This is a genomic window from Paenibacillus anaericanus (assembly GCF_003994475.1).
GTDB classification, from domain to species: Bacteria; Bacillota; Bacilli; order Paenibacillales; family Paenibacillaceae; genus Fontibacillus; species Fontibacillus anaericanus.
Genome location: NZ_RZNY01000002.1, coordinates 230,686 through 346,028 on the forward strand (window position 1 = coordinate 230,686; position 115,343 = coordinate 346,028).

104 protein-coding genes (2 of these 104 only partly in view) are annotated in these 115,343 nt (G+C 40.4%); 30 read left to right on the forward strand and 74 right to left on the reverse strand.

The window, feature by feature from the left end; all coding sequences use genetic code 11:
• The 4 genes from EJP82_RS03315 to EJP82_RS03330 form a co-directional block, all read left to right on the forward strand.
• A protein-coding gene (locus tag EJP82_RS03315) for an AraC family transcriptional regulator (RefSeq protein ID WP_281278181.1) crosses the window boundary here: on the forward strand, positions 1–252 show its 3' end. Its footprint begins 657 nt before the window's first position; 252 of the gene's 909 nt are visible here — the last part of the coding sequence; its start codon lies beyond the left edge, outside the window; its stop codon occupies positions 250–252.
• Positions 253–367: 115 nt separating this feature from the next.
• A complete protein-coding gene (locus EJP82_RS03320; RefSeq protein ID WP_246053960.1) occupies positions 368–820 on the forward strand; it encodes a MarR family winged helix-turn-helix transcriptional regulator in 453 nt (150 codons plus the stop codon).
• Between the two features lie 7 nt (positions 821–827).
• On the forward strand, positions 828–2,048 hold the full coding sequence (locus EJP82_RS03325; RefSeq protein ID WP_127190601.1) for an MFS transporter: 1,221 nt from the start codon (positions 828–830) through the stop codon (positions 2,046–2,048).
• 271 nt (positions 2,049–2,319) lie between these two features.
• Positions 2,320–3,108 carry a hypothetical protein gene (locus tag EJP82_RS03330; RefSeq protein ID WP_127190602.1) on the forward strand — a complete coding sequence of 263 codons (789 nt, stop codon included), beginning with the start codon at positions 2,320–2,322 and terminating at the stop codon, positions 3,106–3,108.
• Between the two features lie 182 nt (positions 3,109–3,290).
• On the opposite strand, the gene EJP82_RS03335 is transcribed toward EJP82_RS03330, so the two are convergent.
• Genes EJP82_RS03335 through EJP82_RS03350 form a run of 4 tightly spaced genes read right to left on the reverse strand, consistent with a single transcriptional unit; the run spans position 3,291 to position 7,566 of the window.
• Positions 3,291–4,088, reverse strand: coding sequence for a PHP domain-containing protein (locus EJP82_RS03335; protein WP_342773670.1), 798 nt, complete (start codon positions 4,086–4,088; stop codon positions 3,291–3,293).
• 26 nt (positions 4,089–4,114) lie between these two features.
• Complete coding sequence (locus EJP82_RS03340; protein WP_127190603.1) at positions 4,115–4,948, reverse strand: energy-coupling factor transporter transmembrane component T family protein; 834 nt, start codon at positions 4,946–4,948, stop codon at positions 4,115–4,117.
• Entirely contained in the window at positions 4,935–6,695 is a 1,761-nt protein-coding gene (locus tag EJP82_RS03345; protein ID WP_127190604.1) for an ABC transporter ATP-binding protein, read from the reverse strand. Before EJP82_RS03345 ends, EJP82_RS03340 begins: the two co-directional genes overlap by 14 nt.
• Positions 6,688–7,566 (reverse strand): DUF8171 family membrane protein, encoded by an 879-nt coding sequence (locus EJP82_RS03350; RefSeq protein ID WP_127190605.1) that lies wholly within the window; start codon positions 7,564–7,566, stop codon positions 6,688–6,690. The genes EJP82_RS03345 and EJP82_RS03350 overlap by 8 nt, the downstream gene beginning before the upstream one ends.
• 178 nt (positions 7,567–7,744) lie before the next feature.
• Here EJP82_RS03350 and EJP82_RS03355 point away from each other — a divergent pair, with 178 nt between their 5' ends.
• Entirely contained in the window at positions 7,745–8,578 is an 834-nt protein-coding gene (locus EJP82_RS03355) for a MurR/RpiR family transcriptional regulator (RefSeq protein ID WP_127190606.1), read from the forward strand.
• A gap of 137 nt (positions 8,579–8,715) precedes the next feature.
• On the opposite strand, the gene EJP82_RS03360 is transcribed toward EJP82_RS03355, so the two are convergent.
• The 13 genes from EJP82_RS03360 to EJP82_RS03420 all read right to left on the reverse strand — a co-directional run bounded on the left by EJP82_RS03360 (position 8,716) and on the right by EJP82_RS03420 (position 25,015).
• On the reverse strand, positions 8,716–10,017 hold the full coding sequence (locus tag EJP82_RS03360) for a 6-phospho-beta-glucosidase (protein ID WP_127190607.1): 1,302 nt from the start codon (positions 10,015–10,017) through the stop codon (positions 8,716–8,718).
• Positions 10,002–10,988, reverse strand: a complete 987-nt coding sequence (locus EJP82_RS03365) for an N-acetylglucosamine kinase (protein ID WP_127190608.1) — start codon at positions 10,986–10,988, stop codon at positions 10,002–10,004. The genes EJP82_RS03360 and EJP82_RS03365 overlap by 16 nt, the downstream gene beginning before the upstream one ends.
• Before the next feature lie 11 nt (positions 10,989–10,999).
• A complete protein-coding gene (locus tag EJP82_RS03370) occupies positions 11,000–12,016 on the reverse strand; it encodes a LacI family DNA-binding transcriptional regulator (RefSeq protein ID WP_127190609.1) in 1,017 nt (338 codons plus the stop codon).
• Positions 12,017–12,108: 92 nt separating this feature from the next.
• Complete coding sequence (locus EJP82_RS03375) at positions 12,109–14,226, reverse strand: family 16 glycosylhydrolase (protein WP_127190610.1); 2,118 nt, start codon at positions 14,224–14,226, stop codon at positions 12,109–12,111.
• A gap of 122 nt (positions 14,227–14,348) precedes the next feature.
• Positions 14,349–16,007: an extracellular solute-binding protein gene (locus EJP82_RS03380; RefSeq protein ID WP_246053961.1), complete on the reverse strand. Its 1,659-nt coding sequence runs from the start codon at positions 16,005–16,007 to the stop codon at positions 14,349–14,351.
• A gap of 92 nt (positions 16,008–16,099) precedes the next feature.
• Positions 16,100–16,996, reverse strand: coding sequence for a carbohydrate ABC transporter permease (locus EJP82_RS03385; RefSeq protein ID WP_127190611.1), 897 nt, complete (start codon positions 16,994–16,996; stop codon positions 16,100–16,102).
• Positions 16,997–17,030: 34 nt separating this feature from the next.
• Positions 17,031–17,930, reverse strand: a complete 900-nt coding sequence (locus EJP82_RS03390) for an ABC transporter permease (RefSeq protein WP_127190774.1) — start codon at positions 17,928–17,930, stop codon at positions 17,031–17,033.
• 370 nt (positions 17,931–18,300) lie between these two features.
• Entirely contained in the window at positions 18,301–18,579 is a 279-nt protein-coding gene (locus tag EJP82_RS03395; RefSeq protein ID WP_127190612.1) for an STAS domain-containing protein, read from the reverse strand.
• Entirely contained in the window at positions 18,576–20,594 is a 2,019-nt protein-coding gene (locus EJP82_RS03400; protein WP_127190613.1) for a methyl-accepting chemotaxis protein, read from the reverse strand. The genes EJP82_RS03395 and EJP82_RS03400 overlap by 4 nt, the downstream gene beginning before the upstream one ends.
• A gap of 44 nt (positions 20,595–20,638) precedes the next feature.
• Positions 20,639–21,037: an ATP-binding protein gene (locus EJP82_RS03405; protein ID WP_127190614.1), complete on the reverse strand. Its 399-nt coding sequence runs from the start codon at positions 21,035–21,037 to the stop codon at positions 20,639–20,641.
• A 15-nt stretch (positions 21,038–21,052) separates the two neighbouring features.
• Positions 21,053–22,495 (reverse strand): SpoIIE family protein phosphatase, encoded by a 1,443-nt coding sequence (locus EJP82_RS03410; RefSeq protein WP_170220118.1) that lies wholly within the window; start codon positions 22,493–22,495, stop codon positions 21,053–21,055.
• A gap of 289 nt (positions 22,496–22,784) precedes the next feature.
• On the reverse strand, positions 22,785–24,257 hold the full coding sequence (locus EJP82_RS03415; protein ID WP_127190616.1) for a protein adenylyltransferase SelO: 1,473 nt from the start codon (positions 24,255–24,257) through the stop codon (positions 22,785–22,787).
• A gap of 80 nt (positions 24,258–24,337) precedes the next feature.
• Positions 24,338–25,015 (reverse strand): NAD(P)H-dependent oxidoreductase, encoded by a 678-nt coding sequence (locus EJP82_RS03420; protein ID WP_127190617.1) that lies wholly within the window; start codon positions 25,013–25,015, stop codon positions 24,338–24,340.
• 107 nt (positions 25,016–25,122) lie between these two features.
• Between EJP82_RS03420 and EJP82_RS03425 the strand changes: the two genes are divergently transcribed.
• On the forward strand, positions 25,123–25,926 hold the full coding sequence (locus EJP82_RS03425; protein WP_127190618.1) for a lipase family protein: 804 nt from the start codon (positions 25,123–25,125) through the stop codon (positions 25,924–25,926).
• Positions 25,927–25,948: 22 nt separating this feature from the next.
• On the opposite strand, the gene EJP82_RS03430 is transcribed toward EJP82_RS03425, so the two are convergent.
• The 8 genes from EJP82_RS03430 to EJP82_RS03465 all read right to left on the reverse strand — a co-directional run bounded on the left by EJP82_RS03430 (position 25,949) and on the right by EJP82_RS03465 (position 36,770).
• Positions 25,949–27,244, reverse strand: a complete 1,296-nt coding sequence (locus EJP82_RS03430; protein ID WP_127190619.1) for an MFS transporter — start codon at positions 27,242–27,244, stop codon at positions 25,949–25,951.
• 40 nt (positions 27,245–27,284) lie between these two features.
• The gene (locus EJP82_RS03435) at positions 27,285–27,788 is read right to left on the reverse strand and encodes an ArsR/SmtB family transcription factor (RefSeq protein ID WP_246053962.1); all 504 of its coding nucleotides are present in this window, start codon (positions 27,786–27,788) and stop codon (positions 27,285–27,287) included.
• 251 nt (positions 27,789–28,039) lie between these two features.
• Positions 28,040–28,900, reverse strand: a complete 861-nt coding sequence (locus EJP82_RS03440; RefSeq protein ID WP_127190621.1) for a beta propeller repeat protein — start codon at positions 28,898–28,900, stop codon at positions 28,040–28,042.
• Between the two features lie 399 nt (positions 28,901–29,299).
• Entirely contained in the window at positions 29,300–30,175 is an 876-nt protein-coding gene (locus tag EJP82_RS03445; RefSeq protein WP_127190622.1) for an amidohydrolase family protein, read from the reverse strand.
• Positions 30,162–33,305: a GNAT family N-acetyltransferase gene (locus EJP82_RS03450; RefSeq protein WP_425464319.1), complete on the reverse strand. Its 3,144-nt coding sequence runs from the start codon at positions 33,303–33,305 to the stop codon at positions 30,162–30,164. Before EJP82_RS03450 ends, EJP82_RS03445 begins: the two co-directional genes overlap by 14 nt.
• 391 nt (positions 33,306–33,696) lie before the next feature.
• A complete protein-coding gene (locus EJP82_RS03455) occupies positions 33,697–34,887 on the reverse strand; it encodes a glycosyltransferase family 4 protein (RefSeq protein WP_246053963.1) in 1,191 nt (396 codons plus the stop codon).
• 122 nt (positions 34,888–35,009) lie between these two features.
• Positions 35,010–35,933 carry a hypothetical protein gene (locus EJP82_RS03460; protein WP_127190624.1) on the reverse strand — a complete coding sequence of 308 codons (924 nt, stop codon included), beginning with the start codon at positions 35,931–35,933 and terminating at the stop codon, positions 35,010–35,012.
• A 258-nt stretch (positions 35,934–36,191) separates the two neighbouring features.
• Positions 36,192–36,770, reverse strand: a complete 579-nt coding sequence (locus tag EJP82_RS03465) for a TetR/AcrR family transcriptional regulator (RefSeq protein WP_127190625.1) — start codon at positions 36,768–36,770, stop codon at positions 36,192–36,194.
• A gap of 266 nt (positions 36,771–37,036) precedes the next feature.
• Between EJP82_RS03465 and EJP82_RS03470 the strand changes: the two genes are divergently transcribed.
• On the forward strand, positions 37,037–38,182 hold the full coding sequence (locus tag EJP82_RS03470) for an MFS transporter (RefSeq protein ID WP_246053978.1): 1,146 nt from the start codon (positions 37,037–37,039) through the stop codon (positions 38,180–38,182).
• Positions 38,183–38,334: 152 nt separating this feature from the next.
• Here the strand turns inward: EJP82_RS03470 and EJP82_RS03475 are convergent, their stop codons facing one another.
• The 4 genes from EJP82_RS03475 to EJP82_RS03490 form a co-directional block, all read right to left on the reverse strand.
• On the reverse strand, positions 38,335–39,429 hold the full coding sequence (locus EJP82_RS03475; RefSeq protein WP_127190627.1) for a GIY-YIG nuclease family protein: 1,095 nt from the start codon (positions 39,427–39,429) through the stop codon (positions 38,335–38,337).
• Between the two features lie 127 nt (positions 39,430–39,556).
• Positions 39,557–40,300, reverse strand: coding sequence for an ABC transporter permease (locus EJP82_RS03480; RefSeq protein ID WP_127190628.1), 744 nt, complete (start codon positions 40,298–40,300; stop codon positions 39,557–39,559).
• A gap of 1 nt (position 40,301) precedes the next feature.
• A complete protein-coding gene (locus EJP82_RS03485) occupies positions 40,302–41,249 on the reverse strand; it encodes an ABC transporter ATP-binding protein (protein ID WP_127190629.1) in 948 nt (315 codons plus the stop codon).
• 132 nt (positions 41,250–41,381) lie between these two features.
• Positions 41,382–42,200 carry a MerR family transcriptional regulator gene (locus EJP82_RS03490; RefSeq protein ID WP_127190630.1) on the reverse strand — a complete coding sequence of 273 codons (819 nt, stop codon included), beginning with the start codon at positions 42,198–42,200 and terminating at the stop codon, positions 41,382–41,384.
• Between the two features lie 609 nt (positions 42,201–42,809).
• Between EJP82_RS03490 and EJP82_RS03495 the strand changes: the two genes are divergently transcribed.
• From EJP82_RS03495 to EJP82_RS03520, 5 genes are all read left to right on the forward strand, one after another.
• Positions 42,810–43,343 carry a GNAT family N-acetyltransferase gene (locus EJP82_RS03495; RefSeq protein ID WP_127190631.1) on the forward strand — a complete coding sequence of 178 codons (534 nt, stop codon included), beginning with the start codon at positions 42,810–42,812 and terminating at the stop codon, positions 43,341–43,343.
• 530 nt (positions 43,344–43,873) lie between these two features.
• A complete protein-coding gene (locus EJP82_RS03505; RefSeq protein WP_127190633.1) occupies positions 43,874–44,566 on the forward strand; it encodes a response regulator transcription factor in 693 nt (230 codons plus the stop codon).
• Positions 44,567–44,649: 83 nt separating this feature from the next.
• On the forward strand, positions 44,650–45,573 hold the full coding sequence (locus tag EJP82_RS03510; RefSeq protein ID WP_127190634.1) for an ABC transporter ATP-binding protein: 924 nt from the start codon (positions 44,650–44,652) through the stop codon (positions 45,571–45,573).
• Positions 45,566–46,327 carry an ABC transporter permease gene (locus EJP82_RS03515; protein ID WP_127190635.1) on the forward strand — a complete coding sequence of 254 codons (762 nt, stop codon included), beginning with the start codon at positions 45,566–45,568 and terminating at the stop codon, positions 46,325–46,327. Before EJP82_RS03510 ends, EJP82_RS03515 begins: the two co-directional genes overlap by 8 nt.
• Before the next feature lie 18 nt (positions 46,328–46,345).
• Positions 46,346–47,260, forward strand: a complete 915-nt coding sequence (locus EJP82_RS03520; protein ID WP_246053964.1) for a sensor histidine kinase — start codon at positions 46,346–46,348, stop codon at positions 47,258–47,260.
• A gap of 228 nt (positions 47,261–47,488) precedes the next feature.
• Here EJP82_RS03520 and EJP82_RS03525 read toward each other — a convergent pair whose 3' ends face one another.
• The 11 genes from EJP82_RS03525 to EJP82_RS03575 form a co-directional block, all read right to left on the reverse strand.
• Entirely contained in the window at positions 47,489–48,100 is a 612-nt protein-coding gene (locus EJP82_RS03525) for a hypothetical protein (protein WP_211350032.1), read from the reverse strand.
• A 31-nt stretch (positions 48,101–48,131) separates the two neighbouring features.
• The gene (locus tag EJP82_RS03530) at positions 48,132–48,326 is read right to left on the reverse strand and encodes a DUF4177 domain-containing protein (protein ID WP_127190636.1); all 195 of its coding nucleotides are present in this window, start codon (positions 48,324–48,326) and stop codon (positions 48,132–48,134) included.
• Positions 48,327–48,346: 20 nt separating this feature from the next.
• The gene (locus EJP82_RS03535; protein WP_127190637.1) at positions 48,347–49,291 is read right to left on the reverse strand and encodes an alpha/beta fold hydrolase; all 945 of its coding nucleotides are present in this window, start codon (positions 49,289–49,291) and stop codon (positions 48,347–48,349) included.
• Positions 49,292–49,301: 10 nt separating this feature from the next.
• A complete protein-coding gene (locus EJP82_RS03540; RefSeq protein ID WP_127190638.1) occupies positions 49,302–50,156 on the reverse strand; it encodes an ABC transporter permease in 855 nt (284 codons plus the stop codon).
• Positions 50,153–51,067, reverse strand: coding sequence for an ABC transporter ATP-binding protein (locus EJP82_RS03545; RefSeq protein ID WP_127190639.1), 915 nt, complete (start codon positions 51,065–51,067; stop codon positions 50,153–50,155). Before EJP82_RS03545 ends, EJP82_RS03540 begins: the two co-directional genes overlap by 4 nt.
• A 233-nt stretch (positions 51,068–51,300) precedes the next feature.
• A complete protein-coding gene (locus EJP82_RS03550; protein WP_127190777.1) occupies positions 51,301–52,776 on the reverse strand; it encodes a protein adenylyltransferase SelO in 1,476 nt (491 codons plus the stop codon).
• Between the two features lie 177 nt (positions 52,777–52,953).
• Entirely contained in the window at positions 52,954–54,195 is a 1,242-nt protein-coding gene (locus tag EJP82_RS03555) for an MFS transporter (RefSeq protein ID WP_211350033.1), read from the reverse strand.
• A 163-nt stretch (positions 54,196–54,358) separates the two neighbouring features.
• Complete coding sequence (locus EJP82_RS03560) at positions 54,359–54,568, reverse strand: hypothetical protein (RefSeq protein ID WP_127190641.1); 210 nt, start codon at positions 54,566–54,568, stop codon at positions 54,359–54,361.
• A gap of 370 nt (positions 54,569–54,938) precedes the next feature.
• Positions 54,939–55,313 carry a PH domain-containing protein gene (locus tag EJP82_RS03565; protein WP_127190642.1) on the reverse strand — a complete coding sequence of 125 codons (375 nt, stop codon included), beginning with the start codon at positions 55,311–55,313 and terminating at the stop codon, positions 54,939–54,941.
• 275 nt (positions 55,314–55,588) lie between these two features.
• Positions 55,589–58,273 (reverse strand): S-layer homology domain-containing protein, encoded by a 2,685-nt coding sequence (locus tag EJP82_RS03570; RefSeq protein WP_127190643.1) that lies wholly within the window; start codon positions 58,271–58,273, stop codon positions 55,589–55,591.
• A gap of 17 nt (positions 58,274–58,290) precedes the next feature.
• Positions 58,291–63,027: an endo-alpha-N-acetylgalactosaminidase family protein gene (locus EJP82_RS03575; RefSeq protein ID WP_170220119.1), complete on the reverse strand. Its 4,737-nt coding sequence runs from the start codon at positions 63,025–63,027 to the stop codon at positions 58,291–58,293.
• A gap of 452 nt (positions 63,028–63,479) precedes the next feature.
• Between EJP82_RS03575 and EJP82_RS03580 the strand changes: the two genes are divergently transcribed.
• From EJP82_RS03580 to EJP82_RS03590, 3 genes are all read left to right on the forward strand, one after another.
• The gene (locus tag EJP82_RS03580) at positions 63,480–64,295 is read left to right on the forward strand and encodes a helix-turn-helix transcriptional regulator (RefSeq protein ID WP_281278184.1); all 816 of its coding nucleotides are present in this window, start codon (positions 63,480–63,482) and stop codon (positions 64,293–64,295) included.
• Positions 64,296–64,517: 222 nt separating this feature from the next.
• Positions 64,518–65,447 (forward strand): GNAT family N-acetyltransferase, encoded by a 930-nt coding sequence (locus tag EJP82_RS03585; RefSeq protein WP_127190646.1) that lies wholly within the window; start codon positions 64,518–64,520, stop codon positions 65,445–65,447.
• 34 nt (positions 65,448–65,481) lie between these two features.
• Complete coding sequence (locus EJP82_RS03590) at positions 65,482–65,796, forward strand: CD3324 family protein (protein ID WP_127190647.1); 315 nt, start codon at positions 65,482–65,484, stop codon at positions 65,794–65,796.
• Positions 65,797–66,053: 257 nt separating this feature from the next.
• On the opposite strand, the gene EJP82_RS03595 is transcribed toward EJP82_RS03590, so the two are convergent.
• On the reverse strand, positions 66,054–66,530 hold the full coding sequence (locus EJP82_RS03595) for a GNAT family N-acetyltransferase (RefSeq protein ID WP_127190648.1): 477 nt from the start codon (positions 66,528–66,530) through the stop codon (positions 66,054–66,056).
• Between the two features lie 96 nt (positions 66,531–66,626).
• The gene (locus EJP82_RS03600; RefSeq protein WP_127190649.1) at positions 66,627–67,565 is read right to left on the reverse strand and encodes a helix-turn-helix transcriptional regulator; all 939 of its coding nucleotides are present in this window, start codon (positions 67,563–67,565) and stop codon (positions 66,627–66,629) included.
• An 87-nt stretch (positions 67,566–67,652) separates the two neighbouring features.
• Between EJP82_RS03600 and EJP82_RS03605 the strand changes: the two genes are divergently transcribed.
• The gene (locus EJP82_RS03605) at positions 67,653–68,096 is read left to right on the forward strand and encodes a VOC family protein (RefSeq protein ID WP_127190650.1); all 444 of its coding nucleotides are present in this window, start codon (positions 67,653–67,655) and stop codon (positions 68,094–68,096) included.
• A gap of 624 nt (positions 68,097–68,720) precedes the next feature.
• On the opposite strand, the gene EJP82_RS03610 is transcribed toward EJP82_RS03605, so the two are convergent.
• Together EJP82_RS03610 and EJP82_RS03615 are read right to left on the reverse strand one after the other, a co-directional pair.
• Positions 68,721–70,097, reverse strand: coding sequence for an MATE family efflux transporter (locus EJP82_RS03610; RefSeq protein WP_246053966.1), 1,377 nt, complete (start codon positions 70,095–70,097; stop codon positions 68,721–68,723).
• 280 nt (positions 70,098–70,377) lie between these two features.
• On the reverse strand, positions 70,378–70,821 hold the full coding sequence (locus EJP82_RS03615; protein WP_127190651.1) for a MarR family winged helix-turn-helix transcriptional regulator: 444 nt from the start codon (positions 70,819–70,821) through the stop codon (positions 70,378–70,380).
• 170 nt (positions 70,822–70,991) lie between these two features.
• On the opposite strand from EJP82_RS03615, the gene EJP82_RS03620 reads away from it, so the two are divergent.
• Complete coding sequence (locus tag EJP82_RS03620; protein ID WP_425464315.1) at positions 70,992–71,324, forward strand: antibiotic biosynthesis monooxygenase family protein; 333 nt, start codon at positions 70,992–70,994, stop codon at positions 71,322–71,324.
• Positions 71,325–71,378: 54 nt separating this feature from the next.
• Here EJP82_RS03620 and EJP82_RS03625 read toward each other — a convergent pair whose 3' ends face one another.
• The 5 genes from EJP82_RS03625 to EJP82_RS03645 all read right to left on the reverse strand — a co-directional run bounded on the left by EJP82_RS03625 (position 71,379) and on the right by EJP82_RS03645 (position 74,718).
• On the reverse strand, positions 71,379–71,618 hold the full coding sequence (locus tag EJP82_RS03625; RefSeq protein ID WP_127190652.1) for a hypothetical protein: 240 nt from the start codon (positions 71,616–71,618) through the stop codon (positions 71,379–71,381).
• Positions 71,619–71,932: 314 nt separating this feature from the next.
• The gene (locus EJP82_RS03630; protein ID WP_341189953.1) at positions 71,933–72,670 is read right to left on the reverse strand and encodes a metallophosphoesterase family protein; all 738 of its coding nucleotides are present in this window, start codon (positions 72,668–72,670) and stop codon (positions 71,933–71,935) included.
• A 211-nt stretch (positions 72,671–72,881) separates the two neighbouring features.
• A complete protein-coding gene (locus EJP82_RS03635; RefSeq protein ID WP_127190654.1) occupies positions 72,882–73,493 on the reverse strand; it encodes a hypothetical protein in 612 nt (203 codons plus the stop codon).
• A complete protein-coding gene (locus EJP82_RS03640) occupies positions 73,486–74,079 on the reverse strand; it encodes a TetR/AcrR family transcriptional regulator (RefSeq protein ID WP_127190655.1) in 594 nt (197 codons plus the stop codon). Before EJP82_RS03640 ends, EJP82_RS03635 begins: the two co-directional genes overlap by 8 nt.
• Positions 74,080–74,343: 264 nt before the next feature.
• Complete coding sequence (locus EJP82_RS03645) at positions 74,344–74,718, reverse strand: hypothetical protein (RefSeq protein ID WP_127190656.1); 375 nt, start codon at positions 74,716–74,718, stop codon at positions 74,344–74,346.
• Positions 74,719–74,937: 219 nt separating this feature from the next.
• Between EJP82_RS03645 and EJP82_RS03650 the strand changes: the two genes are divergently transcribed.
• Together EJP82_RS03650 and EJP82_RS03655 are read left to right on the forward strand one after the other, a co-directional pair.
• Positions 74,938–75,366 (forward strand): PH domain-containing protein, encoded by a 429-nt coding sequence (locus EJP82_RS03650; RefSeq protein ID WP_127190657.1) that lies wholly within the window; start codon positions 74,938–74,940, stop codon positions 75,364–75,366.
• A 132-nt stretch (positions 75,367–75,498) separates the two neighbouring features.
• Positions 75,499–75,906 (forward strand): nuclear transport factor 2 family protein, encoded by a 408-nt coding sequence (locus EJP82_RS03655; RefSeq protein ID WP_127190658.1) that lies wholly within the window; start codon positions 75,499–75,501, stop codon positions 75,904–75,906.
• A gap of 64 nt (positions 75,907–75,970) precedes the next feature.
• Here the strand turns inward: EJP82_RS03655 and EJP82_RS03660 are convergent, their stop codons facing one another.
• Positions 75,971–76,288, reverse strand: a complete 318-nt coding sequence (locus tag EJP82_RS03660) for a hypothetical protein (protein ID WP_127190659.1) — start codon at positions 76,286–76,288, stop codon at positions 75,971–75,973.
• A 319-nt stretch (positions 76,289–76,607) separates the two neighbouring features.
• On the opposite strand from EJP82_RS03660, the gene EJP82_RS03665 reads away from it, so the two are divergent.
• Positions 76,608–77,159 carry a DUF6199 family natural product biosynthesis protein gene (locus tag EJP82_RS03665; RefSeq protein ID WP_127190660.1) on the forward strand — a complete coding sequence of 184 codons (552 nt, stop codon included), beginning with the start codon at positions 76,608–76,610 and terminating at the stop codon, positions 77,157–77,159.
• Between the two features lie 69 nt (positions 77,160–77,228).
• On the opposite strand, the gene EJP82_RS03670 is transcribed toward EJP82_RS03665, so the two are convergent.
• Together EJP82_RS03670 and EJP82_RS03675 are read right to left on the reverse strand one after the other, a co-directional pair.
• Positions 77,229–78,596: a sensor histidine kinase gene (locus tag EJP82_RS03670; RefSeq protein WP_127190661.1), complete on the reverse strand. Its 1,368-nt coding sequence runs from the start codon at positions 78,594–78,596 to the stop codon at positions 77,229–77,231.
• The gene (locus tag EJP82_RS03675; protein ID WP_127190662.1) at positions 78,574–79,314 is read right to left on the reverse strand and encodes a response regulator transcription factor; all 741 of its coding nucleotides are present in this window, start codon (positions 79,312–79,314) and stop codon (positions 78,574–78,576) included. Before EJP82_RS03675 ends, EJP82_RS03670 begins: the two co-directional genes overlap by 23 nt.
• Before the next feature lie 160 nt (positions 79,315–79,474).
• Here EJP82_RS03675 and EJP82_RS03680 point away from each other — a divergent pair, with 160 nt between their 5' ends.
• The gene (locus EJP82_RS03680) at positions 79,475–80,179 is read left to right on the forward strand and encodes a hypothetical protein (protein WP_127190663.1); all 705 of its coding nucleotides are present in this window, start codon (positions 79,475–79,477) and stop codon (positions 80,177–80,179) included.
• A gap of 106 nt (positions 80,180–80,285) precedes the next feature.
• On the opposite strand, the gene EJP82_RS27885 is transcribed toward EJP82_RS03680, so the two are convergent.
• The 3 genes from EJP82_RS27885 to EJP82_RS03690 are packed head-to-tail and all read right to left on the reverse strand — an operon-like array spanning position 80,286 to position 82,418.
• Positions 80,286–80,450, reverse strand: a complete 165-nt coding sequence (locus EJP82_RS27885; RefSeq protein ID WP_170220111.1) for a hypothetical protein — start codon at positions 80,448–80,450, stop codon at positions 80,286–80,288.
• 55 nt (positions 80,451–80,505) lie between these two features.
• A complete protein-coding gene (locus EJP82_RS03685; protein ID WP_170220120.1) occupies positions 80,506–81,330 on the reverse strand; it encodes a GNAT family N-acetyltransferase in 825 nt (274 codons plus the stop codon).
• A 2-nt stretch (positions 81,331–81,332) separates the two neighbouring features.
• Complete coding sequence (locus EJP82_RS03690; protein ID WP_127190780.1) at positions 81,333–82,418, reverse strand: DUF3626 domain-containing protein; 1,086 nt, start codon at positions 82,416–82,418, stop codon at positions 81,333–81,335.
• 230 nt (positions 82,419–82,648) lie between these two features.
• On the opposite strand from EJP82_RS03690, the gene EJP82_RS03695 reads away from it, so the two are divergent.
• Positions 82,649–84,517, forward strand: coding sequence for an LTA synthase family protein (locus EJP82_RS03695; RefSeq protein ID WP_127190665.1), 1,869 nt, complete (start codon positions 82,649–82,651; stop codon positions 84,515–84,517).
• A gap of 75 nt (positions 84,518–84,592) precedes the next feature.
• Here EJP82_RS03695 and EJP82_RS03700 read toward each other — a convergent pair whose 3' ends face one another.
• A complete protein-coding gene (locus tag EJP82_RS03700) occupies positions 84,593–85,651 on the reverse strand; it encodes an ArsR/SmtB family transcription factor (RefSeq protein ID WP_127190666.1) in 1,059 nt (352 codons plus the stop codon).
• Positions 85,652–85,817: 166 nt separating this feature from the next.
• On the opposite strand from EJP82_RS03700, the gene EJP82_RS03705 reads away from it, so the two are divergent.
• Positions 85,818–86,600 (forward strand): hypothetical protein, encoded by a 783-nt coding sequence (locus EJP82_RS03705; protein ID WP_127190667.1) that lies wholly within the window; start codon positions 85,818–85,820, stop codon positions 86,598–86,600.
• 14 nt (positions 86,601–86,614) lie between these two features.
• Positions 86,615–87,514, forward strand: coding sequence for a carbohydrate kinase family protein (locus EJP82_RS03710; RefSeq protein WP_127190668.1), 900 nt, complete (start codon positions 86,615–86,617; stop codon positions 87,512–87,514).
• 170 nt (positions 87,515–87,684) lie between these two features.
• Here EJP82_RS03710 and EJP82_RS03715 read toward each other — a convergent pair whose 3' ends face one another.
• The 10 genes from EJP82_RS03715 to EJP82_RS03760 form a co-directional block, all read right to left on the reverse strand.
• The gene (locus tag EJP82_RS03715) at positions 87,685–88,458 is read right to left on the reverse strand and encodes a carbohydrate-binding protein (RefSeq protein WP_127190669.1); all 774 of its coding nucleotides are present in this window, start codon (positions 88,456–88,458) and stop codon (positions 87,685–87,687) included.
• 492 nt (positions 88,459–88,950) lie between these two features.
• Positions 88,951–90,069 carry a sugar ABC transporter permease gene (locus EJP82_RS03720; protein ID WP_370877667.1) on the reverse strand — a complete coding sequence of 373 codons (1,119 nt, stop codon included), beginning with the start codon at positions 90,067–90,069 and terminating at the stop codon, positions 88,951–88,953.
• A gap of 68 nt (positions 90,070–90,137) precedes the next feature.
• On the reverse strand, positions 90,138–91,658 hold the full coding sequence (locus EJP82_RS03725; RefSeq protein ID WP_127190671.1) for an ATP-binding cassette domain-containing protein: 1,521 nt from the start codon (positions 91,656–91,658) through the stop codon (positions 90,138–90,140).
• A 96-nt stretch (positions 91,659–91,754) separates the two neighbouring features.
• On the reverse strand, positions 91,755–92,852 hold the full coding sequence (locus EJP82_RS03730; RefSeq protein ID WP_127190672.1) for a sugar ABC transporter substrate-binding protein: 1,098 nt from the start codon (positions 92,850–92,852) through the stop codon (positions 91,755–91,757).
• A 269-nt stretch (positions 92,853–93,121) separates the two neighbouring features.
• The gene (locus EJP82_RS03735; protein WP_211350034.1) at positions 93,122–93,787 is read right to left on the reverse strand and encodes an aminoglycoside adenylyltransferase domain-containing protein; all 666 of its coding nucleotides are present in this window, start codon (positions 93,785–93,787) and stop codon (positions 93,122–93,124) included.
• A 677-nt stretch (positions 93,788–94,464) separates the two neighbouring features.
• Entirely contained in the window at positions 94,465–95,367 is a 903-nt protein-coding gene (locus EJP82_RS03740; protein ID WP_127190674.1) for a sensor histidine kinase, read from the reverse strand.
• Positions 95,368–95,378: 11 nt separating this feature from the next.
• Entirely contained in the window at positions 95,379–96,176 is a 798-nt protein-coding gene (locus EJP82_RS03745; protein ID WP_127190675.1) for an ABC transporter permease, read from the reverse strand.
• Positions 96,169–97,092, reverse strand: coding sequence for an ATP-binding cassette domain-containing protein (locus EJP82_RS03750; protein ID WP_127190676.1), 924 nt, complete (start codon positions 97,090–97,092; stop codon positions 96,169–96,171). The genes EJP82_RS03745 and EJP82_RS03750 overlap by 8 nt, the downstream gene beginning before the upstream one ends.
• A 92-nt stretch (positions 97,093–97,184) precedes the next feature.
• Positions 97,185–97,871: a response regulator transcription factor gene (locus EJP82_RS03755; protein ID WP_127190677.1), complete on the reverse strand. Its 687-nt coding sequence runs from the start codon at positions 97,869–97,871 to the stop codon at positions 97,185–97,187.
• A gap of 331 nt (positions 97,872–98,202) precedes the next feature.
• Positions 98,203–100,158, reverse strand: coding sequence for a GTP-binding protein (locus EJP82_RS03760; RefSeq protein WP_127190678.1), 1,956 nt, complete (start codon positions 100,156–100,158; stop codon positions 98,203–98,205).
• A gap of 171 nt (positions 100,159–100,329) precedes the next feature.
• Here EJP82_RS03760 and EJP82_RS03765 point away from each other — a divergent pair, with 171 nt between their 5' ends.
• The 6 genes from EJP82_RS03765 to EJP82_RS03790 all read left to right on the forward strand — a co-directional run bounded on the left by EJP82_RS03765 (position 100,330) and on the right by EJP82_RS03790 (position 106,673).
• The gene (locus EJP82_RS03765; protein WP_127190679.1) at positions 100,330–102,105 is read left to right on the forward strand and encodes a thiamine pyrophosphate-binding protein; all 1,776 of its coding nucleotides are present in this window, start codon (positions 100,330–100,332) and stop codon (positions 102,103–102,105) included.
• A 38-nt stretch (positions 102,106–102,143) separates the two neighbouring features.
• A complete protein-coding gene (locus EJP82_RS03770) occupies positions 102,144–103,052 on the forward strand; it encodes an acetaldehyde dehydrogenase (acetylating) (RefSeq protein WP_127190680.1) in 909 nt (302 codons plus the stop codon).
• Entirely contained in the window at positions 103,033–104,037 is a 1,005-nt protein-coding gene (gene dmpG / locus EJP82_RS03775) for a 4-hydroxy-2-oxovalerate aldolase (protein WP_127190681.1), read from the forward strand. Before EJP82_RS03770 ends, dmpG begins: the two co-directional genes overlap by 20 nt.
• Positions 104,003–104,965, forward strand: coding sequence for an NAD-dependent epimerase/dehydratase family protein (locus EJP82_RS03780; RefSeq protein ID WP_246053980.1), 963 nt, complete (start codon positions 104,003–104,005; stop codon positions 104,963–104,965). Before dmpG ends, EJP82_RS03780 begins: the two co-directional genes overlap by 35 nt.
• Before the next feature lie 171 nt (positions 104,966–105,136).
• Positions 105,137–105,703 carry a GNAT family N-acetyltransferase gene (locus EJP82_RS03785; protein ID WP_127190683.1) on the forward strand — a complete coding sequence of 189 codons (567 nt, stop codon included), beginning with the start codon at positions 105,137–105,139 and terminating at the stop codon, positions 105,701–105,703.
• Between the two features lie 73 nt (positions 105,704–105,776).
• Positions 105,777–106,673, forward strand: coding sequence for a M23 family metallopeptidase (locus EJP82_RS03790; RefSeq protein WP_246053968.1), 897 nt, complete (start codon positions 105,777–105,779; stop codon positions 106,671–106,673).
• A gap of 82 nt (positions 106,674–106,755) precedes the next feature.
• Here the strand turns inward: EJP82_RS03790 and EJP82_RS03795 are convergent, their stop codons facing one another.
• From EJP82_RS03795 to EJP82_RS03830, 8 genes are all read right to left on the reverse strand, one after another.
• Positions 106,756–107,349 carry a TFIIB-type zinc ribbon-containing protein gene (locus EJP82_RS03795; protein WP_127190684.1) on the reverse strand — a complete coding sequence of 198 codons (594 nt, stop codon included), beginning with the start codon at positions 107,347–107,349 and terminating at the stop codon, positions 106,756–106,758.
• Between the two features lie 26 nt (positions 107,350–107,375).
• Positions 107,376–108,116, reverse strand: coding sequence for a hypothetical protein (locus EJP82_RS03800; RefSeq protein ID WP_127190685.1), 741 nt, complete (start codon positions 108,114–108,116; stop codon positions 107,376–107,378).
• Complete coding sequence (locus EJP82_RS03805) at positions 108,113–109,438, reverse strand: SPFH domain-containing protein (RefSeq protein ID WP_127190686.1); 1,326 nt, start codon at positions 109,436–109,438, stop codon at positions 108,113–108,115. Before EJP82_RS03805 ends, EJP82_RS03800 begins: the two co-directional genes overlap by 4 nt.
• Positions 109,439–109,697: 259 nt before the next feature.
• The gene (locus tag EJP82_RS03810) at positions 109,698–112,481 is read right to left on the reverse strand and encodes an endo-beta-N-acetylglucosaminidase (RefSeq protein WP_127190687.1); all 2,784 of its coding nucleotides are present in this window, start codon (positions 112,479–112,481) and stop codon (positions 109,698–109,700) included.
• 186 nt (positions 112,482–112,667) lie between these two features.
• Positions 112,668–113,690 (reverse strand): alpha/beta hydrolase family protein, encoded by a 1,023-nt coding sequence (locus EJP82_RS03815; RefSeq protein ID WP_246053969.1) that lies wholly within the window; start codon positions 113,688–113,690, stop codon positions 112,668–112,670.
• Positions 113,674–114,330 carry a GNAT family N-acetyltransferase gene (locus EJP82_RS03820; RefSeq protein WP_246053970.1) on the reverse strand — a complete coding sequence of 219 codons (657 nt, stop codon included), beginning with the start codon at positions 114,328–114,330 and terminating at the stop codon, positions 113,674–113,676. The genes EJP82_RS03815 and EJP82_RS03820 overlap by 17 nt, the downstream gene beginning before the upstream one ends.
• Positions 114,331–114,332: 2 nt before the next feature.
• Positions 114,333–115,097 carry a MerR family transcriptional regulator gene (locus EJP82_RS03825; protein WP_127190690.1) on the reverse strand — a complete coding sequence of 255 codons (765 nt, stop codon included), beginning with the start codon at positions 115,095–115,097 and terminating at the stop codon, positions 114,333–114,335.
• Positions 115,098–115,220: 123 nt separating this feature from the next.
• Positions 115,221–115,343, reverse strand: partial view of a winged helix DNA-binding domain-containing protein gene (locus EJP82_RS03830; protein WP_246053971.1) — the end only. It continues 972 nt past the right edge of the window; only the last 123 of its 1,095 coding nucleotides appear in the window; its start codon lies beyond the right edge, outside the window — the gene reads right to left on this strand; the stop codon is at positions 115,221–115,223.

Below are 115,343 nucleotides of genomic sequence, written 5' to 3' on the forward strand. Positions count from 1 at the left end.
ATCACTCTTGAAGATGTTGCCAGGCAGGCTAATATGAGTATTTTTCATTTCTCTAGATTCTTCAAGAGCATCACTGGCATGAGTTTTATTTCCTACCTCAACAACATTCGAATAAATAAGGCAGAAGAAATGATTCTGAACACAAATAGATCGATGATTGACATCGCACTAGACTGTGGATTTACAAATGTCAGAACCTTTAACAGAGTGTTTAGGCAGTTACGACAATGCACCCCTTCAGACCTCCGCTAGAATAATTAAGGCTAAGAAAATTACCCACCTATGTATCAAATTATCTAACCGTTTGACAATTTTAGTTGTCACGAATATAGTTGTTATAACAACCATTTATCGGGAGTGATGAATTTTGCGTAAAAAAGGATTAGATCATTCAATAGGTTTTCAGCTAGGTAACGCACACCGGAAACTAAGTCATTTATTTATGCTGCGAACTAAACAATATGATATAACCCCAGAACAATGGGGTGTTCTATATCGTGTCCGAGAAGAAGATGGATTAATTCAACGGGAAATAGCCCAGCGCTCTGGCAAGGATAAGCCGACCACGACTCGTATACTTGACGTATTAGAGACCAAAGGACTTATCACGAAACAAGCGGGTAAAAGTGACCGTCGTTCCTTTCATGTATTTATTACTGAACAAGGGAAATTTATTGCAGACGCCATTGAGCCGATCGAATATCGCACGGTTGGGGATGTATTAGATACACTAACGGATGAGGAATATGAACTCATGTGCACGGTACTGAACAAGATTAGTCAACAAGCAACTGAATTAGCTACACTAGAAAAGGAGTAATCATATTATGCCTGAACATCAAGAGAAACTCTGGACGAAATCGTTCATTATTCTAACTGCAAGTTATTTATTATTATTTTTGAGCTTACAAATGTTGCTATCCCCATTCCCTACTTATGCCAAGGAGCAATTTCATCCTGGTGATTTTACACTAAGCCTAGTCACTAGTCTATTCGCCCTTGCAGCCATACTTACTCGCTTTGCAACGGCGTTTCTGCTACGTACCATACGCAGAAACACCATATTATTTTGGGGGATTTTTATATTAGCGGCAGCAACTTTTGCTTATCCTTATGCAGGCTCCATGAATCAGTTGCTCGGCTTGCGAGTGGTATTCGGCATTGGATTCGGGATGGCGAGTACGGTTTTACCTACTTTAGTATCCCAGATTATTCCCCATAAGCGAATTGGTGAAGGTATTGGTTACTTCGGACTGTCGACAAGTATTGCCATGTCAATAGGACCTCTAATCGGACTCTCTGTAATAAAAGATTACGGCTTCACGGCACTCTCATTACTTGGAACGTTAGCTGCTGCGCTAATTGTCCCATTATTGCTCATGACTCGTAGTATTCCACCACAACCAGCTAAATCTGCCATTCCTGTGAAGTCATCTGCCTCCACTACAACAAACAGCAAGAAGACCTCCATGTCCCGCATGTGGATGCCAGCATTGTTAAATATGTTAATGTCGATTACCTATGGCGGCATTCTTGGATTTCTAGCCTTATTTGGTGAAGAGAAACATTTGGGGCAAATTGGACTTTTCTTCTTATTTATTGCTTTTACCGTTTTGATCGTGCGTCCAATTTCTGGTCGTATCTTTGATCGCTATGGCCCTTTCTTTGTGCTTGTACCCGGATCGATCATCGTAGTAGCAAGTCTACTCATCTTGTCATATGCCAATACGCTTCCACTTGTTATTGTATCGGCACTTCTATACGGACTTGGTTTTGGTGCAATACAACCAACGACTCAGGCATGGATGCTTCGTGAAGCTTCACCGGAGCAACATAGTACAGCAAACAGCCTTTATTACAATTCGATTGATCTAGGCGTTGCCCTAGGTTCTATGCTGCTCGGCATTGTCGCATCAGCTTCAAACTATTCCATCATGTATCGTTATTCTGCTGGAGTCATGGTCGTATTTCTAGTTGTCTATCTCGTTAGTCATATACTCAGCTCGAAGACGAAGAAGTCATCTGCTGTAGTCTCCATGGAGCAATAACCGTTAGAGTCATGCAAAACCCACGAATACCATTAGGTACTCGCGGGTTGGTTAGTAGGTATTCTTGCTTGCGCAGCACCTCGCAAAGAAGAGGCGACCAAAAAAGCAAACAAGTGTTCCATTCGGGATTGACTTCCCACTAATTTCAAGTTATAGTAAATGATAATTACACACGTTATGCGGGTGAAGCACCTCGCAAGACAGGCATACTATGCCTATCTTGGAGGTGCTTTTTTGCGTGTATTTCTATTTTAAATGGGAGATGAGGCAAATGATTTATAAGAACAGAAGTTTAAACATGATTCACAAAGGATTTTTAGGAATCATTATTTTATTGATACTTCTCACAGGAAACGTCTCACAGGTTTATGCAACCTCCGATTGGGATACAGCACTAGAAGACATCAATGCCTTGCATGATAATTACATTGATTCACAAGAAGTCATACAGTTGGATAATCTGAAAATCAAGAAGCTCCGTAAGCAGAACAATGACGACCTGAAATCAGTAAAAGCCAAGCTCAATACTATCGACCAAATTCTGTTGAGCCGTTTGAAGACAGAAGCAGAGCTAATTCAGCAGAAGCACTCCTCCCTACTAAAGCAGTATTCAACCCTCAGTAAGCAGTCCGCTGCCGCTAAGAAAACTAACGACACCAAAGCGGTTACAATATTTGATCTGAAACGCAATAAGTTGAAGCCCGCTGCTACTGCGGCGCGGGCTGAGGTAAAGGCTAAGACGGAAGCGCTGACAGCAGCCCGTAAGCAAACCGCAACTAAGACGAAACCGACCAAAGATATTTTAACGCTGGTAACAACATTGAAGAAGCAAATTGTCGCTGAGAACAAGAAGCTCGCTAATGCACAACAATCCCGCTCGGAAGCGGATAAACTTTATAAAGCTGCTATCAAACAAGGTGATGCAATTTCAGCAGCAACAGAGATGAAGCTGTCCTATCAGCAAATGGACAAAATCAAAACTATGCAGAAAAATCTTTATGAGTTGGAGCAGAGAATAGCAGTGGCCCTCCGGTCGGCTGAGTCCAAGCTTCCGCAGTGAAGTTGACCCATTATGAACAAAAAAAGCAGCTCGTTCCTCGTCAGAGGATGGGCTTCTACTTCTTATTCATTAACAATGAATCCACTCTAGTAGATTGGCTGTTACTATAACGTTAAAACATTGAAATGACAGCCAAGACTTAATTTGTGCTTCTATGTCTGCCGCGCTGTGTCTCTGTAGTGTTAAGCCATATTACCTGTTTCGACTTCATCCCTTGATGGAGCTTCACCCAGCATCTGCTTCAGTAATTTCTTCATCATGACAGATGCCTTCACCTTCGTGTGCAAACAAGGAGAAATCTCTACCTCATAGTTCCGCTGGCGGATGGCTACCTTCAACTCCTCTACTGTAGAGCATGTTTCATGTAGACGGTTCACCACGCTTCCATACTGCAAGCATTGATGACTGTCACTACCAGCTATCACAGGTATCCCTAACTTTTCAGCGAAGGGTGTAATAAGTTGTCTGTAGGCATCCTCACCTTGACTGTAAATATCTTTGGCGTTGAAATCGAAAGCGTCAAGCCGCCCAAGCAACTCCGGGTCCAAGTGATGCAATGGTGTATTGGTTCGGAACGGATGCGCCCCTATTTTCCATAGGTTATGTTCATCAGCCAGATCTAACAAATCACTAAATGGAATAAAACTTCCCTCTTGAGTGTGATCCTCAAGTTCTGCTCTGACAGCAAGAATGTTCTCCTTGAGCCCGATTAATAGAATGTGTCCCGTTTCCGCAATATCGACTTCCATGCCTGGAAATACTTTTAGACCGTCTGCATCATAATAATGACCGTTATATGGGTAAATCCGATCTAGCGTTTCATACATACCGACAAAATTGGAGGTGTTAAAATGTTCCGTCAAAGCAATCGCCTGTAATCCATTTGCCTTAGCTTCGACCATCATTTCTGCGAAATAATCAGGAGAAAATCCTGCCTTCTTGGACAGATTGCCATGTGTATGTAAATCAATGTTCATCATAAATTTCTCTCCTTTAGACTTGGCTTTTAGTAGAGTAGATTAGGGTATTGATTACCAAACCAGAACAGCAAAGCGATATATACGGTTGATCCTGATAAAAAGCACCAATCCGATATTTTCATTTTCAGATAAGCAAGCTTAAGTTTCTTTACCTTGGGGTTGTTAAGACCGTAGGTGAATCCTCTTGTCTCAAGCGCTTCAATCGTAGTACGTGAACGTTTTGCAGTGTTCAACATCAAAGGATAAAAGACCAATACAATAATTCTCAAGTAATACGTGGCAGTTCTCCAATATATTAACCCGTGCCGAAGCGGTCTCTGCCCTCGAAGTCTAAAGGATAATAATATCTGATGGAACTCCTCTAGCAAGGTAGGCAAAATTCGATACCCGTAAGATAAACTGAAAGCAAAGACATCGGGTACACCTAATGAAGATAAACCATCACTCAATCGTTCGGGGTCAAGACTTGAGAATACCGTAATACTCGCCAGTGAAATCACGGACAATTTAAGGGTGAGAGTCAGCATCGGTAACAGAGATTCTATCCCGCCTCCAAAAAAGAGGGAGAGTAGAAATAGCCAACCCACTTGGCTGATGAGTCCCAAGCAGAGGATAAATAGAATATAAGGACTGACACGTGATAGGATGGTCGTCACCACCATAATGGCGAACATTCCTAACAGAACTGTCCGATTGTAGACAAACCAAGGTACGATAGCAAAAAATATATACCACACAAGCAATGTACGAGGATCCAACCTTCCAAGAAAGGTGCTGCTACTGTTATAAGCGTTCCCGAGCAACTCTAGCTTAATTTGTTCTACTGAAATACGATTAAGCGCCCGTTTAACAGCTTCCATGATGTGTTACCTCCTCCTTTTGTAGTTCAGCACTGACAATAAAATCTTCTAAAGTACAACAAATACGAGGCAGTCCCAATACGCGGCTCAGCTCCATGAGTTGGGTCTGAGCCAGACCGGCGCGACGTAACAGCTGCTCATCGGCAAAAATATCTTCCTTGCTGCCGTCAGCGATGATCTGACCTTGGTGCATTACAATGATTCTACTTGCCCATTCCGCCACAAGTTGCATATCATGAGTTGCAATGACTACTGTCTCCACATGACTGCGAAGCGTCTCCAATACTTTAACCAGTTCCTGTTTGGTTGAGATGTCCAAGTTGGCCGTTGGCTCATCAAGTAACATAACCGCAGGGCGGACAGCTGCTCCGATCGCAAGCGATACACGCCGTTGTTGGCCTCCACTGAGTAGACGAGCATCACGTTCCGCTAGTTCACCAAGCCTGAACGACTGCAACATGTTCTCCACTCGCTCATCCATATCAGGCACTTTTCGCGCTTTTAAATAATAAGCAATCTCTTTACGCACACAATCCTCAATGAACATTTCCTCTGGATTCTGAAATACATATGACGCTATTCCAGATAGTCGTTCGGCTGGCAATCCATTGATCAATGTTCCTTTGACGTGAACTGTCCCCCCGCTCGGCTTGGCGATACCAGCTATCAGCTTCATTAGTGATGATTTACCTGCTCCATTGTTGCCAATGAGGGCGATAGATTCACCACGTTTAAGTTCCAACTGAACATCTTTTAGAACGGGATGAAGTGTTCTATGGATCGTACGATACGATAACCCTACACCTTCCATTTGTACAACAGCTTCCTTCTTCTGCTCAGCCGATTCTTCCACAAGGCAAAGTTTGTCCTTGAACATTGAACAATTATTATCTTCCACAGCTCTGTGCTGGGAAATGAAATAGGATCTTCCTTCCTCAGGATTCATTGGATACTGCTCTTGTACTGACAATGGATTAGGATTAAGCATCCAAGCAGCCCTTGTTACATCAGGAGGATAAATTCCAAGTTCAAGTAATTCGCTCACAGATGATAATGCTTCACGCACCGGCTTCTGCCAACGAATACTACCGTTGTCCATGAGAATAACGTTCTGGCAGTAATCTGCTATGAACTCCGCATGATGCTCGATCACTACAATTGTCTTTCCATGCTCCACATTTAACCGTCGTAGGATCTCATAGATTTCCCGAGCATGCTGCGGATCTAATTGAGCAACAGGTTCGTCAATGACGAGTACTTCCGGGTCCATCGCTAGCGATCCCGCCAAAGCGAGCAAATGCTTTTGCCCGCCGCTTAACTGCCAAACAAATTCATCTCTCACTTCGCTTAGACCCGTTAGCTCTAGTGCTCGCTCTCCTCGTTCCTTGTAATCCGCAAATCCATAATTCAAAGGAGTAAAGGAAACATCATCTATCACAGTCGGGCGAACCAATTGGTTCTCGAAATCTTGATATACATAACCCATCGTTCTAGATAGTTCTGCGACGGTTCTACCTTCGGCTGATTGTCCGCTAACTATGACTTCTCCACTGAAGTCTCCTGTGTAATAGTGAGGGATTAATCCGTTAAAGCATTTACATAGTGTCGATTTCCCTGATCCGTTGCTTCCTATCACAGCAGTGAAATCTCCCTGCTTAAGTTGCAGAGATACATCCCGCAATACAGGTTGTTCAGCCCCCGGGTAGGTAAACGTCACTCCGTTCAGTTCAAGAACTGTCTTACGCATCTATCTGTCCCGCTTCATGCCGTTTTCGAGCAGCACGACGAATTTGTATCGTGATGGCTATTCCAGCCACAATTGCTGCCACTAGCATACTCACCCAGATCAACATTCCCTCATTAGACTCTGCACCAGGAAGTTCAAACTCGCCCAAACTCCATCCTGATTCCGATAACAATTCTGCTCCCATTGCAATCCCCGCCAAAATAATTCCGCTTATAACAAGCTTGGGTGATAACCAGGTACCCGTTGCATATTTCATATTCCGTTCACGAGGTTTCATGCCTAGCAAAGGTTCGATCTTCCCGTACAACCGTGGAACCAAATACATAGTAGGTAGTAAGGCGAATAAGATGCCTGAGAAGAGTACATTGTTTAGAAAACCTACACCTTCAATCACGACAATACTCTCTGTTAGCCCTTGAACAGCTTCCAATTCCTCTACTCCAACCCACACTTTTACAATATCAACTGCAGCACTACAAAACTGATGTATAGCTACTCCAGTGATAGCTGCCACACCTACCTGCATCCGATTCTTGGGATCTGATACCATACGACCTGCTACATACATGGCCAGAGAGAAGGTAATAAATTTCTCTAACTCACCTAAACCTCCGAATTGGCCGAGCATTAATTCACCAAAGATCATTTCGCCAACTGCTGCTCCCACAGCCGCATAAAGAGGATGAAACAACATACACAAAGTCAACGGAATGAAGGCAAAATATTCTACCGACAGTTCAATGGGCCCCAACTGGACACTGGGAATCAGTTCCGTAAACATATTAGACAAACCGTACAACGACATCGACAATACAAAAATCATCATTTTTTGCGACTGCGTCAGCGTATACCGCCCTTTTAATGTACTCATTAAGAAAGCCTCCCTATTTGTATTAACTTCATTATAGAAAGGTCATGTCATCGCAGCTTTTTCCAATTGTTAAAGGAAGGTAATATTTTTTTCATTATTTTTAACGTTGTAATAATATTTACAACATCTTTGGCGGTTATATTGATTTCAAATACTAATACATGAGGGAGGCAATACGATGTATAAAGATTGGAGTCGAAGACCTTTCTCACCGAATCAACGGATTATTGCTGATTTTATTCAGAGAAATGAACAACGCGTACTCTATATGACAGAACAAGAAATGGCTGATGAGCTTGGTTTGAGTATTGCTTCTGTCTCGAGGTTTTGGAAAGCTGTGGGATACAAGCATGCCAAGGAATTTAAGAACCGGCTCCGTTTCCGGTTTGAATCCACTCCCTCTGTTAAAATGCAGGATGCCATAGAGCGAGCTAATGACAATTCTCTGCCTCAAACTTTGCTCGATATTTGTTGTCATCATCTTGAAGAAACTCGCCGCCATTTAAAGGATGAAATACTTCAGCAGGCGGTGAATGCTCTATCTACGGCGAGACATATCTATATTTACAGTCCCGGTCCCTGCGCTGGATTAGCTGAGTTAATGATGTACCGCATGGCGCGGTTTGGGCTTCAACTCAAAAAAATGGCCCCGAGCGGACATGAACTGCTCGAGACATTAATGCATGTGGACAATAGAGATGCCATCCTAATCTTCGGTTTTGTACAGCTACTCCCGGAAAGTGATGTTATTCTAGATTATGCGCGGGAAGCTGGGTATCAGGTGATTTTGATTACGGACAGACTGGTCTATCCGAAGTCACAGGAAGCCGATATTGTACTCTATGCGGGACGAGGCGAGGTATGGGAATTTCACTCCATGGTAGGGCCAATGTATGTTATCGAGAATCTAATCCTTGGAGTAGGACTGGCTAGTCGGGATAACAGTATACGTAAACTAGACAAGCTCCAACAATTGCGGGCGAGGTACGGTAACAGACTACCACGGAACTGATAGGATCCATTTATGACATTTGATTTTTGATACTTAAAAAGCACAGCAGCGCCAAGTTCGTTGACTTGGTTCTACTGTGCTTTTTGTCCTACTATTTTCTTCGTCCGTATTATTCTAACTCTTTCTTTATGGAATCTCTATTTAAAAAACAGTGGCAAATAGTCTTTGTTCTTAAGCAGCATTTCGTCCAGCATCGCCTCTGCAACATTCACAGAATGAACTAAAGGATGATTAGCTAATGCTTGCAACGCTATGCCGTGGTCACCGGTTACGGCCGCTTCAATAGCCAGCTGTTCATAGGTCTTGACCGCATGAATCAGTCCTTTTGCCGCCGTAGGCACATTTGATACCGGCAACGGAATCGGTCCTTGGTTCGTGACGACACAGTTAACTTCAATAGAAGCATCCGCAGGTAAGAAATCTAATACTCCTTGATTACGCACATTTAATGTTTGAATATCTCTAGTATCGTTATATATCGATTTCATAGCGTTAACCGCTGCTTCCGAGTAGTAAGCTCCACCGCGTTTTTCTAATTGTTTGGGTTTCTCAGTCAAGTTCAGATCTTTATACAGTTCAAACAATTCATCTTCCAGCCGTTTTACTACCTCAGCTCGCGTTCCTTCTTTATCTAGTGAAAGTTGCTGTTCTTCTAGCAGTTCCTTAGTTAAATAGAAGTATTTCAAATAATAAGAAGGAATCGCCCCAAGTGAAGCAATGAAGTTAGCATTCCAATCAAATTGTGGAACGTTCTTAGCTGAATACCCCTCGCGATTAGCCAGAAGCTCCTCTAATTTTTCTTCACCATTAATTCTAACTTGAGTAATCCAGTGCAGGTGATTAAGTCCTACAAACTCACAATAGATATCTCTAGCAGGCGTTTGATATAACTCTGATAACCATTTATAAGCAGCAATAGGTGAATTACATAATCCGATGGATTTAACATTGGAATGTTTCAATATTGCTTCGGTCACCATACCTGCAGGATTTGTAAAATTCAACAACCATGCATCTGGGCAGAGTTCCTCAATGTCCCGGCAAATGTCCAATAATACAGGAATTGTCCGAAATGCTTTCATCATCCCACCTGGTCCGGTTGTTTCTTGACCGATAATCCCATACTTGAGTGGTATCGTTTCATCCCAGATACGGGCTTTTAGGAGACCCACTCTCATTTGTGTCGTAACAAAGTCCGCACCAACCAAAGCCTCGCGCCGATTCAGGGTAAGTTCAATCGTTATAGGTAGACCTGATTTCTCAATCATCCGTTTGGCCAAATTACCTACAATATTCAACTTTTCTTGTCCTTCAGGAATATCCACGAGGACGATTTCACGGACAGGAAAGCTATCAAAATTTAAAATAAAGCCTTCGATGATCTCCGGTGTATAAGAAGATCCCCCTCCAATAACTACTACTTTTAAATTTTTACGCATGCTGAATTCTTCCCTTCTATACTAAGTTGTAGTTCGAGCTGTTCATATACTTCATCTTTAATAATTAATCCGTCATTTTCCATAGCTAATAGGATTGCTCCAGCTACAGGCTCCATTGTTAATACACGTAATGTGCAACCATCCGTCAGTTGCTCTTGAATATACGGTATCATGTACTTACCATCATTTCGCGTAAGAACACTTCCGACTAATACAACATCTAACAATATATCCTGCATTTGAAGCCTGTTAATAACAGCTCTTGCGGAGAGACCCAGTTCTGTTCCTTGCTTCCGTAATATTCGCCGAGCAACCAAATCTCCTTGATCAGCAGCTGGGAACAGGAGTTTTGTCAAGTCTTTAGGAATCCTTTTACCCTCATCTAGAAAATCATGAAATAAGGTGTCTACAGAAGTATACCCCAACATATCCAACACCGCTGCAGTTAACAATGTTGACTCTTCCCGACCTTCCCAGCTACGTATTACTGATCGCAATACCTCGACCGCCAGTTCGCTCCCACCACCAAAATCTCCAAATGCGTAACCAAAACCTCCGCATTGCAATTCTTTTCCTTGAGGATTGATTCCAAAACAGTTAGTCCCAGTGCCGCAGATTAGAACAACACCATAAGGTTGCCTTGTACCTGCTCGCAGTCCAATGACTGTATCACAAGCAATATCGTAATGAGCAAAGCCGAGTTCTTTAATCATCGGACGCAAAATAACATAATCTGCTTCCCGATCAGCTCCGGCTAACCCGAATAACGCATAAGTGATATCAGTACGATTTAAGTCGCTGCTATGTAAAGCTTGTTGTATCGCCTCATCAATATTTGATCGTGCCAACTCAACACCAAGTTGATGGTTTCCACAACCACTCAAACCTTTGCCTACAATACTCCCAGTACGATCCGTAATGACAGCACTTGTCTTACTTCCTCCTGCATCTATCCCCAGATAGTACTCCAAACCTGTTCACCTCAATTAATGTCACCTTTATATTTTGCAGTAGATTCTCTGAAAATCAATTCAGGTTTTAACTGCAATTTCGTATTCTTTGTTTGTTTACCTTGAATCAAATCCATTAATATCTTCACCGCATGTTCACCCACTTGACCTACAGGTTGACGAATCGTCGTAAGTCTAGGATGGACCTCATTAGCAAAAGATTGATCGTCATATCCAATAACAGACACATCACCTGGTACGTTATAACCTGCTTCCATTAAAGATCGAATAACACCGAGTGCTATCATATCGTCGGCAGCGAATATGGCAGATGGAATTTGATTACCTTGTGCAATCCAGTTTTGCATAATACTATGACCACAATAGGTACCGAATTCCCCTTCTATAATCATCGAAGGCGAGAGACCTGCTTCAATCATTGCATCCGTAAATCCCTCTTTCCGTTGACGTGCGCTCAAGAATGCATATTGACCGCTAATGTGAGCAATACGTTTATGCCCAAGCGCGATCAAATGTTTGGTCGCCTCGTATCCACCTAAATAATTGTCAACATTGATGGTTGGCACATTGTTGTGTTCGCTATGACTATCAATCATCACAAAAGGGATCTTCTTACGTTCTAAATCAGCAATATACGCCTCTTCTTGTAAGGTAGATAGTACAATGATTCCGTCCACACGATCGTGATGGAACAAGAAATTACTTGCGTCAAATGATTCATTTCCTAGTTCATGCGCAATTGAAATGGCTAAGACATAACCATTCAATTTCAAATTCTCTAATACGGATTGAACAACACCGTCAAATACGGTATCGTTCAATGCCGTTATCGTCAAACCGATGACGCCAGTCTTACCCCTTACTAAGGTCCGAGCTGCTGAATTTGGACTGTAATTAAGCTCTTTTATTGCATCTAACACTTTTTGTCTATTTTTCTCCCGTACTGTAGGAGCATTATTAAGTACACGAGATACAGTAACTATAGACATTCCAGACTTTTTAGCTACATCAAATATATTAACTTTCATTGTCAAAACCCCTACTCTATTTTGTTAATATTAGTATATTAAGAAATCAACTTCTTAAACGTCAAGGGTAGGAGTTTTGACAAGACATAACATTACTTTCCTGCCCTTAACAGCATCATAACGGCTTCCGCTCTTGTAGCTATTTCAAAGGGTCCCAGTTCATTGTTAGGGCGACCTTCGAGAATTCCATGTTCAATGGCTGCTGCAAAATACGGTCTAGCCCATGAAGGAATATCATCATGATCATCAAAAGAAGTCAATGAATAAGCCTCGTTTGATAATTGCATTGCGCGTACAATCATGCTGACCATTTCATTGCGAGTGATGGGTGAATCAGGACGAAAACTACCATCCTCATACCCTAGTGTAATTTTTGCACTAGTTGCTTGAGCAATTGCTTGCTTCGCCCAATCCCCTATCTTCGCTTCATCTGTAAATTCTATCTTCGAATCGTCCTCATTCTTGACCGACAGCGCCTTGACTAACATAACAGTGAATTCCGCACGACTTATTGTGTTATCCGGACGAATTGTAACATTTGCTAGCGCTGTTGTATTCTGATAGGTTGCCTGAATAACACTTGTTCCTTCTTTCAATCCTACTAGGTTTCCATCATCTGTCAATCTCACGACTCCATTATCTTCTCCTGCGAAACGATACGATGCTTCACTAGTGACATCTGTCTCAGCCCCGCCAGGAACTAAGGAGAACACAGTTGTAGATATCGTTTCCCCCGCCTGCAGCTCATAACTTGATTTAGAGAAAGAAATCTCTGGTGTAAATTTGATAGAATCGTAATAAGCACGTATTGGGGTTCCTGGATAATCGAACTTATTCGTCCACGTATCCGCCGCCGCACCAGCACCGGCCCACAGATTTGCCATGATTGTCGAAGACTCTGACGGTAGATCACCTTTATTGCTCTCTACATTTCGAACAAGTTCACCATCAACATACCACCTAATATAGTTCCACGACCATTCGATTGCATAGTCATGAAAATCTGCCGAAGCATCAAAGCCTAAATCTATGATGGCATGTGCCTTTAACCCTCGAACACCTTTCACATAGTAATTCGTTTCCAATTTTGTCGGGTCTTTTCCCAATATTTCAATATCAATTTCATCTGCATTCGGGGAATACGTAAATATTGAAGTTACGAGTCCATCCCCTTTCGCAACTTTCAACCTGCTCTCAATTCTTCCATATCCATGAAGCTCAGTGGTTGCAAATTCTCCGGAGGAATATGGCTTTCCACTGCTTGGTGTATCGTCGAGACGCAAAACCATTTTTCCATCCGAGAATTCAACATGATCGGCTTGCCAACCAACATTAAAGTCTGGACCGTTTCCCCATCCGTCTGCTTTATACCATAGTTCGTTATTGAAAGAATCAAACCCGTCTGTAAAACTGTAAGCAGATGATGTAGGGACTGGAGGTTCCACACCAGTTGGAGGCGCTAGATCAGTATCATCTTCTGGATCATCCTCACCAAATTTATGATATTTAATATAATCAAATGAAGCCTGATTTGGACCGGTATAGTTCACTACATCGTCAGCCATCAAGTTAACAATCAACCCGCCTGGATTAGATGGGATTCCATCTGTAGCCGTTGTTACCAGTTCATCGTTTACATACCATTTTATTGCATCTTCTGACCATTCAAATGCGTAATCGTTATATTCCGCTGAGGCATCAAAATTTAAAGTAATAAACTTTTCTTTTCTGATATTATCCTTTGTCCAGCGAATATTAAGCTTGCTAGGACTTCCTCCTAATACACGAGCTTCAACGATATTTTCCAGTGTCCAATCTTCATTTGCTGAATAAACATAGAAGTTTGTAATTAAACCCTCATCTTTAGCGGCTTTTATACTCGCTGAGTAGCGCCCATAACCATAATTATCAAACGTAGTGAATTGAGCAGATGCATAAGTCGTTTCTTCATCGCCTGAATCATCAAACGTTAACACGAACTTACCGTCCACAACCTCAGCATGATCTGTCTTCCATTGAATTTTACCTTGGGGCCAGGAAGCCAAATAACCGTGCGTACCTATTTTCTGAGGATCATTAAAGTTATCCATAAAACTATCAACTTTCTCTGCATAGACTATAGATCGTGAGCCACTAATCCCTAATCCTCCTAAGCAAATAACAGCAATAAGCGAAACGATGGACGCTTGCCTGATAATTTTGTTCAGCAAATGATCTCAACCACCTTTTATAAAATGAATGGTAGGGAGGTGGGAATAACACCTATTAATGAAGCGAAATTTCAATAAAAAGTGTTATTCCCCTTATTTCATTGTTACGACAACGAGTTTTGTTATTGTTTCATGTTTTTAAGATTTTCTTGCCATTTCTCTGTCTTGTATTTCAACAACTTATCATATCCAACCTTTTGTGCATCTTTTTCCGCTTGGTCAAGAATGGCTAGTACTTCTTCCTCGTTTTTTGCGCTTAAGACTGCTTTAGATCTCGCTTGCTCATATATTCCAAACACGCTTTGTGAGATGATACCTTCCTCACTGTCGCCTGCAGGGTCCAAATTAACGAATTCTGTCGTATTATATTGCGTTTTCCAAGTTATCTCCAACTGCCAGCGTGTCTCCCAATTCCGTTTTTCTTCAGGAAGTGTCTGTTCGAATTTACTCTTGACACCATCAACATAGACTGTGTTACCCGCCCACTGAAAATTAACGGTAGAGTCCATTACTTTTGCCAAACCTTCAGGATCACTTGTGTATTTGTCTGTAAAGATTGTAGAACCATCTTGATCCATTCCATTCCAATACAATCCTTCTGGACCCCACATCGAAACACTTTGACCTTCTGGGCCTGTGAGCCAATCAAGGAAAGCAAAGATAGCTTCAGGATCTTTGGCAGCTTTAGTAATAACACTGACATTCCAACCAAGCTGATTGTAATCGCCCGGGAAAATTTTATTCTTATCTAGGCCTTCTTTATGTACAGGCCAGATCATGATGTAACCGGCATCCGGGTCTTGTGCTTTCAGTAACGAATCTCCCATTACTCCGAACTCTGTCGGACTCGATGAAGCGAAGACCGCAATTCGACCTGTTGTAACTTTTTCCTGTACTGGATCCTTGGTTTGTGAGAATGCATCTTGTGTCATTAATTTTTCACGATATAATTTATTCGAGTATTGCAGGGACTCTCGGAAAGCTGAATCTGTAAATATCGATTTTAGTTCATTACCTTCTGGTACTGCCATCATCAGATTAAAGCGATAAGGATGATTCTCTGCAAAAGCCGATGCTAATATATCGATCCCTTCCTTTTGGCCTACTTCCAAAGGAACTACATTAGGATATTTCTCCTTCACTAGCTTCAGATATTGATACAAATCTTCAGTCGTTTCAAGTGGTGGTGAACCAAGATCCTCATAAATTTTCTTATTGACTAAGTATCCTGCATTCCCGTTAGGCTGAGAAGTGTACCAGTTCGGAAATTGATACAGCTTACCATCCGGTGAACGGAGCATGTTGAGTGTAGACTCACCGGCCCACTTTTTCAAATTAGGATATTTATCTAAGTAATCGTCCAGTGGAACTAACAAACCATTTGCGCGCATGTTTTCAATGTCAGCGCCTCGATCACCCCAAATGACATCTGGTAAATCATCTGAAACAATCATCGTATTCAATTTTTGTTTCGTGTTCCCTCCAGAATTAATTCCAGTAACATTTACCTTTTTGTCATCCTTGATCCATTTTGTCGCTAAGTCGTCTCCCCACACAGGCATGGAGTACCAATCATAGTTTCCGTAGAACGAAAATTCTAGTGGCTTCTCGCCAAGTACAATCGCGTCTCCTGCTTTGCCCCCTTCATTACTAGTATTCTCAGGTGATGGTACAGGTTTATTGGCAGAATCATTCCCTCCTGATCCGCAGCCTGCTAGCAACGATAGAACCATTAGTGCAGTAATCAAAAGCAGTAATCTAGGTCTTCTCTGTTTAGCCATTCTAAAAAAACTCCCTTCGTTTTTTCAATCTATTGGTCAAGCTTTCGCTTTGAACCCGTTAGGATTGACACTGATGCAACTGCACAAAGAGGCTATTCTTTTAATGATCCTACCAGCACACCTTTAACAAAATACTTCTGAACGAACGGGTAAACGCAAATAATCGGTAGGGTCGCAACCATCATTGTTGCCATCGAAAGTGATTTGGTTGTGACGGACTTCATTTGTGCCATGCGCCCTAAAGCAGCCGAATCCATCTGCCCCATCTGATCGCTCATAATGTTAGAATTCAGTATTTGCTGTAGCTTGGTTTGGATAGGCAACAAATCAATATTGTTGATATAAATGCTAGCAGTAAACCAATCGTTCCAATGATAGATTGCTGTAAAAAGCGATAACGTCGCTATTACAGGTCCAGACAAAGGAAGTACGATGCGGAATAACACTCCCCAATTGTTAGATCCATCGATTTTGGCTGACTCCTCTAATCCAACAGGTAATGCTAAGAAGAAGGTACGGAAAACGATCATATTCCATACACTAATTATCCCTGGGATGACCATGACCCAGAATGTATTCATGAGGCCAAGACTACGAATCAATAAGAATGAAGGGATCAATCCACCGCTAAAATACATCGTAACGATGCACATGATCATGTAATATTTACGCCCTATTAATTCTCGTCTCGACATGCCATAAGCCAATATGGCTGTCGCTAGAATCGCAAGAACCGTTCCGCTAATTGTTCTAAGTACAGATATAATAAAGCCATTCATCAACCTCTTATCTTGAAACACAATTTCATAGTTATCTAGAGTAAAGTCACGAGGCCAGAAGGTAACGCCTCCTAGAATCGTATCCGTCCCATTATTAAATGAAACCACTGCCGCATTCCAAAACGGATAAAAGGTTACAAAAGCCAATATCGTTAGTAGGAAATAGATGCTAAAGCTCAACATTTTATCTCCAAAACTCGTCCTACTCATATTTCAGCCACCTTTCCAAAGTCATATCCTCGGCTTACCATAAGCTGTTTCCAGATCTTCGAGCCACTAGATTTGCCAGAGTTAGCATTCCAACACTAATGACTGCTTTGAACAAGCCAGCCGCTGTCGCATAGGAATATCTTGAATTTTGAATCCCTATTCGATAAACATAGGTGTCTAACACATCTGAGACATCCCGTAGTACCGGATTTGTTGCTAAGAGCAAGATATCTTCGAATCCTGCACTTAATAAATTTCCAATGGCAAGAATCATAAATATGACAATGACAGGAATAATCGAAGGTACAGTAATATTAATTATTTGTTTGAGCCTACTAGCACCATCGATCGATGCAGCTTCGTATATATGTGGATCGACTCCCGCAATTGCGGCCAAATATACGATCGAACCAAATCCAATCTCTTTCCATATTCCTGTCGTAACTAAAATGCTCCAGAAGTACTCAGGTATAGCTAGGAAATTGATGGGCTCTTTAATGAGATGTACGCTTTGCAGTAGAATGTTAATGCTTCCGTTGTCCGTCGATAGTAGAGAAACTACAAACCCTGACACAATAACCCAAGACAAAAAGTGAGGTAAATAACTGATCGTCTGAACAACTCGCTTAAATGAAGCTTTTCTCACTTCGTTTAACATGAGGGCTAAAATTATTGGAGCCGGAAAACCAATGAAAAGCTTTAACAAACTGATCACAAGCGTATTTCGCATAATCGTCCAAAACTCAGGTGCATTAAAGAACATTTCGAAATGTTTGAATCCCACCCAAGGGCTATGTAAAAATCCTTTGTAAATGCTGTAATCCTGAAACGCCATTAAAACCCCATACATTGGAATGTAGCTGAATACAAAAACAAATATTAAGGCCGGTATGACCATCATTTGAATATCCCATTGTTTAAACATCCGTCTCATTAGTGAATTCGTTTTCAATTTCTGGTCTTTTTTGATTGTAATTGGAGTCACTATCTTTTCACGCCCCTTCTTTCTTGTAAATTAAAACCTTTTAACTTTAAGTTTAAAAAAATACATTAATAGTTTAAACCTTTTAACTTTCGTTTAAAAATAAAAGCCTCCTTTCAACTTCAGAAGCATACAATACCTTTTGCTGTTAAAAGAATTGTAAGCGCATAACTCACAAGTGTCAATACCCTTTTTTTAATCGTATGATGTAAGATAAATCACACAAATACTGGATGGGAGTACAACAACCCCTACAGCAGCAGGGGTTGTTGTACTCCACTCATTTCTATTCGAATCCGTAGTAAATTAATAATCTAACAGATCACAATATCTCAAACACGTTTGTCAGTCTGGTCAACTCAAAGATCTTCCGTACACTAGGATTCAATGAAGATAACTTGATGTCTCCTCCACTTTCAACACACTTCTTATACGAACTAACGATCACTCCAAGTCCAGTACTATCGATAAACTGGCATTCACTAAAATCTAACAAAAAGTTAACTTTCCCACTATTAATATAATCTCGGATGGTGTCCCTAAATTGCACTGCCTTATCTACTGTAAAAGTTTCTGGCACCTTAATTATCAATTCACTCATAGCTTACCACCCCCTCTGATTATAAAGTTCTCTACAAGACTTTCAAGATTACTTGCCGTTACACTTACTTCCTGGGCGGTATCCACAAAGTTGTTGACTGTTGCTGCCTGCTCTTCGATCGCACTGGCTACATGCTCACTATTTAGAGCCGTTGACTCAGAGATCGTGCCCATGGAATCAATCAGCTTGATGATCTGATCCGAAGTCGCTACCTCATCCTTCGTAATATCCAAGATTTCTTGTATATTTTCTGTAATTATTTCAACAGACTCAATGATGTGAACAAAAGCATGATCTGTTTCATGAACAATCTGTACGCCTTCCATTACGGCTTCAGTTGCCCCTCTCATGGATACCACAGCCATCTCGATTTTACTCATCATGCTTTGCACCAATTCTGAAATTTCATTGGCACGAGCATGGGATTCGTCAGATAACTTCCGGACCTCACCAGCCACCACGTTGAATCCTTTCCCATGTTCACCTGCTCTTGCCGCCTCAATTGCTGCGTTCAGAGCAAGCAAATTGGTTTGTTTAGCGAGCGCATTAATGGTATCTACAATGGTGGAAACCTTATCGGACATCTCATTTACGGATAACAGTATTTCCTCGGTTTCACTCGTACTGTTGTTTATAGAATCCATAGCTCTAACCGTATTTAAGACCCCCGTCCTTCCAGACTGTGCAGCTTCGTTTGTCGTTTGCGCATTACTGGTTGTCGCTAATGCTTTACTTTGAGCCATCTGTACTAAACTCGACATTTGGACCAACACCTGCGAAGCATCCACAACGGACCGATTGTTATTCTCCGCACCAGCAGCTATCTCTTGAGTACTGGAGCTAATCTCTTGAATCGACGCACTAATCTCCTCTGAAGAAGATGCGATTTCCTCAGACATCGTAGTGAGCACCTCAGAGCCCGTCCTAATCTGTTCAATAATAGCTGCCTGCTTATCGATCATCGTGTTAAAAGAATCGCTCAGTACTTGAAGTTCATCGCCAGTTCTTATTGAGGTATGCACGGTTAAGTCACCATCACCTGCTAGAGACATGGCCTTCTTGAGCTTTTCAATTGGCTTTGTAATACTTCTTGTTGTAAATAAAAAGCCGATTAACATAGCAGCAAAAATACACACTACGATAGTAACAATAGTTTCGTTACGGATACTTATAGCTGGGGCCATGTATTCATCGTAATTTGCAGTAGTTGCAACAATCCAGTTACCTGCCGGCTGAAAGGTTATAAATTTATACATCCCTTCATATGTATAGAAGCCCTCGGATGTTTTCCCCTCTTTCATTTGTTGTACAATGTCGTTCAATTGCTTATTATCAGTACCATCCAAGCTCTCTTTAAGTATCTTTTCTTTTACAGGATGGGAGATGATCAACCCAGTTCTATCGATCATATACGCATAACCGCTTTCTCCACTTTTAACTTCAGCAGCAGGGGCGGAGATCCTGTCAAAGACTATCGTTGCGATCATTACCCCCGTTGTACGGCCCCCATTCTCAAGAGGTAAGGCAATGGCTACAACTGGGTTATTCGTAGCCTTCGATACTATAACTTCACTAATTGCCTCCTTCCCTTGAAGCGCATTTTGAAAATACTCTCGATCCTTCACATTTAAATCAGGTGACTCAGAATCGCTTGTAACAAGTGCATCCCCTTCTTCGTTGACAATAAGTAGTGTTTCTATCAAATCCACATTGTCTTGTTGGACACTCGATATATATTGATAGGCACTGTTTACTAACTTGCCATTGGAAGGGTTAGCTATAAGTTGTTGAAGTGTATCATTTTTGGTGGCAATTTTGAGATAGTTGCCCGTAACATCTAATACATTTTCTACAGACTTGGCCACAGAGGTCGTGGTGTCTTTGAGCTGCTCTTCTATGGTTGATTGAATTGCTTGTGACGCTAAATTATAGGACCAAAAACCTGATATAGACAATGGAATACTTATTATTAGAAACAAGAGTATACTAATTTTCACTTTTAAACTGAGTTTCATGTTCTTCCCCCTCGATAACGTTAGAAAACCAAGTCATAAAAACACTATAATATTGGATTGCTTACATCTTTATCTATATAAATCGTATTGTTTATCATCTCCACATTATCCGATAAGCATCGAATCAGATATAAGCCCCTTCCTCCTTCATCTAGTAAGTGAAGATTATCAATCTTATCCGGAAAGGCAAGCTTCCTTATTCCATCCCCGCAATCCTCCACCTGGATCTTCAGATGCTTATCTTTAAGCATATATCTGACGTAAATTTGCTTCTTGCAATCCCGATTATTCCCATGATAGTGGGCATTCGTTATCGCTTCATGCAATATTAATTTTATATCGAAAACACATACGTCTAGTCTCAGATCTTGGATGATTTCATCAATAATATAGCAATGATGCTCCAAACAGCAGAGTATTACCTCCTTTTGAACGGGCTCCATGATTCCTCCTTTTTGTCACCTTATATTCAAACTCAGCCATGTACAATCGTCCTGCAAAGGAGTATTGACAATGCTATCTCGTAAATACTCAAAATCACAACTCAATTCATCAGCATCATCTAAGAGGTCCATTCCATCACTGTAAAAACAGAATCTATCCCCAGAATCAAAATAAATGATTACTTCATCAAATTCACTATTGTCAAACATGCCAAGCGGTGCACCTTTTACGGTCATCCTTTTTCCGTTTTGATCCTTAGGCTTATATATAAATTCGTTAATACCAGCCCCAGAGGCTTTGAGTCTTCCTTCGCGAAAGTCTAAATTAAAGCAGCAAACAGCTACATAATCCTCTTCCAAATACTGCGTTGCCTTATGATTTAAATCCTGCAAAAGTAATACGGGATCCTGCGTAACGAGTAAACTGTCCATGAACAATACCCGCATCGCGGAAATATTAAGAGCTGCCGTGATCCCTTTGCCAGTTACATCACCGATAATTCCAACCACTTGCTCTTCGTTTATCTTGTGAAAAATAAAGAAATCACCACTAAGTGTTGCTGCGGGTACATATAACTTCTGTAAGTCCACCCTATTCTCCAAAGGAAACGGTGCCGCATGACGATGCTCCTGAAGTCGTACAGCCCTTTCTATTTCCACTTTACTTTCTGTTATATCTCGCAACACCAGTTGCGTGGCCTTTACTTCCTTGTAAATGATCGGAGCTCCCGAAATCTCAAGATCGAAGATCCTCCGATCATATCGGATAAAGCGCTGCTCCATGCGAAAGGTTTCTTTTGCTTTGGTGTGGAACTTGGTTATAAAATTGTGGTACACATCACTAGTTATGTAATCTTCACTGAAAAAAGAGTCTACTCTTTTGCCTATTAGTTCATCCTTCACTTCACCAAATAGGACTTCAGCTTGGTTATTCACAAATAAAATGATCCCTCTGCTATGTACCAGGATCGGTTCAGGACATAGTTCCACCAAACCCCTATATCTCTCTTCACTTTCCTTCACCATAAGCTCTGACTTAACCCTCTCACTGATATCATGAATGACAGAATAAATGCATTTTTTCCCAAGCATCGTAATCAAACCTGTATGTATTTCCACATCAACCATTCTTCCATTTGCTAATCGGTGTCTATCCATCACTACCTGATTACCACTGTGTTTACCTTCGGGTAAAGCCTTCTTTATAAAGTCGTTAGGTTCATTAGGTTCCTCATCTTGATTTATAATCAAATCGGAAATATGAAGTGCCCTGAATTCCAAAAGCGAATATCCATAATAGGCACAAGCAGCTTTATTAGCATCTACAATGCTACCTGAGCGAGAATCCACGAGCAATGTAACAAGATGATTGTTTTCATAAATACAGCCATAATGCTCCATACATTGTGCGTGACTTGGAGAATGAACCAAGTTTTTACAATCCTTATCATTTGTCATTATCATAACCCTCACAATTATTTTTAACTTACAGATCATTCCATTATTTAGCCCATCAATTATACCTAATTCGAGAATCAGAAAGCTATGACTTTCGACATGAAAACACATAAAAGCGTAAATATTGTCGAATATTTCAAAATGTGTCCCTATTTGATAAATTCGACTAAGTCAGGGCAACTATTTGACTATAGCGGAATGCCCGATTCATACAATTTACTCACTCGCCATGACCAAAAAAAAAAAGACATTAACGAATGTACATTCGTTAACGTCTTCCTAATCCAAATCAGGTTCCGCAAAAAGTTTGATAAGGTATTGAAGAAACCGCAGGCAGTGTCGAGTAGTCATCCTGATCCGAAGCGTATGCGTATGGATTCGAGAGAACTCCAAGAAGACGCTCCATTACACTGAAATCTCCTTCATTCACCGCCGCTTCTAGCGCTTCCTCTACCCGGTGGTTACGCGGAATTATCGCCGGATTGCTACTGCGCATTAGCTGCTGCGAAGCGTCTTTCGATTCCTTCTGCCTGCCCAATCTTACCTGCCATAACTCATGCCACTGATTAAATTCCGGTGTTTCAAACAGATCCGAATCTTCCAACTCCTCTAAAGTTAAGGCACGGAAGGTATTCGTATAATCTGCACGATACTTGTGCATCAATTCAAGAAGACCATCAATAAGAGATCCATCCTGGTGTTCTTCGTTAAAAATGCCCAGCTTCGCCCTCATACCTGAGAGCCAACTCCGATAAAAGATCTCTTTGAAATCTTCAATTGCCTCTTCGGCAATTTTGATAGCCTGCGCCTGATCGTCATGTAGCAGCGGCAGAAGCGTCTCAGCAAATCTCGCGAGATTCCAAGCCGCAATACCCGGCTGATTACGATAGGCATAACGACCCTGATGGTCAATAGAACTGAATACCGTCTCAGGATCAAAAACATCCATGAAAGCACAAGGACCATAATCAATCGTTTCTCCACTAAGTGCCATGTTATCAGTATTCATCACTCCGTGAATAAAGCCGACCAGCTGCCATTTGGCAATTAGCTCAGCCTGACGATTAATCACTTCTCGAAGCAGAATAAAATAACGGTTCATATCTGTATCAGTGTCAGCTTCCGAATAATGTCTCTGCAAAGTGTAATCAGCCAGAGCTCGGAGATCCTCAATCGTACCCCAAGCTGCGGCGTATTGGAAGGTACCGACACGTAAATGACTGGCGGCTATACGGGTCAAGATAGCACCCTGTTGCTCGTTTTCCCGGATTACCGAGTCACTACTAGTTGCCACCGACAAGCTACGGGTGGTAGGAATACCAAGCGAATGCATGGCTTCGCTGATGATATATTCGCGAAGCATTGGCCCAAGTGCGGCTCGGCCATCCCCCCCACGAGAATATGGCGTTCTTCCAGCACCCTTAAGCTGAATATCTACTCGCGCGCCACTTGGAGTGATTTGTTCACCAAGTAACACTGCTCGGCCATCTCCTAACATGGTGAAATGTCCAAATTGATGTCCTGCATAAGCTTGAGCAAGAGACACCGTGCCTTCAGGAACTTCGTTACCAGCAAGCACATTTACACCCTCAATACTTTGCAGTGCTTGACTATTCAACCCTAGAGATGTTGCCAAAGCATCATTAAGAATGATCAACTTAGGTAATCGTACAGGAGCAGGCTTTAGCCTTGTAAACAAAGATTCCGGCAGCCTAGCATAACTGTTGTCAAAGTTCCATCCTATATTTATCTTCTCCGTCATAATATCTCCTTTTGGTAATCATCGGTCTAATACTTCATTACCTAAGAATAAATTATGTTAAAATTTAATGCAAATCCGCCTTATTCCACCCACTCAACCACTTGCTCCGCGGATTGACGTGTCTTTTCCGATGGCTCATGTAATCTGTATCCAAAAGCAGCCATAACAGAAACACCAAAATGTTCGAGGTCCATGATTCCTTCTGCTACTAATAATTCGTTTATTTTCGCTCTGTTAAACCCTTCAATTGGGCAAGAATCAATTCCAATCAAAGCGGCAGCAGTCATCATGTTACCTAATGCAATATAAGTTTGGCGACAAGCCCACTCGAACATCACTCTCGGATCATCTTCAACTGCAAAACTAGTTTTCAAAAAATGATCATACGTTGTCTGCTTCCCCAGTGCAATATCGGATGGCAGCTTCTGGACATTCTCCATCATGTCTTTAATATATTCAGAGCTTGCGACCATATCATTAGGTAATCTCGACAGAATGACCATGAAATGACTCGCCGTTGGTAACTGCCTTCTAGCGCCTGTTGCAAACTCCGCTAGCTTAATTCGAATGTCCTGGTTTTGCATAATAACAAATTTCCAAGGTTCAAAACCATATGAGCTTGGAGATAAACGACCTGCTTCTAATATGTAATGAAAGTCGGCATCACTTATTTTCTTATCTGGGTCAAAATCTTTCGTTGCATGTCGAAATTGAAAAGACGATAGAATTTCATTTTTCTTAAGCTCTAGATCACTCATTTTTTATAAACTCCTTCATTATTATGTAGTCATGGTGTAACTTCTCGTTTATAGGAATCTCTCCTTCATCCCACTAATATAGTGTAGGAGAGAAGGGCGGGATTTACATGGGTAATAAAACCGGTGAAGAGCAGTGGGCTATCTTCCTAGCCGCAATCTGCGGGCAGACCTATTCACAATTTTCGAATTCGGATGGCTCGTTCGTCGTTCCATTGAATTATGTGGTCTGTGATACTATTCAAGCAAAATCCATCAACAACGTATGGGAATCCTTCGGGTTTATTCTGGAATCTCCGCAAGAGATTATTATTGCCTTTCGAGGAACCAGCTCTACTCCCAATTGGATATCTAACCTCATCGCCTCACAAAAGAGATTCAAATATATCAAAGAAGATTGTCTTACGCATCGCGGCTTCACAGACATCTATTCTTCAGCTCGCAGTGAGATTATCTCTGCACTCTCTAAGTTATCTCCTAGTAAGACATTATACATTACAGGGCATAGTCTCGGAGGTGCACTAGCTACATTATGTGCTATAGATATTGCAGCCAATACCCATTATACCTCACCCAACTTGTTTACATATGGGTCCCCACGTGTAGGCGATCCAGCCTTTGCGAAAGTTTTTTCCAAGTATGTGCCAAATAGCTACCGCATCGCCAATCCCTTTGACATCGTAACACATGCTCCCCCATCCATCTACAAACTACCCAATCGGGACAAAAAGTACTATTACAGTCATGTTCAGACCCTCTCATCGCTGTCTTTCCAGAATGGATCCGTTAGCGGCAATCATATTATCAGTAGTTATTTCAAGGAGCTTGCCAAGCTCCAGCCTCGATTTACCGAACTATTATGTGCGACGAACCCTGGATTCTGTCCACTCGTTGATTCGAAATCACAAGAGTAATGTCAATGTAAGTTTAGAAAGATCAGGCTTGGATCCCCGTTATATCAGACTTATCAGACTTACGAGAGAAATTGAAAAATCCTTCATCAATATGCTCAGTGGCAGGGAGGTTGCGAGAAACTTTATCGAATGACCAATATAATCCTACTAAAAGAACTGCTGCTCCACACAGGGAAATTACCGTAGCACTATTTAGCCAAATACCTAAAGTACCACCTATAAGACTACCTAAAGGTAATGCAATTCCACTTAGTGCCATAGTTGCTGAAAAGATAAGACCTAAATATTGTTGTGGTACCCCCTTTTGTACGACAGTATTAATAATTACGTTAACGGCTCCTCCTGGAAACCAGGCTAAGCCATAAACAAGGATGGTCACCCAAAGCCAAGGACTATAAATACTGAGACACCAAGCTATTCCTGATAGTATGTAAGCGAGAGAATATAACCTCCCCAAACGTATTCGTTCGAGTTTTAAGAAGGGAGCACACAGAGCACCAACCAGACTTCCCAGTGCTTGTGCCATCAGTAAAATCCCATAAATACCAGCACCACCAAGATAATCACTATACATAGGGAGCACACTGAAAGTCGCTCCTCCAGCCGCATTGATGATAATGACACCAAAAAGAAGCTTGGAAAGCGGCGTTCTAACCAGCAACCGTATCCCATCCATCAAATCTGAGAAGTATCGATTCATATGAGTTGTAGTCTTGACTGAAGAATTAGTCTCGGAATGGATTCGTGCTGTAGGCTTAATACGAAGCTGACTAAATATAATTGCACCGATAAAAAAACCAATTGAATTCCAAAGATATATAGATACCGCACCCAATATACCAATAAGAATACCAGATACAGCATTACATGCCACGTCGATCCCCTGATATGCAACTGAAAATAGTGAATTACCTTGTGTTAGTTGTCTCTTCTCCAAAATCTTTGGGAGAGCAGACATCTGTACTGGATATACCCAAGTATTGCAAGTTGTAAGTATGGGTGTAATGATCAAAACTAAACCAACAGATAAAAAACCGAAATAGGATGCAATAGGAACGATAAGTAATATTATCCCTTGAATAAGTTGACTATATACTAGCACTCCACGGATGGAAATACGGTCTATGATCGGTCCAGAGAGTAGTTGAATGATCTTCGGTATAATAGATAGAAAACCTGCTAATCCCGTATATAAAGTTGAACTACTTAGATCATATACTAGCCACATGGCTGCTACAGCGTATAAACTATCCCCTATATTCGTTAGGATTCTGCCAATAAACATGAGGGAAAAATTTCTGTTTCTAAAAATATCCACGTAATATCCCCTATTATCTTTATATTTTTTTCTTCTAAAATTAATCAACAGACAACATTTTTATCCCGACCGCGAACTCTTTAACATCTTCACTAGTTGATTCAGAAGTACTTCCAACCCATTTTTCTAATAATTCCTTGAATTCTAAAGTCAGTTCTTCTTGCTGCGAAGGTGTGAGAAATAATCGTAAACTTAGCATCGTTCGAGAAGATACGTCTGAGTCTGAATCTTCTGCCAATAATGGATCAATGAATTGGTTGCCATTCGTGTTAAACCATTTCGATTTAGCCAAATAGTATTTCTCAACGATCCCCCCCTCCGTCCGTGTGTCCACAAGATCGACAAGTCCACCTTCATGCAATTTTTTGATATGGTAATGAGTACTTCCTGGGGATTGTTGTAGCTCTACAGCAACCTGTTTTGCCGTCTTGGCCGAATTTTGTAGACAACTAATGATCTGGATTCGCTTAGCACTGCTAAGTAATTTAGACTGCTCGACTGAAATATTGACTAATGGAATTGAATTGGATGATTTGGAATGCACTTTTATTTCCCTCCATATGTTTAGAATATAACCACACGATCTAATTTTATAAGTCATTCTAATTAATTAGATCGTCTTTATTTATCATATATTGAAGTCCATATTCTGTAAACTAAATTTCTGTAAAAAATAACAATACGTCACAAAAAGGCTGCTGGATAATTCTCCAGCAACCCTTTGTCTCCTTGTATCTTTCAAGATAAATTAATATACCTTCGCATGAAATGATGCGCTTATCTCTTGTTTTTTTCTTATTTAGAATCACTCAGGTGATCATACGATGAATCATACGTCCACTTCAGGCCATTGTCCTTACTCGAGAGGTAAATGGTACCTATTGTGTTCCCCTCTTTACTGAGCAGAATGGGATATAATCCTTCTTTTCCACCCAAAATAGGTGAAAGCGGCGTTTTTTGATATTCATTGAAGGTTTCTGGAAGGGATACCGCGAGCTTTTCCCATGTCTGCCCGCTATCCTTGGTCCAATAAATAACAGGTCCATTATCTTCATAATATCTAAAACCCAAGAACCCGATATCCTTGCTTGCAAAACCTGCCCCGGTTAAACGTTCCGCATATAAATCGTTTGGATTCCCAAGCTCCTTCCATGTCTTCCCGCCGTCAGAGGTCTGGTATACATAATTCAGCGAACGTCCCACACCAGCAGAACCCCCTGATACCATCCAGCCATTTTGTTTGTCTGTAAACCCGATGAACTTTGCATCATAACCCATTGCGCCTTCTATGGTGTAGTTATTCCACGATTCTCCTATGTCGTCACTGATTAATACATGAAGCGGGGATGACTTCCCATCTGCAAATCCGTATACTATAGCGGTTTTATCCTCGGAAATATAAAATCCAGTATCCGCTCTCCCCATCCCAAGAACAGTTCCAGTCGTATCAAGTTTTAAAGGAGTTTGGGCCTCAACCTTCCCATCCCGATAGGAGACAGAGACATTTCCATTCTCGTCCATCGAATACGCATTCCCCGCGTCATGTGCTATAACTTGTTCACCGTTAGAGCTGTAAGAATAGATTGTACCTGGTTTGAACGCCGGGTCTGGAGATTGAGCGTTCAATTTTGTACAGGCAGCTAGTATTGCTGCCACTCCGACCACCATTAAGACTGCAATAAACGCACCTATTCCATTTCGTTTTTCTTTCTTACTTTAAATACTACCGAGTCGCTGTTTCATCGAGTATTTCCTCCTGCAAAATTTGTTGACAAAGCTACATACCGTGAAGCACTGATTTGCATAACTGACAAAATCACTTCACAATATCTCCTCTGTTACACTGCACTTTGCTTTTTATTGGAAAATGTATAACAGCTTAGACGCTTATTTACAGCCAAGGTTGCTATAATGAAATATAAGATGAAAGATGAATTCTGATCTCATGGCTATGACCCCACAATAAACAAGCCATCCCCTTCGCACTACCTACGGGGATGGCTTGTTTATTTATGCTTCATTGTGCCTAACTATACTGTGCTGCTCCCACTTCTCTCAGAGCTCCGCAATCCGCTGCTGAATGCGTGGAAACAGCCCAAAGGCATTCTCGTAAAATACTTTCTCATGATGCTGCTCAGGCACAAGCCTGCGGATGAATTCCGCATACAGGTCAATTGGCGCAAGCGGCCAATCGGTTCCGAACAGCATTTTTTCGTAATGATCGGAGTACACCAGCGCCCGGCGAAAATGGTCCATGAATAAGGGCTCGTTCATAAACCGCTCAAAATGGGGCCGATCACCGACTACGAGGCCGGACAAGTCGGCATAGACGTTCGGATTTTTGGCAACCACTTCGGCAGCGTCCATCACCCAGGGATCACCCAGATGGCAGATCATAAAGTTCACGCCGCGCTGTTTGTAGGCTAATTCATCTACGGTAAGTGGATGCGAATACTTGAGCAATCCATTCATCGAGTACGTATCGCCGGTATGAATGACTACAGGCATGCCGTACTTAGCAGCCAGTTCATAGATTGGTGTATAGATTTTGTCATAGACGTAATGATGATAGTACCCGGCATACAACTTAATTCCCGCTACCTCGGGAGCTTGCAACCGTGCTTCGATTCGGTCCAACTCCTCCAGGGTTTGCTTTCCTATGAGCTTGTTCGGATTGATGCCAACGCATTCCATTAAGAACGGGGGAACACTGTCTTCCAAGTCAAGGCCCATCGGATTGGGTGAAGTGGAGTCAGGAAAGGCACCCTTTATCTGCTCTGTGACCCCCATTCCAATGCCGAGAACGACGTCATTCTTGTCAAACTCAGCCTTGAGGCCAGCAGCGGTGTAATCGACTTTGGACTGATCAATCGCTGTTTGATGAAAGCTATCGATGTCCGACAGATGAATATGAATGTCAATGATCGGCATGTGTAGACTCCTTTTCGTTAGTTGGACTGGCAAAGGTCAGCTTCAAAAGTCCACGAACATCCTCTGGTGTTAAAGCAATCTCCCCCAAGATCAGGAATGTCGGCTGTGTCCAAGCGGTTTCTCCACTCAGAAGTGGAAGATGATGATTCACACCGTGAGTGAACACTTTATTGTTTACATACACCGAAGCCTTCTGATTGGGATAACTATTCACAATATGCAGCAGATCCTTACGCGAAGCCGCACCGATTCGCATGATCCCCTTGGAATCAAGATGGGTCTCGACCTTCCCAAGGAGGAACTTGCCTTCCTCGGGAAGGTCCATCCATCCTTCGCCAAAGACAGCTGAAGGCTTGAAGTAACTATCCTCCGATAACGAATACTGCGGCAGGACCAATCCAGTTCCGTTAGTCACCGAATGCATCACACTAAGAACAGGGACACCGGGGAGCATAAGATAATGCTGATGGATAGTAATTCCCCGGTTCGCTTCCTGTTTCTCGATGGAAGTAGTTATTCGTAGTCCTTTCCAGACATTGCCGTGAGCATCAATCCGCTCCGCCCAATCCACAGTTCTTGGCTCCTGCAACCGACTAAATCCACCCATGCCTGGAATTCCCACGCTGAGTCCACCATGCCAAGGATTCCACCAGGAACGCGGTACCGCTTCCGGATAGGAGCTGTCCAGCCATTCTTCTCCATGATACTTTAGGGAATGAACGAAACTCCCGAACTCAGGGTCAGCGCCTATAGAGAGAACTCCGTTGCTCACCGTATAAATGGGACCAGCAGGTCCTTCTATCATCTCGCAAGTGACGGTCGTTTCCGATTGAGGGAACCAGAGACCCGATCGCTCCTGAACTCGATCTTCTCCGCAATAGACAATCCGGACCTTTCGGCCGGATTCGCGGTGTCCCGGCGATGCCGTTTCCTCGGCAGAGAGTTCAAATCCCGCGGAGCGCAAATCCTGCTCCCTTTGCAACTCAATGTCAGCGGCCTTCAACTCTGCACCACCATCATTTTGCACAGATAGTTCGAGACTTCCAGCGAGTGGAATCATCTTTCGTTCAATTAGTTCTGCATGAAGGGGCCCCGCCGCAAAGAGATTTCCACCGCCGAGTGTTAATTCAAGATGATCATCCAGTACTGGAATGACAGAATTCCGCTGTTTCCGGGCGAAGGAACGGAAGTCCGACCACTTAGTGAAGGTGTTCAGAGCAAACACAGTCGTCTTTGTCCGTACAATATCTCCGGCGGATATTCGGCCAAGATTATGCTCCAGTCCAAGCGGGTATTCCGGGCGAAGCAGCTTCAGAGAAGGGTCCCAGCAGATTCCGCATGTGACGTTCTGTTCCTTGCAGAACAGCCAGTTCTCTGTGATCTGTGCACTGTCCCAATGACTCGGGTCACCGGAGTAAGCATCTTCCATGTCTACGAAATGGCCTTGATATGGCAAGATTAGCCGCTTGCCAAAGAATCCAAAATTCGTCAGCAAATACACGTTCTCTTCCAGCGCTTTGCTGCTGGTATTGTAGATCTCGTGATGAAACTCAGCGATTCCGTTTGCAAACAACTTGGCCACTGTTTTTATCTCCAGCCCTGGGAATTCTTCCGATTCGTAGAGGGCTTCGAGAACCTGGCTCTCCCCTTCCGAATAGATCTTCACTTCTTTGGCGTGCTTCTTGGAGAATTCTTCTGCGAACGGTTTGCCTAGCTTCGGATAGGTCCACCAGAAATTGTGGCTAGAACCAGGATATTCAATCCATATTCCATTGTCGATCTTGCTCAGATGAAGGGAGAATGCGCCGTTCACGGCGACCCATTGATCCCCGACTTGCCCACCAAAGCGGCCATACGTTCCTTTCATTAAGACGGACAACTTGCTAGTGAAGGAAACCGCCTTCTGTCCAGCCGGAACGGCTATCACTTCAACATCTCGTGAATATAGTCCGAATGCCCGCAGGGTAAAGGGAACCGGGACAGAAGCTTTACTCTTCGCCGGAACTGTGAGGCGTACCTTACGATCTGCCCATTCCAAGAATTCATCCTCCGGCAAGTCAAATGCGAACTCCGCTTCCGAGGTAAAATTATTCTCTACGTTCAGGTACAATTCGGCCGAAAGGCCCGAATACAGCTCCCGAGTTAGCAACTCTATCTTCATCTTGGCTGGAAATTTAGGAGCGACGCCAATGCGAAACTCTGCTCGCTTGCCACCGATTATCCATTTACTCATAACAACGGGGTGGGTCTTCTTATCGTTCTGCTCCTCACGAACCGAATCAAGCTCAAAATCACCCTCGACAATGACCTTTTCTCCTGGAGCGAGAGTTATAGCAGCAGATAGAGCAAAACGGATATTTTTATCGTTCTGTCCTTTGATCTCAATTGCCAGCTCAGATGCCGAGCGATTCTTGATGCAATAGCGAATCTTGTAAGTGGGACCGAACACTAGATCATGATCGTCAATCTCAGTGGATATTTCATAGTCGGGCGTATCAAGAGCGGTTAGCCCACGACCAGTCTTCTCGAATTCTGCACGTAAGGAGAGTTCTCCCTTTTGCCAAGTGTAATCAAAGAAATCAAAGCCACGCTCCGAGCGACCATCCGGCTGAATAGGGAGTTCCCGGGTGCTGTCTGCGTACCAATCCAGCTCCTCAAAATAAGGAGCTAGCGCTTCAGTTTGCAGAACGGTTGGAATGAAGTTCATCAGATGGACGTAATCTTCATTCTTTTCCCAGAAGAACCCGCATTTCTTATACATCGGCACAGCCTTGGTGTTCCCCGCCCAAGTGAATAGATCTAGCCGTGGCCAGCCTGCTTCGACTGTTTTGCGGACGGCATTTAATATCAGATTACGACCGACCTTGTAGCCATGATAATCCGGACGCACATTTAACAACGGTACATACAAGGCCCCTTCGTCATGACGATAGTGAGCGAAACTGCAGAAGCCCACTACCTCTTTGCCTTTGACCGCGAGAAACACATGAAGATTGGACGAAATCTCCATCTCTCTGCGCACGGTGTCCTCAGTTCTCTGGTTGGCACCTCCGCCCCAGCTTTCGTTGCTACGATTCCACATCTCAGCGACCGCCCCAGCGTAGGAAGGATCATATTCGATAATCTGGATTTGTTCGGCATTGGCATTTCCTGTCATGCACTCATCTCCTTAGCATCATCTAAATGTATGTATTAGATATAGCTGCACCATATTACTTTATCTGCATTAGCTCCAACATCTGATATCTTCATAAAATTCAATATCATATTTATTTTATCATCACCAATATGTTTTCCGTTATCAGCATTATAAAATTGAACAATCTCTACCTTATACAACCCATGTTTCACTTCAATCCTATTATTTGGTCAATTTTTGTCTGGAATAATACGATCTCTGAATAAAAAGCTCCCATAGCACGAAACTGCGGGAGCTTCTATAAATAACTGATTCACACGATTATCCCACCAAAGACAGGTTCTCATAATCCGCAACTCAGCTATACCCATTAAATAAGAAATTACTTAATCCTGATCGTTTTTTCTATAGCCTTCTTTAATGAAAATCCCGCACGGTTCCAAGACAAATTTAGCGCGTCATGCCGAGCTCGTTGCCCTTTCAACTTACATAATAGAGGATTCTCATAGGCTTTTCTCATCTGCATTTTTAAACTTCCAATATCCGGTTCCGCCCACAACTGTCCCTTTTCCGAGAACAAATGGCGAAATTGGCGTGAGATTGATGATTTTCGATTCATGCCGATGATCGGGGGGCGCATTTTATATTGAACTAGGAATGAATTATTACTTGTTAGGAAATCCATATGCCCCCCCCATCCAGTTGTTATTACAGGGACGCCGCTGGCTAACGATTCTAGAAACGGCAAACCCACTCCTTCGCCTCGCGTAGGAAGAACAAAGGCATGCCCCTGCGCATAAATGCTTCTAAGAGAATTAGAATTTAAATGTTGGGCAATGATCTGAATAGGGGCTGTACTCTTACGAATGTTTAGCCTATCTTTGTAAGCTTGTATTCGGTTGCGAATCCAGCGTTCATTCTCATAAGATGCATATCCATTAGTTTTGATGATCAGTAGGACATTATCGGTAGCAGTAAACTCTTCCCAATATGCTTTAAGTAATGCTTCAGGATTTTTACGGTGCTGAAATCCGAATATAGATATAAAAACGAATTTATCATTTGTTTTTTTTGAAGGCTGTTTCTTCATTCTAGGAGTGAACTTCCGAGCATTCACCCCATGAGGAACAATATATACGGGAATTCTAATTCCGCTATTACGCATCGCCTGCTTGTTCTGTAGTGAAGGGACACATACGGCATCAACTTGATTGATCGGTTTGATCCATCGGCTAGGGATACGGGTTGTCTCCCAGACGGTGTTAATGATAATCGTCTTGAACTGCTCTCTTTCTTTCCTTATATTGAGAGTATTTGGGGAGTAATGATAAATTAACACCTTTTGCTTCTTTGAAGTTTGGGGTTCTCGGCTTCTCACTTCTCTAACCGTAGTATTCACCCCTTGCTGTCTCAAAGCCTTAACGTACTCTCTACTGGCTATTCCAAGACCAGAGGCTCTATTGACAGGTCCTTTCCATACGACTTTATAGGAGGAGGTTTTATCTTTCTTATTTGCAGGTATCAAAATATTTATTTTTGTTCTGCTTGATAAACGCTTGGTTATGGCAGGCACATCTTCAGCTCCTTTAATAAAAAGTACTGAATTATGATATGCCTGTATTGAACAAAAGGAATGGTCATCTATCTATAAGACGAGAACCTTGATTCAATCCCCTTCTCGGATATATCAAATTGCTAGAAATGAACGCTACTGCCTTTCTCCGTATTTCCAATGGTCTTCAATATGTCTGCTACTATTCCTCTACTTAGATAAGTTACTTTCCTTTGTTCCAAAACTTCTTCGTATGTACCGTCATCCTTTATTTTATTGTGCCTGATAATTAAGTAGCCCTCTTGACACTTAGGACATTGCCCTATTTTAAAATTATATCTAATATTCTCACATAACTCATTATCAATTTGTTTCTGTTGTTGGATACGATCAGAAAATCGATAAACATTGTCATCATGTATGGATTGGTTTAAATCAACCATGATCGAGTCGTAATCCACTTCATCAATCTCAAAAAGTTCATGCTCTTTTAAATAAGCTCGTTGACAGGATTGACAGTGGTTCTTACTGTCACTTAACATACTTCCACCAAACAAACTTCCAAGTATAAAACCTAAACCTTGTACTACTAGATTAAAAGTACTCATGGTCCTTCCCGATTCAAAAGTAAGGCCCCCATTCACATTACTTCTTGACGAGATCGATACACTAGAATTGTCGAGTTTATTGGAATAATAATTATAAAACGTCAATGGCTCGTTACTATCATTTAGAGAATAATTACTAATATGTTCTCCTTGCAATCTATGATTAACCACATTATCAGCAGATACATAGGTTATCATATATTCTCCATACTCAATACCAACCATAGTTATTAATGCCAAAATAACTCCAAAAAGATAGTTTGTTTTTACTAACTTTTTCCCCATTTTCATAACCCCGTGGTAATAACCGAACGCAGCAAGTCCACCTAAGGCTAAACTGCCTGCGGGGATAATAAATAGAATTGTTAAGCTATGTACTTTAAAATTAAATAAAGATATAGAAAGTAATGCAATAAAAATCGATGCTGCTGTAGTCAATAAACCAAAAATCTTAGCCATTATCAAAATCTCCTCTATGTATCAGTTCTCCCATAAGTCGACAAAATTCTTCTTTTCCCTCCTTCTATTTACATAATATTCCCAATGAATTATATTCAATTAATTTAAATCTATCTATAGGACGAAAGGCCTTGATTCAATACCCTAATCAAAAATAAACCTGTCTAGACATAACAAAAATGCCCCTCTACCAGTGTGCTGGTGAGGGGCATGGAGGCCCACGGTCTCTCGAACAATTTGATTATTTCTATCCAAATTCTAGGAAGACTGTATACCTTCAAAAGCTATGGTCACCAAATTCTTAATGAACGTATCATCTATCTGTTCACCTGTTAGTAAAAGTCTGTAGAAAACAGGCCCGTAAATTAGATCGATAGTTAATTCGATATCAAGCGTTTCCTTCAGTTCTTTCCGTTGAACTCCCCGTTCCAGAAGAAGCCGCGCTTCAAGACGACGAGGATTAAAGTATCTGCTGCGGTAAGCTTCAGCCAGCCCCTGATCAAATTGTCCCTCACCTATCAGCTCCGTGATTATTTTACCTTCCCGGCTTGTCAGAAATTGGGCTAAATTTGTAGCATGAATTAATATATCGTTAAATACTGAACCCGTATCGGGTACGGGTAGCCTTGCGGCAGCCGCAGACATAAATCCATCCATAACAACGGCAGCCTTATTGGCCCACCATTTATATATGGTGGCTTTGCTGACCTGAGCCCGTTCGGCAATTTTATCAACCGTGACAGCCCCGAAGCCGATCTCCAGCAGCAAGTCATAGGAAGCGGCAAGAACAGCCTTTTCGGCTTCCGCGTTACGGGGACGCCCTCTTTTGGTATTCAAAGTAATTCCTCCTTATTAATGAGTCAGCAGTACGATGTTCAGATAAATACTATACGTACATTATACAAAATATTTAACGGTGAAGAAAATGAAAAAAACTATTTACAATACTGAACGACCAGTATATTATATGAATATAAATTATTGAACTGTACGTACAGTATTTATAATGAGGAGGAATATACATGGAACTCGAACGGGAAATTACATCCGCTGTTAAAGAAACACAGGCTCAGTCTAAAAGTAAATCAACTCCCAATTGGATCATGATGTTGCTAGCAGTATCATGCGGTATTATCGTTGCCAACCTTTATTATGCTCAAACTCTGGTAGGGCCTATTAGCATCGCAATGGGTCTCTCCCCCAGATCAGCAGGTTTAATTGTGACATTGACTCAGGTAGGTTATGTTTTGGGTTTGCTCTTTATCGTTCCGCTCAGCGATATTATCGAGAATCGGCGTCTGACTGTTGTGTCATTAATTATGGTTGTTGGCGCATTGGTTGCAGCAACTCTAGCTCCCAATTCGCTGATATTTCTAGCTGCGTCCCTATTGATCGGGCTTGGATCAGTAGCCGCTCAAATTCTGGTGCCATATGCCACCTATTTAGCCTCTGAAAATCAGCGCGGCCGTGTTGTAGGCAATGTAATGAGCGGATTGCTACTGGGAATCATGTTTGCCCGGCCGATTGCGAGCTTTATCACTGATCTTTGGGGTTGGCAGGCAGTGTTTACGCTCTCGGCGGTGCTGATAACTCTTTTGACAATACTATTGTCCCGTGCTCTTCCTGAACGCAAACCCGTACCTACCATGAATTATGGTCAATTATTAGGCTCACTAGTTACCCTTTTAAAAGCAACGCCTATTTTACGCCGCCGGGCGATTTATCAGGCCTGTTTATTTGGGGCTTTCAGTCTTTTTTGGACAGTCGTTTCTTTACGGTTAACCGATCACTTTCATTTATCACAGCAAGGCATTGCTTTGTTTGCCCTTGCCGGTGTCGCTGGAGCTGTCGCCGCACCTGTTGCCGGGAGATTGGCTGACAGAGGTTTGTCTCGTTTGATGAGCGGTCTGGCAATTACTATTGCATTTCTGGCTTTTGTAGTGTCCTATCTTGTTCAAGGCAATTCAAACACGGCTCTCATCCTGCTAGTTATTGCTGCCATTCTGCTGGATATGGGGGTATCGGGAAGTCTTGTACTTGGTCAACGTGCCATTTATTCACTGGGAGGTGAAACGAGAGGCCGGCTAAACGGATTGTTTATGGCCATTTTCTTCGTGGGAGGAGCCCTTGGATCATTCATAGGCGCCTGGTCTTACGCTTACGGGGGCTGGATTTTGACCGTATTGCTAGGAATGAGTCTGCCGATTCTAGCCATGCTGTACTATTTCACAGAGAAAAGAACGGCATGATTAATAGCTACGATGAGAAAACATGATTTGCCACAGATAATTTACTCTTAGAAATGTAATCAGGGGATGTCCCAAAATCCATTAAGAATGGTAGGACATCCTTTCAAAAAAAACAGCATTATTGGTGATAGCATAAATTGTTGTATAGTTATTCAATCAACTTCAGCTCTTAAGAATAAATCGCCAAGCGCCGCATTCAGATCGGTATGATCCTCTGCTATTAGCCATACTTCAGGGATGATAAGATAATGGCATGAACTGCCTTGTAGATAACTGTAAATAATTTGCGCTTGATCGATTTCATCTCGGGTAACTTTGCTAGAGAGTGATGCACTTTCCACCTCAAAATAGCGCAGAATCAACGCTTTGACTCTTGCAGTTTGCTCCTCGTTCACAGAATCATTAACCGTGTATTTTTCGCTAAAAAGAACCGTATTTCGTTTAATGAGAAACAGTTTGACCCTATCTTCGCTTAAATACTCAAGGATCACAATGTTGCGGTTTTCCTCAGTGAAGCCAATCACCTTCTCTTTGTTCAGAAGGAAATTCACTGCTGCAATATAGTCCCTATATTTCGCTGCTCTCTCAAAATCGAATTGCTCAGCCGCATCTAGCATGCTTTGTTCCATTTCTTCGTACAAACTTCGATCCGTATCACCAAGCAAACCCATCAGGCGATCCATGATCAAATTGTATTTAACAATTGCTTCTCCCCCTATACACATCCCTAGACATAATCCTAATGAATAGTTCAAGCAAGGAGTATTCGTATTAGCAGAAAAAGAATGATTACAGGCAATTTTATAACATTCTTCAATTCCTTGAATCGCTTTTTCCACTGCATTCTTGTTAGCTGTATAGGGTCCAAAATGTACTTGTTCCGGATTATCGGACATAGGATTGTTGGTTATTTCTATTCGACGTAATCCGCCCGTTCGCTGTATCACAATGTAGGTGTAAGCAAGCGGGTTTTTCATCTTCCTATTGTACATTGGCTTATGCTTTTGAATTAACTCGCACTCTGTCATAAATGCTTCAAACTCTGTATCCGTAACCATGTAATCCAAATCACGCACATGCTGTACAAGCTTCTTTACCTTTGGAGTATGGGACTTGTTTTGATAAAAATACGATTGCACTCTTTTCTTCAGATTCTTGGACTTGCCGACATATATGATCCCACCGAGGGAATCTTTCATAAGATAGACTCCCGGCGAAGAAGGAAGGTTATTTAGCTTCTCTTTCATGTGATTGTAAATCCTCCTTCAAACAATAGGGCTACGATGATTTGAAATGCTATTACATTATAACTGCGCTTAAGAATAGAAAGCTAGAAAAAATGGACATTCCCACTACGGCTTTAATAGAACAAAATTATTGAATATCCTTCTTTAAAGCATGAACAGCCAATACAAAGCTAGCAATGCATAGAATGAATAATATCCCTGTTGTGAATAACAATTGCATCCAGTCTATCAAGTCCCCTGATACCAACATCCGCAAGCTATTGATTACATGGGTAAACGGATTAATAATTACAGGAATACGGAATCCACTCGGTAATTGATCATATGGTATCAGTGCCGAACTGACAAAAAATAATGGTAAGGTAACCGTATTGACAAGTGCGATAAAGGAATTTTCATCGGGCAGCTTAAGACTTAGCGCATATGAAATAGCTGATACGAACGCTACAGTTAAGAACAGCAGCATCGCCATGAGAAGCATTCCACTTACACCTGATGTTATCCGAACCGACATCAAAAAAGAAATCCCCATTAAAATCATAATTTGGATAAACGTCGATACGGCGGCATCTATAATATGAGCCAATATAATGGAACTTCTCTTAGCAGGCGAAATCATAATTCGATAATAGCTTCCCCCTGTTTTCAATGAATAGTTTGCAATTCCGCTTATGCCGGAACTGAAAAGCACACCCATTAGCAGTATTCCAGGAAGGATAAAGGCCGTATAATTCCCTTCTGTTTCATTTCCTCTAAATATTGTGCTAAACAGTAAAAGCCATATAAGCGGTTGAATCAAAGTCATGATGATGGTTACTGGATTTTGGAAACGCCACTTGATACTTCTCCAAAAAAGATTGAAAGTTTGCATCTTAAACACCCCTTCCTTTGTTCTGCGTGAGTGACAGAAAAACATCATCAAGGCTTGGCGTTATGATTCCGATTGAGGAATACCGTATTTTCTTGTCCACCAGTAATTGATTGAGGATGTGAAAATCCTGCGCCGCATTTTGAGTGTTGGCATAAACTGTATTTTGTTCTTGCCGTATTGCTCTGACAAATTGTAGGTCTGAAATCCATTTTCCAAAATCCTGCTGATTCTCTGAACCGTCCAAATCAATCCGAATTGTATTTAGGTGGGTATGTTGCCGGAGATTTTCTGGCGTATCCTGCACCAATTCGTGACCGTCCTGTATAATACAGACCGTATCGCTTAGCATATCTGCTTCTTCTAAATAGTGGGTAGTGAGAAAAATAGTTGTGCCAAAATCATCCTTGATTTTCTTCACAGTGTCCCACATGGCTTTTCGGGATTCAATATCCATCCCCACAGTCGGTTCATCCAGAAATAGAATTTGGGGATAAGACATCATGCTCATGGCAATATCCAATCGCCGTTTAATTCCGCCGGAATACGCAGTAACTCTTTGCTTTTCGTATTCCTTTAATCCAAATGCAGTAATGAGCGCATCCATCCGCTTGTTAGCAGTTGCGTCATCCAGCTTGTATAATCGGCTCTGGAACAGCATGTTCTCCTTTAGAGTTAGGTGGTTATCAATAGATACCTTTTGCGCCACGCAAGCAATGAGTGGACGCACCGCCCTTTGTTCCTTACATACATCCCTACCCATAATTAATATCTTTCCAGAGGTCGGTTGAAGAAAGGTAGTAAGAATATTGATTAGCGTTGATTTTCCTGCTCCGTTCGGCCCTAATAAAGAGAATATCTCCCCTTTTTGAACCTTAATACTTAAATCGTCAAGGGCTTTTTTGCCGCTCTTATAGACTTTTGACAGATGGCTCACTGAAATTGCATCCAAATTTGATTCCCCCTTTTTGTCTTGATTTAAGGGTAAAGTATCGCATTGTGTTAGAGTCAATAGGAGGGAATGAATTTCTTACAGCAAAAAATCGCTACCCTATATAGTGCAGCGATTAAATCTGGCAAGTACTTATATACTTTTTATTGGGAAGCAAACTTCGGTAATCAGATTTTCCGGATCGGGTTCGGTTTCCGGCGAAACATGTAAGATATTAAACATGGGACCATTAAATTCATAACCATTGTCGGAAATCCAGTTCGCAATCGCTTGATTGGCTTCTTTCAGTTGAATATACCCGCCTTTATAGGTTAGTGTAGCCGCAATTACGGGGTCAACGTTCTTAAACCGTATGGTATCTGTATCCTGATATGTGCCCACAACCACCCTTTGCACTTCCACGTCAATTCCATGTTCTACAATACCCTCATTGCGGAATATTGCAATGTTGTAGCGCGGATTGCCTAACTGGACATTCTGCGCTACAATCTCTGAACACAATTTCTCCCACAATATGTCCTCTTGCTCGTAGGTGGCAATCGTGTTGCGGTAGCTTATCACATTCCTTCTAGGAAGCTCCTTGATAGCAATGCTGAATTTGGAAAGTGGAGAATTTTGCTCAAGGCTTTTTATGGTCGTCTGAAGGAGTAACAATTGTTTTTGCATAGAGACTATTTCTTCCTGCTTTTGGGATGCTTGAAGCATTAAATATCTTTTGAGGCTTTTTTCATCATCATACTCCGATAAAATGTCCTTAATAACGGACAATCCCAATCCCATACTTTTTAATGCCTGTATTCGATTCGCAACGGAAAGTTGTTCTTCGCTGTAATAGCGATACCCCGTGAATTCATCAATGTGTGCCGGAATGAGCAAACCGATTTCATTGTAGTGGCGCAGCATGTAGATGCTTATCTTGGACAGAGTAGAAAAGTCCCCGATTTTTAGCATAAATCTCACCTTCTCATAGACAACTTAAACACTATCTACTCACCATAAACTATAGCATAGTACTAGAGTCAATAGCCTATAGAGTTAATGCCTTGAAGGTAACTGTAAATAATAGAATCAAAGTAAATACGAATGACTAGAACAACCCAGAGGACAACATAAAAATCGCCATACCGTGAAAGATCGTTGACGCTAACACGCCATGCTTCATTCTTACAAAAGCACAGATCAAACCCTCATATAATGTAAAACCAAGCAAAACCTTGCCTAGATCCGCCTCTATCCGCTAAAGAAATGTATTGATAGAGTATCAAGAGTGGCGCGCAAATGATTATTGCACCCATGAGACCGTAAATATATGTACGAATTCGCTTCATGTTTCCCCAATAGATTAAATCCCTAATCCCAGGATTCCGAAATACAATGATAAAAGTAAGTAACAACGAAACGATTCCAAGCAGGATTAATATGATTCGTAGAATATGGGTATAAATCCTGCTATAGTAAAGTATGGATTGGATGCATCTGTTCAATGTGCTGTAGTAAGAAATGAAATAAGCCCTTCAGCAAATAAATGTAAATGTAATGAGAACAATTTGAGGTGATTATATGAGGTTATCAGAACCTTTTGAAACGAAACGAATGAAATTCCGCTTATTACACATAAACGATATAGAGGCTATCTACAGACAATTTTCTGACCCAGAGATGTGTAATTATTTTAGTGAGCCACCCTGTGATTGGGAAGAAGCAAAAGGTATCATTGAGCATTATAAATATCCCGATGGAAAAGACAATCTTCGTTACGGTATGTTCGATAAAGAAACCGATGCATTTATAGGAACATGCGGTTATCACTATTGGGATCAAAAGCTTTCCCAAGTCGAGATTGGTTATGATATATGGAAAGACTATTGGAAACAGGGTTATGTATCAGAAGCATTACCCGAACTCATCAATATCTGTTATGAACATCTTGGTGTTGACTGTATTTATATTCTTACACACCCACATAATTATGCATCTATGGCAAGTGTCAGTAAGTTGGGGTTTAACGTATGTGAGCCTTGCCGGAATACGGATGAAGAACAAGTGTGCATGAAGTTAATGCGAGTAGAATGGTACGATAAGAGTAGTTTCTAGTCGCTTATGGGACTCTTCTATCACATATCTCGTGGTATCCAAATTTATTTCATTTTGAAGCAGTACAATATCAGCAGTATCTAACACTTCATAGATTTCTTTTATATTATTTATAGTTAGAATCCATTAGCTCCCCCCTCAGAAAGGATAATATGATTTTCCCCAGAAGCATCTACTGTAATAGATGCTAACCCCGTGCTCCCTTCTTTATGAAAGATATATTCTGATTGAACACCAATTCCACGAATAGCAGTCAATAACTGTGAGGTAAATGGGTCGTTTCCATCAGCTCCAAGTAGCCACAACCAAATCTAGTCCCACAAACATCCATCATCCATGAACTTTTATTTAGTTGTCGAAATCCGAGTTCTCGTTCACATAGAGCTCACTGGGTTGAAAAGGTGACTTCACATTAATTATGGAGAGGGTAGCCCCCAGAAGACACATCTCGATATAGGGACAAAAACCTGCTATCATAACTAATAGGGAGCATCTATGATGCCCAATTATAGGTAAATAGAGGAGATTAAATGAACATCCCTATACATATTCTCGTTGCTGAGGACGACAATGACATCAGCCGATTGCTGTGCAGCATTATTAAGAAAAGCGGCTACATTCCCCAACCCGCATACTCGGGAACGGAGGCCCTTCTCTATCTGGAGCAGCGTCCATGGAGTATGTTGCTACTCGATTTGATGTTACCTGGCATGACGGGTGAAGAACTGCTCCAACAGTTCGACCGACGGGACGATATGCCGGTTATTATCATTTCAGCTAAGGGTGAACCCCATACTAAGGTGTCTGCCCTGCGCGGGGGCGCAGACGATTTCATTACGAAACCCTTCGATGTCGCGGAAGTATCTGCGCGAATCGATTCCCATCTGCGTTTGTATGCACGGATCGCTCAACCAGCTTTGCCTACCGTGCAGAGGCATAAGGGACTAGTACTTGATCGAGACGCTATGTCGGTTACAGCAGATGGCGCAGAAATCGCACTAACAGCTCGAGAGTTTGAGATTGTCTCGTTGCTGTTATCAGCCCCGAAGAAAGTGTTTACGAAATCTAATTTGTACGAAAGTGTCTGGCGAGAGCCATTCTGCGGAGACGACAATACAGTCAACGTCCATATGAGCAATTTACGCAGCAAACTAGCTAAGGCCGCTCCGGGAAGTGAATTTATCGAGACGATATGGGGCATGGGTTATCGGCTTAAGCCTTAAGACATTCTTAAGATTTGACTTAAGCTCTTCTTATGTTTTCATTTCTATACTTGGTCTATCACATAAAGGAGGCCAAGACGACGATGAACGAATATGTATTAAAAACAAATCAACTATCAAAAAGGTTCAAAGGCCTTACAGCTCTGGACAAAGTCAATTTGTCTATCCGCAAAGGCTCCATTTATGGTTTTATTGGGCAAAACGGAGCCGGCAAATCAACATTGATCCGCATTGTGACCGGACTTGCTTTTCCAAGCGAGGGAACGATTGAGCTGTTCGGAGCCAGTGAAGAGCAGGCGTTGATCCAGGCTCGCAAGCGGGTGGGCTCGATTATCGAGAGCCCCGCATTGTTCACCCATATGACTGCAAGCGAAAATCTAGAAGTGAACCGGATTCTCCGTGGCATCCCAGGCAAAGATTGCGTTCACAGGATGCTAGAACAGGTCGGACTACAGGGAGCCGGCAAGAAGAAAGTAAAAAATTTCTCGCTAGGAATGAAGCAGCGGTTAGGTCTTGCAATCGCCTTGCTGGGAGATCCAGAATTCCTGATTCTGGACGAGCCGACCAATGGGTTAGATCCCATGGGTGTCGTCGAAATGCGCGAACTCCTCAAGCGGCTAAACCGCGAGCTCGGCATTACGATCCTGATCTCAAGTCATATTCTGAGCGAATTGCATTTGATGGCAAGCCATTATGGCATTATCCATCACGGTCGTTTGCTTGAACAACTCACTGCCGAGGAATTGGACGAGAAATGTCAGCAGTATGTGTATATCAAAGTGGATAATCCGAGCATGGCAACAACGGTCATTCAAAATGAGCTGGGTACGGCTGATTTCGAAGTGATGCAGGATGGATCCATCAAATTGTATAGCCGCATTGAGCAGCCGGGCAAAGTATCATCGGCATTATTCTCCGCGGGATTGGAGATCGAGAAATTTATGCCCATGGGCGAAGACTTGGAGAGTTATTTTACAAAGCGGATTGGAGGTAATCTGCATGTATAATCTGCTCAGAGTTGAGTTTTTCAAGCTCCGTAAGAACAGATCGTTTTGGTCGTTGCTGTTCGCTCTTTCAGTCCTCTCTCTTGCGTACCCCCTATTGTATTATTTTGATCATCGGTCCAGCGGAGTGCCTCAGATCACGGGAGCTGAATTTCTGACTACATTTATTTCAAGTAATAGCTACATTATTAAATTCGGAGTTGCAATACTGGCCGGAATCTTCATCTCCAACGAATATTCCACAGGGGTAATGAAGACGATCGCATCTTCGGGTAACACTAGAGGGCGACTGTTCACGGCAAAATTGATCGTTTTCTCAGTCGGATCCATGGCGATTTCTCTCGTCTTTCCGATAGTCAGCACGGTCGAAGTCACACTTCTTTCGGGCTTTGGTCAACTACCAGTGGAAAGTACAGTACTTTTCATACCCCGAGCCTTCGGCCTGACCTTACTGTACACAGCAGGCTACGCAGCTATTGGGGCTCTGTTCACTGTAATACTTGTCGACAGTGGAAAAACGATTGGCTTCTCCATGATTTTCTTTCTTATGATCGATACAATTATGGCTAGCCTAAGTTCGAAGGTCGCATTCTTTGCTACATTATACGACTTTTCTATCTTCAAACTGGTGGGCAATATCGGCAAGCCCCTGATCGACAGTGGAGATGTGCCAGCCCTCCTGCTCGTACCGTTGTTGACGTTTGTCATTGCCGGGACGCTCGGGATGCTCGTGTTCCGTAGAAAGGAAATTAAATAACATAGGAGGTGTGGGAGAGTGTTTCTTATCCTGACAATCATATTGTTTGCGGCAGTTGCTCTCCTGCTTGTCCGTTTGTTAATGCTAAGGCGGGAGTTAGGGCGGATGACGGAGCAATTGTACTGCTACAACGAGCGTGCAACTGGTAAAAAAATTGACGTAGCACTATTCGACCAGAAGCTCGAAGCGCTTGCGGGGCAAATCAATCGTCAATCCAATTTATTGGTCCAATCGGAAGTCCATCGAATACGAGTTGAACAAGAATTTCGTCAGGCAGTTGCGAATATATCTCATGATATACGTACACCACTCACCTCCATCTTCGGATATATTCAACTATTGGAGGCTGAGTCAATTACACCTGAGGAGAAGCTCGAATACGTTGCTATTGTTAAAAATCGGACGAGGCGGCTTCAGGCACTACTGAACGATTTTTTCGAGCTTTCCGTGATCGAATCACTAGATTATCCCCTTCAAACAGAGAAGCTCGGGATGACTGTCCTACTCTCAGAAATTCTGGTCGGATTTTACGATTCGTTCAACGAACGCAACATTACACCTGATATACGACTACCTGAGGAAAATGTGTCCGTATACGCCGATGAATCGGCTGTGCGGAGAGTTGTCGAGAATTTGCTGGTCAATACGGTCAAGCATACGACTGGGCATGTAGAAATTAGTTTCAAAAGGCAGCAGGAGACGGCTGACTTGACGATTGTAAACGATGCGAAGGAACTAGCTGGAAGCGATGTCAACCTCATATTTGACCGATTCTATACCGCAGACCGTACCCGATCTTCTCAAGCATCGGGGCTTGGGCTCTCTATCGCCAAAAGTCTGATGAATAAGATGGATGGGACGCTGACAGCCGAACTGGACGGTGAGAAACTATTGATGACCTGCCGTTGGAAACTAGGAGATTTAATGTGTTAATGGTGAATGGATATGTTTATGATGAGAAGCAAAACTATTACTGCAAATCTCTAAATTAGTTTCACCAAAATTTGAACCATAGCTATCAGAGGCAATGTGTCCCGCGGGCTCTTCGCGGGCCCTGTCGAAAACGGATTTGCTTCCACAATCCCATTTCTGATAAGTCGCAAAAAGCGGAGTGTGGTTTGTGTCCACACTCCGCTTCATACTCAAGAGTTCAATTCGGATTCATATTTTTTCAAGCTTTTCAAAAACACCATCAACCCAAGTTTGGTCATCCCATAATTTTGGATTATCAAGTTTTCTAACCGCAGGGTGACCTGTTGCAATAGTATCCACACCATCTTTGTTTCCAAAGTACAAATCAACAATTTTGAATGACTTGTTGTCAGATTGTACTAACAGTTTACAACTCATTCCAGACCCTTGGTTTGAAAAAGTTAAACTTAAATAGTAAAGATCTTCATCAAGTTTCTTGTACTCTGCTTCCTTAAACTCATTTTCTAAACCGAAATTCACACCGATTCCACCTACCAATTCTTGCTTTTGTTCTAATTCCAACATTTTATTAGTAAATTTAAGGAGATTTTCATTTGAAATGTAGTTTTCAAAGGATACTGTTTCTTGTTCTGCAACCGCTCCGGTATACAGGTTTACGAAAGCTTTTCCAAAGTTCACAATGGAATCGTGATCATCATCACTAATTTGATCTTCCTTACTTGAAATAGATTCTATCGGATTGTCATTCAAGTTTGCATTGTCTGAACTATTTTCCTTTTTCGAACAACTCATAAGGGCAAGAAATACCAAAACTACTATACCTAACGTTAATTTCCTCATAGTACCTCCTTATAATAAATTTGCTGGGGCGCTATTTTTTTCGTTTAAACACGACAATGATATCTTTTGATGCCCCTTGTGCTTGGCTAGTATCAAAACACGAAATAAGTTCCCATCCTTCTTGTCCATGTAGATTTAATCTATCTTCAAATTCATTTTGATCTACTTTCCCTCCCCAAAAGCCTCCAGTCGCAAACTTTATCGTTTTATATTCCCATTGTTCCATTGTATTTCATCCTCTCTGGGTTAAAGCTTACAGATCTCAGACAAGACATCAGCGAATCCTTTGGGTTGGTCAAGCATCATAAAGTGGCCTGCATCTTGAATGATAAACAGTTTTTTTTCGGATGCATGAATCGTATCAAAGTAACGCCGGGCTATTGTATGTGGAGCTTGGAAATCGCTCTCTCCAAGAACATAAAATACAGGCACCTGATAATCCCGGCTTACCTCATACAAGCTGCTGGAAAACAAAAAATCCCATATTTTCTTATTGTTATTCATACCTTTCAGTAAACTCGAAATGTCTGATAACCGAAAAACAGGACTTTTAAGTAACGTCTTCAGAATCGGGCCGAATTTCATTCCGATTTTGTATTTCCCTTGCAGCATTCTGACCATTTGAATTTTTTTAATCATTGGCTTTTCGTAATTGTTCTCTGGATAGGTACCTAATTTTTCAAGACGCGTCAGGTCTTTTTTATTTCCTGCGTTCATAATCAATTCTTTTAATTTCTCATAACCAATCTTTTCATTCTCTACAATATCTATCAATTGGCCGGCACCTATGTAATACAGTACATCTTGGGGATGTCTTGTCACAAACAATGTCCCCAGAACGCTTCCCCAGGAATGACCTAAAATCGCGATTTTTTGTCTGTTGTATTTCTTTTTGAGGTATAGAACGATCTTGTGCAAGTCCGCCAGCAACTCATCGACAGTGGGGTAGTCTGTATCGCCTTTCACTCTAGATAAGGTCTTTCCTGCGCCGCGCTGATCCCAATGAACAACGCTATAGAGCGACGATAAATCTTCTTGGAAAGCGTAAGCGAAGGTTGACTCCGCCATCCCTGGACCCCCATGCAAAAACAAAAGGACTGGAAGCTCTGGATCAACGCTATAATGCAATAAATATTGCTCTATCCCGTTGATTTCGATATATTCTGAAACATATCCGGTTTGTTTTTTCAAAGCGGGTACCTCATTTCTTTTTGCGTGTCATATTCAAAACTGCCAGTCCAAAACAGACCACCGATGTCACGATTAGGACTAGAATACTCATCCAAGTCGTTACCTCATAATCGCCAAAGTAATAGGTAACACCCATCATTTTCTCAAATTCGATCAAAGACTCAGCGGGCGCTCCAGCAAAAGCTTCAGAAAGGGGTACATCCATAATGACCTGTCTGAAAATCGCTACAGCATGTGATACAGGGAAGATTTTGATCACGAACTGTACGGCATCCGGTAAAGCTCCGACGGGGAGGTATATCCCTGTCATAAACCCGATTAGTGTACCGATTACGGTACTTGCTGTAGCAAATGCATTATTGCTTTTAAAGAAGGAAACTACAAAAAAGACGATGGCTGTATTTACAAGGGTACAAACTAAAATGAGCCCGAAAACCTTACCAAATGCCACTGCAGACAGCAATTTCCCACCGCTTGCCACGATATAAATTTCTACTAATATGAGAGCTACAACACTCATGATGCAACCGATAAGAAATGCACTAATTACATATCCACCAGCAATGCTGCTTCTTTTTACAGGTGAGGAATTGAAATCCTTGATAATATTCTTCTCCCGATCACTGACCAACGTGCCAAAGGCACCCATGGTTGTCGTTACGGATGTCACTGCCAAAAGCCCCGCCATAATCCAACTGTCCATAAGAAAGCGAATATTAGCTACTTCACTATATTCACTCGCCCATACATCGCCCAAAAATAAGGCATATAGTCCAATAATAATGATCACAGCAAGAAGTGAGAAGAAAACGGCACTTTTATCTCTGAAAAAGAGGAGAAGGTTTCGTTTAGCAAATCCAATCATTGTCTAAGCTCCTTTCCTGTTATACCGATAAAAGCATCATCCATCGTTCCATTTAAAACTTCAAATCCTGTTATGTATGGTTTGCATTGTTCAAGAATCGGAAAAGCATCCAATGTGGATGGAATATTGATTGTTATTTTATCGACTTTTTGGGAAAATTCGATTTGTGCTTCTGTCAGGAACGCAGTTAAAGTCTCGATATCTCCAGTAAATAAGTTTAATTGATCGCTGGCATACCTGTTCTTTAATTCGGTTGGTGTTCCTTTTGCCGCAATACTGCCATTGTCGATCACGACTACATAATCCGCATCCGCCGCTTCCTCCATATAATGAGTGGTTAGAAATACCGTCATGTTATTTTCTTTTTGCAGTTTTTTAATGATCTCCCACACATTTTTTCTTGTTTGAGGATCCAGCCCAGTTGTGGGTTCATCTAATATTAGAATCGTTGGAGTATGTACAAGTGCGCGCGCAATATCGGCCCGTCTTCTCTGACCGCCTGACAATTTTCCATAGGGACGATTCATGAACTCTGTTACTCCCGCTGCCTCAGCAGCTTTTTGCACGGATTCAGCTAGCTTCGTGCCTTTCGTCCCATAAAAGCCACCCCTGATTTTCATGTTTTCTTCCACTGTCAGTAAAGAATCTAGTAATCCGTCTTGAAATACAGCGCCGATGACGGAGCGTATCTTAGCATCGTCTTTACCCAAATGGTATCCATCTATGGTAATCGTTCCAGAGTCTGGATTTAGAAACGTACAAATGATATCAATCGTTGTGGACTTCCCTGCTCCGTTTGGACCTAAAAATGCGAACATTTTCCCTTTCTCAACGTAAAAACTGATATCCTTGACTGCCTGCAGCTTGCCATATGATTTGCTTAAGCCCGTCACTTCAATAATTGGCTCCATACCTAATTCACCCCATATCCAAATAAATAACAATCTTTACAAAAACATTACTATAAAATGATCCCAAAAGTATAGATAACTTCTCACATATGAGTCATCGCAGCTAAAAAAATATCCACCCCCCATCTTCTAAAAGATAGAGAGTGGAAATAAGACTCCAGTAAATGAAACTCATAATTTCTTCATAATTACATTATAAAAATCGAACGTCCACTTTGTTGCCTGTGCTACTCTCAGGTACCACAGAAAGTTCGGTAAGGACGTGATGATTGTGCAGGCAGTGTACAGTAATCATCCTGTTCGGGAGAGTACGCATATGGATTTATTAGAACATCAAGAAGCCTCTCCATCACGCTGTAATCTCCTTGTTTCTCCGCAGCTTCCAGGGCCTCTTCTACCCGGTGATTCCGCGGGATTACCGCAGGATTGCTGCTCCGCATCAACTGATGGGAGGATTCCTTAGGTTCCTCCTGCCTGCGCAGTCTCTCCTGCCACAACTCATACCACTGGGCAAATTCCGTGGTGCCAAACAGAACCGTATCTTCTGGTTTATCCAATGATAAGCCTCGGAAGGTATTGGTGTAGTCCGCACGTTGCTTTTGCATTATACCAAGAAGGCCTTCAATAAGGGCTTCATCCCCCGGCTCTTCGTTAAATATCCCCAGCTTGGACCTCATTCCCGCTAACCAGTTACGGTGAAACAATTCAGTAAAACCTGCAATTGAGTCCTCGGCCAGCTTGATGGCCTGATCCTCGTCGTCATCCAGGAGCGGCACTAGGGTTTCAGCAAATCTCGCGAGATTCCACGCGGCAATATATGGCTGGTTACCATAAGCATAGCGACCGTGACTATCAATGGAACTGAATACCGTAGCTGGATCATACGTATCCATGAAAGCGCAAGGCCCATAATCGATGGTCTCTCCGCTAAGGGCCATATTATCGGTATTCATCACCCCGTGGATAAATCCGACGAGCTGCCACTTTGCAATCAGTACGGCTTGGCGATGGATCACTGCCTGAAGTAGAGATAAATAGCGCTTCTCATCTGCGTCTACTTCTGGAAAATGTCTTTGAATTGTATAATCAGCCAATGCCTTAAGATCCTCTGTTGTCCCCCATTGTGATGCGTATTGAAAGGTTCCAACGCGTAAATGGCTCTCCGCCACGCGAGTCAGTATGGCACCGATCTGCTCATTTTCGCGCGTAACGGATTGGCCAGTCGTAACCACGGCTAAGCTGCGGGTGGTAGGGATTCCGAGCGCGTGCATGGCTTCGCTGATGATATATTCGCGCAGCATCGGTCCAAGTACCGCTCGACCGTCGCCACCACGGGAATATGGCGTTCTACCTGAACCTTTAAGCTGAATATCCACCCGTTTGTCTTGGGGTGTGATCTGTTCGCCAAGCAGTACTGCCCGGCCGTCTCCTAACATGTTGAAATACCCAAACTGATGTCCTGCATAAGCTTGTGCAAGAGGATCAGCACCTTTGGGAATCTGGTTGCCAGCCAGCACCGCTATTCCCTCACTACTTTGTAGTGCTTGGACGTTCAATCCGAGGCTTGCTGCCAACGGTTCATTTAGAACAGCCAACTTCGGTGCACGTACCGGGGTTGGGTTTAGCCTCGCAAAAAATGATTCCGGTAGACGTGCATAACTGTTGTCGAAGTCCCATCCTGATCCTATTACTGTATTTTTTTCTGTCATCATAGCTCCTATTTTTTCTTTAGTATTTTGTACATTGGTTTTTATCGCTATAGAACATCTAAATAAAGGTTTGGTGTATTCACTTCGTAATCTTTTCGACAGGTAATTTATGTTATCATCGAGTTTAGCATACCCCAAATAAAATGAAAAACTCAGTCATTGAGATTAAATAGTCGCTCAATCCACTTCCTTCAACAATGGTTTACCTGCTTCGATTAACACCTTGTTTTGTCCAAAGAAAATTGATAATAGCAACATAAATAATCCTGTTCCGACCAGCAACCATTCTATTTGAATCACATCGGCAATGGGACCAAAAATGAGCATTCCTATCGGCATCATCGAGGTTGATATCATCCCAATAATCCCAAATACTCTTCCCATATAGTTTTCATCCACTTTTTCCTGCAGCAGGACATTTATTGGGGTATTAAACATAGGCATCGCGACTCCAAATATCGCCATGAAAATCAAGTAAATCCAAAACACTGGAACAACACCAAGTGCAAATGTACATGCCCCCATAATAAGGCTTGAGAACATCATGGTATGAACTTTGTTACGAAATCCTCCCCAGGAAGCAATAATCCCTCCACCTACCATCATACCGATCGAAAATGCGATTTCAATGGCTGTTAGTCTCCATACACCATTGCCGAAGCTACGTATAACTTGTAGTGGTGTTAGAAATGCAGCAGGTGCCATCAAGACAAAAAACACTGCGAAAAACAAAAAGAATTTCTTCAGAAAATCATGGTTATGAATATACGTTAAACCTTGCTTCAAATCATCGAAATAGCTTGTTGTTTGTTTTTCAACTGCCTTCTTATGAACTGGTATTTTAAAATAGATGAGTAAGGTAAAAATCGCAAGCGCTGCAGTAACGACATCTATAAAGAAAATCATTTCAATCGAAGCCATGGTCAATAATGCAGCACTAATGATTGGGGATATAAACATAATGACCGCCTGCAGACTCCCATTTATTCCGTTTACCTTAATCAACTTATCCTTGGGTACAATTTGCGGTAATATTGCTCCGACTGCAGGAGTCTGAATACCCGTCCCCATTGCACGAATAGCAGCCATGACAAAGAGCAGCCAAGTCGCATCATATCCCATCATGAACACTATAGCGAGAATCAATGTAGCGGTCGCGATCAATCCATCTGACAATATAATTAGTGTTTTCCGATTGTAGCGATCTGCCCACACCCCGGCAATTGGTGACAGAATAAATGTCGGTATGAAGCCACAAATGATATACAGCGTCATCATCATACCTGACTCAGTTGTTAGTGTTATGTACCACATCATCGCAAATTGAACAAGGGACGAACCAAAGAGGGATATCGTTTGACTGCCTAAGAAAAGAATAATATTTCTTTTCCAATTTCCCTTTATATCCAAGGAATTCATTGTGATTATAATCTTCCTTTCGTTTGTATATATTGTGGATTAATATACAACTTTATATAGATAAGGAGCTGATATTGTTTCCTTTTCTATAATACGCACCGCAGGAAGTATAAACAACTCGAATTCATCTTCAATCTAATATTCTCACATAACTCATTATCGATTAGTTTCTGTTGTTGAATACTATCAGTTTGTTTAAATCAACCATGATCGAGTCGTAATCCACTTCATCAATCTCAAAAAGATCAAGTTCTTTTAAATTAGCTCGTTGACAGGATTGACAGTGGTTTTTACTATCACTTATCAAACTTCCACCAATCAAACTTCCAAGTATAAAATCTAAACCTTGTACTACTAAATAAAAAGTACTCATGGTACTTCCTGGTTCAAAAGTGAGACCCTCATATCATATATTCACCATACTCAATACCAATCATGTTATTAATGCCAAAATAACTCCAAAAAGAAAGTTTCTTTTTACTAGCTTTTTCCCCATTTTCATAACCCAGTGGTAATAGCCGAACGCAGCAAGTCCCCCTAAGGCTAAACTGCCTACAGGGATACTAAATAGAATTGTTAAGCTATGTACTTTAAAATTAAATAAAGAAATAGATAGTAAAGCAATAAAAACTCAGAAAAAACATTCAAAAGAACTGGGTAAATTCCCAAAGATTAATAATACAAAAAGAGCAAGTCTCCAACCAGAAGACTTGCTCTGATGCCTTTATACAACTCTAACGGAATCAGTCCTTTAAAATCGCGTATGCGATTAGCTTATCGAACCTGCGGATGTCCACTCCCTTTTGCAACTTCACTTTGATATGACCCGCCCGTGTCCACAATTCAACCTCAGCATTAACATCAAGAAACTTCCCTGCGTTCTCAGTGGACCACATATTAATAGAAGAATAAGGCAATGAGTATATCTCCACTTTTTTGCCTGTAAGACCTTGAACATCTTTTACGATCAACCTTTTATTAGTAAAAATTGCGTTGTCTCGGAAGGTTTTATATGCAGCAACCGCAACTTCTCCGGTCACCAACAAATCTGTAATATCTTCGGGGATGGGACACTCTGATACCAAAGTCCATTCTAAAATACGTTGACCTTCTGCCATCTAATTAACCTCCTAATGATATGGTTTTTCAATATGCTATCATTCGACAGTAACACTAATTTCCCTTCTATTTCCATTGTACAAATGATTAACTTAATTAAAATAGACGCTAACTTATTAAGCCTTTTCTACGACAATGCAACATATAAATAAAAATGATACAAATGAAAACCCGAGCCTTAGATTTTCATCCAAGGCTCGGGTCCCATGTAGGGGATCAAATTCAGACCCTCTAAATTGTTTGATATTCCTCTAATTCTTTAGTCCCCATTTACCTAGTCCAGATATGTCAATAATCTGTTAAACAAAACTGCTGCCTCAGCCCGGATCAGATTGCTTTTCGGATTGAGTTTTTGATCAGGTGTTCCTTGCATTAGACCTAACTCAATGCAAATAGCCAATGCTTCCTTGGACCAACTTCCAGCCTGATCCGCATCCTTATACTTAGAAAGTACTTGCTGCATCGTATCCGAGACCTCTGGCAATTTCCCTTTCATTTCAAGCGCTCTTACCATTATAACAGCCATCTCTTCACGGCTTAGAGGTTTCATAGGTTCAAACAAATTACCTGCATACCCCTTAAACAAGCCTGCATCCGTTGTGGCACTAACATCATCCTTGTACCACTTGTCTTCTGGTACGTCTTTAAATGATGTTGAGCCACCAGCCTTAAGACCAAGAGCTCGTGTTAGCATCGCTGCGATTTCAGAACGGTTTATGGTCATATCTGGCGCGAATTTCTGCTCGGTTATGCCTTTAATAATGCCTCGGCTCGCAAGAGCTTCAATATCCTTGTTCGCCCAGTGACCGACTGTATCCACAAATTCCTTAGGCTTGTTGATACCCGTTTCCGGCTTGGTTCCCGTTTCGTTATCCTTATCGGACCCATTATTCGTTCCTGTGCCTGGATTTGGAGTAGTCTCTGGTTTCGTACCAGTGCTTGGGTTTGATCCAGTGTCCGGGTTTGATCCTGTTCCTGGATTCGTACCCGGATTGCTGCTGTCCTTCGCCTTGACTTTTACAGTTGCAATTGCGTTAATGTCAGTCCCAATGACCGAGCCTTTCACCTGGAAAGTACCCGCCTTTGCATAATGAGAAGGATCAATCGCTTCCCATACAACTGTAGCCTTCTGTGTCGTTTGATTACTGAAGGTCACGGTTACTTCTGCCGGCAGTGTCGGTGCAGAGCCAGCTTCCGTTTCAACCTGTATATCCTCAATGGCTATAATGTTAACTACTGATACAAGACCCTTTATTGCATTTTCTAGTTCAACTCGCGCCGCATCTAGTGAAGTTACCGTAGCGCTTGGATCATTGAGACTCTTCTGAGCTTGATCCAAAGCTGTAGCCACATTTGTCCATGTTTCAGATGTATAATCCGAACTCTTCAATGTAAGGGCATCGTCTATCGCTTGCTGAAGAAGCTCTTTTGAATTATCCACATCATTTGCTTTAATGTAGAAATCATCCAGAATAAAGGCATAATCAGAAGTAGGACTACCTGCACCTTTGGACACCATTTTGAAAATTACTTGGTAATCATCTTGATCTCCTGTTGTAAAGTTTTTCTGGAAGAGATTATAACTCCCATCTTCTCCAGCTTTATTACCAGGATTAGCTAAAGTACTAAGTGTTTCCTTAAGCACAATTCCCCCTGTGGAGCGTGATTGTACAGAAACCTCATAATCTGCATATTTTTCCAATGTGTAAATAAAGCCTAAATCATATTCTGTATTTGGTTGCAATTTCACGCTGGATTCATTCGTTTTAATTAATTTACCAACATCTGTTTCATTAATTTTTAATGAATTCTCTCCATCCAGAACCCAAGTCATAACTGGACCCACTTTGTTCTCAGATGGTTGAACGATTGGATTATTGTCATGGGAATTACTTTGATCGGTTGTAATATGAATTTGTCTATCCCCACCACCATACTCAAAAGGTCCCCAACCTTCGTACACATTTTCAAAATCCTCATATACAACGTAGCCCTTATTCGTAGGATCCTTCTCTACTGTCGTATGCTTCCAAATGCGAGCATCATCAAATTGTACAGTTCCCTCTCCCGAATCAGCTACAAGCTTAATTGTGGCGGTAGTAACGCCAGCAGGAACCTTGAATTCAACATTCATTCTTTGCCAATTCGTATCCACGTACTTGAAAGATGATTTATGAAGACCATCCATCCCAGTTACATCATTGGAATAGGTTTTACCATTAACTGTAACCTGAAGTGAGGATTTTCTTCCCTTCTCAGTCTGGGTCCACACCCCGATGGTGTAATCCTGACCAGGCTGCAGTCCGGTAATCTCCTGCGATAATACACCGGCTTTACTTCCGACCTCTACGTATCGATTCCAATTCGATTTGTTCATTTCCTTGGTAATATCATACTCAACATCACCTTGCACCGTCTTAATTGCAATGTTCTTTGGATCATCAACTGTCCATGAACCTGAAACATTAAACAGCTCTGAATTGAAGGCAAAATCCTTGATCAGGCTGCCCTCTCCCCAATTACCTGCGTTAGGAACCAAAGTTAAAGCGTCAGCAGTTGCTGGATACAATACATAAGGCGTATTTTTCTTTGCCTTGTTAATAGTAAGAGATCCATTCTGAGCAACAAGAGTATCGATTAGTACTTTACCTTGTTGGGTCAACTCGTACATTTTAAACTGAGTCACATCTTTAAAATCATCCGTCAATTCCCAAGTGGTCGCGTTACCCGTTGTATTCCAGTGGTACAGCTTCGCACCATCGTTAACGCCTAAGGTGTCATTTGTTTTAACATCCCAAACCCATGGAATTAAAGAGTTAGCCTCACCTGTATGACGCACTGATTCATCGGTAGTCGTCCCCGTATCTTTCCAAGAAGAGATCAGCTTTCCGTTCTTGGACAACTCAATCATACCGGTGGACTTATTTCTCTTAGAAACTACTTCGTTATCAAAATTCACTTGATCCTCATCATATTTCAGCACACCGAAAGTTGCATATACTTCGTCGGTAATACTTCATTGAAGAATACCGTTACACCCTGCTGTACATCTGGTTTGGAATCCCCCCAAGTGGTCACACCCGGGATTTTTTGTCCTTTAAATAAAGCGTTCCCTACAAAAATATCCAGATTGTTCTTCACCATTCTAGAAAGGACACTTTTGTTCCCTTTATTTGGATATCCCAAGTCTGGCCCCCAGTGTACAAAATCGACACCCGGCTCCATCGGACCAGAAAATTCTGTTCCAACTTTAATTCCTAGGTCATTAGCATATTGTAGCAATTTAAAAGCGTTGTAGTCATTGCCGGTATACACGTCTATATAGTAGAAATCCAACGTAGGATCATTTGGATCATTAGGATCCTTCGTGAGATTATATAGATTTGTGAAACGTGATTTCAGTTCACCACTCAGGACATCCTTCGTTTGATCTACATAATATGCCGTATCGATCCAATCCCAACCTTTGGAGAGCTTATCCGTCGTCGGTCCATTAGCTGTAGCCCCAGTTAAATTGGAGTAATCCAGTTCGTTGGCATCCAGCTGGTACTCTGTTGCATTCAAATGCACACCGACGCTTAGGTTGTACTTATCTCCCTCATCAATCAAATAGTTGAAATCTTCCAATCCACCTTGTCTTACACCAATATTGGAGTAGGAAGGAATATCATCATCATGCCCTTCCGCCTGATAACCTTTATCAAGGATCATCTGTCCAAATCCGTCTGTATAGTTATACAGAACTTTACCTGTATCCAAAGTATTCAAGAACGGATCATTCGCTTGGCTTGCAAAGTTGAATGCAATGTACATCATATTATTCTTCATATCCTGCGCACCAAACGGCTCAACGTAAATTTCCGTCCGGTAAGCAACAGCCGCATCCTGCCAATCCGTTTTTCCGTCGTTATTGCGTTCTCCAGTTACGACCACTTCATACCATGGCAACTCTTCAGTCTCACTGCTTTGAAGATGGCGATAAGTCCAACTGCCTGGCTTCACAGTTACTTTATTGACAAGTGGTTTCTTCTCTGTGGTGATAATTAATTTATTACCACCGCTCATTACATTGTCCTCTACAGATGCACCAAGGCCATCTCCACTTACCATAGCCATCGTAATACCGGATGTACCGCTTTGCTTCATAAGAGACAAATCATCAACTAATTCTTCTGAGACTCCATGCCACTCACCATTTGACTTGCTCCATGCATACGTTGCATCTTTCATCGAACTATTCACATGAATCAGAGAATTGTTCATTTGGATCGAACGCACTAAGAAATCTGAGGTTTCGGAAACTTTATCGATTTCAAAACGGACTACATTGTTCGCCTTGACCTCAAGATGCCCATCAATCACAACGCCGATCTCATCAAATGTCATCGTGTACAGATATTTACTATCGCTCTCTTTCTTCGACACTGTACGTGGTACATAATCCTTATTATTAATCTTCAAGCTATTCGTTTGCTCCACGTCAGCCTGTAGCATGTGATTATCAATTTGATAATCTACAATGCCTGGAAAATCTTTATAGACCGTAACTGTCAGTCCATCTTTCTCAATCGTATCTGTCTCTTGCGCCAGCTTCAGCTTAGGTAGTGACTCCAGCTCTACAATTTTCAAATTACTCACCGTCATAGTCTTCGCTCCATACCAAGAACGAAGACCAAACCAACCTGGCACAACGGTCATCGATTCTTCAGATACGGAACCCATATCCGTAGCTACGCCATCAGGATCGGTAATGGTGAGACTAATCGTAGTTCCTACCAAACGAAGCTCAATATGATAGTTTGTATTTTCTTTCATCTGATAAATGTTCGGGAAGGACACCTCATTTCCGTTACTTGCTGAGATTTTCCACTTCCCATTAATATCATGAACAACCCCTACATATTTGTCCGCTGCCGAACCTCTTAATATGAACCCATATCGTCCACCATCTGCTCCAGCGGACACATTCGTTTGATAATCAAAAGTTACAATCTGATCAGCGAATTTAGGGCTATCTTTATCCACTGCTAATGAAACTCCTGGCATATTCAGTTGAATTTGACTATTTCCATTAGAGATCACCGTTGGTTTACTGCTATCAAGCGGACCCCAGTTCTGCGTAGAATAATCTGGCGCATACACTCGAATCTCTTCTGCAGTGATTGCGTCAATCTTAACCTGGATCGCTTGGGTTCCAGAGTTATAAATTCCAAATGATCCTGAAGTATAGCCACTTACAGTTACACTGCCAACCATAATTCCATTCACATATAGACTCAGTTCGTTCTCAATCTTTTGTACACGTAACGTGTAATCTTTATTAGATGCAAGTGCTACAGCACTGCCAATGGCAATGGCAGCGTTACTACCATCCAGCTTGTATTTCCAATTCCCCGGACTTTCCTCATAAATCGCGATATTGCCTAATTTAATCCCCGCAACTCCATCGGACTGCATTTTAACTTGATATATGCCGTTAAGTACTGGAGTTACATCTTTATTGACAGCAATGATTCCCGCGTCAATTGTCCCTAGCAAATATCCATTTGAAACTTGCGCTGTTCCATTAATCCCTTCCCAATTCACGATCGAATCGCCTTCATAATATTCTTCATAGCTCATTTTATCAGTATGTGAAGAAGACGTATTCATATCGAAGAATTCTTCAGTAAAGACAACATTATCGATATAAATGAAATCTTGGGCAAATACTCCAAAACGCCCTTCTCCAAACTGTCCTGCCGGTAAGTTGGCTTGCAATTTAGCACCATTAATACTTAAGGTTACGGATGAGTCGGAATACTGAAGACCAACTTTGTTCCAGATATAAGGTGAAGGAATCGAATTGTTAGCATCAGAAGCGACAAAATCAGTGCTGTCCCCACCCTTATTCAACAACACCCACTTCGAACCATCATATTTAACAATAGCACCATCGCCAATTGCAAATCCGATAACTTTTGTTGCAGGTTTAACATCCAACATATATGTCGCACTTTGTAAGGACGGTGCATCCATGTTCATTACGTTGCCATTGATATTAGAAAATTTTAATACCCGATTACTGCCTTCTGTAATAATAGTAGCATCAGCACCATTCCAAGTACCCTTAATCCCATCTTCGAAATCATTACTGTATTGTACAATTTGTTTTGGTTCAATGATCTGATTCGTATACTGTACATTGTCGATCTGTAGTTCTACAGTGCTTCTGATGCGAAGACCGAAGCGCCCAGCTGCTTCAGAAAATTTATCAAAGGTAATGTCGCCAATCAACTTTTTATTCATATATACCGTTATCGTCTTACCATTAAAATTGAACATGAGATTGTTCCAGCGCCCTTGAATCGGATAAGGAATCTCTTGCTTAGTTCCCCAACCCGCATTGGCCTCTGGGATCCAGCTACTTGGATCAACCCCGAGTTCATTGAAGATGCTAGCTGAATCATTCATTCTGAAACCAAAAGCAAATCCTTGTCCACTACCCAGTTTGTCTGGATTGATCAGTTTGAAGTCTAACGAAAGTGTACCTTGTTGAATCTCTGGTGAGTCTAAATCCACGCCTCGTTCGCTTGACCCTTTTTTGAGGGAGAGAACTCTATTCCCCGTAGTTAGATCCGTCACGACCGTTGCATTTAACCCTGACCAATGAGGGGTATAACTCGGATCTTCATAATTTTGAACATAATCAACAATGTTCGAAGGTTTCTCCTTCGTCCCTACTCCTTCAATACGTAAACTCTTGATGGCAATTTCTCCTGTTGCATAGCGCTTATACAGACCTATCTGGCCTAATCCTGACAACTGACTCAATAAATCTGTATCCTTATTGTAATAAGTCACACCATCAACATTGACAAGAAGCTTTGTACCACTGAAGCCGATCTGAATGTGATAATCCGTATCCATTTTGAGTTCTGGTCCATTAAATGTTTCCCAGTCCCCTGTACCATCCGGACTCTGAATAACCCAATCCGTTTGGGCATCATAACGGATAGACAATCCTTGTTTACTATCATTAGATCCTAGAACAAAACCAATATTACCTTGGGTTGTACTTGTATAACGCATCGTTGTATCAATGATTCCCGCGGACAACCATGGAGCTTTGTCCCAAGTTGCTACAGCTCCACTACCTCCTAAATTACTAATCGCTACTGTCAATCCGTTATTTACAGAAGTTGTTCCAGATCCATTGACGAAAGTCATAGCTTCCGGTTCCATAGACTGATAATTATTCGTGTAGGATACAACTTCTTGATCATCTGGAACATTATTCTTTAAATCATCTAGGAATGTATCTATATCTACATTTCCGGTAGTTGCCTTACTCTTTTCTAGCACAGTAATTATAGCTTCAGCTTTAACACTCGTTCCTTCTGCGCTGCCCTCTACGTTAAAAGTCCCTTCCTGCGCATAGTCAGAAAGTTCGATCATTTCCCAGCTCACTATAACTTCTGTGGTGGTGTTGTCACTGTACACTGCTTCCACTACCGAAGGGAGTTCTGGTTGCTCACCAACGTATGTTTCAATCTTGATCGGAGGGATACTTTCGATCGTTTTTTCTTGTGCTAAAATCGGCAAATCACCAATTTCTCCTGCTGTAGCATAAGCAGTACTACTTGGCAGTATCATCAACTGACTTGAAGCTACTAACAAAACCATCATCCAAATAAATAATTTGGATATCATTTTTTTATTTTTTTTCCGCACCAAATCATTCCCCCTCATTAGGCTATTAAATAAAATTACCTCACATGATAAGTAAGCGTTTGCAAAATTGCTGTAATAAAAAAACACTTCTGCTCCTTTGGATGTTAGGGTGTTAGACTCCTTTCCGAGTAATCATTTGAAACTTTAGTAGATATATAGGATGACTTCCACAACATATTACTTTTTTGATTTTATCAATTTGTGCTTTTATTAGCTTTCAAAAAGCAACCCAAAACAGACGAACTGTTTGAAATACGGAACTAAATTCAGAATTTGATTAAGTAACTTGGCACGTACTGAATAGTTTTATTTTTTATCTGTCCACTTGACAGGGATATGACCACCCTGCAAAATAAGAAACAATCAGAAATCATGATCATCTTTAGAACACTATCGGGGGGATTACTGTGAAGAGAGATGTTGAACTCCTATATCATGGGCTAGAACAAAACATGATCTATAATGCATTACAGCGCACGCTGAAGCCAGGATATTTCTTTGGACCCCACTGCCATAGTAATGTGGAGATTTGTTTAATGAAAGAAGGAGAATGCGACATCATTGTAAATGGTGAAGCGATTACCGTTCACAAGGGTGAGCTAATGGTCATCTTCTCTCATATGATTCACTCTTTTCATGTAAAGTCGGATCAACCAGCAGTTTTTTTACAAATTCATTTTTCTCCGGAGTGCTTTATAGCTACAGACCAAAAAGTCAATGAAAGCATAAAGTTCTTGCATTATATGACAGATGGACATAGTGCTTATACTTTTCATTCATTTACGGATCAGCTTTTATCGTGTGTTGAGCGAATTTGCGAAGAAACGAATAATGAAACAGGTGTGTATCACGTACCACTGGCTAATATTTATATTTACGAAATGCTGTTTCTACTTTCTCGCGAGATTGAACAGAGTGTTCGCAAAGTGTATAGCGTAGATAATCCCATCGCAATTCGAGCTATCCATTTCATTAATCAAAATATGGAAAATAATATTTCACTTGATGATGTAGCTCAGAACTGTAACGTAACAACGAGGTATCTATCGAAAATTTTTAAAAAATATGTCAACATAACGGTAAAAGACTACATATGTATTGCTAAATTAGATAAAGCCATGAATTATATATGTAATACAGAATTCTCAATCACAGAAATATCCTCCAAACTCGGATTTTCAAGTGCACAATATTTCTCATCAGTATTCAAGAAATACAGTGGCGTCACGCCAAAAGAATTTAAAAATCTCCGTACTAAGGATATTTAGGTTTGTGATTATGCAAAAAAGGAGCTCCTCAAAAGTAGATCTTTCTACTTTTAGGAAGGCTCCTTTTTCTACGTTTCACCGCAAGCAGACGAGATAACAAGTCTTGACTTATTAATGCAGGTAAAAATTGAGTGCAACTGTTTTTTACCTGTCTTTTCAACAAGCCGCTTGAGATAATAACAATAGAAAGTTTCCTTCCAAAATATCCCGGAGGTGGTCCACGTGAAAACGATTAAAAGAATTACTTCAGATACAATAAGTGAGTTTGCTCAAAAGATTGAACATGCTAAAGAGAATTTCATACCTATGTTACCCTTTGTAAAAATGCCACTGCATGATTTTGATAGATACAAATTTTACAGTGACAAAGGAATTTATTTGATTGATTACATCGGGGATGAGTATTGTCTATACCATCTTTATCATTTAAGTGAGGGGGATGATACTTTAAGAGCAACGTTAATTCTTCCATCCAATTGGGATAAACGGTTTGAAATTATCGAACAATCTATTCCGAACATTAAAGAATGGTTTGTGGAAGAAGATGACTCGAAAAAGTTTATCATTCAATCGCTTGAATATGGTGAAATTGAATATTATCCTACGCTTTCCCACTATTTAATTCCTACCATTGTTAGAAACGGATATGAACCAAAATATAGAATGTATATGAAAAGGGATGGGAGTCTACCCCTTCCTCAAGTAACTGATCTCGATGAGGGCTTATCAGAAACTAATTATTCGCTTGAACTTCTAGATGATGTTACAAACTTCTACTATGCATCTACTAACAACTATCGCTATTTCACAAATTGTACTCATGATGAATTTCTAGAAATGCTAGAACAAGATTTCACTATTCGAAATTCAAAGTTTATTACCGATGTTCAGGGTAATATTGTGGCTGGTATTATTGTAACTCAGGACTCCGAGAAAGTATGGATTGATAACTTCACAGTAAGTCCTGAATATAATAACAGCCGTATTGGTAAATACCTGTTAAGTAAGACAATTATAGATTTGTTCAACAATTGCCCTGACGAGACACTTTATATTTATTTAAATAGAGACTGTTATGACGCGATTTCGGCTTGTGAGAACAATGGTTTTGTTCCGTTTGAATTCTGGACGGACATGATTTTCGAGCGATAACATCCTTTTATTAGCACTAATGGAGGTCTATTTATTGAATTATAAAAATGCTAAAGATATATTTCCTCCCGAATTGTTAAGAGAGATTCAAAACTATGTTCATGGCGAGAGAGTATATATTCCGCAATTGGAAAATGTGAGAACCGATTGGGGTAAGAAAAGTGGTTCAAGACAGGAGATCACTTTCCGAAATAATGAGATTTCAAAAAAGCACAAAGATGGATTAAGTATTGATGAATTATCAGAACTCTTCTGTTTGAGCAGTGAGTCCATTCGGAAGATTGTCTACAAAAACTTGAAAATTGCAAAAAACTGCATAGAAGGAGATTTAAATGTCGAAGAATTTTAGAGGTAAAGGACTATATCACTTACCTTCCAGAGGAAGAGGAACATGTCCTGTTTGTAAGGCAACGCGCATCAAAGTATTATATACACTTATGACTCAAAATGGTGATAGATTAACTGTATGCAAGAGATGTCGTTATAAAACAGTAAATATTTGATGTTACAGACGCCCGAACATTGATGTTTGGGCGTTTTTATATTTGGGATTAGTCTGAGATTCTTATTATCTGTTCATTACTCTATAAAGGAACAATTGATGTCTTACGCCCAATCTTTAGCCATTTTTATAAACTGATATGTATTGCCTCGTATGTTATTTTCAAATTCTCCAATCTTTCTAAATCCTATATTTTCATATAATCTCATAGCCCGTTGATTAAAATCCACAACCGCTAATTCTAAATAATTATATTTTAATTCAACTCTTCCTTGTTCAAGAATAGTGTTAACAAAATCAAAACCCGTTCCTTTTCCTGTTAGTGAGGGTTTCATCTGAACACCTACTGCTAAAATCTCTTCTCCATCGTCACCAACATCATAAAACTCACAATTTCCTATTAACTCATCATGTTCATTTATTACAGAAAATGCTCTTTCTGAATCAACACTATTGTAGAATCCTGCGATTTTCTCTTCCTGAATATTATTATCATAAAATGAGTATATCCCTTCGAAAGTCCAATTAATAAATTCTTGTACATCTTCTATTGTTCTTGTTCTAAGTGTATATGTCGTCATCTGGACAGCCCCTTTTGTTGGAAAAAAATGATAATCCGAGTGTAGCATAGATAATATTCACTGAGAACAACTTTCTACTATTCTCAAGCTCATGTTCTATAAATTATCCAGTACATCTTTATAGTACTTTCTTAAATGTTCCTTTAAGATAGCAGGTTCTATTATGTTTATGGACTTACCAAAGCTAACAAGATATTTAACTATAAACTCAAGTTCATTTGGCTCATACCAACCAACAATATAGTTACTTTTATTCTCGGTGATTAGCTCCATAGATGGGAACTGTTGCTGTTGAAAATGCTCTACCCCATCTTGATCTATTAAACACTTGAATTCAACAGCCTTTTCAGAAGGTTTCCAGAGCGAATGCGCATTGTGAACATGAATCTCCTGTAAGTCAATTATTGGTTCGATGTCCGTTATTTCCACAGAAGTAATGCGATCACAGCGAAAAACGCGATAAGCTTGTTTAGTTACATCATAAGCCTGACAGTACCAGTATCCTTTCATTGCATAAATAGCGATTGGCTGAATGCTACGAGTTCCTTCTCGTTGAGGTGTTTGATAACTGATATTTAACACTTCATTTTTAATAGCAGCGAGCAATAAAGTTTCTAAATGTTCACTTTCTTTGATTTGCTCTGTGTTTCGAAAGATTACCCGGTCCTTAATTCTTTCAATATGCTCACGTTGTTTTTCTGCTAATGCGTTTATAAATTTCTCATGGATTGAATGAAACGATACTTGAAAAGGTAGATCTGAAAAGCTGCTTAGTGCCTGCATTGCAAAATAAAGCGCATAAATTTCTTGGCTGTTAAAAGAAATCGGGGGTAATGTCATTTGATTTAGTAGATAATAACCTCCATACCGACCGTATTCCACATAAATGGGTGCACCAATCTCCTCTAGCGAAGAAATGTCTCGTAATGCAGTTCTTTTAGAAATATGAAATTCCCGCATTAAATCTTGCAACGTAAACCGTTGTTTTTGATTGATAAACCGTAGCATTTGATTTAAACGTTCTGATTTTTTCATAAAAAGACCTCTTAATGGTGCCGATTTTTGTCACCTTTATTCTATATACTTGTTAGTGTAATAAAAATTTGTTTGGGAGGCAATAAAATGAATTTTGAAGTAATTCCATTTCTATCGTTGAATGGTCAAGGCGCCGCTGCTATTGAGTTTTATAAGAAATATTTAGGAGCGACTGTTCTTTTTAAGAAAAACTATAAAGAGATGAAAGAAATGAATCCTAATTTTATTTATGAAGAAGGTCAAGAGGAGTATATTACACATTCCGTTTTACAAATCGGTACGAATAAGCTAATGCTTGCTGAGGAATCAATGGACTCTACAATGCCTTGGCAACTAGGTAATAGTTCATCTTTATGTATTCAGTCTCAAGACAAAATCGTTATTAAAAATCTCTACGACTCACTTATACAACATGAAAGAGTCACCATATTAGTACCTTATGAAGCCAATGTTTTTAGTCCAGGATATGCCATTGTCCGAGATCCATTTGGAGTAATTATTCAACTTTGTGTAACCGTACATGAATTTTAATTACTGTTAGCAAGAGATTTCAGAGTATTAAAGTGAATTTGATGTTACAGAAGCCCAAACATTCTTGTTTGGGCTTTTTTAGGGTTCAATCTAAAAATCAGTGTTTGACAAAGACGAATACAACAGTGGAGTTTTGGAGGAATGTGAACAAGCGAAGCGTTCACCTTTAAAGGAGGATTTCTACCCTATAATGTCCAATTCAAGAAATCCTCCTTTAACAGTGATGGCAACATCCTCCAAAACGTAACGCTGCTTCCCACTATAGGGTCAAACAACCGCTGATTTTAGTTTTGAGCCTTTTTTTGTTCGCGTAGTAAGTCTATTCAAAAAATAATCTACATAAACTTAGTAGGCACAAATAATTGTATAGAAGGAGCTAATTTATATGTCAAAAAATCATAGAGGAAAAGCACTAAGTAAATTACCTTCCAGAGGAAGAGGAACATGCCCTGTTTGTAAAACAAAGCGCATCAAACTACTATATACACTTCTAACGGAAAATGGCACTAAACTGACGGTATGCAAGAGATGTCAACATAAAACAGTGAGTGTTTGAATTCACGACGCCCGAACAATTTTGTTTGGGCGTTTTTATTTTAGTTAAATGGCTGGTATGCCTGCATTTCATCCTTCTGCTACTTCTATCTCTGGCGCAACATTAAGTCTTTTCCGCAACAAGTAGATGAGCACACTACCGACCGTTAAGGCCATGAAATCTGCAATAACTAAGGACCATATTACACCATGGAACTGAAAATAATGCTTCATTACAAACAATGTTGGAATGAGGATACTTCCCTGTGCAACAGCCATAGCGAGCGCAGCTATGCCCTGTCCCGTAGCCTGAAAGATACCACTGATTAAGAAGGTGAATCCCGTCAAGAATAATGAGAAGACGGTTACTTTTAGAATGAAACTACCGATCGCGATCAACTCAGGATCAATCGTAAACATCCCGACGAAATGATTTGATATGGAGAACAAGATCGTGCTACTCAACGCAGCGATGACAATAATAACAGCTGAAGTGAACAGAATAATTTGTTTCATACGTTTCTTATTTGAGGTAAAACAATAAGCAATCACGGGGACAACACCCTCACTTAGTCCCATAATGATAAAATCGGGAATTTGCATAAGCCGAGAAGATATTCCATAAGCAGCTACAGATGTATCTCCATAAATGGCGAGAAAATGGTTAAAGAATAACGCGGTTATGGACATAAACACACTGAGTAAAAAGACTGGAATACCGACGCCTAGGATGTTACGAATCATAACCAAAGTTACCCGACATGCCTTCCAAGACAACGTTAAAAATGTGCTTTTACGATGAATGAACTGCATATAATACAGGGCAGCTACGAGGTTAGAAATAATAGTGGCGGCGGCAATTCCTTTCATCCCCCAATCAAGCCCAAAAATAAAGATCGCATCCAATAGGATATTCATAATCACACTTAATATCATGCCATACATAGATACTTTCGCTGCCCCTTCGGATCTAACGGTTTGTTCCAGCGCGAAATTTATCATAATAATAGGTGCTCCGATGAGCAGAATGGTTACATAATCCTTTGTATAGAGAAAGGAGGTCGCACTAGCACCTAATCCATTTACGATGGTACTAATAAACGGAATACTAACCAGACATATAACGATGCCTAAGAGGAGAGTACCATAGAAGGAAAAAGCAGAAACTTGCTTCACACTTTTATAATCCTTCTCCCCTAAAAGCCGAGATATATAAGTCCCCCCACCTACACCGATCAGATTACCAAATGACATAAGGATCCCAATAATCGGAAAGGCGAGCGTGATCGCCGTTAACATCTCAGAGTTATGCAGAAACCCGATGAAATACGCATTTATCAGGGAATAGATGACACTTGCTGACATCCCTAAAATCATGGGAATACTAAAATGAGCAATTGTTTTGTGAATAGGAGCTTTTTCAAAATAATAAATATTTTCGTTTGATTCAGTCATGGCCTGTTCCATGTTTATCCCTACTTTCAAAAATAAATTGTTGCTAAGCTTTATTAATTAGACTTCTAACTAAATTATGTTAGATATCTAACTTATTTCACAAGAATACATGTTGATCGTCATCCACTCCTCATATCAGTTTCCAATACCCTCCTTTTCCTTCGTGCATCTACAATATAATCGCTCTTTATAAACTGAATTTAAACTGGATATCAACTTTTCTTGAAAGGAATCTCCGGATCGTTCGACATATAGTTAGATATCTAACTAAATATCGAAATAGATGAGTTTATTACATTAAATTTGTTTGTTCATCAAGATTTAAATTGACCGTTTTGAGCAGCGCAAATAACTTTTCCTGGTCTTCATCGCTTAATCCCTTCATCATAACGTTCTCCATTTGAGCGAAGAAAGTATCAAAATCTTCGATAAGAACTCTCCCTTTTTCTTGCAGGCTAATAATTTTTCTGCGCTCATCCTTCACATCGGTCTTTCGCTCAATAAACCCATTCTTCTCCAGATTATATACGATACTACTGATGGAAGAACCTTTACGATTAAATGCTCGTTCTAGATCCTTCTGCGAAACACCCTTCTCTTCATGATGGTGCACATATTCAAGCAGTTTAGCTTGTTCGAACGTCAAACCATATGCCTCTAGCTTTCTATCTGCATAGTTCTTTGTTTTATGACCAATGGCACGCACCTGATACTGCAGAGTATTTTCCATATCCATCAGCAACCTCGCAATCGTTAGATTTCTAACTAATAATAAGTGATGTTAATTTCCATGTCAACTTGATTCATACTTTCTAATTCAATTCTTTAATTCACCTTTAATCACCTATGTTATAGAGATATAATCAATCTAGGTACATAGTTTGAACTTAAAAGGAGATTAACACTTTGGAAAAATTGGTACATGGAACAAAGAGATCTTGTTACGCAGTCATTTTTTCAAGTCAACGTACTTCAGGGGACCAAGGTTATAGCACAATGGCTGACAAAATGGATAAACTTGCATCCCAGCAACCCGGCTTTTTAGGAGTAGAAAGTGTAAGGGATGATTCAGGATCTGGCATTACCATTTCCTATTGGGATAGCTTAGAGGCAATAAGTAACTGGAAGAAGAATCAATCGCACCTGGTTGCTCAAGAGAAAGGCAAACAAGAATGGTACGAAAATTACTCCGTCAAGATCTGTAAGGTCGAAAGAGAATATTCTTCGAGCGGGCAATAATAGTTTCTCCCCCTTTGCGGGGGATTTTTCATTGTAATATTCTTTATTGAGATTCTACTTGCTATTAATCGTAAAACCTCGTACTTTCATCCATTTCCCAGCAACAAATTCATCGATCGTCCCCGTCTTAGATCTCAGACAAAACCGATGCTGTGTCCCTCTATCAAACCCCGTCGCTTCAAAAATCAAGTCATCACCGATTTGTTCCTTAAAATAAACCTGTTTCAATCCCAATCTATTTATCATCTCAAGTTTTATATTCTCAATTAATGTGCGTGAATAAATTTTAGCCATATGTGTTCCTCCTAGTAGTAGTTGAAATATTGAATTATTCATTAATCATTATGGCTTAGCACCAAAGTCAATGATTGAAAAAATGTATAGTGTAGATCGATGACCGCTACGCGGACGGATTATCCTTACGATCGCTGTTGCCTCCAAATTTGTTTGATTATATAGCTATAGTGGTATAAATTTGGAGGCAAAGCATATGCTTCCGAAGTAGCTTTCCTCTGGAAAGCTTTTAGCCGAACGCTCCGCTTCTTCAGGACAATTCCGCCCTCTCCGCTCTGATCTGCCTTTGCAAGCACTGATTATGGTTTATAGCCTTATTTATGATCCGAAATTTCTTCCTCATTCTTCTTCACAAAATAAGTCTTATAATCTCCCTCTTCACTGATCTCTAAGCAGTTTAATTTATAACCAAACACACAGCCACCATCAATGCCTATTTTGTCTCCGATTGGACTAAACCAAACATCTGCCGACTCATGAAGATTAACTGCGGGAGTATGACCGAATACAACTTTCTTATCTAATTTGGTTGCATGATTAAAGAATGAATCTCTTATCCAAATAAAATCGCGTAATGATTGACTTTCTTTCCAATTCTCATGTTCTGGATTAATTCCAGCATGCACAAAAATATGACGATCCGTTTCATAATACAGAGGTAACGATTTCAGAAATTCTAGATGATGGGGATAATTATTCTTAATAAATTCTTTTCCTTCTATATATAAGTCCCTTCCAGAGCTTTCATCGGAAAGATCTAGATTACTATAACTCTCAACGGTTTGAAAAGCCCCATTTCTTATCCACCGTGCATCATCTTCTTCATTTTCCTTGTCAAGTGCATCCACCATCATCTGATCATGATTGCCTCTAAGAGCGATGACACCCCACTCTTCTACTAACGATTTCACTTGCTTTACTACATCTTTGCTCTTTAAACCTCTATCAACATAATCCCCTACTAATATAAGTTTATCTTGCTCGGGCTTATAATCCACATTTTTTAGCAATGCATTAAACTCATCATAACAGCCATGTATGTCGCTAATCACTAAAGTTCTGATTATAATCCCTCCTACCCATGACCAAGATCAATATTCCAATCTTAATAGATTTATAATACTTATTTGTAAGGTTGCTGTACACAACTTTTACATTACGTGATTTCGTTAATAAGACTGAAAAAGGTAACCCCGATTGGTAAGAGTTACCTTTGTATGCTGATTAACCTTCGAGTCAGTGTGGCATTACGTCTGTCTCAATTCAAACTGAAGCCTCTTCTTTCAGCCGATAAAAGTGTATAGCAGACAAAATCATAATCGGTATAAAATAAAGGCACCAAAATTGTAGCGCAATAATTCCCGAGTTGTCATCCCCACCTGCTTTGAAAATATTAAGCATTGGCATGAGCACACAAATTGGAAAAAACACACCGTGAATTAACATCATTGCTTTCATGATACGATCCTTCTTATTGACCACCTTTATTGTAAGCCCGATCAAAAATGTCGATAAGCCCATCAACCCATACCCCATGATGTCAAACCCGAATAACCAGCTACCAGATGTGAACGAAATTGCATCCAGGACAACATGATCAGCTGTTGCATAAGCCACCGTAGTTAGCTGAGTATAGTAAACCAAATTTGTAAAAACAGAATAAATCACGGCGATGGCCACTCCTCCGAAAGCAAGAGCTCTTCTATCCTTTGTCGCATAACTGGCGTATGAACAGCATGTCAGAACATAGGCCCAGCTCAAAATGAGGCAAGTACTGTAGTTCAATAGATCATTTTTTAAGAAGAGCCCAATCAGAAATAGGATGATACATAGTGCAGCTACAGCAGATGAATATAGCCCTAGTTTTCTATTCATTTGTATCACCACTCCCAAATAGTTTGTCCACCATCAGATCAATAAACGAATCACGTTGCTCTTTCATGTTGAAATCATACCCACAAATCTCTGTAGTCATGTCTTTCCTCAAAAAAGCAGACTGAAGTACTGATGTTAGAGCAAATGCCGAAAATTTATCACTCTTTCTGAGAACACCATCACTATTTACTATGACTGCAGTAAGACCTTTTATCGTCTTCATTGTATTGTCATTTACAGCGGGACGAGCTTGATCGGCCAAAATTGAAATTCTGGACAATGCTTGATTTCCCATTAAGAAATCCGCTACCATTTTCACCACACTTTTCAAGCGTTCGTTAGTATTTAAGTTTGAATTCAGCTGGGGTCTGAAGTTGTCTGTTACATCATCAATAATTTTCTGTACACACACTTCAACCAGGTTATCTTTGGTCTGAAAGTGGTAGTTAATTAACCCAACACCAACACCGGCCTTTTCTGCGATCATCCTTGTAGTGATTTCATCCATATTTCCGTTACTCTGCATGATCAAATCTGTGGTGGCTCTAATAATCGCTTGCTTAGCCTCGTCAGACTTCTTAATCACAAACCCCTCCCACAAACTGAATGACGTTCTGAACGATGTTCAGTTTTATTATGTACTGTATCACCAATGAGGTCAATACAAAATTTTACATTCCTTCTTTGTAACCTCATCAGCTACACATGGTTAATAGAGAAAAAGCAACTCACCCCTCTGACGAGGAACGAGTTGCTATTTTAGTTGTTCATTCGATCCTACCATCTCAGATTACATATTCCACAATACTGAGACTTAAATAACTATCTCCATGGCACCTTCTAGCAAGCATTATTGTCTTATGACGAGGATGTCCCGTGGCGGTCTACCACTGCTTTGAATTTGGGAAATTTCATTATTCGTAAGATTGCGGCCTACCAAAATGAACGAAGATGTGACATTGTTGAAGTTAAAATTACTCAAGTTCGCCACGCTTTGGCTCCCACGGAATACACGGAATGTTCCCTGAAAGTTAATTCCCGAAAAAAGTACTAGCGTTACTTCAGAGCTTTGAACCACATTTCTGAGTCGGAAACTCGAGAGAACGTTGTTAAACCGAAACGCTCCCAGATCACGAACCGCAACTCCTCCACGTCTAAAAATGATTCTTCGAACTGAAAAATTGTTGCCGGACCAAAGTGTAAGACGTACATCACTGTTTGCCAAATATATCACTCCTTTTCAAAGGTTGATATAGTTTATTACTAAATTCAAAGAATGGAATCCGACAAATCCACCCGTATAATAGTCTTTTTTTTAGGAACTCGCTTACTAGATAAAGAACATAAAAAAAGCCGAATAATCCTTACTTTCAAAGAATATCAAATGAGTAGTACCAAAAGTAAATTGAACATTAGGGTGATATTACAATCAGGAGGGAAAACGATGGCTAACTTGTTTAGCGGCTTGATGGGAAATTATTCAGAAGTGTCCATTCCCGAATTAAAGAGCCACTACGGGGCTTATCTTATGCCCGATGAACAAATTCACATGGGCTTCAAACTGATCCGCGACGCGTTCATAATTACGGATGACAGATTAATTCTAATTGACCACCAAGGAGTTACTGGGAAAAAGACTCGTGTTGCATCAATCCACCTTAACTCGATTTATGAGGTTGCTATGGAAACGGGAGGCACCGGCTTCGATGATTGTGAAGTCACCCTTCACTACATTACCTCACCCTATCACAAGAGCAACAATTTACAGACTGCTGCCTACAAGTTTGAATTCGGGAAGAAATTCAATGTACAGCCACTATATTCGGCATTGCTCAGTATTGCCAATGAGAATCTCAAACGCCTGAACTCCTAATCTTAATAGCTATCCAGACATAACGATGTCCCTCTCCAGAATACTGGCGGGGATATCGTTTTGTTTATTATTTTGATCCTATGCTAAAATGAAACGACCTAGGATTTCTATAATAAAAGGGGCGTGGGAAATATGGATCATAATAAGTCCGACATAAGAGAAATTCAAATCATATGTGCTGAAGATTGTGGAAACGCACCAAAGAAACAATTACTTAAGGATTTCAACATAGCCTTTGCTAGAAACGATATAGGCTTTATCCTCGAGAATATCACGGATAATGTGAAATGGAATCTCATCGGTGATAAAGTTATCCAAGGGAGATCTAATTTTGCCGAAGAGCTGAAGCAAATGAACAATATAGGGGCTATAGAACTCGAGATCACTAACATCTTAACGCACGGTAACACGGGTGCAGCTCACGGTATTTTAAGATTTGAGAACCTAAGTTACGCTTTTTGTGATGTATATATTTTCAGCAGTTCAGCAAAAAATGCAAAAATCAAAGAAATTACTTCGTACAATATTGAAGTATCTTAACCCTGTTAATAGATACCTATGAAAATGACCGCCTGGCTGATCACCAGAACGGTCATTTGCTTGTTTACTCGTGCGAGCTCATTTTATACCCACTTAGTGAACTCAAAGACGATTTGGAATTTCCCCGTGATTTTGTCATCGGGGGTGTTGGCGTTTCAACGTTTGTTCTATGTAGTATTTCTCTCAGGAACTCATTGTTTTCTTCTAGCAACTCCAGCATCATCCCAAGGGCAATAAATAAGATACCCGAAATAGCCCCACTGATCCACCATGATAAGGTAGGTATCCAATGAAACCCATCGACTAGAATCCCGAGCACAATACCCAATACAACTCCAGACACCATGAATATTTGCCCCATCACAATTAACAGTCTAGACAATTTGATCCCTCCACGAAAGTTTTGAAAAGTCGACTCATCCCAGCACGCTAATCATAACATGTAGTGGTTGGTGGTGCAGGGTAGAATTGTATGCAACTATCCCCCTGCGTTTAGCGTATAAACTATACTACAGTCGAAAGGATGAACCGCTATTGTAAATTTGGAGTTATCCAAAAGAAACAAAATTAGCATTGTGTTAATCATACTCTGTATCATAATTTCGACAGTTCTCATTACTATTTTAGCCAATACTTATTTCTCTGAATCCATATTTTATATAAACCAACATAAGTACAAACAAGAGAATGCACATAATAATATGGTAAAATACCACGCCAGATCAGATGCCCCGTCCGTCGAAGTCAGTATCAATGACCAGAACAGGAAAGTGTCGATCAATAATGAGGAATATTCTATTCTTAATTATAAAAGTGTAGCCGGCAATACATTTGAGGTAAGTTACCCAAGTGGACATACATATGAAGTTGTTGATCAATCCGGATTTTTTATGGCTTATGACGAAAAGAAGGAATACGTCCCAGAGATATCTTTATACGTTAACGGTGAAAGGATTCTCCAAGAAGGCGACGAGGAATACTATCCTAGCGAACTCGTTGTCGCTGCTTATCCTGAGTACCATACTAAACAAGGTAGTCTTCCCTTCTTTATCTTATCTTTCTTCCTCCTAATTTACGGTTGGTGTGGATTCCGATATGAGAAATTTCAAAACTTCCAGTTTCTTCTCTCGCTACGCTGGATTTGGGTGAATGATGCTGAGCCAAGCGACTTTTATTATTTCATGTGTAAGGTAGGCGGAGTTCTCGTCATGATTGGATCCGTTGTGCTCGCGATAAAATCATTATTCATGTAGGCAAAAAAAGGACATTCCCGGCCCCATTACCGGAAATGTCCTTTTCTCTTTATAATAAAACTCACTGAGTCACTTATGACATACAACAGGGAAGCCAAATGAAATTACGGCTCCACCTTCCTTACGGTTATCTGCCTGAATCAGGCCCCCACAACGCTCAACAATTGCCCGGGCGATGGCGAGTCCAAGTCCAGACTCACCATCCTTGCCTTTGACAAATCGGTGGAACAGAGTAGTAAGTATTTCCTCCGGAATACCCGGCCCATCATCCGATACGGTTAATTTAGTACGCCCATTATCAATACTTGCGGTGACATAAATATGTTCATTCGCGTATCTTGCGGCATTAGTTACTACATTCAATAATGCTTGCAGTATCTTATCTTTGTCTGCCATAATAATCAACTCTTCGTCTTGCGGGCAGTTGATGTGTAGGCTAAGTCCCTTTTTCACCAACATTGGATTAACGCGTTCAACCGTTTCCGTCAACAGATCCTTTAGACGCACCCTAGTGGGCTGGAAAATATCCTCTTCACTGTCCAGTTTCGCAAGTAACGTCATTTCAGTTACGATTTTTCCTAATCTACCACTTTCATTTAATATAATATCTAATCCCTTGCGAATGTTCTCTCCTTCGAAAATTCCGTCCCTAATTCCTTCTGCATATCCCGAGATCGACATTAGCGGAGTCTTTAGTTCATGTGACGCATTCTGAAAAAATTGCTTCTGCACCAGATTGAACTTGTTGAGTTCGTCCGCCATTTCAAATACGGTTTGCGCAACGGCTCCTATTTCTCCGCTGGCTTGAATCAACTTCACATCAGTAAACTGTCGATCCTTTACTTTCTTTAACTCTTCTCTTAAGTTCATTAACGGTTGAATTAGTTTCTTAGTAATAAACAAGCTGAGAAGGAACATAATAGCTCCGACTGCGACAAACACAAGAATCAGTCGACCTAGCAGCGCCCGCTCAATAGATTTAATCTTGCTCATCGGTGTAAATAACGTGAGCTTCCCTTGCGGTATTGATTTTACCTCTACAAGATATTGGCTATCATTGCCGTCCCAAATACTCTGCAGACTGGTAGAAGCGGTTATCGAACCTTGCAGGGGTATCGCCTCAATTGAGATCGCATCGCTTACTGGCAATGTTCCCGAAACAATATTTCCTTGCTCATCCGAAACGATTGCTTCAATACCCGCATATGCAACAGGGATCAAAGAAGACTGCATTTCCACAGTTTCACCTATACTTGATGGGGTGGAATTGGTCTCTATTAATGTGGCTGACATTGCTGCTCCCAATGTTTTCATGTCTTCCTTCTGCGTACCAATGAAATGGTCAAGTAGCACGTAATGGATAATTACACCCGTAATGGAAAGTATCAAAGCCAGCGACAAACCGAAGGCAAGGTTAATTTGGTGTGTGAGTTTCATTGGATGACTCCCCCTTAACTGATCTCATTCGATAACCATGCCCCCACACCGACTCGACAGGTAGACGTTCTATTTTTTTACGCATCCGTTTAATCAAATGATCAACAGCGCGGTCGCTGCCGAAATAATCCTCGCCCCAGACAGATGTCAGAAGCTCGTCCCTTGTAAAAGCACGGTTCGGATGTTCAGCAAGCACTTTCAGCATCAAAAATTCTTTACTCGTCAGATCCACTTCTTCCCCGTACCAAATAACGCGTCTCTGCTCAAGCATGAGCTGAAGTTCTCCAATGTCAATCTGAGTAGGCGAAGCTTCACTTACAACTACCTTTTCTTCGGGATTGTTTACTTTACTCCATCGCTCCAGTTGTCGTTTAATGCGAGCCACAAGTTCACGAGGGCTGAACGGTTTGACTAAGTAATCGTCACTGCCCAGTTCCAGACCGAGTATTTTATCCACCTCATTATCTTTGGCGGAAATCATAATAATCGGTACCTCCGCTTCATTTCGGATACGTCTACACAATTCATACCCGTCCATTCCAGGTAGCATAATATCCATAACCCACATACTCGGGGGATTTGTTCTCCATAATGTCCAAGCTTCTTCTGCATTAGCCAAACCTACGGTCCGGTAATTCTCCTTATGCAAATAGGCTTCAATCAAATTGCGTATATTCTCGTCATCATCCACGACAGCGATGAGATAATCTTTGTTCATCAAGCGTACCTCCTGTGTTTTCTCTTTAGTGATTATACCAAAGGTGATCGCACTGAAAGTGTATTGCCATTGTTTTTCCACAAATCCACCAATATTGTGCCACACCTATTCTGTAAATTGATAACTGTAAGACAAACCAAATTACAAGGAGTGTTACGTTATGAAGCACAATCTGATATTCAAGCACGTTGCTATGTCCGCCCTATTACTGTCAGCTATCGGAGCCCCTGTTGTTGCCAATGCTGAGACAGGACAAAAATCGAGAGAAATCATCTCTAGTCAAGTAACTAAATTGGATACAGTCGCTACAACTAAAATGATGAGTCTCAACCTTAATGATCCACTAGAATTAGCGAAAAAATACGCCCCAGAAACAGTTAGCGATTGGGAGTCAACCTTGGATAAATATAAGAAGCTTGTTACACAAGGTGAATTCTTCGCTTCTGATTTGAAATTAGTTGCTTCTACTGCCGCCGTTTCACTAGACAAAGACATTGTGGCAATTCCTTTGAACAAGTCTATTGTAATCACACCTTCTGTTAATGATACACCTCTAGTAGAAGGATCAGCTCTGGAAGCTATTGAAGCAGAAAATATTAAAGCCTCATTAGTAGTAACTGCTTCTGAAACCACAGGTGATGCTATTACTATACAAGCTACCGCTATAAGTTCAGTGCCCAGCCAGCTCTCTTCTTTGATCAAAGCTCAAATTGAACTTGCAGAAGCTGTAGAATCCAAAGATTGGATCATGATCAAGTCAGCGCTTAACCAACTTCTGAAGGAATACAAAGAGCAAATTGTTGAACACGAAGCTTCCACAGCGGATACCGATAATGCAGTACCAGCAGTACCTATCAAGAAATAAGAATCAGATATAAAGAGAACAGTTGCATTTAAAACTTTCAGGAGATATGAAAATAGAATAATCCCTCCAGCGATAACGTTGGAGGGATTGTTGTTGTAAAAATGAATTACACGTGATATTTCGCAGTTGGTGCGTTCAGAACCCATTCTAGCATTTCTATTCTTATCTGAAGTTGATCTACTACTTCTTGATTATCTGCTGTCTTCATCTTGTTCATTGTCATCTGTAGCTCATTAATTTTGCTTTTAATTTGATCTTCACTTCTCATCATTACACCCACCTAATATTCTGTCGGATTTATTATGCTCTATTTTAACCCGAATTTACTAGTTAGAATCAATGCTTCCCCTGCATTCTAGACGATAATAGGGAATGTTTAGTGTTGGTTCGAAACCAAGTCTTTGAGCCGGTTTGTAGGAACCCTCATTATCCAATCGACATGCCCAAACCGGCTCCAATTGATGATCTAGGCAATATTCGATTAGGGCTGAACATACAGATAACGCGTAACCCTTCCCATAATGTGCTTCTGCAGTCTCAATTCCGATCTCCAATTGATGTTCATTCCGAAAAGCAGAAAATGCAGTAGATGCGATTTCACCTTCGCATACCAAGCTATAACCCATACCTACCGCAAGGAACTGATCGACATCCCGCCAAAAATACCTAGGAATCACTCCACCCGTTTGGGACAAAAACATGTCCTTCGTCATTTGAATGATTTCATGATCATGATGACGTAACTGTTCCTTCATTTGGTGATAAGTTTCTAGATTAAAACTAAAATTGACTCTGGTATTTTTCATGATGATCTGCTGTTCGTTTAATTGAGTCGTCATGGAATCTATTTTGTCAGCCCAAGTTCCTGCCGGATCTACCTGCAACCATTCTGATTTGCGGATATTTGATTCTTGATTATTAATATATTCATATAGATCACGATTAAACTGTTCATTGTCAGAATTACCGAATAACAACGACATCCCATAAGGGTGTGCCACATAAAAGGCTGTTGGTTCCTGGACAGAATCAACATAAATCTTACCCAGAATGCGTTGCTCAACTACCGCTTCAGCAAATAACGTATTAATACCCACATAACTTAACGGCTCTATCGCTTTGTAATAGTCTTTATTCTCTAGAACTATCATAATCATTCTCCTAACTGGGGTTTTCCATATTTAACTACAACATGCCACAAGAGCTTTAGTTCTTGAAGCGTGTCTTTAGATGTTCCACGATCACTCCAAGATTCTGGGTTTCGTTTTAAATCCACTGCTGCTGCCCCAATAATGCTTGCATCGATATAATCTGATTGTGCAATACGTTTCGCCAAGGAAGGCATCGATGGCCCCCTGAAATCATCCGGAACTTCGTCTACCCTCAACCTGGATCCCCTATGCCAATAAAGATCAATTGAATACTGTGAGCATATTTGTTCTAATAATCGCCCAACATGTGTACCCTTGAATGAAGGATCCGCAACAAGTACTTCCACATCTTCTTTAAGAGAAATATCACCATGAACCTGGGCTTCAATGTATTGGTTAAACGTGCGAACAGGCATTACAGTTGAAGGATCAGAGATGGGTCTATCAAGCTGATTCAGTAAATGATCAATTAATCTCCGCGGTGTTAGATTCTTTTCGCCAAGAGTGCAATCTCTTGTAAAGGCATCGCTCAGCAGTGCGGCTAGTATATCACTAAATTCAGCATAAGTTCCTTTTTCCTTTGGTTCTAGATGGGAGTCCAGATAAGTATAAGTAGAGCGAGATGATACTCCAGTTTTTAAAAGAAAATAGCATGACCCAAAGCTTGGAGCTGGGCCATCAGGATGTAACATCAAATGGAGCGCTCCGTACTTGGGACGTTGGTTCATTATACTTTCCAAGTCATATGCTCCGCCAAACATCCTCTTCTCCCACAGGTCACGTGCACCACCTGGATACGCCGATACACTGCCATTAGATATTAATGTTTCAAATTGACTCTTATACATCCCTTGTTCTAGCAATCCTTCAGCAACGCTCTTCATATTCGAATCTAATCTATCTGGATGAAAATGTAAGGCGATCCTAGCGTTTGACTTCAACTTAATAATGGCAGATTCATAGGTCTCCCCTGAAATATTTGACATGTATAGAACTTCCTGAATGGTTCGTTCTGCTTCTTCGTTACGACCTTTAGCGTACAAAGTAATGTACTCAAGTGCCGATAATTGTGACTTAGATAATTTCATAGAGTCTCTCATCAACATCACCTCTTCATTCTTGTAATACTATTGATGTGTAATTATATTCCTCATGATCCTCTGAGACTCCTTTTGCAAATATTCTGATAAATTGAACGTTTTCAGAAAACTCTGGAAAAAGTCACGTAAGATACTTTATTTCATCCCCAAGTCTAGTTGATTTCGAAGTCATCTAGTAATAAAATGAACTAATCTTATGGAAAAGGATGCGCAGAAGCATGTCGTTAACAGTACCTCGTACACTCAGCAAAAAATCCATACTATTCTTTTCAATCATCATGCTAGCAAAAAGTTATTTTGCTTGGTATTTTCTATTTGAAGACGGACCTACTTGGACCACTTGGCTGAAAGAAATTCCATTTGTTCTCCTCGTATTCTGCTTGATTGAATGGTTCGCTACAAAGCGAAAACTCGCGATTTACATGCTTGTCAATTTATTGATTACCGTCTTGTTTTTCTCATTAATTGTATATCATAATCATTTTGGAATTATTGCTACCTCTCAAGTTTTAGATCAGGTCAAGCAAGTTGGAGCCGTAAAGAAGAGTATTTTCTCAGTTCTTCATCCACAATACATGCTCATTTTTTTGGATATCGTTATTATTAGCTATGTTATGTTTAAACGTCAGAAGGCGCTCGATTGGAAGAGGGCGATGTCAAGGCAAACTAATCGTAAAGTGGTTGCCTCTTTGTTCTGTATTTCCGTCGTGATCTGTTCGTTAAATATTTTCCCTAACCGGGCAAGTATGAATGAAACGGTTAAAGCAGAGCAGATGGGCATTCTCAATTATGAAGCCTATGCGCTGATCGCCGATCAAGAGGAAGAGCCTATTGATGTTGCTGAAATTACACAGGCGGTTATTGATCAAACGAAGGGGATAGAGCCTTCAGATCAACCAAACTTATATGGAGCGGCCAAAGGAAAGAACCTCATTATTATTCAAATGGAGTCTTTCCAAAACTTCTTAGTTAATCTCACCATTGATGGACAAGAAATTACACCTAACATGAATCAGCTGGCAGGAAGCAGTTATTATTTCCCGCGTTTCTATCAGCAGGTTGGTCAAGGCAATACATCTGACGCCGAATTTATGGTGAACACTTCGTTCTATGTTCCACCTGATGGCCCAGCTACTCAGATGTACGCTCCCAAAGAGCTTCCAAGCTTACCAAAACTGCTTCAAGGGCAGGGTTATGATACTGCTACGTTCCATACAAATGAAGTTGATTTTTGGAACCGTGGGGAACTTTACATCGCATTAGGATTTAATCGTTTCTATGACAAGAGTTACTTCGGTGAAGAAGATACCGTTTTCTATGGAGCGTCTGATGAAGTACTATATGAGAAAACTGCTGCGGAACTGGCTAGAATGGATAAGAATGATCAACCTTTCTATTCACATGTAATCTCGATGTCAGCGCATAATCCTTTCACAATTCCAGAGGACAAATACAAAATGGTACTCCCAGAACGTTACGAAGGAACGTTAGTCGGAAACTATATTCGCGCACAAAATTACGCTGACTATGCGCTTGGCCTCTTTATCGATGAACTCAAACAAAATGGTGTATGGGATAATAGCTTAATCGTGTTGTACGGCGATCATCGAGGACTTCCTATTTTCTCACTTGGAGAAGATGATCACATCTTACTGGAAGAGATTCTTGGTCACGAATATACGGAACGCGAGTTGATTAACATTCCATTAATCATTTCATCAACGGGTGTTACAACTTCAAGCGTGAAAGAACAATTAGGCGGGCAGGTAGATATTATGCCTACCGTGTCCAACTTATTGGGTGTATCACTTGATGATCATATTCATTTTGGTCAAGACCTATTGAATCAATCGACTTACAACATCCTTCCTCAACGTTATTATTTGCCAACGGGATCCTTCGTTAATAACGAAGAGCTCTTCTTATCAGGTAGCGGGTTTGATGACGGCCAACATTATACATTATCTGGTGATGGTATTAGGCCACTCACAGCAACAGAAGATGAATTCGAACGAGCGCTAGAACTCCTTCACTTATCAGATAGCTATGTTTCACAATTACCTGATAGAGAAGTAAGCGAGGAATAAGGAATATTGCATTTACTAAAAAAACCGTCGGAGAGCTGCTACATGCTCTCCGACGGTTTTTTTTATAACTCAACATTACTCAAAGGACTTCATAAAATCTTCAAGCGGCTTCAACAACCTAGAACGATCAAGAAAGTAGTAGAATCTATTATCTGTTCTTGTAAACTTAACCACACCAATTTGCTGCAGAAAGCTAATATGATAGGACACAGTTGGCGGTGAAATATTCAACGCTTCCGCTAACTCCTGACCAAACCATGGGCGTTCAGATAGTAGACGAATAATTCCTATTCTGTTCACATCCGATAGTACTTTGAAAAATTGTGCTTGTCTCTCTGATACAACAGATTCACTAAACAATAGGTAAGAATAAATACCTACAACAAACCAATCCGCTATGTCCTCCTTATAAGAAGAGTAAGCATGACAGCTTACATATTTGAAGAAGCTCAAATGAATTATATAACCCGCCGAATGATCTTTCAGATCATCCAAGTTCATAAATTGCCTAATAAATAATTCTGGCGTTTCCGCTAACATAACCTCATATCGTGGTTGTTCCGTTTCAATGCACTGGATAATGTCAGCTTCAAAAGGTGCGAAACTTACCGCATAGAATCGACTCAATAACAAAGTGAATCGCTGTTTGATCTCTTCAGGATTCTCCAGCGCTTCAACTACCCTGACTCTTCTATGTTCATCCTGAACCTTAGTAACACCAAGCAGCTCCAAAAGCCCTGACTTATTCCCCAGCAGAGCCTTATATGCCTGTGATCCTTTCGCCGGCAACGTGTTTTTACATACACTTTCAATAATTCGAAACACAAATTCATCAGCCGTATCCTGCTGGATCTTCTCTACTACGTCAGTCACCTTACTTAAAGTGGGATTATGGATAATGTATTTATAAAAAATGAACCCCAATCCACTCGCATCAAAAAAGTACGTTAATTCTTGTTGAATATAATGGGAAAGTGTCTTGCCCATCTTCTGAAGCATCCCTGTGATTTCATCGTTTGGCTCCAAATCAAATGCACGAATCATCTCAATAAATCCTTTATCTGTTCCTAACGCAAATAATGAATTCATGAACTCCATCGGAGTACTAATGCGGATGTTAATTGTATTTCTCATGAATAACTGCCTCTATTCATTGATTGAATTTGGTAAAAATCTTATTCATCATAACTGATCCAATCATGCTTCGTCAATGCATTAGATAATTATCAAATACATATTGATTTAATGATTATCTAATATATAATCAAATTACATAGTCATAAAATGGGAGGTTAATTCCATGATAAATAAGGATCAATTACTAGATCGACTGGATGCGATCGGACAGAGTTTAAGTAAGACGGAACAAACCTTGCTATTACTAGGTCTAGGCTCCGTTGGAACGGAGTTAAATCGACTGGATGCTTATTCTGATCTTGACTTCTTTGTCATTACCAAACCTGGTTTCAAAGACCGTTTTATCAATGATCTGGACTGGTTGAACCATGTCTGCCCTCTCTCCTATCAGTTTCGTAACGCAGATGTAGGTTGGAAGATCATGTTTGAGGATGGAATTTACGGTGAATTTGCTGTATTCGAAGAAAGTGAATTGGATCATATTCCTTGCCATGGTGGTAGAATTGTCTGGTGTGAACCAGGTTATGTACCGCAGATTGCTACCCTAGATAAACCGGTTTCAAGCAAACGCCCTGATTCTTTGGACTTTCCTCTGAATGAAGCAGTAACTAACCTATATGTAGGTCTTTGCAGATATGCTAGAGGAGAGAAAATGTCTGCACGAACATTTATCGAATCATATGCCATGGGGCAAGTCATCGCTACATTACATTTACATAAAGCAGAACTCCCCTTTGATCTTGATCCATATAGTAATGATCGAAGAGTTGAGTCAAGATTTCCTGACTTTTCCGTCCATTTAAGTGAGATGCTCCAGGGATATGATAAGATCCCCCAATCTGCTCTTCACATTTTAGCTTATATAGAAAGCATTTATCCTGTGAATACCAAACTATCCCAAGAAATCAAAGGCTTAGCTCTGCACTTGGGTGCAACCCTATTATAAGGAGGAACTAGATTATGTTAAACGTACTCATTTTAGGTGGTACAACCTACGATTCCATTATTTCCTTACCCCAGCTTCCACAACCCGTGCCGCAAACGATCCATTATGCTCCTTTTCATGAAACCATAGGGTCAACCGGTGCGGGTAAAGCAATTAATCTAAGCAGACTAAACGTCCCTTGTGTATTACATTCCATCATTGGCGATGATCCCTATGGGCATAGAATTACGAAGACTCTCCAGCAGGCTGGTGTAAATTTTCAATACGACATTGATCCTAAGGGAACAGAACGCCACGTGAATCTAATGGATCAAGAAGGGAATCGAATATCTATCTTTGTCACGCAGTCCTCCGAGCACCCTCCCCTAGATTTGATCAAACTTGAAGAACTTATTAGCCAGTGTGATCTCGTAGTGCTGAATATTATCAGTTACACCAAGGAATTGATCGGCTTGTGTCAGAAATATCGTAAACCGATCTGGACGGACCTTCATGATTATAATGGTACAGAGAGATATCATGATGATTTTATCGAGGCCGCTGACTATATATTTATGAGCTCAGATCGTTTAGAAGATTACAGAAGCGTTATGGAGACTCTTCATCACAAAGGTACGAAACTGATCGTTTGTACTCATGGCAAAAAAGGAGCAACCAGCCTGACGGAAGACGGAGTTTGGAGTAATAGCAGCATTATTGCGGATTACCCGTATAAGGATGCAAACGGCGCTGGAGACAGTTTCTTTTCTGGATTTCTGTATGGATATTTGCACAATAAATCTTTGGAGGAATGTATGGGCTTGGCCACCATTTGTGCCGGTTTATGTATCACATCTGAAGAATTAGCCTACCCGAGCTTAAGTGAGGAAGTCGTTACACAAGAGTATGAAAAGTATTACGAAAAAAGTATCTAACACTCTATAAGCGAAGTTTTCTAATTTCATATCAATAGATCCTCTGGTATCACCTGTATGTGATCTAGTACCTATTTTCGCAAATTCTTGTGATATGACGTAACAGCAAAAAGCAGGATCAACCAGCGGAATACCGCTTGTGATCCTGCTTATTTAACAATGGACAGGTATTAGTTTACCGTGAAGTTATTTCCGTAGTTGTTATCCCAATAGGTTTGACCGCCTGCTGTAAGCGAAATGGCATACTTAACCTCTGTCGCATTTGGAACATAAAAGTTAAAATTCCAAAACTCTACTGAATTCAAATTATTAGCAGAACCATTATAGGATGCATATCCTTCTTGAGTTGTTGCCCAATTATCAGTAGTATATACTACTTTTACTGTTTTATTTGGGCTCACATTTTTTACAAATATACTACCATCGAAAGTATCACCTATCAGATAAGCATGAGAGTTAAGCAAGTTTGGTTCACCCAAAATAATGCTAGTTGGGGAGTAGTTGTTTGGCGTATTATAATAGTTAGCGTAACCATTGTTATCCCAGTATGTTTGCCCATTTACATCATATTTAATTGCAAACTTAACAAAATTGAGGTCTTTCAATTCAGAATGTTCCGTTGTACTATTACTAGTGGAAATTTCAAATCTCCATTTCTCCTTTGAACTTGTTGTGGGACCAACATAAGAAGCGCTTGTATCATACCAAGTGACATCATCGGTTGTATAATGAACAGTTACAGCTTTCGTTGGCCCTAAGTTTTCAACCTCAATATTGCCATTGAACCCAACAAATCCAGACTTATAGAATCTGGTTATTTGGGAATCTATAAGACTAACTTCATTACCAGCAGCAGATGCCGAAATAAGAGATCCCAAAGATGTTAATCCAAAAATTAGAGTGAAAAATGTTAATCCTACTACTAGTTTTTTTAATGATCGCATGGTATTCTCTCCTTTTTCTAATTTAATTTTCGGTATACATCTGTGTCTATCATGATGAGATCATGAATGTATTTTCGCCAATTATGATTCTCTATCCCTCCTTCTAATCAAACATATGAAAATTCATTCCCTAAGCATTCAGAAAGCAAATCATTTGCTTTCATTCTCATAATATATATTTTATGTAACTTTATGTAAATAGTATTAAAGTAGTATTCCTATCGGAGGGATATACAATATTTCTAGGACTAATGCAGGTATTAATTCTTATATACTTAGGATACAGCTTGAGAAGTTGGAAAGATCAACTGTAGGAATCACATGCTAGAGTATGAGTGTTGATGCTTTCATTTACCCTCGATCTTCTTGTAATACTGCTGAGGAAATGATTGGAAATAGTGCTTGAAACGATAGCTCAGAGCAAACAAAAATACACCTGAGAGCTACTAACATGCGCTCCGGTGTATTATGTATAACTGGGCAAAACTTGATCTATGCTCTTTGTTTACGTGTCATAACATCGAAGATAACTGCAGCAGCTAACACGCCTCCGCGTATCATATACTGATACGAAATTCCTACTCCGAGTAAATTCATCCCACTAGAAAGTGATGCCATTACGATTGCTCCGATAATGGAGCCTGTAACTTTACCAACCCCACCAGCAGCGGATACGCCACCTACGTAAGCAGCTGCAATCGCATCAAGTTCAAATAATGTACCCGCAGTTGTTGTTGCCGATTGCAAGCGCGCAGTGAATAGGAGACCTGACAGAGCTGATAACATTCCCATCGAGCAAAAAACAATATACGTAATCTTCTTTACGCTTATCCCGCTTAAATTCGCAGCTTCGGGATTACTTCCAACAGCATAAATATGCCGCCCAATTACGGTTGAAGTCGTCAAGAAATGATATATCACAACTACGATCAATACAATGACAATCGTCCAAGAAAATCCGTTATAACCTGCCAAAATCCAAGTGATATAAGCTATGATGGCGGATATGAATACCACTTTTACAGCAAACATACCGTTCGAAATGACTTCAAAATTGTATTTGAGTTTATTTTTCCGCTTAGAAAACTCAAAGTAGATGAACAGGGCGATAATCAAGGCGCCGATAATCAAAGATAGCAAGTTCAATTGGCCTATTTTGGCGAGAGCAGGAATAAATCCATTTCCTATTGCGTTAAAATGCTCATCCTTAATACTTATTGTTCCGGTTTTCTCAGTGACTTGCAGTAACGCCCCCCTGAAAATCAACATCGCTGCTAAAGAAGCCACAAACGACGGAATTCCCATTTGAGCAACTAAGAACCCATTAAATAAGCCGATGATAATTCCAAGCACTAAAATAATCGGTATCGTGAGATAAAATGGAACTCCAAACTGAGTAAGTAGGATAGCTGCAATGGCTCCCATAAACCCAGCCGCAAATCCGACCGATAAATCGATATGCCGAATTACAATAACTAGCGTCATTCCAACTGCCAAGACAGCGATATAACCCGTAGCATCGATCAAATTACTAATATTCCGTGATGACATAAATAATCCATCTGTCATGATTGAGAAAGTCGCCATAATAACAAACAAAGCAATGTACATCCCATAATCTCGAATATTAACAGCAATCAACGATTTCGCTTCCTTAAGTAATTTCACCGGTACTCCTCCTATTGCGTTGCAAGCTTCATTATTTTTTCTTGATCCGCTTCATTTACGGGTAGTTCACCTTTGATTTTTCCTTCAGCCATAACGTAGATCCGATCACTCATACCTAACACTTCAGTCAGTTCGGATGAAATCATAATGATACTCATCCCTTCACTGATCAATTTGTTCATGATCGTATAAATTTCATATTTAGCCCCTACGTCTATGCCGCGCGTAGGTTCGTCCAGAATAAGCAAGCTTGGATTAACGAATAACCATTTGCCCAAGGATACCTTCTGCTGATTCCCTCCACTTAAATTACCAACCAATTGCTCCACAGAAGGTGCTTTTATATTTAATGACTGTTTGTATTCATTAGAGATTTTGACCTCTTCATTGTTATTGATAATTCCTTTCGCAGAAATCGCATTAAGATTAGCAACGGATGTATTTTGCTTAATATCCTGAATCAAAAATAAACCATCACCTTTTCGATCTTCCGTCACATAGGCGATTCCCGCATTAATCGCGTCTTTGGGATTTCTAAACGTATTTCTGACACCGTTCATAAATAATTCGCCACGCAATTTATAAGATTTCGGATTTCCGAAAATACTCTGAGCTAATTCCGTTCGTCCAGAACCCATCAAGCCTGCAATGCCGACGATTTCACCTTTTTTCACATGCAGATTCACGTCTTTTGCGACTTCCCGTCCAAGCTTGGGATCATATGCTGTCCAGTTTTGGATTTCAAGCACATTGCTGCCGAATTCTTTTGTATTTCTCTTTGGATAAATATCATCGATTTCACGGCCGACCATATTCTTAATAATTACACTTTCAGATATTTCATTCTTAGAAGCGTCTAACGTACAAATCGTCTGCCCATCCCGTAGAACAGTGACTTGGTCTGCAATCGCAATCACTTCTTTCAGCTTATGTGAAATCATGATGCAGGTTATCCCTTGTCTTTTCAATTCTCTTAGTAGCTCTAATAAGTTCTCACTATCGTTCTCATTTAGTGCAGCCGTCGGTTCATCCAGAATAAGAAGCTTCACGTCTTTACTCAATGCCTTAGCGATTTCTACAAGCTGCTGTTTACCCACACCTAAATCCTTGATCAAAACTTCAGGGTTAACGTTAAGCTTCACTTTGTTTAGCATCTCTTTAGCTCGTACAATCGTTTGATTCCAATCTACTAATGAACCCTTTTTAACTTCGTTCCCTGCGAAAATATTTTCATATACAGTGAGATCGGGGAACAAGGCAAGTTCTTGATAAATGATAGCAATACCTGTTTTGACGCTATCACTAATTTTCGAGAAACTTTGGACACTACCCTCGTATACGATATCTCCCGAATATGTTCCATGAGGATATACTCCGCTAAGAACCTTCATCAAGGTTGATTTTCCCGCACCATTTTCACCGATCAAACAATGGATTTCACCCTTAGTCACTTTGAAATTTACATTGGAGAGCGCTTTGACGCCTGTGAATTCTTTGGAAATATTGTTCATTTCTAAAATGTATGGATTCATAATTAGCTTGCACTCCTTAACAAAACAAGTCGTAGAATCGAGGAATAGTGATAGACGTATCTATCACTACTCCGTCCAAACTATGGTTATGTGCGATTATAGACCAGTGAATTCTTTTTCTTCGTAGTACTTGGAATCGATAAGTGACGCTTTAACGTTTTCTTTATCGACAGTAATAACTTCAGTTTGTTTGGCTTGCACATCAATTTTACCGTTGTTATAAGAACCAGTAGTTTCAGGTGTTTTGTTTTCCAAAATGGATACCGCCATTCCAATTGAATCTTTAACAAGACTACGTACATCTTTGAATACCGTCATCGATTGCTTACCGTCAATGATGTATTGAATGGATGCTTTCTCAGCATCTTGCCCTGAAACTACGTAACTGCTAATTGCACTATCCGAACCGAATACGTCAGCGATCGAACGAGCCGTGCCATCATTTGGAGCTAAGATCGCTACATCGCCTTTTTGGTCGGCCGAAGCAGCTGTTAAGTGTGTTTGCGCCTTGTTTTTAGCTTCGTTTGCATCCCAGTTTGTAGTCACTTGGCTGATTATCTTACTTTGTTGATCACGGGATAATTCTGCTGTATCTTTCAACGCAACAGCTTCACTGGAGTTAGCTATTTTGAAAGTGCCATCAGCGATTTTTGGTTGAAGTACCGTCCAAGCACCTTGGAAGAACAAGAACGCGTTATTATCAGATGCGGCACCAGCGTATAAGTACAATGGCTGGCCATTGCCTTTGGCATGATCAACTAAATACTGTGCTTGTGCTTTACCTACTGCGATACTATCAAAAGTTACATAGTAATTAACTGCATCTGTCTTTGTTATCAAACGGTCATAAGAAATGACTTTGATGCCTGCTTTTTGAGCTGCTTCTACGGCTGCTGCTGCTGCATCGCCATCTTGAGGACAAATGATAAGTACTTTAATTCCTTTTGCAATCAGAGAATCTACATTTTCTTTCTCTTTGGCGGAGGAACCTTGGCTAAACAAAATTTCAACCGAATATTTCGTATCCTTCAAAGCATCTTTAAATCTTTGCTCATCTTGCACCCATCTAGGTTCATCTTTAGTAGGCAATACGATCCCCACGTCAACTTTGCTGCTTTTACCACATGCTGAAACTACTACTGCGAGCATCATTACAACGAGCAAAAATGGAATCGATTTCAGAAGCTTTTTCATTTAAAAAACACTCCCCTTTTTTGTTTACTTGTTAATTCATGATGATAATATCATTTGAAATTTCATCCTAGAATAGAAAATCCTCATCTGTTTCTTGAATATACTCATCACATGTAAAATTCCACGTTTACCTAAACGAAAAAAAACCTCCAAAGACTTGAAGGTTTGCTACTTGAAGAAAATGGAGTTTATAAATATATGAAGATCAGGCAGATGTCCAAGCGACCCTATAGCCGCCTGCATTAGATAGTTAGAAATTTGGTGATTATTTACTCTACAAACCTCAGCTTGTTACTTTCATTTATTATATATTCCATATACGCCAATGCATCATTTCGTCTCGCGAAAATAGACTTATAATACGATTTTGGATTCCCCAAACGTAATCTCATCGCTTCATTTATAATTTTGTGCCATCTTTCCGGCACGTTATTGATTGCATATTCACCTGCACCAACTTTGGATGTTATCCCTTGTTCATTAAATGAATAGTATAGACGAGAAACTCCCAGGACTCCCCATTCAATTGATTTCACACTAAACAGCAAATCAAAATACTGGACAGAGAGAAACCTCTCGCCTCTTTTTTTCCAGTTAACCCAATAAGAATTAAGATTATCCTGCATACGACTCATTAATAGGTTCCATTCAATTGAAAAGTTATATTGTGAAGGTTCTTTTCCAAGGATGCATACTCCATAATTATAAAACTGGAATACGTCAATTGAGTTTTTTTGAAGCTCTTTAGTACCTTGAATCTCCCCATCGTTAAAGTAAATACAGGTCTTGGCCTCTGTATCTAACCCCGTAATATCTTCCTTTGTTATGTAAATCCCATCTAAACTCATCTGAGGATATGAGCTTTGAATCTCTTTATGGATTTGTTTGAGAATGGCAATGTCCGCTTCCGATAGATCTCTTTGTATAACAGCCATAAAATCAACATCGCTCGAACCTTCAACAAACGCTCCTAATGAAATTGAACCATATAAATAAAACCCATTAAGTAAATCAGGTAATTGTTTGTTGAGCTTTTTTAGATAAATAGTTAATAATACTTTAACCTTATGAGGGACTCTAGTGTTGTGAATAATGAAAAAGCACCTCCACATAAAATAAGAAACATGACCAATCCAGATTAGCATGTTTTCACATCATATGAAACTACAAAAATCGTAAAATCAATTAACCTATTCAGAAAAAGAGGCGCCGAATTTGACGACACCCTCTTGATATCGTTGTAGGCATAGCGTTTCATCAATTAAATTATTAAGTTCAATACTGGCTTAAATTAATTTGTCAGTAATGATCGTGGATAACGTATGTTTATGCATACGGGTGTCAATCCCCAGTATGACCTCAACTTAAAGTCAAGCTCTTTTTTTCGTGTTCTTTTGGAATTTGATTTGAATATTTTCAAGAAAAAAGGGCGTGTAAAGATTTTTGGAGTCTTGTTCTCGGATAGACGAGTAATACGTGGGAGAGGTAACTATAACGATAAAAAAAACAGTAGTAGACTTGGACAAAACTTTTCGTCCAAGTCTACTACTGTTTGGTATGTCAGTATTCACAAAGCAAAGTCCTGAATTACACTTCAGAACGCAATAAGTTCCTAAGATTCTTTACACAAAGCTAACTTCACCTGAATAGTAAGCGATCCGTCTGTTAATGCCGCACTCACACTACCGTCCATTTGTTCCGCTAACAGCTTAACGATGGACAGTCCCAGACCGGTGCTGTTTCCCCTTGATTTATCAGCTGTATAAAAGCGGTCAAACAACTTTGAAACATCAATTACAGCATTGTTTTTTACAGGGTTGGTGAATGTCATAACCGCATTGTTATCACTAAGCAGGCTTACTTCAATAGCACCTGCGGAATGAAGAGTACAATTTCGTATCAGATTTTGAATGATTCTTATGGTCAACTCCTTATCCACACAAGCAAATACGGGAGTTGTCTCTTCAAGCTGTACAGTCAAATCATGTTCCTCAAATACGGAAACAGATTGTGCCAAACACTCTGACACCAGATTTGTGAGATTGATTCTTTCAATATGTAATACGGGCTCCGAACTTACTCGATAAGAATATTCAAAGAATTGCTCAATTAAATGTTCCAACCTAACGGCATGCTTCTGCGCAATCTGTAACTTATGATGTTGATCATCCGTAAGCATTCCTTTTTCCATAAGTTGCTGATAACCTTTGATTGCTGTAAGAGGTGTACGTAAGTCATGCGAAATGTTGGCAATAAGCTCCTTGAAGTGTTTTTCCCCGCGGATACTATCAAGTCGTCTATTCTCTTCTTCTTTTAAGTATTTGTTAATATTGATCGTTAGCCTATTCAACTGACTATTAAGATTTAGGAATTCTAAGCTAATGGGCTGCCTTTTTGGCGTGGTTAATCGTTCGCCGAGTTGGCGGTTTATATTGCGCAATTGCCTTTGAAGACAAACAAGGTACGCAATAAGTAAGACACAAATAACTCCAAAGACAATTGCCAAGATTTCCACCCACCTTTCAACTACTTAATTTCCGATCTTCTAAAAATGCTATATGTGAGCGCAAGCATGACGATTATAAATACCAGACTAACAACAATTGCCTTGATCAGTTCACCGGCTCCAGTATCAAACGTTACAAAGGTGTATTTTCCGCCAAATGGTGTAAAAGAAAAAAATCTATCAAATACTGCTGAACTGTTACTTAAGCTCGCCAACTTGCCACAAAGTATTGAAAACCCGTAATAAATTGAAATCACCAGCACCGGCTTCTTGAGCACCATAGCAAGTGGTACACATATACTCAGTTGCGCCATATATACAATCATCAGTGTAAGTGCAACTGCTACCATTTTGAATATTATCGATGCACTGAATATTATACCGGATTCTTTCGAAAGTATATTAAGAAATCCCACAGATACAGCACCCATATCGAATTTGGAACCAGTACCTAGAGCAATGCCTGTTACAATGACATAGGGAAGAAGGATGAACAGCAGTGCACAAGAGAATACCGTTGCTTTGCTAATAATAACAGTAACCCTGCTACTCCCACTTGAAATGGCATCATGAATTGTTTTATTATCGAAATCCCCGCAGATAAATACCCCTGCAATAACAGCACCGAGAATACTGATCATATTTACATCAGAGAACATAAAACCGATTCCCGTATATTCCTGAGCGATCTGACCCTGTGCCATCAAATAGGCTAAACTCGCCATTGCTATAGCACTCAACGTTGTGATTGCAAATAAAATCTTAATCGCCATTGATTTACGCAGTTTATATAAATCAGCCTGAATCAAGTTAAGCATTCCGGTCACCCCCAATAACAGAAATGAAATAGTCTTCAAGCGTATCTCCCTCAACAGAAAAATTAGTAACAAAAATTCCGTTTTCAGAGATCACCTTCGCCACTAATTCCTTGTTATCCAAATAATCGTATAGCTTAACACTCTTATCCGGCATGACCTTGTAGTTCAGCGTTTTCAGTTGCAATTCCATAACGCTCACCAGCTTTTCCGGTTGATCGCAGCTTATAAGAATATGGTGCTTGCAGTTTTCTTCAAGCTCTGCGAGGGTCAAGGATTGCTTAAGCATCCCTTGGTGGATGATGAAGTAGTCGCTCGCAACCTGATATAGCTCTGGTAGATTGTGACTGGATATGAGGATGGTGATCTGCCGTTCCTCACAGAGCTTTATCAACAGGTTACGTATCTCCACTACACCTAAAGGATCAAGTCCGTTGATCGGCTCGTCTAAAATAACTAGTTCCGGATCACCGAGCAGGGCAATGGCAATACCCAACCGCTGCTTCATACCAAGCGAAAAGTTCTTTGCCTTCTTTTTCCCTGTTTCGCTCAGCCCTACCAACGCTAGTAACTCGTTTTCAATAGTTTCGCTTGGGATGCCCCTCATAATCCTGTGAAGTGTGAGGTTCTCTCTCGCCGTCATATTTGGAGTTATGCTAGGATACTCGATCATGCAACCAAGTCGTTTTCTTTCAGCTTGTAAAGCCTTTTCACCACTTTGACCAAACAGTTCAATATTGCCATCAGTAGGAAACGAAAGCCCCGCCACAATACGCATGAGTGTTGTTTTTCCAGCGCCATTTTGCCCGATTAAACCATAAATTTTGCCAGGTTCCATAACTAGAGATACATCACGCAGCGCAAAAGTACCATGGTAGCTTTTCGTTAGGCTGTTTGTTTTCAAAACATATTCTTTCATATATACTCACCTGCCCTTTCTAGATTTAGTGTAATATCCATTGGTTTAGAAAAGGTTAAGGGGAGAAAAACAAAGGTCAAGAAACAGATAATTTATTCTTTGTATAAGCGATAACCCAATCCCCAAACGGTTTCAATATATTCTGTATCAGGACTTACTTGTTTCAACTTGTTGCGTAAATTGCTAATATGAGTTTTTATTGCGTTATCGTCACCGAGGTATTCTTCTTCCCATATGGATTCGTACAGATTCGATTTAGTAAACACCTTGCCTCTGCTTTTAATAAGCAGCTCCAATATCATATATTCCGTAGCGGTCAATTCAATTTCCACATGATTTACGGCCACTCGCTTGGCGTTATCATCCAGTGACAGATCCTTATATTGAAGACTATTGTTTACATTTACATATCCTTGCTTATGTATTCGTCGTAAATTAGATTCTACCCGAGCTACGACTTCGCCCAAATCAAAAGGTTTGGTAATATAATCGTCTGCACCTAACTTTAACAAATCTATCTTTGTACCGACCATATCCTTTGCCGAAATAATAATGACCGGAGTTTCCGAAAAAAGTCGAAGCTCTTTCAGGATTTGATCACCGCTTTTATACGGAAGCATGATATCTAGTAAAATCAAATCAAACTTTTGACTCTGAATTATGTCTATACAGTCAGTCCCAGTATAAATCGACTCTACTCTATAACCCGCATCAGTTAGCGCTTCGGCCAGCATGAAGTTAACGTCCTCGTTATCTTCAACAATTAATATAGTATCCAATATGTGATTTTCCTTTCTACCTTTATTTTGACCCTCACTCGAAAATGATTGCGAATCCGCTGTAACGGAACTCAGCGACGTTATTAGAGGTTTATTTCACTATTCTGGATTGTAACGGAACCAGCAAACGTTATTTCATCATTATTCATGCAATTAGAGCATCATAGGAAGGAATAAGGTCTTTCAGTTCCGTTAGAATTTGTTTTGACCCTCAAAACTCAATATAATCCACTGGTTCCGTTAGATTGATGTCTGAATACGTCAAACACTGATTATGAGGTTGAGCCTCAAATATGTATAAAAAGGTGCACCTTGAATTGCACCTTCCCTACTACAAACCATGCATTTTCGACTCTGCCTCTTCCCAACCCACCGTATAACCTTGGCCTTTAGCACAAAATATGGACGAGGAAATATATTCAGCATCGGCATCCTTATTGTAGCCTTTCTCATTAATGACCTCTTGTTCATTGTGGCAACGCTCATAACCGGCAAAGGTTAAGCTGAGCGAACTTTTACCTTGGGTGAAGGAGGCTAATCGGCTGTTATAATCCATAAATGTAACTACAGGTACTCTTCCTGTAAGAATCACCTTGTTCCCTTCACTGCGGGGCGCCTCAAAACTTCCATGTGCCCGCTCAATATCTGATATTACACGGCCAATATGATCCAAATCAACTTTAATTTTAAAATTGTAATAAGGCTCTAAAAGCAGGTTGTCCGCTTGTTCCAACCCCTGTCTCAAAGCTCTGTAAGTTGCTTCTCTAAAGTCCCCCCCAGTTGTATGTTTATTGTGGGCTCTTCCGTTTAATAGAGTTACGATTACATCTGTTAAAGGTGATCCCGTTAGAAGACCATGATGTTCTCTTTCGAAAATATGATGGCGAACTAGATTCTGGTTTCCGACCGACAAATCGTCAGCATGGCAGGCGTTATGAAACGACACTCCACTATTTCGCTCACCTGGACGTAATTGAAGATGCACTTCCGCATAATGGCCTAACGGTTCAAAATGACCGTACCCGATTACCTCCGTAGCAATCGTTTCTTTGTATAGAATCTCCGGCTTATCAAACAAAATATTTAAGTTAAACCGCTCCTTAACAAGCTGCTCCAACACTTCAAGCTGAATTTTCCCCATCACATGAATATGAATCTCCTGTAAACTTTCTTCCCAGGTCACATTCAAAGAAGGATCTTCGGCATTCAGAATCTTAAAATATTTTAAAGCTTCTTTCACATTAACAGAGGGTTCAAAAATGACTTTAGATTTTAAAGTAGGCACCATTTCGTAGGTAGCTCTTTCTTGTAAAGCACCTATTCCATCACCGACAGTGGTCATAGACAAACCTGTAACTGCAAAAAGTTCACCCGCCCCTACAGTGTCCACCGCCTTAAACTCACGTCCGTTATAAATACGGATGCCTGTGATTTTTTCGGTCACCGTGTTCTCAGGATCACCGTAATTCATGATATCTCTAACTTTTAACGTTCCACTTAACGCTTTAATATAAGTAATTTTTGTCCCGAGATCATCATGACGAATCCGATAGACTCTACCAGCAAACGATCCCTCGTTCGAATAATTGGTTACCGTAAGCTGATCCAACTTCTGTAGGAAATCATCTATACCCATCCCTTGAAGAGCGGAACCACATGCATAAGGGAAAATCTTGTTCTCTTGAATCAAGAGTTGCATCATGCCCAGCCATCTATCTTTACTGTAGCCTTCCTCCATATAGTGATTCAGAAGAGATTCATCGCGCTCGGCTATAAATTCGGTCAGTTCCTGATTCATCACGCCATTTTCAGACAAAGAAACCGAAATGTTACATACATCCCTTGTGAAATTCGTTTGAATATCTTGCACCACTTGCTCCACATCAGCCCCTACACGGTCAATTTTGTTAATGAAAAAGAAGCAAGGGATCTGATGTTTTTGCAGGAGCTCCCATACGATCTCAGTCTGGCCTTCGATTCCTTCCACAGCACTAATGATCATTATGGCGTAATCCATCGCCTGAATCGCCCGTTCCATCTCAGGGGAAAAATCAATATGCCCAGGAGTATCGATCAAATAATAGTTTGAATCTCCATAAGTGAACATACCTTGATCTGCAAACACGGTGATGCCACGTTGCCGCTCGATTTGATGGCTATCCAAGAACGAATCCTTGTGATCTACCCGCCCTCGCTGTTTAATACTCTTTGTATAATAAAGTAGTTGTTCCGAGAATGTTGTCTTTCCCGCATCTACATGCGCTAATATCCCTATGGTTTTGTTCATTGTTTATCCTCTCATCTATCATGCTCATATAGATTATAGAGTGTTTAACTCATTTTAAAAACCAAAACATAATCCTAAGCGCAATCCTAGCACGAAGACTGTCAAGAATGAATATGATGAACCAGAGTTTCAAAGTCCGTGAAATCGACAGTAGTGAAAAATGGGGTGTAAATGGAGATGAGAGTCGCAGATTATGTAACGAATGCCCTTTATGAAGCTGGAGGGGAAAACGTTTTTCTCGTTACAGGTGGAATGATCATGCATCTTACCGATGCTTTATATCAACATAAGGGCCAAACTTATACATGCTGTCACCACGAACAAGCAGCCGCTATGGCTGCAGAAGCCTATGGCCGATATACAGGTAACTTAGGTGTCGCCTATGTAACTGCTGGTCCTGGCGCTTTAAATACGATTACAGGTGTAGCAGGAGCTTATATTGATTCCTCACCCTCGATCATAGTAGCTGGTAATTCTAAAGTATCTTTAGCAAAGATTAAGGGTCCTCGCCAATTTCCTCTGCAAGGGTTTGATTCACTCCCTATTTTCAATCATATTACGAAGTATGCAGTTATGCTAGACGATATTTCCAAGGTGAAATATGAAGTTCAAAAGTGCATTCACATTGCTAAAAGCCCCAGGGTAGGTCCTGTTTATTTAGAAATCCCTGTAGATGTTCAAGGGGCTAGCTTCGATCCGGATCTGTATGAGGATTTCGTTCCATCTGAAACTATCCAGCACAAGCATATTTCTAATGAAGAAATTGCAACCATTATTGAAGCATTTAAAGCTTGCAAACGTCCCTGCTTGTTAATTGGAGCAGGAGTAAGAATGGCTGGGGCAACGCAAAGCTTATATGATTTTATGAAGAAAATGAACATGCCTGTGTTAACTTCTAGATTGGGAATGGATCTGATCGATCATTCAGATCCATTATTTGTTGGAAGGCCAGGAACATACGGTGATCGAGCCGCAAACTTCACGATTCAAAATTGCGATTTGTTAGTTAATGTCGGATGTAGATTAGGTATTGGCTTGATAGGTTATGATTACGAAGAATTTGCCAAAAAGGCAAAAAAAATCATTGTAGATATTGATGAGAGAGAATTATCTAAGCCATCGATTATCCCTGATATTCGTATTCAAGAGGACGCCAAGAGATTTTTTGAAGCCATGAATACAGCCTTACAAGATCATTCATTTCACTTCTCTGAATGGGTCAACCAAACTCAATCATGGAAGTTGAGATATCCCGTTGATTTGCCAGAATATAACGATGATTCACTAGGAATTAATTCATATCGATTCATGACAAGATTCTCTGAAAAGGTGAATAAAGATGCCTCCTTTGTTGTGGATACAGGATCATGCTTTCATGTTCATGCTCAAGCCTTCAAAGTGAAAATTGGACAAAGGCATATTATAACTGGCGGTCTATCTACAATGGGATACACGCCTGCAGCCGTCGGAGTTTCTGTTGCTAGGAATAACCGGGAAGTATACTGTGTGACGGGTGACGGTTCATTTCAGATGAACCTCCAAGAGCTACAAACGATTAACCACAATAAACTACCTGTGAAATTCATTTTATTTAATAACAACGGGTATCTACTCATCCGTCATACCCAAATTAATTTTATGGAAGGACGAATGATTGGGGAAAGTGCAGAATCCGGTTTGAGCTTCGCAAGTTTTGCTAAAATAGCCGATACATTTGGTTTGGGATATATAAAGATTTCGAATTTAGATGAAATGGATCAAAAAATCAATGAACTAATTGATTATAAAGGATCCATGATTTGTGAAGTTATAACTCCTCCTGAACAGTTACTAATCCCAAGGGTCGCTTCGAGAAAGTTAGAGGATGGTACGATGCAATCCATGGCATACGACGACATGTATCCCTTCTTGTCTAGAGATGAATATGCTGGCAACTGTCTCGATTAGATCCGAAACTACGACTAAAGTGTATTGGAGATTGGACGATGAATGATAACAATAAACTTAATGTAGCTATTTTAGGAAGTGGCAATATAGGTACGGACTTACTTGTAAAAGTGGGAAGATCAAACTATTTAGACTGTACTTATTTTGTAGGTAGAAATCATGATTCTCATGGTATACAAATAGCTCAAAGTTTAGGAGTAAGGACCTCTATCGACAGTATTGATGCACTAATTAAGGATTCAGACAGTTTTGATTTAGTATTTGACGCTACATCTGCGAATGGTCATAACATACATGCTCCAATATTCAAGCAAATGGGTAAAATATCCATTGATTTAACTCCTTCAAATATAGGAGAAATGTGTGTTCCCGCCGTAAATTTGGAGCCTTGTTTGAATTTTACTGAAATTAGCTTAGTGACGTGTGGAGGGCAAGCTGCCATTCCTTTGGCCTATGCAATTGGTCAAACACAAACAAATATTCAATACATTGAAGTCGTTTCAAGTATTTCATCAATGAGTGCTGGACTAGCGACAAGAAATAATTTAGATGAGTACATTGAAACTACAGAGAAGGCAATTGGTAAATTTTCTGGATGTAACGATGTTAAGGCAATTATTAATTTAAATCCTGCAAATCCATGTATTGATATGCAAACGACGATTATGGCCATTGTGGATCAGCCAGATCTTATGAAACTTCAAGAATTCATAGATCAAATTGTGCTGGACATACAAATGTATGTTCCAGGTTATCAATTAATCATCTCTCCTACCATCGAAAATGGAAGAATGATCGTAATGATTAAGGTTAAGGGGTATGGGGATTACCTCCCTCCGTATGCTGGAAATCTCGATATTATTAATTGTGCTGCCATCTCAGTGGCAGAGGAATTTGCAAAGAAAAGATCAAACAAAGGAGGTTACCATGAATCATCTGTTAATTAGTGATCCAACCCTTAGGGATGGATCTCATGCTGTTCAACATCAACTCACAATGGATCATATTCTGTTCTATGCCGAACATGCTGAACATACTGGAATACCCATATTAGAAGTTGGTCATGGTAACGGCTTAGGAGCCTCCTCTTTACAACTGGGTAAGAGTTTAGTGTCAGATACCGAACTTCTAGTGCAGTGCCGGGCAAGACTTACAAATACCAAGTTAGGTATTCACGTAATACCAGGGTTTGCAACGATAAATAAAGATTTAAACAACGCTCTAGATATTGGCGTCGATGTTGTTAGGGTCGCCTCCCACTGCACAGAGGCAAATATTACAAAACGTCATATTGAATATTCACGAAATAGGGAAAAAGAAGTATTCGGTGTATTAATGATGTCCCATATGGCATCCCCAGCAGTATTAGTTGAAGAAGCTAAAAAAATGGAAAGCTATGGCGCACAGGCAATTATAATTATGGATTCAGCCGGAGCCTCTTTACCTGTTGATGTACATGAGAAAATCACAGCTTTAGTTCATCATTTAGATATCCCTGTAGGATTTCATGCGCATAATAACTTAGGCATGGCAATTGCTAATTCAATTACTGCAGTAGAATCAGGAGCTACCATACTTGATGGTACTTCAAGGGGATTTGGAGCGGGTGCAGGCAATGCCCAGTTGGAAGTGTTAGTTGCCGTATTGCACAAAATGGGTTATCAAACCGGAATCGATCTTTATCGATTATTAGATTTCGCGGATCAAGCTGAAAGTTTATTTTGTACCCCCCCTCACATTAGTTCAGTAAGCGTGATTAGTGGACTTACAGGGGTTTTCTCTGGCTTCGCAAAGCCTGTGGAGAGAATTGCTAAACAATACAATATTGATCCTAAAGATGTTTTCTTTGAGCTTGGAAAAAGAAAGATCATCGCTGGTCAAGAGGACCTGATCCTTGATGTTGCAATCTGGTTATCTCACCATGCAAAGTAAAATGCAAATTGCGATTCTAGGGTCTACGGGACATATTGCGAAGAACCTTATCTTTGAAATGAATAAGCGTAGTGAGTTTCATTTGCATCTTTTTGCACGAAAAATAGATGCTTTGAATAACTTTATCAACTTATATACTAATGATCCTGGCAATATAACCGTAAGAGGCTTAGAGGAATTTAGCAATTATAGTTATGATGTAATCATCAATTGTATTGGTATTGGTAACCCCTCTATTTTAAAAAGAGATCCCTCTATGGTATTTAGGTTAACCGAACAATTTGATAATTTGGTGCTGGATTATTTACAACATAATAAGAATACACTTTATCTATATTTTAGTAGTGGCGCGGTTTACGGATCAGATTTTAGCATGCCTGTCGATCGTAATAGTTATAATAAATTAAATGTAAATCATAGTTCTTCGAATGATTTCTACTCAATTTCCAAAATTTATACAGAAGCAAAACACCGTTCCTATGCTGAATATAACGTTGTTGATTTAAGAGTATTTGGATTCTTCAGCCAATTTGCTGACTTAACTGCCCCCTACTTCCTAAATGAATTAATCACTTGTGTACAAAAGGACCAAGTATTTATCACGAACCATAGCAACATGATCAGAGATTACATTCATCCTACAGATTTGATTGCATTAATTGACAAACTAATTTTTAAACATGATCTTAATGATGTTTTTGATGTATATAGCCTCGCTCCCATTTCCAAGTTTGAAATCATTGAGTTATTCGAACATAAATACAATCTAATTTATCAAATTGAGAACTTACCGGGATCCTCTCCCACTGGCGAAAAAAACTCCTATTATTCTGTAAATAATAAATTAGCGGATATAGGGTATTACCCCACACTAAGTTCGTTAAATACAATAATGATGGCAACAGATCACATTTTAAATAATGACTAGCAAGTCGATTGTTTAATGGAGAGAATATGAAATTTCAAGAGCTGTTTTGACAGCTCTTTATTTAATTTTCTTAACTGCCGAATTTGGCGAACTCCAACCCTGATGTTAAATTTTACATAGACTGACCACATAAAATGGACGTAACATTCTTTGAGAAGGAGAGTGAGCTCGATGATAAACAAGAGTTTTGTACCATTCCCAACATTAGAAACGAATAGATTACTCCTTAGGTTAGTTGAGGATTCGGATGTGGAGCAATTATATGAAGTGCTTAGTGATGCAGAAGTAGCAAAGTTTGATTATTTTCACCCGTTAACATCCATAGAACAAGCACTTAAATTTATTGCTAGATTTAAGAACGAACTAGAAGAAAATGAAGAGATCACGTGGGGAATTATTTTAAAAGAGACCAACCAATTAATCGGAACCTGCAACATGGGGAGTTTTGATGATGGAGCTAGACGGGCAGAAATCGGTTATGATATCGCTCAATCTAAGTGGGGTAAAGGTTATGCAACAGAAGCATTGGGAGCAGTTATTGAATATGGATTTACGACTATGAATCTAAACAGGATTGAAGCTACAATAACACCTGGTAATGATGCATCTGTCAAAGTACTGAAGAAGCTTAATTTTGTACACGAGGGAATAGTTAGGGAGCGGGATTTAATCAAAGGCAAACTAGAGGACGGAATCATGATGTCCATTCTGAAGAGAGACTATGAAATAATCAAATAACAATTGCATGGGTTATCCAATTTGATTCGTCATATTAGAGGAGAACATCCATAACTGATGAATGGAGCTACCCATGAAAAACGTTAAAAAATCACAGAAATACATATTTATTAATATTTCACTCATCGCCGTCATTGTTCTAACATGGATTGTAGTATATGGGATTAATGGCTTACCAGGTGCATATGCCTGGTTTGCTCTTAAATTAGTATTTCCCTTTTTAGGGTTGGCAGGTATTCTGTTGAATCTGATTCTACTCGTCGTTTTTATCTTTAAAAAGAAAAATATCTTGAACACACTTGTCGGTTTGCTTGTAAGTGCGATCTTTGCACTGCATCTTGTATTGACTATGAATCTCGTCCAACTTCCGTATCCGGCCCTTGTTCAAAAAGTTGAGCCTGCTATCACTGTTAACTGGCCGTTAGCTGAACCAACCGTAGTGGGCTGGGGTGGTGACTCTATCCATTCCAACTTACCTCACGTGATATGGCCGTCTGAACGATGGGCATATGACTTAGTCATGGAACCTTATAATACAGGGAGTACCCATCTCGAAGATTATGGCATCTGGAATAAAGAAGTCCTTTCCCCCGTTTTCGGAACCGTCATTGCAGCTCACGACGACGAAGCTGATATTATGCCAGGATCGGAAGATGTACTTTCCATGGAAGGGAATCATGTTTACCTGCAAATGGAGAGGACGGGGACCTATCTATTACTCAATCATCTAAAAAAAGATAGCGTTACGGTTAAGGTTGGAGATGATGTGCAACCGGGAGATGTACTCGGTCGAGTCGGAAACAGCGGCTCTACTTCGGAACCTCATTTACACATTCATCATCAACGGCAAAACCCACTTCAAACCCTCCATCCCATTTTAGCCGAAGGTCTTCCTCTTTATTTTCAAGACACGGATGCGGATGCCATGCCACAAAAAGGGACCGTAGTGACTCAGGAGCTGACAAAATAATGAAAAAGGTCATAGGATTAACGGGTATTATTACAACACCGTTAAATCCTATGACCTTTTATTAAGCATACACTTGTGAATTTTACTTTTCCTGATATTGCACTACAGTACCACAAAACTCACAATTCGTTGATTGTGTCGGATATACAGTCGTCTTGGAACCACATCCTGAGCAGTCAACAGACACGGGATCTTTAGGAGCTACTGCACCAGCAGTAAAACCACCCTGACCACCAAAGAACGAATTAAATACTTCATTAAATTGCTGACCATCTACATCTGAAGAAGAAGAGGTCGTTGAAGAAGTAGTAGTAAATACCGTTTGGGTTGATCCGTTTGAAGTCTTTACAGTTTTGGTATCTCCATGTTTCAGTTGCTCCTGCACGAAGTCATTTACCGATGCAGCGTCAAACGGATTAAAGGATGTACCTGAATCTGACTGGGTAGACTGCCAGGATAGATTCTGTGCAGAACGTTGGGTTGCCGCCTTTTTGGAACTTTCTAATAGCTTGATACTTCCAATCAGCAATAAACCACCAGGAATAAATAATATGAAGATTAAGAAAATAAATGTGCTTAAGGAAAACTCCGATAACAGCACTAGTGTCATGATTAAAAACATGAGTAAGAAAAATGCAGAGAACATCATCATCAATATAGCAATTACTTTTTTCAATCGATAAACCTCCTGAATTTTACTTCCTATTTCGCTAGTAGCACCTGTTCATTACGATGGGCAAGACGACGTGTGAGATCATGGAGATGATGAACGATCATTTTGAATGAATGTTCTTGATTACCAGAAGCCATACCCGTAACCTTTTCTTCTAATAGATAGATGTGATTTATCAGTTCATGATCCATATGTAAGATGGACCTTGGTATAACCGGGTCACTGTAGTGAACCTTCTCAATCAACGCCGCAATGATGGACTCCATCTCTTTGACCTGTGGATCTTTCATAGATTTAATCATCAGTTGTACTTCTTTCAAAGCGGATTCAATCTCATGCAAATTTACAAGCTGTGACCTCGTATCTTCTTCATGATCCATAGTAGATTTTAGATATAGCAGGATCAGTCCGCTAGCGATGATTGTACAAGCAAGGGTTATAGAATGAATCAATATATATCCTGACAAAGCAAGATCGGAAAATCTAGTAAAGAATGAATAAACGAACACTACTATCAAATAGGACAAGATTACAACACCTAAACCCAGATAACCAGGTAAATTACGCTTAACACGATCTAGATTAGGGAACAAATAACTGGCATATAGCCACAAAAGCGTTTCAGCTAAAAGTACAGCCGAGAGAGAAATCCAGAATGATCCCAAAGAATTACTGTTATCTAAAAGCGTCATAAAAACAATCCATGTAGAGACCAATCCCACTAAGTATAAGACCAATGTAATCCTTGTCCCATACCGATTTATTGTCATTGAGCGTTACCCCCATCTAGCAGGTTACACCCACATTCCAGGCAAAACTTCTGATTTGGTTTCACTTCATGCTGACAACTCCTGCATTTTAGAACGAGGTTTTCACCGCAATTCCCACAAAATTTAGTTTCATTCGATACTAGCTGACTGCATTTCGGACACCGTCTAGGCAAAGTTTCTTTGCAATTGACACATTCCAGGCTATCCTCTGTATTATCTGCACCGCATTTCGGACAAGCGCAATATTTATCACCACAACCCGCACAGAATTTCGAGCCTTCGAGTAGTGGTAATCCACATATATTACACTTAGCAACCGTATCCTTTGTTGCTTGCTTAGTTAAATCAGCTAACGGTTTACCACAACTACTGCAAAATGTGGATTCTTTAAGATTTGCATGCTGACAACTTGAACAGATATCAAATTGAGACTTGTCCCCCGTATTAATTACTTTTGACATTTGAGACATTTCATTGCCTAAAGGAGCTCCGACTCCATATCCCATACCCATTCCAATACCCGCACCCATAAGGCCGGACTGCATGCTTCCTTCATTCTTCGCTGCGCCTTCCAAAGTATCGAATGTGCGCTCTTGCTGATATGTATAACCGATAATATCCATTTCCGCTCTACGTGCCAAAGCATCTCTTAACCGTATGACGGAAGGATCATCTTCGGGAAGATTCACATTTTGAATATACAAATTAAGAACTTGAATGCCGTATTCCGCTAGTACGGGAGCAATAATGCACTCGAAATGAGTGGACATTTCTCCGATAAAGGCATTAATCTCTAATACACTAATTCTCTTCTGAACCAGATACGATGTAAGCATCGAGTTAATATTCATAATAAGTAAGCCGCGGAAGTAATTCACTAAATTCGCTTGATTGAACTCATGCATTGTCCCTACTAACTTAAGCAAAAACTTGCGTGAATCTTCAATGCGAATACCAAACTGACCAAAAGCCCTCACAGGCACGATGATATTATATTTTGGGTCTTGTAATTGAATCGGGTTAGCGGTTCCCCACTTCACATCGAGCGAACTCACTTTGTTGACATACCAAACTTCAGCCGCAAACGGAGATTCTCCTCCAAACGGTAAATTGATAATGTTGTTCAATATCGGGATGTTAGCTGTGCTTAACGTATGACGTCCAGCGCCATATAAATCAAGTGCTTTACCATCTTTGAAGAGAATCGCCTCTTGGGACTGATTCACAATCAGTTGGGTCCATGTCCCTAATTCTGCTTCAGGATGTTTCCATGCGAATACATCCGGGGATCCTTCATATTTGATTACATCAATAAGTGCCATTTCTAATTCCCCACTTTTAAGAATAATTTATCGAAAGAGGTCGGAACCTGTTCCGTAATTGCCAATCCTGTAAGTCTTTATTCTACATTTGTTAGGTAAATCCTGCCTCTAGCATCTTTCTAGACACCATTTCCAACCAACTATATCGATATCTATTCCCATTAAAAAACAAAAAGGAAGTGCATTATAAGCCACTTCCCCCCTGTTATAAATATACATAATGAGTATCTAGCCCAGGAAACACCCTATTCGCTATGGGCTATTTCAACCCCATTACTTTAAAACCGTAAATTCTTGCTGCCGTGTCTCCACCTTGCGTAGGTTTTGCAATAACGAGGCGCACATAACGAGCTGAAGTCAACTCGATCGCATGTTTACTTACGCCTTTCGTATTATCATTGACACTTACCGCATCGATCCATTTCTCTCCGTCACTACTATACTGAATTTTAAATTCACGGGTATTAAACGCCGCTGGTTCGCCGCCCGTTTCTGCATGTTTAATTATAAATTCGCTAATTTTGTGCTCAGTACCAAGATCAACCGTCAATGTATGCGGAGCGTCGCCCACCGCGCACCATTTCGTCTTGTCATCAGTGTCAAGTGCAAACTTCGGACCTTCGTTCTCATTTACAAAGCTAGAAGCACTCGCCGTCTTGCCAAGAGCCAAGTTAACGATGCCGTTTGCCGCTTCTTTAGTTACGGTAATCAATTTCTTCTTCAACACATTTTCACCAACACTATTTTTGGCTGTTAACGTAATTTCGTAATTGCCTTCTTCTCCATAAGTAACTTTCGGATTACGCTCCGTGCTGGACGACGGCTCACCACCTGGAAAGCTCCAGTTCCATTGTTCCGTTACCTCGGAAGATAAATCCGTCAATTGAACCGTGTCGCCGGGAGCTATTAAGGTTTGTTCCGCTTCAAAAGCCGCGATCGGTTGCGGATACTTTGGCCAATTGAAGCTTACAGCCGCTCCTTTGCCTTGTTGATAATGCCGGCTCACTGGAATTACTACCATTTTCGTAGATAATTCTTTGTCCAATCGCTTCATTTCAGGTACATAATACACGTTATTACCTGTCGTCCCTATCAGATTATATTTACCATCCGGTTGGACACGATAGACCTGATAATATAACACATCAGAATGATCTTCGGGCTCATTCCATGTTAAACGGGCGTCCCCATAAATCCCGTCACGGAACTCATTCTCCGTTACCGTCAACGCTGTCACAGCCTTCACCTTTTTGGCGTTAGCTTGATCCATCGTACTTGTTACAGATAACTGTCCGATATGGGCAACATAATCCGCTTTCGCCTTCGTCGCCTCAAACTTCAACGATATTCCTACGATCTTACGTCCTTTATATTGATCTAATGGAACGCTTCCTTGTCTCCAGACCCCATCCTCTCCTACTTTTTCCCACTTCTTCGGTTCAAAAAATACATATTGGTCAGGCGCATCAGAAAATGCGGCACCTATCTTTACTTTACCCGCATCGGAGTTAGCCTGATAAATAACAGACAATTCTGTTGTTGCTTCTACTGGCATATTTGCTTTGTACAGCTTTAGATGGGTTGAGGAGCCCTTCTTTAGATCACCTTCCACTTTCAATGAGCTGCCACCATAGTATGCTTTACTAAAATCAAAGCTTGGTTTAAGGCTTCCACTTCCTACGGTTTCCGTAATCCAGCGCCAAGTTGGCAAAATATCCTGCAAGCTACGGTTGCTCCAGTCCGTATCGCGCATAACTTTGCCATTAACGGCGTACATATGGCCATTGCCTGTATTAAAGTGAGTTATAAACTCGGAGCCTGTCAGTAGGGTCTTATCTACAATATCATGCGCAATTCCTCTCCATGAAAGGGGATCTGCACCTTCCGGCAGGTCTGTTTGCTCTGGGTTTTTATTATTTCCGACCCAAAATATTTGTTCTTTCTCCATATATTCTTCATTATTCTTTGAGCTATTGAATGCCCAATCCGGCCGATAGATTCCGAGTGATGTTGTCGCCGCTTTACCATCTGGGAATAACATTGGCCAGTTATAACTGCCTTCATATCCTTTAGCTTCTACATCGATACCAGCATATAAGTCATACGGGCTGCGGCCTAACTCTTTCGCTTTCGCAGGCGAATTCAAATAAGGTGTAATGTAATCATACTTTCCGTTCTTCTCATCCTTGTACTGCCAGCGAAAATCGATAAATAAGTTATCTGAGACGCGCTGTTCCTTGTCTTGAAAAAACATTTTGTTCTTATCAGTTAATGAGCCCTGCCACTTGACTGGACCTTCGTCAACCATCGAGTCATACCAAATAATTTCCATCTCTGGACCTTTTATTTGTTGCAAATATTTCAGGAACTTCACCATGTTCTGGGCATCCTGCGGCGTTCCCCCTTGAGTCTCCTGATTAATGAACCAGCCATCGAAGCCATAGTAGTTCGCTACCTCGATGAGTTTATCTCCTACCGGAAATGAACCGTCCTCACGCTGTGCCAGTAAGTCATGCATCCAATCGATTTTACCGCCATGCTCGGTTTGCGGCAAGAAAACGGTTCCATAAACCGGAACGCCGTTTTTATGAGCAGCATCGATAACGTCTGCACTTGGCGGTACAATCAATCCCTCACCAGCCGAGCCTCCCCACATCACTAGTTTATCGATATATTGCCAGTAACTAAACGTATACGTATGAAACTGTTCCGACCCTTGAGAAGGCGCTCCGCTCGTACTTGAATACATAGAAGACAAAGCAATCACTTTCGGCTCCACTTTGGCATGCTCATTCACCTTGGCTCCGGTCACACGTCCCTCCTGCAGTTTTACTGATCCTCGGTTATATATGGCATCAGGATCTTTGTCCGGAGACCACTTTAGAAGAGTGTTCGGGTACCAATAGGATGAATGCGGCTGAGCAGCTTCTACCTGATCTGCAAATGCGAATAACGATACAGCCAACAGCGTTGAACCTGCCAGCAACGCACACTTTTTCTTCCACTGGCTTCTTGAGAAATAGTTTGGTTTAATTTTCTTCATAAATACCCTCCTCGTATCCGCTTATTACATATCTATTGTCCCAAGTAAGCGCTTCCTTGCACAAGTTGAAAAATACTAGATCATGATGGATAAACTAAAGATATACAAAAAAAGAGGAATAGGCTTCGTTCAGCCTACTCCTACGCTCATTGTAAATCCCTAATAAACATCTCATTGATTAAAAAGTTAAATACCGGGTTTGTGTGCCATTTGCGAAACAAATTGAGTTAAATCACTCAGATACTTGTCATCAGAAAGTTTTCTAGGAAAGAAAATAGCTGTCAGATAAGTGCGCCATGTAGAAGTAGCTATATCCTTTTTTAGCATGGAATGATCTGCATCAGGCAATATGAATACGGATAAAAGATCAGATTGTACATTTTGTCGATACATAAGCTCCGTATTGTTAACATCTACATTAATATCCTGACCACCTAAGACGAGATGAACGGGTGAATTAATATATTTAAGCTCCTCTGTGGCATCCGATTGATAATTCTTTTTAATAAAACTCCATCTTTCTTCTGAAATCAGTCTATCTTTATCTGCCATTAATAGATAATCTTCATAAGAAGATTGTGACTTCAATAGATCTAAAACTTGATTATCATATTGTTCTACTTCTTCTATCTCTTCTTTAGTGTATCCTTCCCTTTCCAAACTTTTGCTTGTATTGTATTTTCCCTGGGAGATCCAATTTATAGCAGGTGAGACAAGAATATTGAAGGCGATTTCTCTCTCCTCTTTGACAACCTTCGGAATGACCCAACCCGCTTGGCTTGCCCCCCATAGACCGATTCTTGTATCGTCAATCATAGGTAGAGATTTGGCCCAGTTTATCGCCTGAATAACTTCCTCGGCACGATCGTCCATACTTTGGTCTAGCCAATTCCCTTCAGAACCATGAATTCCTGGCTTACTCCAAGATAATGATGCATACCCAACGGAAGCCAACTTTTCCCACAAAGGCTTATATCCACCATCATAAGTATCATTAATCTCACCATCTCCATGAACAAACACCACAAGACCTATTTCCCCAGCATAATCTGTTGGTAATGCTAACGTACCCTTTAAAACACCATTCGGAGTTTGAATTTCTATTTTCTGTTCAATCATTTTAAAAGTATTTTGCTGTATGAATAGGAATCCAAGAGAAGCAACAAAAATAATCGTTGCAGCTAGTATATATTTAGAACGTTTTTTCAATTGCCTCACCCCCAGCATTTTTGCTTCTCCACGTCATTAAGTGCCAAAGGGGCTCTTGAAAGAAAAGATGTCTTTTAAAATTATACTTTGATTTCTCGATATGGAATCCAGCCTTTTCATATAAATGAATCGCATTGTTATTCTTACCTGACACAAACAGAGTCAATTCCTCAAATTCAGGATGCTGCTGGACGAAATCTTTAGCCCAAGTTAGTACAAGTTTGCCCATCCCTTGATTGCGATACATTGAATGAATGGCAATGTGTTCGATGTAACATTCCTGCTCTTGAGGTTTGTACTCTAGCATACCCATTCCGATTATAAATTTACAAACAGTGATGAACCCGAATTGTTTAAAAAGAGCCCTAGAATTGTAATTAGTTGATATCTTTGGGGGTGAACTTTCATCTTTCCATTTCAAAAAAATCGTACCTACCAGTTCCCCATCTTCCTTCACTACCATTTGTTTCTCTGATACGCATTCTGATTCATTCAACCAAATCTTGCTGAGTAATTTGATAATATCCTCATCATCTAATTGGACCAGTGAATGAAACTTTCCTTGAAATGACTTCACTAACAGGCGGCAAATACTTTCATAATCTTCTCTTTGATATGGGACGATGACTATATTTCTCATATTCATACCTCACTGATTTTTACTTGTATTTCATAGATAAGGTTATGATTATCAAACATGGATAGGTACGATCTTTCAATCAATACAATTGGCCCTAAAGAAGCGTACTGCTTTTCCGTTTGAGCCTCATGTAGCTTGTTTATTTCTTCTAAAATATCGTTTTCTTCTGTTACAAGGAACCTTTTAGTGAGGTATTTCCCTTTTTCCAAACGCATGTCTGTTGATTCATTAGATTCAAAACACAGGGTAACTTTATCGTCCGCATATAAATAATGTAGATCAGATTCAAATAAGTTAGTTAAGTGCCCTCTTTTTTCATACAGATTTCTCGCATTGATTTGTTCTTCTTCACTAAATTCAATCCACTTGTTCATAAATCGAGTTTCCACGTATTTAACTTCGTAATTTTCTTTGGGCGTGTTTTGCGTTTCATTGTGCTCTTTAAGCGTCCTCTGAATAAATTGCTTCAGTTGAATTAATTGATCAATTTCAGCTTCAATATCTCTTAGTGATATTTCTAAAAGGTGACGATAATCCTCGGTGGAGTACGACATAACAGACTCTTTAATTTGTTGAACAGGTATATTAAGTTTGCGGAGCAGCAGAACATGAGATAATTGATAAATTTCAGGAATGCCATACATGCGGTATTGATTCGTGTCCGTATATGCAGGGTAAAGAACTCCCTTTTCTTCAAAATAACGAATTTGATGAACCGATACATTCATGAGCTTGGAAAGCTCACTAATGGTTATATACTCTTTCATTACGACACTCCAATCCATTGGTTTATACGCTAACTATAAACCCTAGGTCTGACCTAATGTAAACAGAAATTTATTGTAATTCAAAAAAAAGATAGTCTTCAAAAGACCATCTCTTCTTATATCTTATATTTGGTCCCTCTCGTCAAAAACAAGCTTCGATAACGGAACCCCCATAAATTCGGCATACCGTTCAGCAGCCATAATCACCGTCTCTTCTCGCTCACCAAGATGCTCAAACGGAATAAC

Coding starts and splice junctions, on each gene's coding strand:
- EJP82_RS03325 (WP_127190601.1), top strand. CDS start 828: ATGCCTGAACATCAAGAGAAACTCTGGACGAAATCGTTCATTATTCTA.
- EJP82_RS03330 (WP_127190602.1), top strand. CDS start 2,320: ATGATTTATAAGAACAGAAGTTTAAACATGATTCACAAAGGATTTTTA.
- EJP82_RS03335 (WP_342773670.1), bottom strand. CDS start 4,088: ATGATGAACATTGATTTACATACACATGGCAATCTGTCCAAGAAGGCA.
- EJP82_RS03340 (WP_127190603.1), bottom strand. CDS start 4,948: ATGGAAGCTGTTAAACGGGCGCTTAATCGTATTTCAGTAGAACAAATT.
- EJP82_RS03345 (WP_127190604.1), bottom strand. CDS start 6,695: ATGCGTAAGACAGTTCTTGAACTGAACGGAGTGACGTTTACCTACCCG.
- EJP82_RS03350 (WP_127190605.1), bottom strand. CDS start 7,566: ATGAGTACATTAAAAGGGCGGTATACGCTGACGCAGTCGCAAAAAATG.
- EJP82_RS03355 (WP_127190606.1), top strand. CDS start 7,745: ATGTATAAAGATTGGAGTCGAAGACCTTTCTCACCGAATCAACGGATT.
- EJP82_RS03360 (WP_127190607.1), bottom strand. CDS start 10,017: ATGCGTAAAAATTTAAAAGTAGTAGTTATTGGAGGGGGATCTTCTTAT.
- EJP82_RS03370 (WP_127190609.1), bottom strand. CDS start 12,016: ATGAAAGTTAATATATTTGATGTAGCTAAAAAGTCTGGAATGTCTATA.
- EJP82_RS03380 (WP_246053961.1), bottom strand. CDS start 16,007: ATGGCTAAACAGAGAAGACCTAGATTACTGCTTTTGATTACTGCACTA.
- EJP82_RS03385 (WP_127190611.1), bottom strand. CDS start 16,996: ATGAGTAGGACGAGTTTTGGAGATAAAATGTTGAGCTTTAGCATCTAT.
- EJP82_RS03390 (WP_127190774.1), bottom strand. CDS start 17,930: ATGAGACGGATGTTTAAACAATGGGATATTCAAATGATGGTCATACCG.
- EJP82_RS03395 (WP_127190612.1), bottom strand. CDS start 18,579: ATGAGTGAATTGATAATTAAGGTGCCAGAAACTTTTACAGTAGATAAG.
- EJP82_RS03400 (WP_127190613.1), bottom strand. CDS start 20,594: ATGAAACTCAGTTTAAAAGTGAAAATTAGTATACTCTTGTTTCTAATA.
- EJP82_RS03405 (WP_127190614.1), bottom strand. CDS start 21,037: ATGGAGCCCGTTCAAAAGGAGGTAATACTCTGCTGTTTGGAGCATCAT.
- EJP82_RS03410 (WP_170220118.1), bottom strand. CDS start 22,495: ATGACAAATGATAAGGATTGTAAAAACTTGGTTCATTCTCCAAGTCAC.
- EJP82_RS03415 (WP_127190616.1), bottom strand. CDS start 24,257: ATGACGGAGAAGATAAATATAGGATGGAACTTTGACAACAGTTATGCT.
- EJP82_RS03420 (WP_127190617.1), bottom strand. CDS start 25,015: ATGAGTGATCTAGAGCTTAAGAAAAATGAAATTCTATCGTCTTTTCAA.
- EJP82_RS03425 (WP_127190618.1), top strand. CDS start 25,123: ATGGGTAATAAAACCGGTGAAGAGCAGTGGGCTATCTTCCTAGCCGCA.
- EJP82_RS03445 (WP_127190622.1), bottom strand. CDS start 30,175: ATGCCGATCATTGACATTCATATTCATCTGTCGGACATCGATAGCTTT.
- EJP82_RS03460 (WP_127190624.1), bottom strand. CDS start 35,933: ATGGCTAAGATTTTTGGTTTATTGACTACAGCAGCATCGATTTTTATT.
- EJP82_RS03470 (WP_246053978.1), top strand. CDS start 37,037: ATGATGTTGCTAGCAGTATCATGCGGTATTATCGTTGCCAACCTTTAT.
- EJP82_RS03475 (WP_127190627.1), bottom strand. CDS start 39,429: ATGAAAGAGAAGCTAAATAACCTTCCTTCTTCGCCGGGAGTCTATCTT.
- EJP82_RS03480 (WP_127190628.1), bottom strand. CDS start 40,300: ATGCAAACTTTCAATCTTTTTTGGAGAAGTATCAAGTGGCGTTTCCAA.
- EJP82_RS03490 (WP_127190630.1), bottom strand. CDS start 42,200: ATGCTAAAAATCGGGGACTTTTCTACTCTGTCCAAGATAAGCATCTAC.
- EJP82_RS03495 (WP_127190631.1), top strand. CDS start 42,810: ATGAGGTTATCAGAACCTTTTGAAACGAAACGAATGAAATTCCGCTTA.
- EJP82_RS03505 (WP_127190633.1), top strand. CDS start 43,874: ATGAACATCCCTATACATATTCTCGTTGCTGAGGACGACAATGACATC.
- EJP82_RS03510 (WP_127190634.1), top strand. CDS start 44,650: ATGAACGAATATGTATTAAAAACAAATCAACTATCAAAAAGGTTCAAA.
- EJP82_RS03515 (WP_127190635.1), top strand. CDS start 45,566: ATGTATAATCTGCTCAGAGTTGAGTTTTTCAAGCTCCGTAAGAACAGA.
- EJP82_RS03525 (WP_211350032.1), bottom strand. CDS start 48,100: ATGAGGAAATTAACGTTAGGTATAGTAGTTTTGGTATTTCTTGCCCTT.
- EJP82_RS03530 (WP_127190636.1), bottom strand. CDS start 48,326: ATGGAACAATGGGAATATAAAACGATAAAGTTTGCGACTGGAGGCTTT.
- EJP82_RS03540 (WP_127190638.1), bottom strand. CDS start 50,156: ATGATTGGATTTGCTAAACGAAACCTTCTCCTCTTTTTCAGAGATAAA.
- EJP82_RS03545 (WP_127190639.1), bottom strand. CDS start 51,067: ATGGAGCCAATTATTGAAGTGACGGGCTTAAGCAAATCATATGGCAAG.
- EJP82_RS03550 (WP_127190777.1), bottom strand. CDS start 52,776: ATGACAGAAAAAAATACAGTAATAGGATCAGGATGGGACTTCGACAAC.
- EJP82_RS03555 (WP_211350033.1), bottom strand. CDS start 54,195: ATGAATTCCTTGGATATAAAGGGAAATTGGAAAAGAAATATTATTCTT.
- EJP82_RS03560 (WP_127190641.1), bottom strand. CDS start 54,568: ATGAGTACTTTTTATTTAGTAGTACAAGGTTTAGATTTTATACTTGGA.
- EJP82_RS03565 (WP_127190642.1), bottom strand. CDS start 55,313: ATGGCAGAAGGTCAACGTATTTTAGAATGGACTTTGGTATCAGAGTGT.
- EJP82_RS03580 (WP_281278184.1), top strand. CDS start 63,480: ATGATCTATAATGCATTACAGCGCACGCTGAAGCCAGGATATTTCTTT.
- EJP82_RS03595 (WP_127190648.1), bottom strand. CDS start 66,530: ATGACGACATATACACTTAGAACAAGAACAATAGAAGATGTACAAGAA.
- EJP82_RS03600 (WP_127190649.1), bottom strand. CDS start 67,565: ATGAAAAAATCAGAACGTTTAAATCAAATGCTACGGTTTATCAATCAA.
- EJP82_RS03605 (WP_127190650.1), top strand. CDS start 67,653: ATGAATTTTGAAGTAATTCCATTTCTATCGTTGAATGGTCAAGGCGCC.
- EJP82_RS03610 (WP_246053966.1), bottom strand. CDS start 70,097: ATGGAACAGGCCATGACTGAATCAAACGAAAATATTTATTATTTTGAA.
- EJP82_RS03615 (WP_127190651.1), bottom strand. CDS start 70,821: ATGGATATGGAAAATACTCTGCAGTATCAGGTGCGTGCCATTGGTCAT.
- EJP82_RS03625 (WP_127190652.1), bottom strand. CDS start 71,618: ATGGCTAAAATTTATTCACGCACATTAATTGAGAATATAAAACTTGAG.
- EJP82_RS03635 (WP_127190654.1), bottom strand. CDS start 73,493: ATGAATAGAAAACTAGGGCTATATTCATCTGCTGTAGCTGCACTATGT.
- EJP82_RS03650 (WP_127190657.1), top strand. CDS start 74,938: ATGGCTAACTTGTTTAGCGGCTTGATGGGAAATTATTCAGAAGTGTCC.
- EJP82_RS03655 (WP_127190658.1), top strand. CDS start 75,499: ATGGATCATAATAAGTCCGACATAAGAGAAATTCAAATCATATGTGCT.
- EJP82_RS03665 (WP_127190660.1), top strand. CDS start 76,608: ATGGTAAAATACCACGCCAGATCAGATGCCCCGTCCGTCGAAGTCAGT.
- EJP82_RS03670 (WP_127190661.1), bottom strand. CDS start 78,596: ATGAAACTCACACACCAAATTAACCTTGCCTTCGGTTTGTCGCTGGCT.
- EJP82_RS03675 (WP_127190662.1), bottom strand. CDS start 79,314: ATGAACAAAGATTATCTCATCGCTGTCGTGGATGATGACGAGAATATA.
- EJP82_RS03680 (WP_127190663.1), top strand. CDS start 79,475: ATGAAGCACAATCTGATATTCAAGCACGTTGCTATGTCCGCCCTATTA.
- EJP82_RS27885 (WP_170220111.1), bottom strand. CDS start 80,450: ATGATGAGAAGTGAAGATCAAATTAAAAGCAAAATTAATGAGCTACAG.
- EJP82_RS03685 (WP_170220120.1), bottom strand. CDS start 81,330: ATGATAGTTCTAGAGAATAAAGACTATTACAAAGCGATAGAGCCGTTA.
- EJP82_RS03690 (WP_127190780.1), bottom strand. CDS start 82,418: ATGAAATTATCTAAGTCACAATTATCGGCACTTGAGTACATTACTTTG.
- EJP82_RS03695 (WP_127190665.1), top strand. CDS start 82,649: ATGTCGTTAACAGTACCTCGTACACTCAGCAAAAAATCCATACTATTC.
- EJP82_RS03700 (WP_127190666.1), bottom strand. CDS start 85,651: ATGAGAAATACAATTAACATCCGCATTAGTACTCCGATGGAGTTCATG.
- EJP82_RS03705 (WP_127190667.1), top strand. CDS start 85,818: ATGATAAATAAGGATCAATTACTAGATCGACTGGATGCGATCGGACAG.
- EJP82_RS03710 (WP_127190668.1), top strand. CDS start 86,615: ATGTTAAACGTACTCATTTTAGGTGGTACAACCTACGATTCCATTATT.
- EJP82_RS03715 (WP_127190669.1), bottom strand. CDS start 88,458: ATGCGATCATTAAAAAAACTAGTAGTAGGATTAACATTTTTCACTCTA.
- EJP82_RS03720 (WP_370877667.1), bottom strand. CDS start 90,069: ATGTACATTGCTTTGTTTGTTATTATGGCGACTTTCTCAATCATGACA.
- EJP82_RS03725 (WP_127190671.1), bottom strand. CDS start 91,658: ATGAATCCATACATTTTAGAAATGAACAATATTTCCAAAGAATTCACA.
- EJP82_RS03730 (WP_127190672.1), bottom strand. CDS start 92,852: ATGAAAAAGCTTCTGAAATCGATTCCATTTTTGCTCGTTGTAATGATG.
- EJP82_RS03735 (WP_211350034.1), bottom strand. CDS start 93,787: ATGGCTGTTATACAAAGAGATCTATCGGAAGCGGACATTGCCATTCTC.
- EJP82_RS03745 (WP_127190675.1), bottom strand. CDS start 96,176: ATGCTTAACTTGATTCAGGCTGATTTATATAAACTGCGTAAATCAATG.
- EJP82_RS03750 (WP_127190676.1), bottom strand. CDS start 97,092: ATGAAAGAATATGTTTTGAAAACAAACAGCCTAACGAAAAGCTACCAT.
- EJP82_RS03760 (WP_127190678.1), bottom strand. CDS start 100,158: ATGAACAAAACCATAGGGATATTAGCGCATGTAGATGCGGGAAAGACA.
- EJP82_RS03765 (WP_127190679.1), top strand. CDS start 100,330: ATGGAGATGAGAGTCGCAGATTATGTAACGAATGCCCTTTATGAAGCT.
- EJP82_RS03770 (WP_127190680.1), top strand. CDS start 102,144: ATGAATGATAACAATAAACTTAATGTAGCTATTTTAGGAAGTGGCAAT.
- dmpG (WP_127190681.1), top strand. CDS start 103,033: ATGAATCATCTGTTAATTAGTGATCCAACCCTTAGGGATGGATCTCAT.
- EJP82_RS03780 (WP_246053980.1), top strand. CDS start 104,003: ATGTTGCAATCTGGTTATCTCACCATGCAAAGTAAAATGCAAATTGCG.
- EJP82_RS03785 (WP_127190683.1), top strand. CDS start 105,137: ATGATAAACAAGAGTTTTGTACCATTCCCAACATTAGAAACGAATAGA.
- EJP82_RS03790 (WP_246053968.1), top strand. CDS start 105,777: ATGAAAAACGTTAAAAAATCACAGAAATACATATTTATTAATATTTCA.
- EJP82_RS03800 (WP_127190685.1), bottom strand. CDS start 108,116: ATGACAATAAATCGGTATGGGACAAGGATTACATTGGTCTTATACTTA.
- EJP82_RS03805 (WP_127190686.1), bottom strand. CDS start 109,438: ATGGCACTTATTGATGTAATCAAATATGAAGGATCCCCGGATGTATTC.
- EJP82_RS03810 (WP_127190687.1), bottom strand. CDS start 112,481: ATGAAGAAAATTAAACCAAACTATTTCTCAAGAAGCCAGTGGAAGAAA.
- EJP82_RS03820 (WP_246053970.1), bottom strand. CDS start 114,330: ATGAGAAATATAGTCATCGTCCCATATCAAAGAGAAGATTATGAAAGT.
- EJP82_RS03825 (WP_127190690.1), bottom strand. CDS start 115,097: ATGAAAGAGTATATAACCATTAGTGAGCTTTCCAAGCTCATGAATGTA.